Annotated in this window: 107 protein-coding genes, 1 other RNA gene, 6 pseudogenes and 1 riboswitch (2 of these 115 cut by a window edge); of the genes and pseudogenes, 63 read left to right on the top strand and 51 right to left on the bottom strand. The window is 70.6% G+C overall.

Annotated elements, in window-relative coordinates:
* On the bottom strand, positions 1–59 hold the start of the coding sequence (locus ACQEXA_RS38940; protein ID WP_432926993.1) for a hypothetical protein. Its footprint begins 172 nt before the window's first position; only the first 59 of its 231 coding nucleotides appear in the window; its start codon is at positions 57–59; its stop codon lies beyond the left edge, outside the window.
* A 61-nt stretch (positions 60–120) separates the two neighbouring features.
* On the opposite strand from ACQEXA_RS38940, the gene map reads away from it, so the two are divergent.
* Positions 121–978, top strand: coding sequence for a type I methionyl aminopeptidase (gene map, locus ACQEXA_RS38935; RefSeq protein WP_359393371.1), 858 nt, complete (start codon positions 121–123; stop codon positions 976–978).
* A gap of 128 nt (positions 979–1106) precedes the next feature.
* Positions 1107–1775 carry a heme oxygenase (biliverdin-producing) gene (locus ACQEXA_RS38930; RefSeq protein ID WP_432926995.1) on the top strand — a complete coding sequence of 223 codons (669 nt, stop codon included), beginning with the start codon at positions 1107–1109 and terminating at the stop codon, positions 1773–1775.
* Positions 1776–1779: 4 nt separating this feature from the next.
* On the opposite strand, the gene ACQEXA_RS38925 is transcribed toward ACQEXA_RS38930, so the two are convergent.
* On the bottom strand, positions 1780–2424 hold the full coding sequence (locus ACQEXA_RS38925; protein ID WP_432926997.1) for a PhzF family phenazine biosynthesis protein: 645 nt from the start codon (positions 2422–2424) through the stop codon (positions 1780–1782).
* Positions 2425–2551: 127 nt separating this feature from the next.
* Between ACQEXA_RS38925 and efeO the strand changes: the two genes are divergently transcribed.
* From efeO to ACQEXA_RS38905, 4 genes are all read left to right on the top strand, one after another.
* Complete coding sequence (gene efeO, locus ACQEXA_RS38920) at positions 2552–3688, top strand: iron uptake system protein EfeO (RefSeq protein ID WP_432926999.1); 1137 nt, start codon at positions 2552–2554, stop codon at positions 3686–3688.
* A gap of 12 nt (positions 3689–3700) precedes the next feature.
* A complete protein-coding gene (gene efeB / locus ACQEXA_RS38915) occupies positions 3701–4978 on the top strand; it encodes an iron uptake transporter deferrochelatase/peroxidase subunit (protein ID WP_433132369.1) in 1278 nt (425 codons plus the stop codon).
* 3 nt (positions 4979–4981) lie between these two features.
* A complete protein-coding gene (efeU, locus tag ACQEXA_RS38910) occupies positions 4982–5839 on the top strand; it encodes an iron uptake transporter permease EfeU (RefSeq protein WP_433132367.1) in 858 nt (285 codons plus the stop codon).
* A 109-nt stretch (positions 5840–5948) separates the two neighbouring features.
* A complete protein-coding gene (locus tag ACQEXA_RS38905; RefSeq protein WP_432927005.1) occupies positions 5949–6950 on the top strand; it encodes a hypothetical protein in 1002 nt (333 codons plus the stop codon).
* 16 nt (positions 6951–6966) lie between these two features.
* Here the strand turns inward: ACQEXA_RS38905 and ACQEXA_RS38900 are convergent, their stop codons facing one another.
* The 4 genes from ACQEXA_RS38900 to ACQEXA_RS38885 form a co-directional block, all read right to left on the bottom strand.
* Positions 6967–7698 carry a bifunctional DNA primase/polymerase gene (locus ACQEXA_RS38900; RefSeq protein WP_359393355.1) on the bottom strand — a complete coding sequence of 244 codons (732 nt, stop codon included), beginning with the start codon at positions 7696–7698 and terminating at the stop codon, positions 6967–6969.
* A 218-nt stretch (positions 7699–7916) separates the two neighbouring features.
* Positions 7917–8912 carry a small ribosomal subunit Rsm22 family protein gene (locus tag ACQEXA_RS38895; protein WP_432927007.1) on the bottom strand — a complete coding sequence of 332 codons (996 nt, stop codon included), beginning with the start codon at positions 8910–8912 and terminating at the stop codon, positions 7917–7919.
* 12 nt (positions 8913–8924) lie between these two features.
* The gene (locus ACQEXA_RS38890; RefSeq protein WP_432927009.1) at positions 8925–10106 is read right to left on the bottom strand and encodes a serine hydrolase domain-containing protein; all 1182 of its coding nucleotides are present in this window, start codon (positions 10104–10106) and stop codon (positions 8925–8927) included.
* On the bottom strand, positions 10052–11458 hold the full coding sequence (locus tag ACQEXA_RS38885; RefSeq protein ID WP_433132365.1) for a multidrug effflux MFS transporter: 1407 nt from the start codon (positions 11456–11458) through the stop codon (positions 10052–10054). The genes ACQEXA_RS38890 and ACQEXA_RS38885 overlap by 55 nt, the downstream gene beginning before the upstream one ends.
* Before the next feature lie 81 nt (positions 11459–11539).
* Between ACQEXA_RS38885 and ACQEXA_RS38880 the strand changes: the two genes are divergently transcribed.
* Both ACQEXA_RS38880 and ACQEXA_RS38875 read left to right on the top strand, forming a co-directional pair.
* Positions 11540–12571 carry a Gfo/Idh/MocA family protein gene (locus ACQEXA_RS38880; protein WP_432927013.1) on the top strand — a complete coding sequence of 344 codons (1032 nt, stop codon included), beginning with the start codon at positions 11540–11542 and terminating at the stop codon, positions 12569–12571.
* Positions 12572–12666: 95 nt separating this feature from the next.
* Positions 12667–13437 carry an SDR family oxidoreductase gene (locus tag ACQEXA_RS38875; protein ID WP_433132363.1) on the top strand — a complete coding sequence of 257 codons (771 nt, stop codon included), beginning with the start codon at positions 12667–12669 and terminating at the stop codon, positions 13435–13437.
* Positions 13438–13672: 235 nt separating this feature from the next.
* On the opposite strand, the gene ACQEXA_RS38870 is transcribed toward ACQEXA_RS38875, so the two are convergent.
* The gene (locus ACQEXA_RS38870; RefSeq protein ID WP_432927017.1) at positions 13673–14890 is read right to left on the bottom strand and encodes a D-alanyl-D-alanine carboxypeptidase family protein; all 1218 of its coding nucleotides are present in this window, start codon (positions 14888–14890) and stop codon (positions 13673–13675) included.
* 387 nt (positions 14891–15277) lie between these two features.
* On the opposite strand from ACQEXA_RS38870, the gene ACQEXA_RS38865 reads away from it, so the two are divergent.
* Positions 15278–16744 carry an ABC transporter permease gene (locus tag ACQEXA_RS38865; RefSeq protein ID WP_433132361.1) on the top strand — a complete coding sequence of 489 codons (1467 nt, stop codon included), beginning with the start codon at positions 15278–15280 and terminating at the stop codon, positions 16742–16744.
* Between the two features lie 75 nt (positions 16745–16819).
* Positions 16820–17596, top strand: a complete 777-nt coding sequence (locus ACQEXA_RS38860; protein ID WP_432927021.1) for an ABC transporter ATP-binding protein — start codon at positions 16820–16822, stop codon at positions 17594–17596.
* A gap of 31 nt (positions 17597–17627) precedes the next feature.
* Here ACQEXA_RS38860 and ACQEXA_RS38855 read toward each other — a convergent pair whose 3' ends face one another.
* Together ACQEXA_RS38855 and ACQEXA_RS38850 are read right to left on the bottom strand one after the other, a co-directional pair.
* Entirely contained in the window at positions 17628–18623 is a 996-nt protein-coding gene (locus ACQEXA_RS38855; RefSeq protein ID WP_432927023.1) for an aldo/keto reductase, read from the bottom strand.
* A gap of 57 nt (positions 18624–18680) precedes the next feature.
* Positions 18681–19007 carry a nuclear transport factor 2 family protein gene (locus ACQEXA_RS38850; protein WP_432927025.1) on the bottom strand — a complete coding sequence of 109 codons (327 nt, stop codon included), beginning with the start codon at positions 19005–19007 and terminating at the stop codon, positions 18681–18683.
* Between the two features lie 164 nt (positions 19008–19171).
* On the opposite strand from ACQEXA_RS38850, the gene ACQEXA_RS38845 reads away from it, so the two are divergent.
* The 3 genes from ACQEXA_RS38845 (at position 19172) to ACQEXA_RS38835 (ending at position 21006) form a co-directional block, all read left to right on the top strand.
* A complete protein-coding gene (locus ACQEXA_RS38845) occupies positions 19172–19714 on the top strand; it encodes a DoxX family protein (RefSeq protein WP_432927027.1) in 543 nt (180 codons plus the stop codon).
* Between the two features lie 23 nt (positions 19715–19737).
* Positions 19738–20064 (top strand): MazG-like family protein, encoded by a 327-nt coding sequence (locus ACQEXA_RS38840; RefSeq protein ID WP_432927029.1) that lies wholly within the window; start codon positions 19738–19740, stop codon positions 20062–20064.
* Positions 20065–20466: 402 nt separating this feature from the next.
* Positions 20467–21006, top strand: coding sequence for a 2'-5' RNA ligase family protein (locus ACQEXA_RS38835; RefSeq protein WP_432927031.1), 540 nt, complete (start codon positions 20467–20469; stop codon positions 21004–21006).
* Positions 21007–21090: 84 nt separating this feature from the next.
* On the opposite strand, the gene ACQEXA_RS38830 is transcribed toward ACQEXA_RS38835, so the two are convergent.
* Positions 21091–21516 carry a hypothetical protein gene (locus ACQEXA_RS38830; protein ID WP_432927032.1) on the bottom strand — a complete coding sequence of 142 codons (426 nt, stop codon included), beginning with the start codon at positions 21514–21516 and terminating at the stop codon, positions 21091–21093.
* A 293-nt stretch (positions 21517–21809) separates the two neighbouring features.
* On the opposite strand from ACQEXA_RS38830, the gene ACQEXA_RS38825 reads away from it, so the two are divergent.
* Together ACQEXA_RS38825 and ACQEXA_RS38820 are read left to right on the top strand one after the other, a co-directional pair.
* Complete coding sequence (locus ACQEXA_RS38825) at positions 21810–22844, top strand: IS630 family transposase (RefSeq protein WP_432923211.1); 1035 nt, start codon at positions 21810–21812, stop codon at positions 22842–22844.
* 168 nt (positions 22845–23012) lie between these two features.
* Positions 23013–23282: a hypothetical protein gene (locus ACQEXA_RS38820; RefSeq protein ID WP_432927034.1), complete on the top strand. Its 270-nt coding sequence runs from the start codon at positions 23013–23015 to the stop codon at positions 23280–23282.
* 13 nt (positions 23283–23295) lie between these two features.
* On the opposite strand, the gene ACQEXA_RS38815 is transcribed toward ACQEXA_RS38820, so the two are convergent.
* Positions 23296–24192 carry an RNA polymerase sigma-70 factor gene (locus ACQEXA_RS38815; protein ID WP_433132359.1) on the bottom strand — a complete coding sequence of 299 codons (897 nt, stop codon included), beginning with the start codon at positions 24190–24192 and terminating at the stop codon, positions 23296–23298.
* 433 nt (positions 24193–24625) lie between these two features.
* Between ACQEXA_RS38815 and ACQEXA_RS38810 the strand changes: the two genes are divergently transcribed.
* Entirely contained in the window at positions 24626–25027 is a 402-nt protein-coding gene (locus tag ACQEXA_RS38810; RefSeq protein WP_432927038.1) for a hypothetical protein, read from the top strand.
* Positions 25028–25074: 47 nt separating this feature from the next.
* Complete coding sequence (locus tag ACQEXA_RS38805; RefSeq protein WP_433132357.1) at positions 25075–27477, top strand: SpoIIE family protein phosphatase; 2403 nt, start codon at positions 25075–25077, stop codon at positions 27475–27477.
* A gap of 184 nt (positions 27478–27661) precedes the next feature.
* Here ACQEXA_RS38805 and rnpB read toward each other — a convergent pair.
* From rnpB to ACQEXA_RS38785, 4 genes and pseudogenes are all read right to left on the bottom strand, one after another.
* Positions 27662–28081: RNase P RNA component class A (rnpB, locus tag ACQEXA_RS38800), an RNA gene on the bottom strand.
* Positions 28082–28196: 115 nt separating this feature from the next.
* Positions 28197–28913 (bottom strand): annotated as a pseudogene (locus ACQEXA_RS38795) (DMT family transporter); the annotation flags it as partial.
* 84 nt (positions 28914–28997) lie between these two features.
* Positions 28998–29852, bottom strand: coding sequence for an AraC family transcriptional regulator (locus ACQEXA_RS38790; protein ID WP_432927042.1), 855 nt, complete (start codon positions 29850–29852; stop codon positions 28998–29000).
* Positions 29853–29915: 63 nt separating this feature from the next.
* Positions 29916–30484, bottom strand: a pseudogene (locus tag ACQEXA_RS38785) (Uma2 family endonuclease).
* 190 nt (positions 30485–30674) lie between these two features.
* Here ACQEXA_RS38785 and ACQEXA_RS38780 point away from each other — a divergent pair.
* From ACQEXA_RS38780 to eda, 4 genes are all read left to right on the top strand, one after another.
* Positions 30675–31466 carry a MerR family transcriptional regulator gene (locus tag ACQEXA_RS38780; RefSeq protein ID WP_432927044.1) on the top strand — a complete coding sequence of 264 codons (792 nt, stop codon included), beginning with the start codon at positions 30675–30677 and terminating at the stop codon, positions 31464–31466.
* Positions 31463–32062 (top strand): hypothetical protein, encoded by a 600-nt coding sequence (locus ACQEXA_RS38775; protein ID WP_432927046.1) that lies wholly within the window; start codon positions 31463–31465, stop codon positions 32060–32062. The genes ACQEXA_RS38780 and ACQEXA_RS38775 overlap by 4 nt, the downstream gene beginning before the upstream one ends.
* 34 nt (positions 32063–32096) lie before the next feature.
* Positions 32097–32897 carry a peroxide stress protein YaaA gene (gene yaaA / locus ACQEXA_RS38770; protein WP_432927048.1) on the top strand — a complete coding sequence of 267 codons (801 nt, stop codon included), beginning with the start codon at positions 32097–32099 and terminating at the stop codon, positions 32895–32897.
* A 68-nt stretch (positions 32898–32965) separates the two neighbouring features.
* Positions 32966–33640 carry a bifunctional 4-hydroxy-2-oxoglutarate aldolase/2-dehydro-3-deoxy-phosphogluconate aldolase gene (gene eda, locus ACQEXA_RS38765; protein ID WP_432927050.1) on the top strand — a complete coding sequence of 225 codons (675 nt, stop codon included), beginning with the start codon at positions 32966–32968 and terminating at the stop codon, positions 33638–33640.
* Here the strand turns inward: eda and ACQEXA_RS38760 are convergent.
* Genes ACQEXA_RS38760 through ACQEXA_RS38750 form a run of 3 tightly spaced genes read right to left on the bottom strand, consistent with a single transcriptional unit; the run spans position 33615 to position 36562 of the window.
* Positions 33615–34916: a bifunctional RNase H/acid phosphatase gene (locus ACQEXA_RS38760; protein WP_433132355.1), complete on the bottom strand. Its 1302-nt coding sequence runs from the start codon at positions 34914–34916 to the stop codon at positions 33615–33617. The genes eda and ACQEXA_RS38760 overlap by 26 nt on opposite strands.
* Before the next feature lie 12 nt (positions 34917–34928).
* Positions 34929–35672 (bottom strand): zinc ribbon domain-containing protein, encoded by a 744-nt coding sequence (locus tag ACQEXA_RS38755; protein WP_360989441.1) that lies wholly within the window; start codon positions 35670–35672, stop codon positions 34929–34931.
* Positions 35669–36562 carry a Nif3-like dinuclear metal center hexameric protein gene (locus tag ACQEXA_RS38750; RefSeq protein ID WP_432927054.1) on the bottom strand — a complete coding sequence of 298 codons (894 nt, stop codon included), beginning with the start codon at positions 36560–36562 and terminating at the stop codon, positions 35669–35671. Before ACQEXA_RS38750 ends, ACQEXA_RS38755 begins: the two co-directional genes overlap by 4 nt.
* 640 nt (positions 36563–37202) lie before the next feature.
* Here ACQEXA_RS38750 and ACQEXA_RS38745 point away from each other — a divergent pair.
* Positions 37203–38645 (top strand): hypothetical protein, encoded by a 1443-nt coding sequence (locus ACQEXA_RS38745; RefSeq protein WP_433132353.1) that lies wholly within the window; start codon positions 37203–37205, stop codon positions 38643–38645.
* Between the two features lie 170 nt (positions 38646–38815).
* Positions 38816–38971 (top strand): hypothetical protein, encoded by a 156-nt coding sequence (locus ACQEXA_RS38740; protein ID WP_432927058.1) that lies wholly within the window; start codon positions 38816–38818, stop codon positions 38969–38971.
* A 140-nt stretch (positions 38972–39111) separates the two neighbouring features.
* On the opposite strand, the gene ACQEXA_RS38735 is transcribed toward ACQEXA_RS38740, so the two are convergent.
* From ACQEXA_RS38735 to ACQEXA_RS38720, 4 genes are all read right to left on the bottom strand, one after another.
* A complete protein-coding gene (locus ACQEXA_RS38735) occupies positions 39112–40659 on the bottom strand; it encodes a DHA2 family efflux MFS transporter permease subunit (protein ID WP_432927060.1) in 1548 nt (515 codons plus the stop codon).
* A 120-nt stretch (positions 40660–40779) separates the two neighbouring features.
* Positions 40780–41718 (bottom strand): 3-oxoacyl-ACP reductase, encoded by a 939-nt coding sequence (locus ACQEXA_RS38730; protein ID WP_432927062.1) that lies wholly within the window; start codon positions 41716–41718, stop codon positions 40780–40782.
* Positions 41719–41755: 37 nt separating this feature from the next.
* Positions 41756–42832, bottom strand: a complete 1077-nt coding sequence (locus ACQEXA_RS38725; RefSeq protein WP_432927064.1) for a Zn-dependent alcohol dehydrogenase — start codon at positions 42830–42832, stop codon at positions 41756–41758.
* Between the two features lie 29 nt (positions 42833–42861).
* Positions 42862–43737 carry a MaoC/PaaZ C-terminal domain-containing protein gene (locus ACQEXA_RS38720; protein ID WP_432927066.1) on the bottom strand — a complete coding sequence of 292 codons (876 nt, stop codon included), beginning with the start codon at positions 43735–43737 and terminating at the stop codon, positions 42862–42864.
* A 268-nt stretch (positions 43738–44005) separates the two neighbouring features.
* Between ACQEXA_RS38720 and ACQEXA_RS38715 the strand changes: the two genes are divergently transcribed.
* The 9 genes from ACQEXA_RS38715 to ACQEXA_RS38675 all read left to right on the top strand — a co-directional run bounded on the left by ACQEXA_RS38715 (position 44006) and on the right by ACQEXA_RS38675 (position 53579).
* Positions 44006–44917: an ABC transporter ATP-binding protein gene (locus ACQEXA_RS38715; RefSeq protein WP_432927068.1), complete on the top strand. Its 912-nt coding sequence runs from the start codon at positions 44006–44008 to the stop codon at positions 44915–44917.
* Positions 44917–45633: an ABC transporter permease gene (locus tag ACQEXA_RS38710; RefSeq protein ID WP_432927070.1), complete on the top strand. Its 717-nt coding sequence runs from the start codon at positions 44917–44919 to the stop codon at positions 45631–45633. The genes ACQEXA_RS38715 and ACQEXA_RS38710 overlap by 1 nt, the downstream gene beginning before the upstream one ends.
* 15 nt (positions 45634–45648) lie before the next feature.
* Positions 45649–46935: a sensor histidine kinase gene (locus tag ACQEXA_RS38705; RefSeq protein ID WP_432927072.1), complete on the top strand. Its 1287-nt coding sequence runs from the start codon at positions 45649–45651 to the stop codon at positions 46933–46935.
* A gap of 193 nt (positions 46936–47128) precedes the next feature.
* Positions 47129–47761 carry a response regulator transcription factor gene (locus ACQEXA_RS38700; protein ID WP_359393423.1) on the top strand — a complete coding sequence of 211 codons (633 nt, stop codon included), beginning with the start codon at positions 47129–47131 and terminating at the stop codon, positions 47759–47761.
* A gap of 211 nt (positions 47762–47972) precedes the next feature.
* Complete coding sequence (locus tag ACQEXA_RS38695) at positions 47973–49712, top strand: MFS transporter (protein WP_432927074.1); 1740 nt, start codon at positions 47973–47975, stop codon at positions 49710–49712.
* 131 nt (positions 49713–49843) lie between these two features.
* Positions 49844–50506, top strand: coding sequence for a class I SAM-dependent methyltransferase (locus ACQEXA_RS38690; protein ID WP_432927076.1), 663 nt, complete (start codon positions 49844–49846; stop codon positions 50504–50506).
* Between the two features lie 10 nt (positions 50507–50516).
* Positions 50517–51461, top strand: a complete 945-nt coding sequence (locus ACQEXA_RS38685) for an N-acetylmuramoyl-L-alanine amidase (RefSeq protein ID WP_432927078.1) — start codon at positions 50517–50519, stop codon at positions 51459–51461.
* 156 nt (positions 51462–51617) lie between these two features.
* On the top strand, positions 51618–52376 hold the full coding sequence (locus ACQEXA_RS38680) for a hypothetical protein (protein ID WP_432927080.1): 759 nt from the start codon (positions 51618–51620) through the stop codon (positions 52374–52376).
* 120 nt (positions 52377–52496) lie between these two features.
* Positions 52497–53579: an LLM class F420-dependent oxidoreductase gene (locus ACQEXA_RS38675; RefSeq protein ID WP_432927082.1), complete on the top strand. Its 1083-nt coding sequence runs from the start codon at positions 52497–52499 to the stop codon at positions 53577–53579.
* 58 nt (positions 53580–53637) lie between these two features.
* On the opposite strand, the gene ACQEXA_RS38670 is transcribed toward ACQEXA_RS38675, so the two are convergent.
* Positions 53638–54189, bottom strand: a complete 552-nt coding sequence (locus ACQEXA_RS38670; RefSeq protein WP_432927084.1) for a hypothetical protein — start codon at positions 54187–54189, stop codon at positions 53638–53640.
* A gap of 192 nt (positions 54190–54381) precedes the next feature.
* Here ACQEXA_RS38670 and ACQEXA_RS38665 point away from each other — a divergent pair, with 192 nt between their 5' ends.
* Complete coding sequence (locus ACQEXA_RS38665) at positions 54382–54675, top strand: hypothetical protein (protein ID WP_359393280.1); 294 nt, start codon at positions 54382–54384, stop codon at positions 54673–54675.
* A 16-nt stretch (positions 54676–54691) separates the two neighbouring features.
* On the opposite strand, the gene ACQEXA_RS38660 is transcribed toward ACQEXA_RS38665, so the two are convergent.
* From ACQEXA_RS38660 to ACQEXA_RS38650, 3 genes are read right to left on the bottom strand one after another with little or no spacing between them, the layout of a single operon-like run.
* On the bottom strand, positions 54692–55762 hold the full coding sequence (locus ACQEXA_RS38660) for a prenyltransferase/squalene oxidase repeat-containing protein (RefSeq protein WP_359393277.1): 1071 nt from the start codon (positions 55760–55762) through the stop codon (positions 54692–54694).
* Positions 55759–56502: a class I SAM-dependent methyltransferase gene (locus tag ACQEXA_RS38655; RefSeq protein WP_432927086.1), complete on the bottom strand. Its 744-nt coding sequence runs from the start codon at positions 56500–56502 to the stop codon at positions 55759–55761. The genes ACQEXA_RS38660 and ACQEXA_RS38655 overlap by 4 nt, the downstream gene beginning before the upstream one ends.
* On the bottom strand, positions 56496–57926 hold the full coding sequence (locus ACQEXA_RS38650) for a glycosyltransferase family 4 protein (protein WP_432927088.1): 1431 nt from the start codon (positions 57924–57926) through the stop codon (positions 56496–56498). Before ACQEXA_RS38650 ends, ACQEXA_RS38655 begins: the two co-directional genes overlap by 7 nt.
* Positions 57927–58131: 205 nt before the next feature.
* On the opposite strand from ACQEXA_RS38650, the gene ACQEXA_RS38645 reads away from it, so the two are divergent.
* Positions 58132–58776 carry a TetR family transcriptional regulator gene (locus tag ACQEXA_RS38645; protein ID WP_432927090.1) on the top strand — a complete coding sequence of 215 codons (645 nt, stop codon included), beginning with the start codon at positions 58132–58134 and terminating at the stop codon, positions 58774–58776.
* 317 nt (positions 58777–59093) lie between these two features.
* Here ACQEXA_RS38645 and ACQEXA_RS38640 read toward each other — a convergent pair whose 3' ends face one another.
* The gene (locus ACQEXA_RS38640) at positions 59094–59327 is read right to left on the bottom strand and encodes a ferredoxin (RefSeq protein WP_432927092.1); all 234 of its coding nucleotides are present in this window, start codon (positions 59325–59327) and stop codon (positions 59094–59096) included.
* Between the two features lie 3 nt (positions 59328–59330).
* Positions 59331–60791, bottom strand: coding sequence for an aldehyde dehydrogenase (locus ACQEXA_RS38635; RefSeq protein WP_432927093.1), 1461 nt, complete (start codon positions 60789–60791; stop codon positions 59331–59333).
* Between the two features lie 164 nt (positions 60792–60955).
* On the opposite strand from ACQEXA_RS38635, the gene ACQEXA_RS38630 reads away from it, so the two are divergent.
* The 8 genes from ACQEXA_RS38630 to ACQEXA_RS38595 all read left to right on the top strand — a co-directional run bounded on the left by ACQEXA_RS38630 (position 60956) and on the right by ACQEXA_RS38595 (position 69239).
* Positions 60956–61984, top strand: coding sequence for an MBL fold metallo-hydrolase (locus tag ACQEXA_RS38630; RefSeq protein WP_432927095.1), 1029 nt, complete (start codon positions 60956–60958; stop codon positions 61982–61984).
* Between the two features lie 41 nt (positions 61985–62025).
* A complete protein-coding gene (locus ACQEXA_RS38625) occupies positions 62026–62547 on the top strand; it encodes a nuclear transport factor 2 family protein (protein ID WP_432927097.1) in 522 nt (173 codons plus the stop codon).
* A gap of 30 nt (positions 62548–62577) precedes the next feature.
* Positions 62578–62646: riboswitch (cobalamin riboswitch) on the top strand.
* Positions 62647–62768: 122 nt separating this feature from the next.
* Positions 62769–64007, top strand: coding sequence for a prenyltransferase/squalene oxidase repeat-containing protein (locus ACQEXA_RS38620; protein WP_433132351.1), 1239 nt, complete (start codon positions 62769–62771; stop codon positions 64005–64007).
* Positions 64004–64633 carry an SCO2322 family protein gene (locus tag ACQEXA_RS38615; RefSeq protein ID WP_432927101.1) on the top strand — a complete coding sequence of 210 codons (630 nt, stop codon included), beginning with the start codon at positions 64004–64006 and terminating at the stop codon, positions 64631–64633. The genes ACQEXA_RS38620 and ACQEXA_RS38615 overlap by 4 nt, the downstream gene beginning before the upstream one ends.
* 2 nt (positions 64634–64635) lie before the next feature.
* Positions 64636–65724, top strand: a complete 1089-nt coding sequence (locus ACQEXA_RS38610) for an energy-coupling factor transporter transmembrane component T (protein ID WP_432927103.1) — start codon at positions 64636–64638, stop codon at positions 65722–65724.
* Positions 65721–67403, top strand: a complete 1683-nt coding sequence (locus tag ACQEXA_RS38605; RefSeq protein ID WP_432927105.1) for an ABC transporter ATP-binding protein — start codon at positions 65721–65723, stop codon at positions 67401–67403. The genes ACQEXA_RS38610 and ACQEXA_RS38605 overlap by 4 nt, the downstream gene beginning before the upstream one ends.
* Positions 67400–68263, top strand: a complete 864-nt coding sequence (locus ACQEXA_RS38600) for an ECF transporter S component (RefSeq protein ID WP_432927107.1) — start codon at positions 67400–67402, stop codon at positions 68261–68263. The genes ACQEXA_RS38605 and ACQEXA_RS38600 overlap by 4 nt, the downstream gene beginning before the upstream one ends.
* Before the next feature lie 559 nt (positions 68264–68822).
* Positions 68823–69239, top strand: coding sequence for a transglycosylase SLT domain-containing protein (locus tag ACQEXA_RS38595; RefSeq protein WP_432927109.1), 417 nt, complete (start codon positions 68823–68825; stop codon positions 69237–69239).
* 120 nt (positions 69240–69359) lie between these two features.
* Here ACQEXA_RS38595 and ACQEXA_RS38590 read toward each other — a convergent pair whose 3' ends face one another.
* Positions 69360–70529, bottom strand: a complete 1170-nt coding sequence (locus ACQEXA_RS38590) for a steroid 3-ketoacyl-CoA thiolase (RefSeq protein WP_432927111.1) — start codon at positions 70527–70529, stop codon at positions 69360–69362.
* A 259-nt stretch (positions 70530–70788) separates the two neighbouring features.
* Here ACQEXA_RS38590 and ACQEXA_RS38585 point away from each other — a divergent pair, with 259 nt between their 5' ends.
* Both ACQEXA_RS38585 and ACQEXA_RS38580 read left to right on the top strand, forming a co-directional pair.
* Positions 70789–72024: a cytochrome P450 gene (locus tag ACQEXA_RS38585; protein WP_432939097.1), complete on the top strand. Its 1236-nt coding sequence runs from the start codon at positions 70789–70791 to the stop codon at positions 72022–72024.
* Between the two features lie 203 nt (positions 72025–72227).
* Positions 72228–73889 (top strand): hypothetical protein, encoded by a 1662-nt coding sequence (locus ACQEXA_RS38580; RefSeq protein WP_432927112.1) that lies wholly within the window; start codon positions 72228–72230, stop codon positions 73887–73889.
* Here ACQEXA_RS38580 and ACQEXA_RS38575 read toward each other — a convergent pair.
* Positions 73846–75894: a bifunctional glycosyltransferase 87/phosphatase PAP2 family protein gene (locus tag ACQEXA_RS38575; protein ID WP_432927114.1), complete on the bottom strand. Its 2049-nt coding sequence runs from the start codon at positions 75892–75894 to the stop codon at positions 73846–73848. The two genes, ACQEXA_RS38580 and ACQEXA_RS38575, sit on opposite strands and share 44 nt — an antisense overlap.
* A 400-nt stretch (positions 75895–76294) precedes the next feature.
* On the opposite strand from ACQEXA_RS38575, the gene proP reads away from it, so the two are divergent.
* Together proP and ACQEXA_RS38565 are read left to right on the top strand one after the other, a co-directional pair.
* Entirely contained in the window at positions 76295–77671 is a 1377-nt protein-coding gene (gene proP, locus ACQEXA_RS38570) for a glycine betaine/L-proline transporter ProP (protein ID WP_432927116.1), read from the top strand.
* Positions 77672–77829: 158 nt separating this feature from the next.
* Positions 77830–78504, top strand: coding sequence for an O-methyltransferase (locus tag ACQEXA_RS38565; protein WP_359393242.1), 675 nt, complete (start codon positions 77830–77832; stop codon positions 78502–78504).
* Between the two features lie 13 nt (positions 78505–78517).
* Here the strand turns inward: ACQEXA_RS38565 and ACQEXA_RS38560 are convergent, their stop codons facing one another.
* Positions 78518–78913, bottom strand: coding sequence for a hypothetical protein (locus ACQEXA_RS38560; RefSeq protein WP_432927118.1), 396 nt, complete (start codon positions 78911–78913; stop codon positions 78518–78520).
* 133 nt (positions 78914–79046) lie between these two features.
* Here ACQEXA_RS38560 and ACQEXA_RS38555 point away from each other — a divergent pair, with 133 nt between their 5' ends.
* Positions 79047–79466 carry a DUF1992 domain-containing protein gene (locus ACQEXA_RS38555; protein WP_359393238.1) on the top strand — a complete coding sequence of 140 codons (420 nt, stop codon included), beginning with the start codon at positions 79047–79049 and terminating at the stop codon, positions 79464–79466.
* Between the two features lie 71 nt (positions 79467–79537).
* On the opposite strand, the gene ACQEXA_RS38550 is transcribed toward ACQEXA_RS38555, so the two are convergent.
* Positions 79538–80524 carry a hypothetical protein gene (locus ACQEXA_RS38550; protein WP_433132349.1) on the bottom strand — a complete coding sequence of 329 codons (987 nt, stop codon included), beginning with the start codon at positions 80522–80524 and terminating at the stop codon, positions 79538–79540.
* A 5-nt stretch (positions 80525–80529) separates the two neighbouring features.
* Positions 80530–81189 carry a hypothetical protein gene (locus tag ACQEXA_RS38545; protein WP_433132347.1) on the bottom strand — a complete coding sequence of 220 codons (660 nt, stop codon included), beginning with the start codon at positions 81187–81189 and terminating at the stop codon, positions 80530–80532.
* Between the two features lie 199 nt (positions 81190–81388).
* On the opposite strand from ACQEXA_RS38545, the gene ACQEXA_RS38540 reads away from it, so the two are divergent.
* Positions 81389–81889 carry a GNAT family N-acetyltransferase gene (locus ACQEXA_RS38540; protein WP_432927124.1) on the top strand — a complete coding sequence of 167 codons (501 nt, stop codon included), beginning with the start codon at positions 81389–81391 and terminating at the stop codon, positions 81887–81889.
* Here ACQEXA_RS38540 and ACQEXA_RS38535 read toward each other — a convergent pair.
* Positions 81886–83940: a DHA2 family efflux MFS transporter permease subunit gene (locus ACQEXA_RS38535; RefSeq protein ID WP_433134721.1), complete on the bottom strand. Its 2055-nt coding sequence runs from the start codon at positions 83938–83940 to the stop codon at positions 81886–81888. The two genes, ACQEXA_RS38540 and ACQEXA_RS38535, sit on opposite strands and share 4 nt — an antisense overlap.
* A 278-nt stretch (positions 83941–84218) precedes the next feature.
* On the opposite strand from ACQEXA_RS38535, the gene ACQEXA_RS38530 reads away from it, so the two are divergent.
* On the top strand, positions 84219–85469 hold the full coding sequence (locus ACQEXA_RS38530; protein ID WP_432927128.1) for a peptidoglycan-binding protein: 1251 nt from the start codon (positions 84219–84221) through the stop codon (positions 85467–85469).
* 24 nt (positions 85470–85493) lie between these two features.
* On the opposite strand, the gene ACQEXA_RS38525 is transcribed toward ACQEXA_RS38530, so the two are convergent.
* Together ACQEXA_RS38525 and ACQEXA_RS38520 are read right to left on the bottom strand one after the other, a co-directional pair.
* Positions 85494–86159 (bottom strand): HAD family hydrolase, encoded by a 666-nt coding sequence (locus ACQEXA_RS38525; RefSeq protein WP_432927130.1) that lies wholly within the window; start codon positions 86157–86159, stop codon positions 85494–85496.
* A gap of 254 nt (positions 86160–86413) precedes the next feature.
* A complete protein-coding gene (locus ACQEXA_RS38520) occupies positions 86414–86995 on the bottom strand; it encodes a TMEM165/GDT1 family protein (RefSeq protein ID WP_359393226.1) in 582 nt (193 codons plus the stop codon).
* A gap of 395 nt (positions 86996–87390) precedes the next feature.
* Here ACQEXA_RS38520 and ACQEXA_RS38515 point away from each other — a divergent pair, with 395 nt between their 5' ends.
* The 4 genes and pseudogenes from ACQEXA_RS38515 (at position 87391) to ACQEXA_RS38500 (ending at position 89602) form a co-directional block, all read left to right on the top strand.
* A complete protein-coding gene (locus ACQEXA_RS38515) occupies positions 87391–88035 on the top strand; it encodes an HNH endonuclease family protein (RefSeq protein ID WP_432927132.1) in 645 nt (214 codons plus the stop codon).
* Positions 88036–88102: 67 nt separating this feature from the next.
* Positions 88103–88786, top strand: a pseudogene (locus ACQEXA_RS38510) (alkaline phosphatase D family protein); the annotation flags it as partial.
* Positions 88787–88970: 184 nt separating this feature from the next.
* Positions 88971–89231: a hypothetical protein gene (locus ACQEXA_RS38505; RefSeq protein ID WP_433132345.1), complete on the top strand. Its 261-nt coding sequence runs from the start codon at positions 88971–88973 to the stop codon at positions 89229–89231.
* Positions 89228–89602: a hypothetical protein gene (locus tag ACQEXA_RS38500; RefSeq protein ID WP_433132343.1), complete on the top strand. Its 375-nt coding sequence runs from the start codon at positions 89228–89230 to the stop codon at positions 89600–89602. The genes ACQEXA_RS38505 and ACQEXA_RS38500 overlap by 4 nt, the downstream gene beginning before the upstream one ends.
* A gap of 79 nt (positions 89603–89681) precedes the next feature.
* Here ACQEXA_RS38500 and ACQEXA_RS38495 read toward each other — a convergent pair whose 3' ends face one another.
* A complete protein-coding gene (locus tag ACQEXA_RS38495; RefSeq protein ID WP_433132341.1) occupies positions 89682–90173 on the bottom strand; it encodes a hypothetical protein in 492 nt (163 codons plus the stop codon).
* Positions 90174–90687: 514 nt separating this feature from the next.
* Here ACQEXA_RS38495 and ACQEXA_RS38490 point away from each other — a divergent pair.
* On the top strand, positions 90688–90993 hold the full coding sequence (locus ACQEXA_RS38490; RefSeq protein ID WP_433132339.1) for a hypothetical protein: 306 nt from the start codon (positions 90688–90690) through the stop codon (positions 90991–90993).
* A gap of 771 nt (positions 90994–91764) precedes the next feature.
* Positions 91765–93063 carry an ISL3 family transposase gene (locus ACQEXA_RS38485; RefSeq protein WP_433131293.1) on the top strand — a complete coding sequence of 433 codons (1299 nt, stop codon included), beginning with the start codon at positions 91765–91767 and terminating at the stop codon, positions 93061–93063.
* 354 nt (positions 93064–93417) lie between these two features.
* Here ACQEXA_RS38485 and ACQEXA_RS38480 read toward each other — a convergent pair whose 3' ends face one another.
* The 9 genes and pseudogenes from ACQEXA_RS38480 to ACQEXA_RS38440 all read right to left on the bottom strand — a co-directional run.
* Positions 93418–94776 (bottom strand): phage major capsid protein, encoded by a 1359-nt coding sequence (locus tag ACQEXA_RS38480; RefSeq protein ID WP_433132337.1) that lies wholly within the window; start codon positions 94774–94776, stop codon positions 93418–93420.
* Between the two features lie 244 nt (positions 94777–95020).
* A complete protein-coding gene (locus tag ACQEXA_RS38475; protein WP_433132335.1) occupies positions 95021–95251 on the bottom strand; it encodes a hypothetical protein in 231 nt (76 codons plus the stop codon).
* Between the two features lie 279 nt (positions 95252–95530).
* The gene (locus tag ACQEXA_RS38470; protein WP_433132333.1) at positions 95531–95722 is read right to left on the bottom strand and encodes a hypothetical protein; all 192 of its coding nucleotides are present in this window, start codon (positions 95720–95722) and stop codon (positions 95531–95533) included.
* A 204-nt stretch (positions 95723–95926) separates the two neighbouring features.
* Positions 95927–96274, bottom strand: a complete 348-nt coding sequence (locus tag ACQEXA_RS38465; RefSeq protein ID WP_433132331.1) for a hypothetical protein — start codon at positions 96272–96274, stop codon at positions 95927–95929.
* On the bottom strand, positions 96267–96689 hold the full coding sequence (locus ACQEXA_RS38460) for a hypothetical protein (protein ID WP_433132329.1): 423 nt from the start codon (positions 96687–96689) through the stop codon (positions 96267–96269). The genes ACQEXA_RS38465 and ACQEXA_RS38460 overlap by 8 nt, the downstream gene beginning before the upstream one ends.
* A gap of 1003 nt (positions 96690–97692) precedes the next feature.
* Positions 97693–97920: a hypothetical protein gene (locus ACQEXA_RS38455; RefSeq protein ID WP_433132327.1), complete on the bottom strand. Its 228-nt coding sequence runs from the start codon at positions 97918–97920 to the stop codon at positions 97693–97695.
* Positions 97917–99086, bottom strand: a complete 1170-nt coding sequence (locus ACQEXA_RS38450; RefSeq protein WP_433132325.1) for a recombinase family protein — start codon at positions 99084–99086, stop codon at positions 97917–97919. The genes ACQEXA_RS38455 and ACQEXA_RS38450 overlap by 4 nt, the downstream gene beginning before the upstream one ends.
* 41 nt (positions 99087–99127) lie before the next feature.
* Positions 99128–100165, bottom strand: a complete 1038-nt coding sequence (locus ACQEXA_RS38445) for an IS630 family transposase (RefSeq protein WP_433132323.1) — start codon at positions 100163–100165, stop codon at positions 99128–99130.
* A gap of 146 nt (positions 100166–100311) precedes the next feature.
* Positions 100312–100656: pseudogene (locus tag ACQEXA_RS38440) on the bottom strand (recombinase family protein); the annotation flags it as partial.
* A 91-nt stretch (positions 100657–100747) separates the two neighbouring features.
* On the opposite strand from ACQEXA_RS38440, the pseudogene ACQEXA_RS38435 reads away from it, so the two are divergent.
* The 4 genes and pseudogenes from ACQEXA_RS38435 to ACQEXA_RS38420 form a co-directional block, all read left to right on the top strand.
* Positions 100748–101764 (top strand): annotated as a pseudogene (locus ACQEXA_RS38435) (alkaline phosphatase D family protein); the annotation flags it as partial.
* Between the two features lie 142 nt (positions 101765–101906).
* The gene (locus tag ACQEXA_RS38430; RefSeq protein ID WP_432927153.1) at positions 101907–103853 is read left to right on the top strand and encodes an FAD/NAD(P)-binding protein; all 1947 of its coding nucleotides are present in this window, start codon (positions 101907–101909) and stop codon (positions 103851–103853) included.
* A gap of 11 nt (positions 103854–103864) precedes the next feature.
* A pseudogene (locus ACQEXA_RS38425) lies at positions 103865–104179 on the top strand (DoxX family protein); the annotation flags it as partial.
* A gap of 211 nt (positions 104180–104390) precedes the next feature.
* A complete protein-coding gene (locus ACQEXA_RS38420; RefSeq protein ID WP_432927156.1) occupies positions 104391–104990 on the top strand; it encodes a DedA family protein in 600 nt (199 codons plus the stop codon).
* Here ACQEXA_RS38420 and ACQEXA_RS38415 read toward each other — a convergent pair.
* Positions 104962–105210, bottom strand: a complete 249-nt coding sequence (locus ACQEXA_RS38415; protein WP_359393215.1) for a DUF2277 domain-containing protein — start codon at positions 105208–105210, stop codon at positions 104962–104964. The genes ACQEXA_RS38420 and ACQEXA_RS38415 overlap by 29 nt on opposite strands.
* A gap of 90 nt (positions 105211–105300) precedes the next feature.
* Here ACQEXA_RS38415 and ACQEXA_RS38410 point away from each other — a divergent pair, with 90 nt between their 5' ends.
* Entirely contained in the window at positions 105301–106071 is a 771-nt protein-coding gene (locus ACQEXA_RS38410) for an MBL fold metallo-hydrolase (protein ID WP_432927158.1), read from the top strand.
* A 100-nt stretch (positions 106072–106171) separates the two neighbouring features.
* Here ACQEXA_RS38410 and ACQEXA_RS38405 read toward each other — a convergent pair whose 3' ends face one another.
* From ACQEXA_RS38405 to ACQEXA_RS38395, 3 genes are read right to left on the bottom strand one after another with little or no spacing between them, the layout of a single operon-like run.
* The gene (locus ACQEXA_RS38405; RefSeq protein ID WP_432927160.1) at positions 106172–106759 is read right to left on the bottom strand and encodes a hydrolase; all 588 of its coding nucleotides are present in this window, start codon (positions 106757–106759) and stop codon (positions 106172–106174) included.
* Between the two features lie 3 nt (positions 106760–106762).
* Positions 106763–108181, bottom strand: a complete 1419-nt coding sequence (locus ACQEXA_RS38400) for an MFS transporter (RefSeq protein ID WP_432927162.1) — start codon at positions 108179–108181, stop codon at positions 106763–106765.
* Positions 108178–108627 carry a MarR family winged helix-turn-helix transcriptional regulator gene (locus ACQEXA_RS38395; RefSeq protein WP_432927164.1) on the bottom strand — a complete coding sequence of 150 codons (450 nt, stop codon included), beginning with the start codon at positions 108625–108627 and terminating at the stop codon, positions 108178–108180. The genes ACQEXA_RS38400 and ACQEXA_RS38395 overlap by 4 nt, the downstream gene beginning before the upstream one ends.
* 171 nt (positions 108628–108798) lie before the next feature.
* Between ACQEXA_RS38395 and ACQEXA_RS38390 the strand changes: the two genes are divergently transcribed.
* A complete protein-coding gene (locus ACQEXA_RS38390) occupies positions 108799–109155 on the top strand; it encodes a hypothetical protein (protein ID WP_359393205.1) in 357 nt (118 codons plus the stop codon).
* 253 nt (positions 109156–109408) lie between these two features.
* Here the strand turns inward: ACQEXA_RS38390 and ACQEXA_RS38385 are convergent, their stop codons facing one another.
* Positions 109409–109882 carry a hypothetical protein gene (locus tag ACQEXA_RS38385; protein ID WP_359393201.1) on the bottom strand — a complete coding sequence of 158 codons (474 nt, stop codon included), beginning with the start codon at positions 109880–109882 and terminating at the stop codon, positions 109409–109411.
* Positions 109883–110115: 233 nt separating this feature from the next.
* On the opposite strand from ACQEXA_RS38385, the gene ACQEXA_RS38380 reads away from it, so the two are divergent.
* Positions 110116–110742 (top strand): hypothetical protein, encoded by a 627-nt coding sequence (locus ACQEXA_RS38380; RefSeq protein ID WP_433132321.1) that lies wholly within the window; start codon positions 110116–110118, stop codon positions 110740–110742.
* 192 nt (positions 110743–110934) lie between these two features.
* Positions 110935–111306, top strand: the 5' end (the start) of a protein-coding gene (locus tag ACQEXA_RS38375; RefSeq protein WP_432920902.1) for an ISL3 family transposase. Its footprint extends 978 nt past the window's final position; the window shows 372 of its 1350 coding nt (coding positions 1–372); it begins with the start codon at positions 110935–110937; the stop codon falls past the right edge of the window.

Raw genomic sequence — 111306 nt, 5'->3', positions numbered from 1 at the left:
TGCAGGCAGTAGAACCACTCTCCCGGCTTCCCGACCGTCCGCTTCTTGAACAGCGCCATCGCAGGAGCTCCTTTCACCAGGGCCCATGTTCCCCCAGGCGCGCTGGATAGACTCGCTGGCATGTCTGGCCAGTCGCTGCTCGTCCCAGGAGAGCTGTCTCCCACCCGTTCCGTACCCGGAAACATCCGGCGCCCCCAGTACGTCGGCAAACCCGCACCGGCCGCGTACACCGGCCCCGAGGTGCAGACGCCCGAGACCGTCGAGGCGATGCGCGTCGCCGGGCGGATCGCGGCGCGGGCCATGGCGGAGGCCGCGAAGCTCATCGCGCCGGGGGTCACCACGGACGAACTGGACCGGGTCGCGCACGAGTACATGTGCGACCACGGCGCCTACCCGTCGACGCTGGGCTACCGCGGCTTCCCCAAGTCGCTGTGCACCTCGGTCAACGAGGTGATCTGCCACGGCATCCCGGACTCCACGGTCCTGCGGGACGGCGACATCATCAACCTGGACGTGACGGCGTACATCGGCGGCGTGCACGGCGACAACAACGCCACGTACCTCGTCGGGGACGTGGACGAGGAGTCCCGGCTGCTGGTGGAGCGCACCCGCGAGTCCCTCAACCGCGCGATCAAGGCCGTCAGGCCGGGCCGCCAGGTCAATGTCATCGGGCGGGTCATCGAGTCGTACGCCAAGCGCTTCGGGTACGGCGTGGTGCGGGACTTCACCGGGCACGGGATCAATTCCTCGTTCCACTCCGGGCTGATCATCCCGCACTACGACAGCCCCCACGCGACCACCGTGATGCAGCCGGGGATGACCTTCACCATCGAGCCCATGCTCACGCTCGGCACACACGAGTACGACATGTGGGACGACGGCTGGACGGTGGTGACGAAGGACCGCAAGCGCACCGCGCAGTTCGAGCACACCCTGGTCGTCACGGAAACGGGTGCGGAGATCCTGACCCTGCCGTAACGCGCCCGCCACAGCCCATGAGCCCGCTCTGTCCCCAGAGCGGGCTCTTTCATGTGGGCCGCCGCGCGATCCCGGGTAGGCTCTTGCCGACAGAGTGTCGGGAAAGCCGGGAAGACCGTGGAGGCCTCATGAACGCGCCGGACCCGTCCCGTACGGCGTTCTCGACGCTCATCCGCAGTGCGTCGCTCGATGTGCATCAGGAGGCGAACACCTCGACGTTCATCACGGACCTGCTCGGCGGCGGGCTCGGCGTCGACGCGTACGCGCGGTACACCGAGCAGCTGTGGTTCGTGTACGAGGCCCTGGAGGCCGGAGCCGAACGGCTGGCCGGCGACCCGGTGGCCGGCCCCTTCGTCCGGCCGGAGCTGTTCCGGCTGCCCGCGCTGGGGCGGGACCTGGCCCATCTGCGCGGCCCCGACTGGCGGGCGCACCTGGAGCCGCTGCCCGAGACACGGAAGTACGCGGCCCGGGTGCGGGAGTGCGCCGAGCAGTGGCCCGGCGGGTACGTGGCCCACCACTACACCCGTTATCTCGGGGACCTCGCCGGCGGTCAGATCATCCGCGACACAGCGGAGAAGACCTGGGGGTTCACCCGGAAGGGCGATGGGGTGCGGTTCTATGTGTTCGACGGGATCCCCAACCCGGCGGCGTTTAAGAAGGAGTACCGGACGCTTCTGGACGGGATCGGGGCGGACGAGCTGGAGAGGCAGCGGATCGTCGCCGAGTGCAGACGTGCATACCGGCTCAACACGGCGGTCTTCCAGGCCCTGGGTGAGGAGTTCCCGCTGAGCGCCTGACCTGTCAGCGCTCCAGGAACACCCGGCCGCCCACCTCCACCCAGCCCTGCGGCTGCGGAGCCGTCAGGATCTGGGAGCCCGCACCCTGGCGTATGTTGAGCGCGCGGCCGAGACGGTCCGTGAGCAGCAGGGCGGCCGCGCCGGTCGCCTCGTCCTCGTCGATGCCGTCGTCCCGGCCGGGGAAGGCCCGGGCGCGTACGCGGCCCGCCGCCTCGTCCTCCCACGCCCAGGCATAGATCCAGTCGCCCGGCGGTGGCACCGCCAGACCGTCCACCTCGGCGGCCTTCGCGTACTGCCGCAGCGTGCGGGGCGGCGCCCACTCCGGGCGGGCCTCGATCCAGCTGAACTCGCCGTCCAGCCGGGCCCCCACGACTCCGGCCGGAGTGACGAGTTCCGGTACGTCCAGCAGCCAGGCCGTGCCCACGCAGGGATGCCCGGCGAACGGCAGGCGCAGGGTGGGCGTGTAGATGTCGATGACACCGCGCTCGGGGTCGTCGACGAACACCGTCTCGCTGAAGCCGAGCTTGCGGGCGAACTCCTGGCGCCGGTCCCGCTCGGGGACCGCCGCACCCTCACGGACGACGCCGAGCTCGTTGCCGTAGCCGCCGCTCGGGCCGCAGAAGACACGCAGCACGTCGTAGTCGGTCACGCGGGCATTCAAACATCCCGTTCCTGTGATCTTCCTATGGGAGCCGAATCACGGACCCGGTGGTTCCAGGTGAGGTAAGCCTCAGGTAAGTTAGGCCAGCCTCACCACACTGCCTCTTGGAGCAAGCATGCGAGCCGTCCGACTGTCCGTCGCCACTGCCGCCACCGCGGCGGCTCTCAGCGTCGTCACCGGGTGCACCCAGAAGAGCGCGGCCCAGGACTCCGATCACCTGATCCAGGTCACGGCGACCGACTCCAAGTGCGAGGTCTCGAAGAAGGAGTTCCCGGCCGGGCACGTCGAGTTGGCGGTCGAGAACAAGGGCGCCAAGGTGACCGAGGTCTACCTGCTCTTCCCGGACGACCGGATCGTCGCCGAGCGCGAGAACATCGGCCCCGGCACCAAGCAGACCGTCACCGCGGAGGTGAAGGCCGGCGACTACCGGGTCGCGTGCAAGCCGGGCATGAAGGGCAAGGGAATACGCCAGGACCTCACGGCCACCGGCGGCGCCACCGCCAAGCGGAACCCGAAGCTCGACGCGGCGGTCGCCGCCTACCGCGCGTACGCGCAGGACCAGGCCGACGAGACGCTGCCCCGGGTCGAGACCTTCGCCAAGGCGATCAAGGACGGCGACGTGGAGGCCGCGAAGAAGGCCTACGCGCCCTCCCGCATCGGCTGGGAGCGCACCGAGCCGGTCGCCGAGTCCTTCGGTGACATCGACCCGAAGGTCGACACCCGCGCCGACGGCCTGGAGCAGGGCCAGAAGTGGACCGGCTGGCACCGGCTGGAGAAGGCCCTGTGGCAGGACAAGAAGATCGGCGCCGAGGAGAAGACCCTCGCCGACCAGCTCGTCACCGACCTGAAGGACTGGCAGACCCGGGTCGGCAAGGCCGAGATCACCCCGACCTCCATGGCCAACGGCGCCAAGGAGCTGCTCGACGAGGTCGCCACCGGCAAGGTCACCGGCGAGGAGGACCGGTACTCGCACACCGACCTGGTCGACTTCAAGGCCAACGTCGAGGGCGCGCAGAAGGCGTACGAGCTGCTGAAGCCGGCCGCGCAGCAGAACGACGCGGCGCTGACCCAGGAGCTGGACAAGCAGTTCGGGGCACTGGACACGCTGCTCGACAAGTACCGGTCGGACAAGGCGTCGTACGACTTCGTCTCGTACGACAAGGTCGGCAAGGACGACCGCAAGGAGCTCTCGGACGCGGTGAACGCCCTCGCCGAGCCGCTGTCCAAGCTCGCCGCCGCCGTCGTGAAGTAGGGGGCCGGGACCATGACGGATGCGACCACGGACACCACCACTTCGCAAGCGGCCCCCGCGGCGCCCTCGCGGCGCGCGCTGATCGGCTGGGGCGGCGCGGGGCTCGCGCTCGGTGCCGCCGCGGCCGGCGGTGCGGTGGCCATGACCCGTACGGGCGATGACGTACAGCCCGTCGGTGCCTCGACGGGTGCGGCGATCTCGTTCCACGGCGCACACCAGGCGGGCATCTCGACACCGGTGCAGGACCGGCTGCACTTCGCCACCTTCGACGTGAAGACCGACGACCGCGCCGAGTTCGTCCAGCTGCTCAAGGACTGGACGGCGGCCGCGCGGCGGCTGACCGCGGGCCAGACGGTCGGTGAGGGCGCCTACGGCGGCCTCGCCGAGGCCCCGCCGGACGACACCGGTGAGGCTCTGGGCCTCAAGCCGACGCGGCTGACGCTGACGATCGGCTTCGGACCGTCGCTGTTCGACAAGTTCGGGCTCAAGGGCAAGCGGCCCGAGGCGCTGGTCGACCTTCCCCAGTTCCCCGGCGACAACCTCGACACGTCGCGCACCGGCGGCGATCTGTGCATCCAGGCCTGCGCGGACGACCCGCAGGTCGCCGTGCACGCGATCCGCAACCTGGCCCGCATCGGCTTCGGCAAGGTCGCCATCCGCTGGTCCCAGCTCGGCTTCGGCAAGACGTCGTCGACCACTCCGGACGCCCAGACCCCGCGCAATCTCATGGGGTTCAAGGACGGCACCCGCAACATCGCGGGCACGGAGACGGACCGGCTGAAGAAGTTCGTGTGGGTCGGCGAGGGCGACGGTCCGGGCTGGATGGCCGGCGGCTCGTATCTCGTCGCCCGGCGCATCCGCATGAACATCGAGACCTGGGACCGCACTTCGCTGCAGGAGCAGGAAGACGTCTTCGGCCGCGACAAGGGCGAGGGCGCCCCGGTCGGCAAGGCGAAGGAGCACGACGCGCCGTTCCTGAAGGCGATGAAGCCGGACGCGCATGTCCGGCTCGCCCACCCCGACACCAACAACGGGATCACGATCCTGCGGCGGGGCTACTCCTTCACCGACGGCACGGACGGACTCGGCCGTCTGGACGCGGGGTTGTTCTTCCTCGCCTACCAGCGCGACGTGCGCAACGGGTTCATCCCTCTGCAGCGCAAGCTGTCGGCGTCCGACGCGCTCAACGAGTACATCCAGCATGTGGGTTCGGCGGTCTTCGCGATCCCGCCCGGCGTCCGTGACAAGGACGACTGGTGGGGCCGGACGCTGCTGACCGAGGAGGCGTAGTCAGTGTTCTCCAACTATCTGATCGGCCTGCGCGAGGGTCTGGAAGCCAGTCTCGTCGTCTGCATCCTGATCGCCTATCTGGTCAAGACGGGCCGCAGGGACGCCCTGAGGCCGATCTGGATCGGCATCGGCATCGCGATCGCCATCGCGCTGGGCTTCGGCTGCATTCTCGAATTCGGCTCCCAGGAACTGACGTTCCAGGCGCAGGAGGCGCTCGGCGGTTCCCTGTCGATCCTCGCCGTCGGCCTGGTGACCTGGATGGTCTTCTGGATGCGGCGCACGGCCCGGCATCTGAAGTCCGAGCTGCACGGCAAGCTGGACGCGGCCCTGGCGATGGGCACGGGCGCGCTGGTCGCCACCGCGTTCCTGGCCGTCGGCCGAGAGGGCCTGGAGACCGCGCTGTTCGTGTGGGCGTCGGTGCACGCGGCCAGCGACGGCACCCCGCGCCCGCTGATCGGCGTCGCCCTGGGCCTGGCCACGGCGGTCCTCCTGGGCTGGCTGTTCTACCGCGGTGCCCTGAGGATCAACCTCGCCAAGTTCTTCACCTGGACCGGCGGCATGCTGGTCGTCGTCGCCGCGGGCGTGCTCGCCTACGGCTTCCACGACCTGCAGGAGGCCGACTGGGTCCCGGGCCTGTCGAACCTGGCCTTCGACATCAGCGGCACCATCCCGCCGGACAGCTGGTACGGCACGCTCCTGAAGGGCGTCTTCAACTTCCAGCCCGACCCGACGGTCGTCCAGGTCACGGTGTGGCTGCTGTACCTGGTCCCGACCCTCGTGCTCTTCTTCGTCCCGGCCGGCTTCACCTCGAGGAAGGCGAAGCAGCAGGCCGCCTCGACCCCGGTGGGGGAAAAGGCCTGACGATACGTCAGTGGTATAGCGGGGCGAGCGCAAGTGGGCAACCCGGCGCCCGTCCCGCTTCCCGTCCCGGTAGGGTTCGCCTCCGGGAAGGGGAAGGTGAAGGTCACTGATGAGCAGGGATCGCGGGGATCGCAGCCCTCGAACGCGTCGTAGTCTCAACCGGATCGCCCTGGCGACGGTGACGGCGGCGGCCGTCGCCGTGACGGCGAGTGGCTGCGTCGTGGTCCACGGCGAACGCGAGGTCGTCCCGACGGTCAGACGCGCCGAAGCCGCCCGCGCCCTCGGGGACTTCCTCACCGCCTACAACAAGGCGGACAAGGCGTTCGACCGCACCCTGGACGCGGACCGGGTCACCGGCGCGCTGGCCGACATCGACGGCGGCAAGCTGGCGGCCGGCCACAAGAACAACCCCGGCGGCAACCCCGGTCACACGCCGCTGAAGCTGACCGACGCCAGGTTCACCATTCCCGAGAAGGCGGGCTGGCCGCGCTGGTTCGTCGCCGACGCCCACGCCAACAAGGGCAGCGCCGACGCCCATTGGCTCCTCGTCTTCACCCGTTCCGACCCGGACAAGGTGTGGGCGGTGTCCTATCTGACGATCCTCGCCGACGGTGACGTACCGGCGTTCAAGAAGGACAAGGACGGCTGGGCCGAACCCGTCACGGCCGGCGACGCGGCGCTCGCCGTGGAGCCGCGCCGGCTGGGCACGCAGTACGCGACGTACCTGAAGTCCGGCGGGAACACGTTCGCGCCCGGCGCGCACACCTCGGGTTGGCGCGCCACCCGGTTGAAGAACGCGAGCAGGCCCGGTCTCGCCCGGCAGTACATCGACGAGCCGCTCACGAACGGCGACTACGCCCCGGTGGGGCTGCGCACCACGGACGGCGGCGCGCTGGTGTTCTTCGCCACGCACCACTACGAGAAGCAGACCGCCGCGCCGGGCGTGGACATCAACGTCACCGACTCGAACATCAAGGCCCTGCTGACCGGGGAGGTCAAGCAGTCCCTGACGCTGGAGTTCGTCTCCAACCAGGCGGTGCTGGACCCGTCGAAGGGACCGGTGAAGTTCCTGAGCCGGGTGGAGGGACTGACGGGGGCGAAGGGCGAGTAGGCGGAGCCCCGGGGGGTCAGCCCCGGTGAGGCCAGCTCGCGAGCTCGGACTCTTCCCCCACGTACCGCGCGCACGCGTCGGTCAGCGCCTCGAGCAGGCTCAGCGGATCCGGCAGTGCGTGCTCGGGCCCCCGTACCCACTCGACGCTGAGGTCACCGGGCAGCTGGGCCGGCGGCACGAGCACGTACGAGCCCCGGCAGTGCCAGCGCAGTCCCGGGTGCTCGTCCATGGTCTCCGGGTGGCAGTCCAGCTCGCAGGGCCACCACTCGTCCTCGTCCTCGGGCGTACCACGCGTCAGCGTGAAGAAGAGCATGCGCCCATCACCGGTGGTGGCGACCGGTCCCACCTCGACGCCGGAGCCGAGCAGCCGCTGAAGGGCCTGCTCACCGGCCTCGCGGGGGACGTCCAGCACGTCGTGCACCATGCCGGTCGCGGTGATGAAGTTCGCCTGCGGCTGGTGCCGGGCCCAGCGCTCGATCTGTGCCCGGTCGGTGGTGGACTGCGTCTGCCAGGCGAAGGAGACCGGGTGGCGGGCGGGCGTGGGGCAGCCGATGCGGTCGCAGGAGCACCGGTAGCCGGCGGGGTGGGCGGCGGGCGCGAGCGGCAGCCCGGCGGCGGCAGCAGCCAGCAGCATCGCCTCACGGCCGCCGTCGCCGGCGTCCTCCTTGAGACGGGCGGGACGTCGTCCACGCAGCCACTGGGAGATCCTGCCCTGCCCGCTCGTGCGGCGGCCGAACTCTGCGCTCATCTATCCCCTCGCCTCACTGTGGTGCGGACTGCATGCCTCATGGTCCCACCATCCTGCGCCCCGGGTGACCTGAGCCCACATCCGGGGTGGGCGGGGCGATGCCAGCCGCGCACCTCGATCAGAGGTAATTGCAGGATTTCACATGACATGTCCGGTGGAGAACTGCGCACAGGAGCGCCGGACCGTGCGCTTCAGCACGTCCGTGGGTGTCACATGCATCACTCGTCCGTGTGAGGCGGCGGCCAGGCATCGCCCCAGTCCGTGTCCCGGGCCGCCCGGTAGAGCGGACCGTGCCGTTTGGTCACCGTCTCCCGGTGCAGGGACTCGTCCGGGCCGCACAGGTCGAGGAGCACCTGCCCCTTGCGGATCTGCGGCTTGCGCACGACCCGGGAGGCGGCGGGCGTCACCGGGAATCGGGCCGCGGCGACATAGCTGAACTTCTCGTCCTCGTACGCCAGCGAGCCGCCCTTGACCTGCCGGTGCAGTGAGGAACGGCTCACCCGGGCCGAGAAATGGCACCAGTCCTCGCCGGGGACGATGGGGCAGGCCGCGCTGTGCGGGCAGGGCGCGGCGACATGGAAACCGGCGCGGATCAGCCGGTCGCGGGCCTCGATCACCCGGGCGTAGCCGTCCGGGGTACCGGGCTCCACGATCACGACGGCCTGCGCGGCGGCGGCCGCGGCATCGACGACACTGGCGCGGTCGGCCTCGGTCAGCTCCCCGAGGACGTACGACACCGTGACGAGATCGGTGCTCTCTATGCTGAGCGCTGCTCCGATACGAGAGCGGTGCCACTCCACGGCCTCCAGCGCCGGATTGGCGGCGGCGATCTCCCGGCCCAGCGCGAGCGCGGGCTCGGCCCAGTCGAGCACGGTGACCGGCCGCTGTCCGTCCCAGGTGGCGCTCACCGCCCAGGTCGCCGCGCCCGTCCCGCCTCCGACGTCCACATGGCTCGCGGGCGCCCACTCGGGCTCGGCGTCCGCGAACGCCTCCAGCGCCGCCCGCACCGCCTCGAACGTCGCGGGCATCCGGTACGCGGCATAGGCGACGACGTCCGACCGGTCCCGCAGCACGGGCGCGTGGGTCGGGGTCCGCCCCCGGTAGTTGGCGATCAGCCGGTCCACGGCCTGCGCGGCCTGCCTGGGCGGCAGCCCGTCCAGCAGCCCGGCGAGGGCGGCGCGGAGGGTGTCGGCTGGGGAGACGGGGGCGTTCACCCGCCGATTCTCTCAGCCCCCGCGCACCGCCCGTGCCAGCCGGTCGGCCGCCGCCACCCGCACCCGGTTGTCCGGGGCCCGGCGACAGGGATGGACGGTGTTCGCCAGCAGGACGAGGAACGTGTCCGTCGCCCGGTCCAGGACCAGCGACGTACCGGTGAAGCCGGTGTGCCCCGCCGCGCCACGGCCCGCCAGCGCCCCCATGAACCACGGCTGGTCGACCGCGAAGCCGAGTCCCGGCGGGGCGAGCATCAGCTCGACGAAGTCGGGGCCCAGGATGCGCGCGGTGCCGTACGAGCCGCCCGCGAGCAGGGTGCGGCAGAAGACGGCCAGGTCGCGCCCCGTCGAGAAGAGGCCCGCGTGACCGGCCACCCCGCCGAGCGCCCAGGCGTTCTCGTCGTGCACCGCACCCCGCAGCATCCCGCGGTCCGCCTTGGCCCACGGCCGCCGCTGGTCCTCCGTCGCCGCCGCGTCCGGGCACGGGCCGAAGCCCGTCGCCGTCATGCCGAGGGGCCCGGTGATCCCCTCGCGTATGACCACGTCCAACGGGCGCCCGGTGACGCGCTCCAGGGCGTACTGCAGAAGCAGCAGGTTCAGGTCCGAGTAGCAGTAGGTACCGGGCGCGTCCACCGGTGCCTCCGCCCGCAGCAGTTCGAGCCGTGCGGTGTGCGACGGGCAGTCGTACAGCGGGAGTTCCGGCCGCAGCCCGGAGGTGTGGGTCAGCAACTGCCGCACGGTGATGTTGTGTTCGGCGGCCGCGCGGAAGTCCGGCAGGTACGTCGCCACCCGCGCGTCGATACCCAGCCTGCCGCGCTCCAGCTGCTGGACCGCGGCGACCGCGGTGAACAGCTTGGTGAGCGAGGCGAGGTCGAAGGGGGTGGCCGCGGTCATCGGCACCCGGGCCTCGGGCGGCAGTTCGACACCGCGGTCCGCCTCCGCGTCGTAGGAGGCGTACCGGACCGCCCAGCCCGCCGCCTCCTCGACGGCGACCACCGGGCCGCGCCCGGCGACCACGACGGCACCCGCCGCCCAGGGGTTCTCCCGGTCGACGGCATCGCGGACCTCACGGACCAGGAGGCTCAGTTCCTCCGGGTCGAGCCCGGCCCTGACCGGGGTGTCGATGCGCAGTCTCGGCGTGCTCAGTTGTCCTCCCGCAGGCTCTCGGCGCCGGGGCGCCCGCTCCAGGGACGGCACAGTGCCACGAAGCAGGCCACGGCGACCAGAGTCGCGCCCAGTTGGACGACGGCCATCGGGACGGCGGTGTGCTCACCGGCGATCCCGACGAGCGGCGAGGCGACGGCCCCGATGAGGAAGGAGGTGGTCCCGAGGAGCGCGGAGGCGGCACCGGCGTTGTGCCGGGTCCGCATCAGGGCCAGCGCCTGGGTGTTGGGCATCGCGAGGCCCATCGCCGACATGAGGACGAAGAGGGCCGCGGCGACCGGTGCGAGGCCCACCTCGCCGAGGACGCCGGCCGACATCAGCAGCAGCGCGGTCGCGGCGAGTGTGATGACCGCGAGGCCGGTCGCGAGCACCTTGTCCAGGCCGACCCGGCCGACGAGCAGCTTCCCGTTGACCTGACCGGTGACCACCAGGCCGACCGAGTTGAGGCCGAACAGCAGGCTGAACGTCTGCGGGGAGGCACCGTAGATGTCCTGGATCACGTACGGGGAGGCGCTGATGTACGCGAACAGGGCCGCGAAGGCGAAGCCACCCGTGAGCGTGTAGCCGGTGAACACGCGGTCGGCCAGCAGGGCCCGCATGGAACGCAGGGCCGCGGGGACTCCCCCGCCGTGCCTCTCGTCGAGCGGGAGTGTCTCGGGCAGTCTCAGGGCCACGAGCGCGGTGAGCGCGATACCGACGACCGTGAGGACGACGAACACGCCCCGCCAGTCGGTGACGCGCAGGATCTGGCCTCCGATGAGCGGCGCGACGATCGGTGCGACCCCGGAGATCAGCATGAGGGTGGAGAAGAACCGGGCCATGGCCACGCCGTCGTACAGATCGCGGACGACGGCACGGGCGATCACGATCCCGGCCGCGCCCGCGAGCCCCTGCACCAGCCGGAAGACGGCCAGCGACTCCACCGACGGCGCGAGCGCGCACAACACGGTGGCGACGACGTAGACGACGAGGCCCACGAGCAGCGGACGCCGGCGCCCCCACTTGTCGCTCATCGGGCCGACCAGCAGCTGGCCGAGCGCCATGCCCGCGAGGCAGCCGGTCAGGGTGAGCTGCACGGTCGCGGCGGGCGCGTGCAGGGACGAGGTGACCTCCGGCAGGGACGGGAGGTACATGTCCATGGCCAGCGGGGGCGTGGCGGTGAGGCCGCCGAGGATGAAGGTGACGAGGAGACCGGTACGGCGGGCGGCGGTGCGCCCGGCGAGGGGTACGCCGGGGCGAGCCGGGACGGTGTCCTGCGGCTCGGGCGCCGCGGTCCGCGTCCCGGTCGTGCGGGCGTCCTCGATGCGACCTTCCGGATCCGTAGGGCCCGGTATGTGGCCCTCCGGTTCCGTGCGGTCGCGTGCGCTGCCCCCGCGCTCCGGCATGTGCCCCTCCCTCTGCGTTCTGTCCGCCACTTATGCTCTCAGCTCGTACGAGGTGACCGGGCGGTGTACCGAGGGGCGGACATGGTGGGGACGGCGGACGGACGAGTGCGGTGGGGGATCCTGGCGACCGGCGGGATCGCCGCGGCGTTCGCGGCGGATCTGGTCGACCTGCCGGACGCGGAGATCGTGGCCGTGGCCTCGCGCAGCGAGGAGTCGGCGAAGGGCTTCGCGGAACGCTTCGGGATACCCCGGGCCTACGGGGAGTGGAGCGCCCTCGCCGAGGACGAGGACGTCGACGTGGTGTACGTCGCCACCCCGCACTCGGCGCACCGGGCCGCGGCCGGGCTGTGCCTCGAGGCCGGGCGGAACGTGCTGTGCGAGAAGGCGTTCACGCTGAACATGCGCGAGGCGCAGGAGCTGGTCGCGCTGGCGAAGGAGCATGACGCCTTCCTGATGGAGGCCATGTGGATGTACTGCCATCCGCTGGTGAGGCGGCTGAAGGCGCTGGTCGACGACGGGGCCATCGGCGAAGTGCGCAGTATCCAGGCCGACTTCGGGCTGGCCGGCCCCTTTCCGCCCTCGCACCGGCTGCGGGACCCGGCGCTGGGCGGCGGGGCGCTGCTGGACCTGGGCGTGTATCCCGTGTCGTTCGCGCACCTGCTGCTCGGGGAGCCGTCGGACATCGTCGCGAGGGCGGTGCTCTCGGACGAGGGCGTCGATCTCCAGACCGGAGCACTGCTTTCCTGGGAGAGCGGCGCTCTCGCCTCGGTGCACTGCTCCATTCATGGCGGCACCCCCGTCGCCGCCTCGGTGACCGGCTCCCAGGGCCGTATCGACATCCCGCACGGCTTCTTCTTCCCCGACCGCTTCGCGCTCCACCGCGACGGCCGCGATCCGGAGGAGGTCCTCGCCGACCCCGCCGACGGCCCGCGCACCAGCCTCAAGCACGAGGCTGCCGAGGTGATGCGCGCGCTGCGGGCCGGTGAGACCGAGTCGCCGCTCGTCCCGCTGGAGGGCAGCCTCGCGGTCATGCGCACGCTGGACGCGATCCGGGACCGGATCGGCGTCCGCTACCCGGGCGAGGAGGCCGCACAGCAGCTGACTCCGGCGTGATACCCGGCTCCGGCTCCAGCGGCCCGGCAGGGGCGACAACCGTATGACGGACAACGGATTCCGCATGACGGATCCTCCTCGTACGCTGCGGCCCCATGGATGCCATGGAATCTGCCAAGCGGCCGAGGATCGCGGTGGTGACCGGCGCGGGCTCGGGGATCGGCCGCGCGGTCGCGGTGGAACTGCTGCGCGCGGGCTGGTCGGTGGCGCTCGCGGGACGGCGCGCGGGGACCCTGGAGGAGACGGCGGCGCTCGTGCCCGGGGGCGCCTGTCTCGCCGTACGCACCGACGTCTCGCAACCCGCTGATGTGACAGCCCTGTTCGAGGCCGTGCGCGACCGGTTCGGACGGCTGGACCTGCTCTTCAACAATGCGGGCACGTTCGGCCCGGGCGGGGTGCCGGTCGAGGATCTGTCGTACGAGGCCTGGCGGCACGTCGTCGACACCAATCTGAACGGCGCGTTCCTGTGCGCGCAGGCGGCGTACCGGCAGATGAAGGAGCAGGATCCTCAGGGCGGCCGGATCATCAACAACGGCTCGATCTCGGCACACACGCCCCGTCCGCATTCGGCGGCGTACACCGCCACCAAGCACGCGCTGACCGGACTGGCCAAGTCGCTGTCCCTGGACGGACGCCCCTACCGCATCGCGGTCGGACAGATCGACATCGGCAATGCGGCCACCGCCATGACCGAGCGCATGCAGCACGGAGTCCCGCAGGCGAACGGGGAACTCGCCGTCGAACCCGTGATGGATGTGGCCGATGTGGCGCGCACCGTACGGCACATGGCCGAGCTGCCACTGGAAGCGAACATGCAGTTCGCGACGGTGCTGGCGACGGCGATGCCGTACGTGGGCCGCGGCTGAGCGGGCCCGCTGCTGTTCCGTGATTCAACCTATACAAACGGAGTTGGATCCTCCGCAGCGTCTCGGCACGTGGCGGGCTTATGCTCAAGGCTCCTCCACCAGAGCTTCACACTTGGAGCACTCTGGTTCCGTGGACCACACCGAGGGGGGCGGCAGCCGTCCCGGATCCGGCAGGGGGTGGACCTCGCGTGGGACCGCGAGGTACGCGCCGGATCACGGGACGGCTGCCAACGACTCAGCGCCGGTGCCGGCCCGCCTCCGCCGTCTCCCGCCGCCGGCGCCCCCGCAGCGCATAGGCCCCGCCGGCCAGCAGTGCCATCGCTCCCCCGGCTTCGCCGAGCAGTCTCCATGACGAGCCGCCGCGCGCGGCGGCGGCCTCCGCACCCGACGCCCCCTGCGCCGTACCCGTCGGGGAGGGCGTCGCCGGCGCCCCGCCCTCGCTCAGCGGATCGACCAGCGAGCCCACGGCACGGGCGGTACCGGCGTGTGCGAAGCCCCAGTCGAGCAGGGCGGCGGTCTCCTCGTAGACACCGTTGCCGCCGGGCTCCGGATGCATGACGGTCACGAGCAGGGTGCGGCCGGCGCGGGTGGCCGCACCGGTGAAGGTGTTGCCCGCGTCACTGGTGTAGCCGTTCTTGACGCCGATGAGTCCCTTGTAGGTGCCAAGGCCCCACGCGCCGGTCAGCAGGCGGTCGGTGTTCTGGATCTGGAACGACTTCCTGCCGCCCGCCGGGAAGTCGGCGGTCCTGGTCGAGCAGTAGCCGCGGAATGCGGCGTCCTTCAGGCCGTGCCGGGCGAACAGCGTGAGGTCGTACGCGGAGGAGAGCTGGCCCTCGTGGTCGAACCCGTCAGGACTGATCACATGGGTGTCGAGGGCCTGCAGATCGCGCGCCTTGGCCTGCATCTCGGCGACGGTCTTCGCGACCCCGCCGTTCATATGGCTGAGCACGTGGACCGCGTCGTTGCCGGAGCGGAGGAAGACCCCGAGCCACAACTGCTCGACGGTATAGGTGATTCCGGGCTTGACGCCGACCATGCTGGAGCCGGCCGGGACGTCCGCGAGATCGGCGTCGGTCACCTTGTACCTGCGGTCGCGCTCGAACTTCGGCAGCACGGTGTCCGCGAACAGCATCTTCAGCGTGGAGGCCGGCGCGAGCTGCTGGTGCGCGTTGTACGCGGCGAGCACCGCGCCACTGTGGTGATCAGCGACGAGCCAGGAGCGTGCGGTGAGTTTCTTCGGCAGGCCTGCCGCCCCGAGCACCTGAACACCGGAGCGGACCAGGCGTCCACCGCCGATGACCAACGAGGCGCTCGCCTCCTCGATCCGGTCCGGGAGCACGGACGACGCGGACGCGAGTCCGGCAAGGTTCAGCGGCGCCGCGGCGGCGAGCCCGAGAACGGCGCGACGGGACATCCGTGCGGCACGCGGGGCGGGCGAAGAGGAATCACGCATTCGGGGACCGTACAAAGAGAGTCCGACGCGGCACACTGCGGGGTGACAAAAGGGGGCAAAGGCCCGGTCATCAGGGGGTCAGCACGGGAGTGAGGATAACGGCGGGTGGCGCGCGCATTACGCGGACCCGCCCTTGTGCGCCCCTCCACCGTCCCACCGGGAGAAGCACACCGGGCGGGCCCGCCTCTCTTCACCGAGGGGTCACTCAACAGGGGTTTCCTGGCAATACACCCTGTGCAGCCAAGGAATGGGCTGTCTGATGGAAAACTGATCCCGGACCCGCACATTCTCAGCCCTCGCACATCCCTTGCTCAGGGCCACGCAAAGGTTTCTCCCTAGCGTGTGGCCGCGCCCACGGCGGGCGCCGAGAACCTTTCGAGGAATGGGATGTTTGGCATCTATCTCAGGCGCGAACTGGGCCGCCGCAAGAAGGCCGCTCTGGTCATCGCGATGGGTCTGGCGCTCGGTATCGCTCTGGTCATCACCGTCAACTCGGTGTCGGCCGGTATGCAGCAGGCTCAGGACAAGGTCCTCACCTCGCTGTACGGACTGGGCACCGACATGACGGTCACCAAGGCCCAGTCGGCACCCTCCGCGAGCAGTGGGCAGAAACCCAATTTCCGGTTCGACGCCAAGTCGGACAGCGGCACCAAGCAGAGTTCCGACCGGGTGATGACGCAGGGCGGTCAGGCCCTGAGCTCCTCACTCGTGGAGAAGGTCGCCGCACAGCAGGGCGTGGCGAACGCGGTCGGCGCGCTGAGCCTGAACGTCGTCAAGGTCGACGGCTCCTTCACCCAGGGCAAGGCGAAGTCGTCCACGTCCGGCGGTGCGCAGGGCGGTCCCGGCGGCGGCACCGGCGGGCAGCCCCAGGTCCAGGGCGGCGGCGCCTCCTTCGACGTGAACAACTACTCCGTGGCCGGCGTCGACGTGACCGACCAGGGTCTCGGACCGCTCGCCGCGATGAAGATCACCTCGGGCAGGACGTTCACGGCCTCGCAGACCGACGCGAAGGTCGCCGTGGTCGGCACGTCCTACGCCAAGGAGAAGAGCTACAAGGTCGGCTCGACCTTCAAGATCTCCGGCACCACGTACACCGTGATCGGCATCGCGACACCCGACAGCAGCCAGTCCACCACCGACGTCTATCTGCCGCTGAAGCAGGCGCAGACGCTCGGCTACGCCAAGAGCAAGGTCACCACGATCTACGTCAAGGCGACCGACTCCCAGCAGATCGCGGCGGTCAAGAAGACGATCCAGAAGAACATCTCGGGCACGACGGTCACCACCTCCTCCGACCTCGCCTCCACCGTCTCCGGTTCGCTGTCCACCGCCTCCGACCTGGCGACCAGCGTCGGCAAATGGCTGTCGATCGCGGTTCTGGCCGCCGCCTTCCTGGTGGCCGCGCTGCTGACCTCGTCCGCGATCTCCCGCCGGGTCCGCGAGTTCGGCACCCTGAAGGCGCTCGGCTGGCCGAGCCGCAACGTCACCCGCCAGGTCGTCGGCGAGTCCGTCGTGAACGGTCTGCTCGGCGGCGCCCTCGGCATCGCCCTGGGTCTCGCGGCCGTGTACACGGTGACTGCGATCAGTCCGAAGCTGACCGCCCAGCTCGGCTCCTCCGGCGGCGGCACGGGCGGCCCCGGCGGTGGTCCGGGCGGCCCCGGCGGTGGTCCGGGCGGCCCCGGCCGTCAGGCGGCCACGAACACCCTCGAGATCGCGCTGTCCGCGCCGGTCTCGGTGACGACCATCGTGCTCGCGGTCGCCCTGGCCGTCACCGGTGGGCTGATCGCCGGCGCCATGGGCGGCTGGCGCGCTTCCCGGATGCGCCCGGCGGACGCCCTGCGCAGCGTCCAGTAACCCTCCCCGAACCGGGGCGCCGTGTCCGTTCCCCCCGGGTCACGGCGCCCCATCCCCATCTGTCACGGAGAACCCATGTACAAGCTCACCGGCGTCACCAAGCGCTACACACGGGGCAAGGAGACGGTGGAGGCGCTGTGCGGCGTCGACCTCACCATCGAGGACGGTGACCAGCTCGTCATCCAGGGCCCCACCGGCGGCGGCAAGTCGACCCTGCTCCAGATGATCGGCGGCCTGGACCGCCCCACCACAGGCGGTGTCGAGCTGGACGGAGTGGACCTCGCCACGATCAGCGAGGCCAGGCTCACCCGGCTGCGCGCCGAGAAGATCGGCATCATCTTCCAGGCGTTCAACCTCATCCCGACCCTGACCGCTCAGGAGAACGTCGAGACCGCGCTCGTCCCGCTCGGCGTGAAACCCGCCGCCAGACGGGAGCGGGCGGCCGAGGCGCTGCGCTCGGCCGGCCTCGGCGAACGCCTCGGCCATGTCCCCTCGGAGATGTCCGGCGGCCAGCAGCAGCGTGTCGCCATCGCCCGCGCCCTGGTCAAGCGGCCCAAGGTGCTGCTCGCCGACGAGCCCACCGGCAACCTCGACGAGGGCACCCGCGACGACATCATGGCGCTGCTCGAGGGGCTGTGGCACGAGTACGGGCTGACCTTCGTCATGGTCACCCACGACTCCTCGATCGCCCGCCGCGCCCCGCGCCTGGCCACCATCGACGCCGGCCGGCTCACGCTGACCGAGCAGGGTGCCGCGCGGATCGCCCCGCAGTACGCACAGCAGGGCGCGCCGCAGTACGGACAGCAGTACGGGCAGCCGTACGACCACCCGGGCCACGGCCAGGGCTACTGAACCGCATCCCCGGCGGTCTCCCAAGGGCCGCTCACCGCCCAAGTACCCGGTCGACCTCGGCCAGTTGCCCGGCGGAGAGCGGCCCTTTCGCGATCGCGCCCGCGTTCTCCTCGGCCTGGGCGACCGAACGGAAGCCCGGGATGGGGACGGTGCGCGGGCTGCGGGCCCAGATCCAGGCGAGGGCGCCCTGGGCGAGCGTACGGCCGTCGCTGCTGAGGACGTCCCGCAGGGCCTCCACCCGGCGCAGCCACTCGGCGTCCGCGCCCTTGCCCTCGGAGAAGCCCGGCAGCCAGGCGGGCGGTGCGTTGCGGATGTCGCCGGGGGCGAGGGAGCGTCCGGGGGTGTGCTTGCCGGTGAGCAGTCCCATGGCGAGAGGGCTGCGATTGATGCTCGCGAGACCGGACTCCTCGCACAGCGCCAGGAGTTCGGGTGCGTCCTGAAGGATGTTGAGACGATGCTGCACGGCAGCGCAGTGCGGGCCTTCGGCGAAGACCGCGGCCCGCGCGGGGTCGTCGGTGCTCCAGGCGTACGCACGCACAAGCCCCTCGCGGACGAACTCCTCGCAGATGTCACGGAGTTCGGCGGCCCGTGCCGGGTCGGCGTCGGACAGGTGCAGTTGGTAGAGGTCGACGTGGTCTGTGCCGAGCCGGCGCAGGGAGGCGGTCAGCGCGCGCCGGGCGTATGCCGGGGAGTCGTCGCTGCCGATGAGCAGCCGGCGCTCCTCGTCGATGACGTTGCCCCACTTGGTGGCGAGGACCACGTCGTCGCGCCGCTTGCCGAGGGCACGCGCGAGGACGCGCTCACTGTGGCCGGTGCCGTAGGCGTCGGCCGTGTCGAAGAAGGTGACGCCGAGGTCGAGGGCCCGCCGTACCGCCCGTACGGACTCCTCGTCGTCGACCTTGCCCCAGCCGAGGGGCTGCCCGTCCGGAGTGCTCCACTCGCCGCCGATGGCCCAGCACCCGAACCCGAGTGCGCTGACCTGGATACCGCTGCGGCCCAGCGTCCTGGTGTGCTCGATGGTCTCCATGCCCGGTGAGGCTAGGAGTTGGAGCGCACTTCAAGGGCAAGAGCCCTGCGGCCGCGATCAGGCCTGCCCGGTCTCGAAGCGGGAGATCCTGCCGTCGTCGTCCACGTCGAAGGTCCACCGGGTGCGCATCTCGCCCCAGGTGTCGTTGCTGTAGCGGGCGAGGAGGGAGCGACCGCCGTTGGACTCGCTGTCGACGTCCATATGACCGTGGGTGGAGAAGATCTCCCGGTCGATCCAGTCGGCGAGGTCCCGCTCCGAGCCGTCGTCGGCCATGGTGGCGTCCGGTGAGAGCAGTGCCATGAACCCGTCGCGGTCATGGGAGTTGACGGCGGAGACGAAGGCCCGGACCGCGGGGTCGGTGAGTCTGGCTGTCTGAATCGTCATGGCTGCCAGGGTCACACCGGTGCCGGACGCCCGCCACCGGAGCCCCGTCCTCGCCGCCCGGGCCTACCACCCGAACGGCACCTTGGACAGGCCGGGCGGTGGCGGCGGTGGGACGGTGGGGCTGCGGAGGAAACCCTTTCCTGTTGCCTGCCCCGGGAGTGATCGTGGCCTGTTCCGACCGACGCGATGTGGGACTTCTCCTGCTCAGGCTGGGCGTCGGCGGGATGCTCGCGGCACACGGCTCACAGAAGCTGCTCGGCTGGTTCGGCGGCGGCGGGATCGAGGGCACCGGCCAGTTCATGGAGTCCGTGGGATACCGGCCGGGCAAGGTGTGCGCGGTGGCCTCGGGGCTCGCGGAGGCGGGCGGCGGCACGCTGATGGCGCTGGGCCTCGCGACCCCGGCAGCGGGTGCCGCGGCGGCAGGCGGAATGGCGGGGGCGATGGCGGTGCACGCACCGAACGGGTTCTTCAACCAGATCGGCGGCTACGAGTACCCACTGTCCGTCGGACTGACGGCGGCCAGCCTGGCGGTCGCGGGCCCCGGCCGGTTCTCTTTGGACGAACTGCTCGGCAACGCCCTCAATCGAGACTGGATGGTCCCGGCGGCGTTCGCGGTGACGGCGGCGGTCACGGCGATGGTGGTGTGTGCGCGGAGTAAGCGGCTGCGGCAGGCGCAGGGCGAGCAGGAGGCGCTGTTCGAGGAATAGCCGCCGCGTGGCAGGCTGCGTGCATGAGCGAGCACCACACCTCCGCGGACCTGTGGAAGTCGATCGATCGGCTGCACGCATGGCTGGACGCGAACCGGACGCACGACGGCGCGGAGGGACTGCTGCTGCGCATTCTGAAACTGTCGGAGGAGGTCGGCGAGGTCGCCCAGGCGGTCATCGGGGCGACGGGCCAGAACCCGCGCAAGGGCACCACACACGACTGGGACGACGTCCAGGCAGAACTCTGCGACGTGGTGATCACGGCCCTGGTGGCCCTGCGCACCCTGACCCCGGACGCCCGCGAGGTCTTCACGGCCCACCTGGAACGGGTGACGCGCCGCTCGCTGTGAGCCGGACCGAGGCCCCCGGGACGGTGGTCCCGGGGGCCTTCGACGGCACCGAATTCGCTGTCGCGGAAAGGGTGTTGCAAACCGTCACGACGGCGCGCAATAGGAGCCGCCACTGCACCGCGGCAGGCCGAGCTTTCGTTCACCCCCCGTCGTTCCGCGACGAGCCCGGGACATCGGACCTGAGGTGCCGCGCAAGTCGATTGCCCGGAGGGGGCGAGTTCACAAGCCTGCCCGATCCGCGGGCCAGCGTAAGGGGCCATGATCACTCGCGCCAAGGCAGCTCCAGCCCAAAGCCGTTCCGCCGACCTCGCACGCAAATCTGCCCCGTGCCACGGATCGTTCATGATCACGGATGCATATTGAGTGCTGCCGACGACCTCTGAGGTGGCAGCATGCCGTGTTATGGCAGACGACAGCACGAGTAGGTTTCGGGCAGGCCAGACGGGACTCATCGTCAGGGTCCGGGACGCCGAGCCGGCGGTCCGCGCATGGCGTGAACGGTTCGATCCGTCGGCCCGAGCAGGGGTTCCAGCACATGTCACTGTGCTCTTCCCGTTCCTCGACGAGTGCCGGATAGATGCGCGTGTCTGCTCGACTCTCGCTGACTTGCTCGGCAAGCACCATGCCTTTGACATGCGGTGGGAGAGCTGTGGACGGTTCCCTGGGGTGCTGTATCTCGCTCCTGAACCAGACACGCAGTTGCGGCGGCTCACCGAGGAGATTGCTGACCGGTGGCCCGAGGCCCCTCCTTATGGCGGCAAGTTCACCGAGGTCGTGCCCCACTTGACCATCGCTGACGGTCAGGACGATGGTGTCCTGGATGAGATTGAAGCCGACCTTCTCGGCAAACTGCCCATCACGTCCCGGGCGTCGTCAGTTGACCTCATGGTGCATGACGGCGCGAAGTGGCAAGAGCGGGCATCGTTCGCACTCCATGGCTGAATCGGCCGTGAATTTGGCTGGTCCGCCGCAGGCAGCGGACCAACTGAGAATTGGCACACCGACCGCGGGGCATGCCACGGCTGATCAGTAGCCGACATCCCGGGCCTCATAGCCCTGAAGCCCAACGGGCAGCAGGGATGGCACCAGCATGCAGAGGTACCAACCTACGTCGGTGAAGCCCGGCGAGGTGGGAAGGCTGCGTCGGTTTATGGTCGGGATGAAACTGCAGGTCTTGCGGCCCGGGAAGAAGAACAGCTGTCCACCGGTCTCCGTGGCCGCGTGGTAGATGCACACGGCAACCTCGTAGGGCGCGTTCCCCGGTTCATCCAGCAGCGTGAGCACCTCGTCCCTGCAATCACGGGCGACGGACTGCCAGTCGTAGAGGCCGTTGTCGTTCACCACGTACGAGATGCCAAGAGGCTCCTCCAGCGACCATCCCTCGGTCGTCAGGGCGTCGACCGTGGCCCGGACCGTGACCTCGCACGCGAACACGAAGTCAACGTCAGACATCCTGGACGACACAGAGGCTCCTAACTGAGGTCATCGTGGCACGGCATCGTCGTCGACGATGGGAGCACATGTCGATCGCTCTGACGGCAGCCGCATGAGGTTGCATCGCTGGGCCGCCCGAGGGGAAACGGCACTGACAGACGGTGACAGCTAAGCGGATGACCTGAAGTTCTGCGCGGAATCTGGAGCGGCAGCGGCGGCCTGGCGCGATGGCCTCGATGACGAGAAGACCTCGCCGGGTGTTGTATCGAGGTTGACCAAACTACGACAAAACCGGCGAGGTCAAGGCCAGTATGCGTCCGGCATCCGTGTTCGCCAACCGCCCCGGTCCGGCGTACCAGCACCTGTATCACCTGCTGCATCACCGGTGGCGAGAGGCCTCCCGCGCGGTGATCGTGCTGCTGTCCGCGGCCGGCATGACCGCAGGAGAGATCGGCGAGCTGCTCGGCTACCACCCGGCCACGGTGCGCCGCTGGATCCATCGCTACAACACCGCCGGCCTGGCGGGCCTGGCCGATCGCCCCCGCGCGGGGCGGCCCCGGCTCGGCGGGCCGAGGCTGGGCGAGCGCATCCGCCGCCTGCTGACCCGCCCCGGGCCGTGGACCATCCGCCGGATCTGGCGCCGCCTGGGCCGGCCGAAGATGAGCCTGCGCACCGTGTACCGGCACACTCGCGAACAGGCGGCCTGGCGGCGGCCCCGCCTGGTGGCCAGGGGTGACCCCGAGCGCAGGCGCACCCTCGCCGCCCTGCGCCGCCAACTCGCCGCCCTGCCCCACGGGTCGGTGGTCTGGGCCGAGGACGAGACCCACCTGCACCTACTGCCGCACGTGCGGGCGAGCTGGATCCTGCGCGGGACGCGGCAGCAGGTGGCCACCCCAGGCAAGAACCGGCAGGCCACCGTCTTCGGGGCCCTGGAAGTGGCCACCGGCGCCTGGGTCTACACCCTGGGCCGCCGCAATGCCGCCGCCTTCGTCGCCTTCCTCCAGCTACTGCTGGCCGCCTACCCCGCCGCCCCGGTCGTCGCGGTGGTCTGCGACAACGACAGCATTCATCACGCGAAGGCGGTGACCGCCTACCTGGCCGACCAGCCCCGCCTGCGCCTGCTGTTCGGCGCCCGCTACAGCCCGCACGACAACCCGGTCGAGCGCATCTGGGCCGCGCTGAAGGCCCACATTGCCAACACCGCCGTCACCTGGCCGGGCCGCCTGCGCCAGGTCCACGCCTTCTTCCGGCAGCGCTCACCCACCCAGATGCTGACCACCGCCGCACCCTGGGCCTCGCCCTGGCTGCCGAAGAGTTACGCGCAGAACTTCAGGCAAGCCGCTTAGTCCCGGCGTCCACGCAGGTCACAAGGGCAGCTACAGTGAGCCGCCGCAGGTGACAGACTTGGGTCATCACTTCCAGAAGAACTGGTGTCTCCCAGTGAGCTCTTGACTCGGACCCTGAAACTCCACTGCCCTCGGAGCCTACCGACGGCCCGTGCCAGACTGCGCGCCATGACGAATGAACTCCGGCCCGGCACGGCGCTTGTCACGGTGACCGGTCGAGAATTCGCGGCCGTGGATGCAGTGGACGAGAGTCTCACCGACGTCTTCCCGTATGCCGGACCTATGCGTGTCAGCATCACCGGGGAGGGGATCTGTCGCGCCTCGCTGCTGCAGGTCGGCGGACCGGTCGATGAGAAGCCCAGGCAGGCCCTGCCACCAGCGCCTCCGCGTACGGCGTCTTCCAAACTAGTGCTCCAGAACCCGGTCAGCGGCGCTTGACTGAGTCACTGGCTCAACTGTCCAGAGATGCCACGTAGGAAGCCAGCTTGGCAGGGCTCACCACCCACATGATGCGTTCGATGCCGCGTTCCGATGCATCAGCGGTCACAAGACCCACCACGTCACCGTGGCGCATCACGAGGGCAGCTGGCCTGCCGTTGGCCTCTACCCAGCGGATATCTGTCTCGGGCCAGAAGCGCGGGGAGTATGCGACAAGGGTCTTGGAGACATGTGGGCGGCCGACGATCGGAATCTTGGATGCCCCGCGCTTCCCTGCACCGTCGGCGTAGCTGACCACGTCGGCCGCGAGAAGCTTCTCCAGCGCCGCCAGATTGCCGGTTTGCGCCGCTTCGACGAACGCCCTCAGCAGACGGCGGTGAGCGGTAGAGCTGACCGGCTCTTTGCGTTCCGCTGTCAGGTGCTTCCGGGCACGGCTTACCAACTGGCGCGTATTGGCTTCGCTCGTCTCCAAGATATCCGCGATCTGTTTGTACGGATAGATAAAGGCTTCCCTCAGCACGTAAGCAGCACGTTCCACGGGGTTCAACTTCTCCAGAAGGAAAAGAACCGCCATGTCGAGTACCTCTGCCCGTTCCGCCCCCAACTGCGGATCCGCGCTCGTATCGATCGGCTCCGGAAGCCAAGGCCCGATGTAGGACTCCCGCTGCATCCTGGCGGACTTGGCATGGTTGATTGACAGGCGGGTGGTGATCGTGGTCAGGAACGCCGCCGGCTTCTGGATGTCGGCATGGTCGATGGTCTGCCACCGCAGCCATGCCTCCTGGACGATGTCCTCGGCTTCCGCGGCACTGCCAAGCACGCGGTATGCGATGCCGAATAGTCGGGGACGCGCCGCCATGAAATCCCGTGTTGCCTGCTCAAGGGAGTCTGCTTTTTCACGCGTGCGCATGAGTGGCCTCCAACTCGTGATCACCATGCTATTAGCGGGTACAGTGGGGCGCTCGCCGAGACGGGCAGGTGTCCCGCTCCCCTCCAGCGGTTGACTCAGGTCACCTTCACCTGGACCACGTGCACTCGTACTGGTGGATCTTGTTCCAGTCCACGCCGTCGAACGCCGGCACCCACGCGAATCCAGCACCCAGGGGTGCTGTGTCCCAGCCGTGCCTCATGGCGTCTCCACTCACGGCCCGATACCGAGCGCAATCGTTCAGTAACTTTCGATTTGACTTGCGGAGCTGTCACAAAGTGGAGGGCTGGTTTGACATTCGACCGAAAAGGTTGAAATGGGACCTCTCTTCCCTCGGCTGCGCAAGGACAACATCCAAATGTTGACAGAAAACATCACTAAGGCAACTCTCGGTAGTGAGGTCAACGGCCTCGGCATGTCCGACACAGCATTCGCGCTGCTCGACGAACTGGGCACGGTTGTCGGATGGACGCAGGCTGCCCAGCGGCTCGTCGGTCATGGTGCCGGGGACATCATGGGCCGTTCTGCCGCCCTAGTGGTGCCCGCCTTCGAGGCAGCAGCCACCACCTCAGGGTTCGTCGAGCCCTGCCTCGCCGAGAACGGCCGGCCGGGCGCGACGTCTGTACGCCACTGCGGCGGTCACCTGATCGACGTCAGCCTGCGGATCACGGCACTGCGAGGCCAGGACCCGGCCGAGGTCGTCCACGTCCTGCCGGGACCCATGCTGCTCCAGCCGTCCACCCCGCCGTGGTCCTGGTCGCCGCAGCCGACCCGCGTGAGAGCGACAGCCACCTGGGTGAGGAGGACAGCTCGATGACCAGCGCGGACAGGGTGACCTTTGGTGAGCGTTTGAATATGCGCGAGATGCCCGAGTCAGCGGTCGCGATGCTCGACGAGCGTGGAACGGTGGTCGCATGGACGCAGGCCGCCGAGCGGCTTCTCGGGTACTCCGCCGGGGACGTGGTGGGCCGGTCCGCCGCACTCGTGCTGCCGTCTTCCGGGGAAACGCCGACGATATCGGCCTTGATCGAGCAGTGCCGTGCCCAAAATGACTGGTCGGGCATGATGACGGTGCGCCATCGCGATGGCCGCATGCTGGACCTCAATCATCGGATCTCGACGTTGAGGGGGCAGGACGGAACCTTCCGGTGGCTTGTGTCCGCCACCGACATCGGCACGCTCTCCCGGGACGCGGGAAACGGATCGGTGCGGGAGTCGCTTCTCACCCACGCGCCGATCGGCATCGTCGTTCGTGACCCGCAGCTGCGTTGCGTCTGGGTGAACGACACAATAGAGAGCCACGACGGCATCTCCCGCGACCGGCGGCTCGGCCGTCGAATCACCGAGTCCCTGCCCGGCTTCGAGGCCGAAGCCCTGGAAGCGGTGATGCAGCAGGCGCTGCGGAACGGCACCACCGCGGTCCACGAGTACCGTGTGTGGCCGACGGAAGATCCGCGCCGGGAGCATGCGTTCTCGGTCTCGTACTTCTGCCTCCAGGACGCGGACGGCACGACACTGGGGGTGTGCTGCATCAGCGTGGATGTCACCGGCAATCAGCGGACGCGCGAGCGCTTTGCCATCCTCAGCCAGGCCCGCACGCGTATCGGCAGCACCCTGGACATCATGCAGACCGGGCAGGAACTGGCCGATCTTGCCGTGCCCCTGCTGGCCGACTACGCCTACGTCGACCTGGGGGAGTCCGTCCCGTTCGGCGAAGAGCCCCCGACCCGAATCGACACGATGAGCGGTCGCCCTCCCGTTTTCCTCCGTGCCGGTCAGGCCTCGATCCACCCAGGAGTCCCGGAGTCGTCCTTTGCGCCAGGGGAGACGGTTTTCGTCCCCGCAACCTTGCCGCACGCCGGCGTTCTGCGCACAGGGAGGTCCTACCTGGAACCGGTGCTGGACACCTCTCCTGGGGCATGGATCGACCACGACCCGACGCGGGCGCAAAAGATCCGTGAGCACGGGACACATTCCCTGATGATCGTGCCCATCATTGCGCGGCGCGCCGTCCTGGGTATCGCGCTGTTCCTCCGCACCGAGGACCCCGTCCCCTTTCACGAGGATGACCTGCTCCTGGCCGAGGAGCTCGTCACCCGGGCCGCGCTGTCATTGGACAACGCCCGCCAATACACGCGCGAACACACCGCGGCCCTCGCGCTCCAACGCAACCTGCTGCCCCACCGTTTGATGGGCGGCGCGGCGGTCGAGGCGGCCTGGCGCTACCTGCCGGCCGACACGGAAGCCGGCGTCGGAGGCGACTGGTTCGACGTGATCCCGCTGTCCGGCGCCCGGGTGGCCCTCGTCGTCGGCGATGTCGTCGGACACGGCATCAACGCCGCCGCGACCATGGGCAGGCTCCGCACCGCCGTACGCACGCTCGCCGACCTGGAGATGCCCCCCGACGAACTGCTGGCCCGTCTCGATGGCACGTTCCAGCGACTGGCCGAGGCGGACGTCGACGCCGCGGACCAGGCCCCCACGGTTGTAGGCGCCACCTGCCTGTACGCCGTCTACGACCCGATCACCCGAAGGTGCACCATGGCACGGGCCGGGCACCCTCCGCCCGCGATCATCGACCCGCAGGGCCGGGTCACCTTCCCCGACCTGCCCACCGGAAGCCCACTCGGCATCGGGCTGGGGGTTCCCTTCGAGGCCGTGGAGCTGGAACTGCCCGAGGGCACTCTCCTCGCCCTGTACACCGACGGCCTGATCGAAGCCCGCGACCACGACATCGACGTGGGAATGCGCCGCCTGGCCGCCGCCCTGGCCCAACCGGATCGCGCCCTGGAAGACCTGTGCACCCGAGCGACGCAGCCCCGCCCGCGTCAGGCACCGTCCGACGACGTCACCCTGCTTCTGGTGCGGACCCGCTCTCTCAATCCCGCCCAGGTCGCCTCCTGGACGCTGCCGAACGACCGGACCGCTGTCCGCAGCGCCCGGCACATGGCAGCCCGTCAGCTGACCGAATGGGGCCTGGAAGGTCTCCAGGACCCCACGCAACTGATCGTCAGTGAACTGGTCACCAACGCCATCCGCCACAGCACCGGCCCAATCGGACTGCGTCTGATCCAGCATCAAGTCCTGACCTGCGAAGTATTCGACACCGACGCCAACTCCCCACGCTTGCGTCACGCACGCGCCATCGACGAAAACGGCCGCGGCCTCTTCCTGGTCACCCAGCTGTCCCGCAGATGGGGCACCCGCCCGGAATCCGGCGGCAAAGTCATCTGGGCCGACCTGGACTCCGCACCCTCACACGGTTGAGCAGACGCCCGGCCACGTCCACGGCCGGGCCGTCCCTGGGACGTCCGAGGCCGGAGGTACGCGAGTGCACAACGCGTGCACACTCGCGCGGGAACGCCCGGGAACTCGCAGGTCGAAGCGGGCACTGCCCGGACACGGTAAAGGGCCCCGCCCAGACCATAAGCCCAGGCCAAAGCCCAGACGGCAGACGAGTCGGGCTGTACGCCGGGTTCTGTCCCCCGAGGTCCTCGCGGCCCTCAGGGTGACGGCCATCCATCTAGGACCGGCGTTGCCGCCGGCCTCGTGCGGTCTACCCGCGGACTCGGGCGGGCAGCCCTCGAACGTCCGCGCAGGAACGCCCCTTCTTTCGGAGGGGTGCCCCCTTTTGACCTTGCTCCGGGTGGGGTTTACCGAGCTGCCCAGGTCACCCTGGGCACTGGTGGTCTCTTACACCACCGTTTCACCCTTACCGGGGCCGTACGCATACGGTCCCGGCGGTTTGCTTTCTGTGGCACTGTCCCGCGGGTCACCCCGGGTGGCCGTTAGCCACCACCTTGCCCTGTGGAGCCCGGACGTTCCTCGGGGAGCCCCTAGGGGGACTCCACGCGGCCGTCCGCCCGGCTCGTCTGCCGTATCGACCATGGTACCGGGCGTGCCGAGCGCTTGGGTGCCGCGGCCGTCGCCAGCACCGAGCCGGCGAGGATCAGCGCGAAGGCGACGACGATGCCCGCCGTCAGCCGCTCGTTCAGGAAGATCGCGCCCGCCGCGACCGCGACCGCCGGATTGACGTACGTGATGACCGTCGAGCGGGTCGGGCCCACCTCCTTGATCAGCTCCAGGAAGGCCACGAAGGCGACGGCGGTGCAGATGACGCCCAGTCCGGCGAGCGCGGCCAGCACCTGCGCGGACGGCACGGTGCTCGGCCAGGTGGCCGCGGCGGCCGGGGCGTACACCAGTGCCGCGAGGGTCAGGCAGGGCGCCGTGAGGTGGAGCGAGGGCACGTCCTTCATGTACCGGGCGGCTATCAGCGGCGCCGTGGCGTAGCCGAGCACGGTCACCAGCACCTCGGCCAGGGAGCGCGCGTCGCCGCCGGTCAGATGCGGGATCGTGAGGACCGCCACGCCCCCGAGGCCGAGCGCGAGCCCGACGATCCGCCGGACGCCGAGCCGTTCGGTGGCGCCGAAGAAGCGGGCCATGACCACGCCGACGATCGGAACGCCCGCGATGAGCAGGCCGGCGGTGGAGCTGGACAGATGGCGCTCGGCGTCGGTGAGGGTGAACCAGGGGCCGATGATCTCGATGCACGCGAAGGCCAGCATCGGTGCCCAGTGCGCCCGTACGGTCCGGATCAGGCCCCCTTGGCGTAGCGCGAAGGGCAGCAGGAGCAGGGCACCCAGCGCACAGCGCGTGAACACCACCATGGACGGGGACACGGCGTCCACCGCCACCTTGATCATCAGGTAGGGGACGCCCCAGATCACTCCCATCAGGGAGAACAGGAACCAGCCGCGTGCAGTCATACCGGCAGTGTCGGCGTCTGCTCACCCCGCGTCTTGAACGCTGTTGCGGTACACCGTCACGGACACGCTCGTGCGGTACGCCGCCGGGGTCACCCCGAGCACCCGCCGGAACCAGCGCGTCAGATGCGCCTGGTCGGCGAAGCCGACGAGGGCGGCCACCTCAGCAGGGCGCAGGCCGGCCTCCAGCAAGGTCCTGGCCCGGTTCACCCGGTGCTGGGCGAGCCAGGCGTACGGAGGCACCCCCATGGTCGTGCGGAAGGCACGGAGCAACTGGTAGCGGGACAGGCCGAGCCCGGCGGCGAGGTCGGCGAGGGAGGGCGGGGTGACGAGTTCGTCGGCGAGACGGTCCCGTACGGCGTGGGCGATGGAGGCCGCGCCGGGGATCGCGTCGTCGAGCGCGCGGGCCGTGGAGTGGCGGCGGGCGAGCGCCGTGAGCAGCCAGGGCAGGCGCGACTCGGCCTCCAACGGGTCGGGGCAGACGCTCAGTTGGGTGTGTGTGGCACGCAGCGCGGCGACGAGTTCGGGGTCGTCGACGACGGGTTCGCGGAAGTGCGGGAGGCCGCCCAGGATGCCGTCGGCGAGCAGCGACGGCTCCGCGTACAGGGCGCGGTAGGCGTAACCGTCGGTGGCGGTGGCGGGTGCACCGGTGTGCATCTCACCGGGGTCGAGGACGACGATCGTGCCCGGTCCGGTGCGGATGTGGCCGCCGCGGTAGTCGATGACCTCGGAGCCGCCGGTGCAGACGCCGATCGTGTACTCGTCGTGGGCGTGCGGGGCGTAGCGGTGCTGGTCGAAGCGGGCGGTGAGCAGGTCGAGCGACGGCCCGCAGCGGCCGAGATGTGCCCTGGTCCAATGGGCCTGTTCACGTGCGCTCACCCTGCACCCCCCTCATCAGGGGGTGCAACGCCTTCAGCGCCCGTTTCCATACCGCCGAGGAGCTCAGAGGAAGTCGGTCGTGTCCAGTTCGAAGGCGAACGGCTCGGGGAGGGTCAGCGACTTGCCGAAGGGGAACGTGCAGTGCTGGCGGTAGTCGTCCTTCTCGGGTTCGCTGAACAAGGTGATCGAAGAGGCTGCGCGGTCGACCAGCAAGTTGAGGGGGATGTCGCCGCGGGCGTAGCAGCGGCGTTTGACCTCGCGGTCGGTCCTGGGCTTGGTCGACGTCACCTCCAGCACCATGGCGACTCCCTCGCAGGGAATCCAGGGGTCGCGCTCCGGTAGAGGCGCAGATCCCTGGGGGCGAATGTGCCGTCCGGGATGATGTGGTCTTTCGGGGCTCCACCCTCGTTCTTCAGCTTCAGCCCCTTGTTCCCGGAGAACTGCATGTCGGTCCGGGACCGCCTGTACACCTGCATCACGATCAACTCGATGTAGTCCTCGTGATCCCCGTCCGGCGGCGGGGTCACAACGATCTCCCCCTCGATCAGCTCAGCCCTGAAACCCTCCGGGATGTCCAGAGCGAGAAACCCCTCCAGCAGGACCTCTGCCTGCGTGAGCGGCTCATGGGCCATGGCAGTCACGTCACCCCCCTTCGGTCGCTCGCCAGACTGGGACATCGGAAGATCAACTGTCCGTGAGATCGGGAACCGTTCCCTCGATCGTGGCACACGATCACGGCCACCGTCAGGGACATCCGGGCACGTGAGAAGCGGCGGAGTGCTCGCTTGACCCTGCCGCGACGTCAGCGTTTGTACTGGTGCCATGCGGATCGGAGAACTGGCCGCGGCCGTCGGCGTCACCACGCGGACCGTGCGCCACTACCACCATCTCGGGCTCCTGCCCGAACCTGACCGGCGCCCCAACGGCTATCGGGACTACGGACTGCGGCATGCCGTGGTCCTCGCCCGGATACGGCGGCTGACCGAGCTGGGCCTCGGTCTCGCCGAGGTGCGGGACGTGCTCGCGGACGACGAGGGGCGCGACCTCGCCGAGGTGCGGGACGTGCTCGCGGACGACGAGGGGCGCGACCTCGCCGAGGTGCTCGCGGAGCTGGACGAGGACCTGGCGCGGCAGGAGGCGGCGATCCGTGAGCGCCGGGCCCGGCTGCGCCTGCTGCTGGAGCGGGGCCGGCCGGGCGAGGACCCCGTCTCCCCCGAACTGGCCGCCCTGTTCGCCGGGATGGAGCGCTTCCTCGATTCCCCCATGGCCGCCAAGGACCGCGAGGTGCTGGCACTGATCGAGACCGCGGCCGGACCCGAGGAGCGGAAGCGGCTGGCGGCCGCACTGGGCGAGGCGTTCGGGGACCCGGCCGCCGTGGAACAGGCGCAGGACGTCTATGCGCTGCTCGACGCCCTCGTGGACGCCGGCGTGGACGATCCGCGGGTCGAGGAGGCCGCCCGGGCGGTCGAAGCGTGCCTGCCGGACGGTCTGGTGCCCGAGGAGGGCGTCGACGACGACCACGCCTTCCTGCATGCGCTCTACGCGGACATGTCACCGGCCCAGGCGGAAGCCGTCCGCCGCGCGCTGCGGATGCACCTGCGGGGCCGGCGATGAGAACGGCGTGCGTCCTGGTGCGGCACGAGATGCGGCTCCTTGCGAGCCTGGCGCTGTGGGCCGCGCGCCGGACCCACGGGACGGCCGGCGGCCAGGCCTTCGGATACGCACGGGGACAGGGCGCGGTGCTGTCCGGGTTCGCGTTCGTGTGCGTGGTGGAGACCTTCACCATGTCCGTGCTGCTGCGCGGCTGGCCGTTGCTGCACCGGGTGGTGCTGTTCCTGGACGTCTACACCGTCGTCTTCGTCGTCGCCCTGTACGCGGCCCACATGGTGCGCCCGCACGTACTCGACCGCACATGTCTGCGCGCCCGCCGGGCCGCCCACGTCGATCTGCGCATCCCGCTGGAGCGCATCGGGACCGTGCGCCGCGAACTGCGCACCGTGCACGAACGCCGCGAGGGCGAACTGGACCTCCCGGTCGGCTCCCAGACCTCCATCACGCTCGAACTGACCGAGCCGGTCGTCCACCTCACCTTTTTCGGCCACAGCCGCCCGGTCCGGGTCGTCCGCTTCCACGCCGACGACGCCGACCGTGTCGTACGGGCGCTCACGCAGGCGCGATCGGCACGGCCCCAAGGGGACCCCGTAACCTGACGAACGCCCCACCACTCGCTCCTGAGGAGAATCCGTGCTCGTCCTGCTCCCGCCCTCCGAAGGCAAGGCGTCCTCCGGTCGCGGTGCCCCGCTGGACCTCGGGTCGCTGTCGCTGCCGGGGCTGACCGCCGCGCGGGAGGCCGTCCTCGCCGAGCTGGTGGAGCTGTGCGGGGGCGACGAGGACAAGGCATGCGAGGTGCTCGGACTCAGTGAGGGCCTGCGCGGGGAGGTCGCGAAGAACACCGGGCTGCGGACCGCGGGGGCGCGGCCCGCGGGGCAGATCTACACCGGTGTGCTGTACGACGCACTGGATCTGTCCTCGCTGGACACGGCAGCGAAGCGGCGTGCCTCCGCGTCGCTCCTGGTCTTCTCCGGCCTGTGGGGCGCGGTCCGTGTGACCGACCGCATCCCCTCGTACCGCTGCTCGATGGGAGCGAAGCTGCCCGGACTCGGGGCGCTCGCCTCCCACTGGCGCACGCCGATGGCCACCGTCCTGCCCGAAGTGGCGGGCGACGGACTGGTGCTCGACCTGCGCTCCTCCGCGTACACGCCCGCATGGCGGCCGAAAGGCGTCGTCGCCGGGCGGACGGCGACCGTGCGGGTACTGCACTCCCAGGTGGTGGACGGCGTGGAGAAGCGCTCGGTCGTCAGCCACTTCAACAAGGCGACGAAGGGGCGCATCGTCCGCGCCCTGCTCACGGCCGGAGCCGCGCCCAAGCACCCGGCGGCGCTTGTGGAGGCGCTAAGAGACCTCGGCTATGTGGTGGAGGCCGAGGCGCCCGCCGGACCGGGGAAGGCGTGGTCCCTGGACGTGGTGGTGACGGAGATCCACTGACACTCGGAGGCATTGCAGCATGCGCAATGAGCTTTGCGCATGCTGTTTTCGCTGGGCAGGATACGGCCATGACCACGCCACTGCCCTCGTCGCCGTCCGCCGTTCCGGTCCTCGATCTCGCGCCCGTCGTCCCCGTGGTCGTTCTGGACGACGCGGCCGATGCCGTACCCCTGGCGCGGGCGCTCGTGGCGGGCGGGCTGCCCGCGATCGAGGTGACGCTGCGCACCCCTGCCGCGCTCGACGCGATCCGTGCGATCAGGGCCGAGGTCACGGACGCGGTGGTCGGGGCGGGCACGGTGATCAGCCCCGGGCAGGTGGACGACTGCGTGGCGGCGGGCGCACGCTTCCTGGTCAGCCCCGGCTGGACGGACACGCTGCTGGCGGCGATGCGGGCGTCCGGGGTGCCGTTCCTGCCGGGCGTGTCGACGACGTCGGAGGTCGTGGCCCTGCTGGAGCGGGGCGTACGGGAGATGAAGTTCTTCCCGGCGCAGGCGGCCGGCGGTACGGCGTATCTGAAGTCGCTCGCCGGACCGCTCCCGCAGGCCCGCTTCTGCCCTACGGGCGGCATCGGCCCCGAGAACGCCCCCGAGTATCTGGCACTGCCCAACGTCGGTTGTGTGGGCGGGACATGGATGCTGCCCGGGGACGCGGTCGCGGCGAAGGACTGGGCCCGCGTCGAGCGGCTGGCGCGGGAGGCGGCGGGGCTGCGCCGCCCGATCAGCGCAGAGGGGACGTGTCGTTGAGGAGGCGGAGACTGGCGTTGCCGTCGCCGTAGTACGCCACCGCGGTCAGCGACGCCGCCGACAGTTCGATGCGGAACAGTGCCTCGGGAGGTGCGCCGAGAGCGAGGCGGACGAGGGTCTTGATGGGCGTGACGTGCGAGACGAGCAGGACCGTGCGGCCCGCGTGGGAGGCGAGCAGCTTGTCCCGTGCGGCGGCGACCCGGCGGGCGACCGCCTCGAAGCTCTCGCCGCCGCCGCTGGATTCGGCCTCCGGATCGCTCAGCCAGGCGTTCATGTCGTCGGGGTACCGCTCGCGCACCTCGCCGAACGTGAGACCCTCCCAGGCCGCGAAGTCCGTCTCGCGCAGCCCCTCCTCCACGCTGACGTCGAGTCCCAGGCGGGCGGCGGCGATCCCGGCCGTTTCACGGCAGCGCACGAGGGGCGAGGAGACGACGGCCTCGATGGTCCCGCGTGCGGCGAGCGCTCCGGCCACGAGTTCGGCCTGGCGGCGTCCGACCTCGGAGAGCGCCGGGTCGCTGCCGCCGCTGCCGGAGAACCGCTTGAGCGGGGTGAGGGCCGTCTCGCCGTGGCGCAGCAGCACGAAGGTGGTGGGGGTGCCGAGGTCGGGCGGGGCCGAGGCGACGTTACGGGCGGCCCGGACGTCGGCGCCGGCCCGCTCCGCCCGGCCGGACCCGGCGCTCGCGGCCGCGCCCTCCTGCCGCCGGTCCGGTGAACGGACGCCGGAGGACGAAGCGGCCGAGGCCGCCAGGGCCGCCCGCGCCCGCGCAGCGCCGGCGCTCGCATCAGCCGGCGGCCCGACCGGATCAGGCGCCGTCACGCCGTTCACGTCCAGGTCCGCGGTGGACCGGGACGCGTCCCACTGCTCGCCCCGCTTCCCCGCGTCCATCGCGTCGTTGGCCAGACGGTCCGCGTGCTTGTTGCGTTCGCGCGGGATCCACTCGTACGTGACCTGCCCGGCGGGGAAGACGGCGGCCGCCTGCATCGCCAGCGGTCTCATGTCCGGGTGCTTGATCTTCCAGCGGCCGGACATCTGCTCCACGACCAGCTTGGAGTCCATGCGGACCGACACCCGTGCGTCCGGGTCCAGTTCGCGGGCTGCACGCAGCCCGGCCAGCAGTCCCCGGTACTCGGCGACGTTGTTGGTGGCGGTGCCGATGAACTCGGCCCGTTCCGCCAGCGTTCGGCCGGTCGCCGCGTCACGCACCACGCTGCCGTAGCCCGCGGGCCCCGGGTTGCCCCGGGACCCGCCGTCGGCCTCGACGATGAACTCCCGCACGCCGTACGCCTCTTACAGTCCGGACTCGGAGGTGCGCACCAGGATGCGGCGGCAGTTCTCGCAGCGCACCACCGTGTCGGGCGCGGCCGCGCGGATCTCGCTGAGCTCGGTGATCGCCAGCTCCTGGCGGCAGCCCTGGCAGGTGCGCTGGTACAGCTTGGCCGCGCCGATGCCGCCCTGCTGCTCGCGCAGCTTGTCGTACAGCTTCAGCAGATCCGCGGGCACCGAACCCGCGACGACCTCGCGCTCCTTCGTCACCGAGGCGGCCTCGCCGTCGATCTCCTCGAAGGCCGCGCCCCGGCGCGCCGTGGCGTCGTCGATCTTCGACTGCACCGACGCGACACGCTCGGTCAGCTCGGCGACCCGCTCCTGCGCGGACTCGCGGCGCTCCATCACCTCGAGGACGACGTCCTCCAGGTCGCCCTGCCGCTTGGCGAGGGAGGCGATCTCGTGCTGGAGGTTCGCCAGGTCCTTCGGCGAGGTGACCGCGCCGGAGTCGAGGCGCTGCTGGTCGCGGGTGGCACGCTGGCGCACCTGGTCCACGTCCTGCTCCGCCTTGGTCTGCTCGCGGGCGGTGTCGCTCTCCTCGGTCTGCGCGGCCACCAGCAGGTCGCGCAGCTGTGTGAGGTCCTTGGTCAGCGACTCGATCTCGGCATGCTCGGGCAGGGACTTCCGCTTGTGCGCGAGCTGCTGCAGGCGTACGTCCAGGGACTGGACGTCGAGGAGTCGGATCTGGTCGGCGGGCGCGGCGTTCAGTTGGGGGCTCCAGGGGTATCGGACGGTGCGCGCACAGCGCTCCTCGGAAGGGCGGTGGCGGGCGCCGCGTGGGCGGTCCAGGGGTCGGTGACCGTCTTCGAGACATGGACGCGCAGGTCCCATCCATGACGGTCGGAGATCTCGTCGAGCTGGGCGGCGGCCAGCTCGCACCAGGGCCATTCGGTGGCCCAGTGCGCCGCGTCGAGCAGCGCGAGAGGACTGTGGGCGCCGGCGGCCATGAACTCCGACGCCGGGTGATGGCGCAGGTCCGCCGTGAGGAAGGCGTCGACGCCGGCCGCGCGGACCTCGTCGAAGAGACTGTCGCCGGAACCGCCGCTGACGGCGATCGTGCGGACCAGTGCCTCGGGGTCCCCGGCCACCCGGATGCCCTGCGCGGTGGCGGGCAGCCGCTCGGCGGCGCGGGCGGTCAGCTCGAGCAGGGTCACGGGGTGGTCCAGCTCGCAGACCCGGCCGAGGCCCCGGCGGCCCTCCGGATCGGTCGGGTCCGGGACCAGGGGGCGCAGGACCCGCAGGTCGAGCGCGCCGGCGAGGGCGTCGCTGACGCCGGGGTCGGCCCGGTCGGCGTTGGTGTGGGCGACGTGCAGCGCGATGTCGTTCTTGATCAGGGTGTGCACGACCCGGCCCTTGAAGGTGGACGCCGCCACCGTCGTCGTACCGCGCAGATAGAGCGGGTGGTGGGTCACCAGAAGGTCGGCGCCCAGCTCCACCGCCTCGTCGACGATCTCCTGCACGGGGTCGACGGCGAACAGGACCCGGGACACCCCCTGGCCGGGGTCACCGACAACCGTGCCGACCGCGTCCCAGGACTCGGCCCGCTCGGCGGGCCACAGGGTCTCCAGCGCGGCGATGACTTCAGACAGACGGGGCACGGGGAAAAGGCTACCTGCCCCGGGTCCCTGCCCCATCGGTCACGGACGACGGGCCGGACGGACGGGCGCGGCGGCCCCGGATGCCCGCCCGGGAGGGCCGGGTGGGCGGGTGCGAGAAGGGAGTCGCGAGAGGACCTGCGCCGCGCGCCGGGGAGGTGACGAGAGGCCCGGATCCGTGGGAGGAAAAGGTCGGGAGGGGACCGGGCGGGTGCGAGAAGGGGATCGCGAGAGGACCTGTGCCGCGCGCCGGGAGACGACGAGAGGCCCGGGTCCGCAGGAGGAAAAGGTCACGAGAGGACCGGCGGGCGCGAGGAAAAGGTCGTGAGAGGACCGGCGGGCGCGAGGAAAAGGTCACGAGAGGACCGGCGGGCGCGAGGAAAAGGTCGTGAGAGACGCGGGTCCGCGTCAGGGGGAGGTAGCGAGAGAACCGAGCCACCCGCGCGAAGACGAGGCCATGAGAGAACCGGTCCCCGCCAGGCAGAGGTCGCGCGGGGCCGTCGCGCGCCCCCTGGTGCAGCACACCCGCCCCCGTTTCCTCAGCGGAATCGCATGACGAACACCCTTATGTGTGAAGCGGCCGTCTGCCCATGTCACGCCCGTGCGTACGAAAACTAGCTTCGTTGCCGGAGGTGACCGAACGATGACGGCCTGTGCCTTCACGACCGCCGCGCCGAACGGGAACGAACGGGCCGAGCGGCCCGGATGCGTGCTCACCGCGGACGGCTCCTACGCGGCGCGTCTCGCCCTGAACGGCGAGTGCTGGTACCCGGAACGCTGGACCCTGGACGGCCCCGAACCCTACGCCGTGCCCCTGCCCGGCACCCAGCCGGAGGAACCCGGCACCGAGGTGCAGCCCTTGGCCGACGGCCGGGTGCTGATCCACCGCCTCGTCGACGGGCGGCACACGTTCTCCCTGCTCTACCCGACCGGGCCGGGGACCGGCGAACTGCCGCTCGGCGCGCTGGAGTGCCCCCGGGAGGGGACCCGGGTCCGGCTGCTCCCGCCCGCGCCCACGGGGGACCGGGCGTTCGCACTCGCCGTGGACGAGGGGTCGACGGCGCTCTGGCTGGTCGCAGGCGGACCGGGCGGACCCGAGCGGCTGGCGCAGGTGCCCGGCCGGTGCTCGGGCGGGGCGTGGCTGGATCGCACGGGCCGGCTGCTGGCCCTGGACAGCACGCCCGAGTCGGGTCCCACGAAGACGGTCGTGGTGGATCTCGCGCGGGGCGGGGAGGTGTCGCCGCTGTTGCAGATCACGGACGCGAGCAACGACCGGCTGCTGCTCGCGGATCCGGACAGCGGGCTGCTGCTGATCCGCTCGGACGCGCCGTCACCGGGTGAGGACCGGCTTGGCTGGGGCGTGTTGGGGAGCACGCTGCCGGTGCGCTTCCCCGATTGTCTGCGACTGGGCTGTCCGACGACGCCGTTCGCGATCCAGCCGGGCCAGGCCCTGATGCCGGAGAGCTGCGCGGTGGCGCTGCGGATCGACGGTGCGGCGGGCAGCTGGCTCGGGTTGTGGCGCCCGGCCGAGCGCAGGGTCCGGCATCTCGCGCCGCCCGCGGGCTGGTTGGCGGGGGCGGGGCTGTGGACGCGGGAGGGGGTGCTGCGGCTGCCGTTCGCGACGCGGGCCGTCCGGTGCGGGGTGGCGAGCCTGGCGGTGCCCAGGGGTCCGGTCGCACCGGCGGCGCCGAGGGACACGCGCGAACAGCAGGTCGCGGAACGCCCCGAGCGGGAGGGGTCGGCACGTCCGGTGCCCCTGCGAGATGCCCCCTTCGGGACCCCCGCGGCATACGCCCCGCAGAGCGCCCGGGGAACCTCCCTCCCCGCGACCGCCCCCGGCACCCCTCTGGCACCCGAGCCCGAGGCCGCTCAGGGATCACCCGTCCCCGCGACCGCCCCCGGGACACCTGTGACACCCAAACCCGAGGTCCCCCAGAGATCTCCCCTTCCCGCGGCCGCCCCGGCGGGCGGACCCCCGTCGTCCGGATCGAGCGGCATCGTGCTCAACCGCCCCCGCTTTCGTCTTCTGACCCCCCACGGTGCTGCTTCCGGCCGCGAGACCTCCATGAGCGGGGGACGCCCATGACGGACGGCACATATGGACGGGAGCGGGGACGGTCCACGCCCGACGGGTCTTCCTCAACGAAACGGCAACAACCCGTGTCTAACCGGGGTGTCTCCCGTCACCACAGCCGCAGGTGCCCACTAAGATCGCCCGCCTGTACGAAGGTCATATCTACGGGGTGAAGACTTCCGATGAGCGTGAACGACACCAGCACCACCCAGCCGCCCGGCACCGGGGCCGGCGAGCCCGACGGGCACGGCCGGCACCGCGGTCCGGTATCCGCCCGGGAGACCGACGCGACCCCCAACGGGCGTCACCGCAAGCCTTCCGAGCAGACCGCCGCGTGACGTCCGATCAGAAGGCGATCGCTTTCTGAAGGTGCATCGGTTCCACCGAGGGCCTCGTCCGTTCCTCACGGACGGGGCCCTCGTCGTGCAGGATCAGGAACGGCCGGGCGGTCCGGAGCCGGCCGCCCCTCGGCGAGCGTTCATTCCCGGCGTGCCGGACCGCGTACGAGCAGCATCATGGCCGCCCCGATCGCCATCGCCGCCGCCGGCCACAGCAGGGCGTTGGCCATGACGGCCGAGACGACGGCACGGACGGAGTCCTGCACGCCGTGTGCGGACTCCAGCCGCTGGAAGTCGATGTTCTTGAGCGCCTCCCGCCTGCTCGCGGTGAGGCTCGCCGAGTGCGCCGCGATCTGGGTCTTGAACTGGGCCGTCATGACGGTCGCGATGACCGCGGAGCCGAGCGTGGCACCGATCTGCCGTGAAGCGTTGAACACGCCAGACCCCGCGCCGATGTAGGTGGGCGGCAGGCCCTGCATCGCCGCGACGGCCAGCGGGCTCATCATCAGCGAGCTCGCTGCGCCCATCCAGGCGGCGTGCGCGAGCAGCAGGACCAGGGACATGTCGGGCGTCATCAGGAAGTGCCGGACGAAGAGCGCGCAGCTGAACAGGGCGAGCCCGGTGAACGCCGGCCATTTGGGCCCGACCCGGTCGACCAGCCTGCCGATCCAGGGCGCGAGCGGTACCGAGACCAGCGCCGAGGGCAGCATCATCAGCGCTGCCTGAGCGGGCGTCATACCCCGGCCGGCCTGGAAGTAGAGAGTGCCCGGGAAACTCGCGGCGGTGATGGCGAAGCCCCCGGCCGCGACGGCCAGGTTGGCTGCGGCGAACGTCCTGACCCGGAAGATCCCCATCGGCACCAGCGGCTCGCTCCTGTTCACCAGCTCCCAGGCGACGAAGAGAACCGCGAAGACGACTCCGAGGGCGAGGACGTCGAAGACGCGGACGGGAATCCCGGTGCGGTAGCCGAGGACTTCGAGGTTGTCGGTGATCCTCGACCATTCGTAGTCGCTGCCGTTCTCCAGGCCGTAGACGAGGCAGAACAGGGACAAGCCGCTGATCAGTACGCCGATGAAGTCGAAGCGGTGCGGGTCGCCGGGCAGGGCCGGCACGAACCGCCGGGCCACCAGAAGCCCGACGATCCCGATCGGCACGTTGATCAGGAAGATCGAACGCCAGCCCAGTGAGTCGATGAGCAGACCGCCGCAGACCGGCCCGACGAGGATGGCGCCGCCGGAGACCAGGCCCCAGTACGACATGGCCCGGCCGCGGACCTCCTTGGGGAAGATCCTGCTGACGGTCGCCATGGACTGCGGCGACATGGTGGCGGCACCCAGGCCCTGAAGGGCCCGGAAGGCGATCAGCTGTCCGATGCCGGCCGCGAGACCGCACAGAAGGGAGGCTCCGGTGAAGACCGCCAAGCCGATCAGATACATCCGCTTCGGGCCGAACCGGTCGCCGAGGCGGCCCGCCAGCAGCAGCGGCACGGAGTACGCCAGCAAGTAGGAACTGGTCACCCAGACCGTCGTACTGATGTCCGTGTGGAGATCGGCGGCGAGCTTGGGCATCGCCACGACCACGATGGTGGTGTCGAGCATGAGCAGGAAGAAGCCGACCATGAGGGCGGCGAGTGCACCCCACGGTGCCTGGACTGGAGGCGCGGCTCTCTCGGCATGCGACGTGGTCATGGTCCGACGGTGCCACGGAGCGCGGCCTGGGCGCCGGTGGCACGCGGCGGGCCAGGGCCGGTTGGGGGCGAGAAGGACGACCGGGCCGCCGTTTCGGTGGGGCGGCGGCCCGGGACCCGGTCATGCGTGCTTCAGTGCCAGCACCTCCACCGCCGCGAACGTGTCGCCCTTCGGACGCTGCGCGTAGTGCGGGGTGAGCAGGGCGTCGAGCTCGTCGTAGCTGAAGGCGTCCTGCTTGGTGTCGAATCTGGCCTGTACGCGCGGGCGTTCGATGATCGCGACGACGCCGCCGTGCACGACGAGGAGTTGCCCGTTGACCGGGGCGGCGGCGGGTGAGGCCAGATAGCCGACCAGCGGTGCCACGTGCTCCGGGGCGAGCGGGTCGAGGCCCTCGTCGGGCCGCTCGAGGCCGGCGAAGACGTCCTGGGTCATCCGGGTCCGGGCGCGCGGGCAGATCGCGTTCGCCGTCACCCCGTACCTGGCGAGGGCGAAGGCCGTCGAGGTGGTGAGTCCGACGATTCCGCCCTTGGCCGCCGCATAGTTGGGCTGCCCGGCCGAACCGGCGAGGAACGCCTCCGACGACGTGTTCACGATCCGCCCGTACACCGTCCCGTCCCCGGCCTTGGCGCGCGCCCTCCAGTGTGCGGCGGCGAAGCGGGTGGTGTTGAAGTGTCCCTTGAGGTGGACCCGGATCACCGCGTCCCATTCGTCCTCGGCCATCGAGAAGACCATGCGGTCCCGCAGGATGCCCGCGTTGTTGACCAGTACGTCGAGCTTTCCGAACTCGGCGACCGCCAGTTCGACGAGATCACGGGCCTCGGCGAAGTCGGCGACGTCCCCCGTGTGGGCGACGGCCCGGCCGCCCGCCGCACGGATCTCGGCGGCGACCTCCTCGGCGGGGACGGCCGAGGCCTCGCCCGAGCCGTCCCGGCCCGGCTGCCCGTAGTCGTTGACGACGACGGCCGCGCCGAGCCGGGCGAGCTCCAACGCCTCCGCCCGGCCCAGGCCCCGGCCCGCGCCGGTGACGACCGCGGACAGACCTTCCAGTGGCAGCGACATCAGGGTCCCTTCGGAAGACGTGCGGACGGGAAGCGGCTCAGATCTCGATGCAGGTACGCAGCGCCGTGCCCGTCCGCATCTGCTCCAGTGCCTCGTTGATCCCGGCGAGCGGCACCCGGTGGGTGATCAGGCCCGACAGATCGATGCGCCCGGCACGCCAGAGCGCGATGGTCCGCTCGTAGGAGCGCAGCATGTCCCCGCCGCCGTACATGGACGGCAGGATCCGTTTCTCGTCGAAGAACAGCTCGAACATGTTCAGCTGGAGGAAGTCGTCCATGGCGCCCGCGCCGACCACGACGAGCGTGCCGCCGCGCCGGGTGTTCTCGTAGGCGGTGCGGGCGGTGGCCGACCTGCCGACGACCTCGAAGACGTAGTCGAAGCCCTCGCCGCCGGTGACCTGCTGCTTGGCATCGGGCAGTTCCTCCGGCGGCACCGCCCGTGTGGCGCCGAACCTCAGGGCGGCCTCGCGGCGGGAGAGCACCGGGTCGACGGCGACGATCTCGGCCGCGCCCTTGAGCCGCGCGCCCTGGATCGCGGAGATGCCGACGCCACCGCACCCGATGACGGCGACGGACGAACCGGCCGCCACGTCGGCGGTGTTGAGGGCCGCCCCGAGGCCGGTGGTCACACCGCAGCCGATGAGGGCGGCGATGTCGTACGGCACGTCGTCCGGGATGGGCACCGCGCAGCCCGCGTCGACGACGACCTCCTCGGTGAACGTCCCGGTGCCGGCGAAGCCGAAGACGTCACCCCCGGGGCGCTTGAAGTTGGGGGCGCCCGCGTTCATGAACCCGGCCAGGCACAGTTCGGTCTGGCCGCGCCGGCAGGCGGGACAGGCACCGCAGGCCGGCAGCCAGCAGACGACCACCCGGTCGCCGGGCTTCACGGTGCCGACGCCCTCGCCCACTTCGAGGACCTCGCCCGCGCCCTCGTGGCCGGGCACGAACGGGGCCGGCTGCGGCAGTACGCCGCTCATCGCGGACAGGTCCGAGTGGCACAGCCCGGTGGCGCGCACCCGGATCCTGACCTTGCCGGGGCCGAAGCCCGTCGCCTCGACGTCGTCGAGGACCTCCAGCTTGTCCTGGCCGATCTCGTGCAGTACGGCTGCGCGCATGGTGCGGCTCCCCTCGAAGGCTGGATGGCTCAGGAGTGTTCGACGATCGTGTCGGCGAGGACCGGGGCGTCGTCCCGCTCGAGGGCGGACACGGCCACCCGGACGGAGCCCTCCTGCCGCCACATCCGGATGCGCAGGGTCTCGCCGGGGAAGACGACCCCGGCGAATCGGGTGGTGTAGGCGCGTACGCGGGTCACATCACCGCCGAGCAGTGTGTCGGCGACCGCCTTGAGTGTGATGCCGTAGGTGCACAGCCCGTGCAGGATGGGCCGCTCGAAGCCGGCGACCTTGGCGAACTCGGGATCGGCGTGCAGCGGGTTCCAGTCGCCGCTGAGGCGGTAGAGCAGAGCCTGGTCCTCGCGGACCGGCCGCTGGGCGACCTTGTCGGGCTCCCCGGTGGGCGGGTCGAGGCGGGCGGAGGGCCCGCGGTCGCCGCCGAAGCCGCCCTCGCCGCGCAGGAAGATCTGCGAGTCGCTGGTCCACAGCGGGCCGTCGGCGTCGGCGGCCTCGGTGCGCAGGACGAGCACGGCGGCCTTGCCCTTGTCGTACAGGGCGGCGATCCGGGAGGTGGTTCTCGCCCTCCCCTCGACCGGGATCGGCCGGTGCACGGTCAGGGTCTGGCCGCCGTGCAGGACGCGGGCGAGATCGACCTCCACGCCGGGCATGGAGAGGCCGCTGATGACGCCCGGGGCTCCCGCGCCCGCGACGGTGGCGAAGCTCGGCAGCACATGCAGGCGGGACTCGAGGGTGTAGCGCAGTTCGTCGGGGTCGGTCGCCGGGCTCGGCCTGTCAGGGTTCGTGCCGGCGCCGACGCCGAGGTGGTAGAGCTGGACGTCCTTGCGGTCCCAGGTGATCTCGCCGGTCCGGGGTTCGGCGGCGAGGGCCTTGGCTGCATCGATGGGCATGGGGCTCCTGACGCTGGCGGGTAAGACCCCGGCGCGGCCGTCCGCACCGTCGGCCGCACCGGGGTCGTCAAGCGGCCGCGGAACCCGCCCGTTCTAGAACGCGTTCCAGTACGGCGTCCTTCTGTATAGCCCAGCTCCCAGGAGTTGGGAAGACTGCTGACGGTGTGTCAGAAATGCTGCCGTGCCCCGACAGCCGTGACATTTGTCCTGCCGGAGTCCGTACAACAACCACTACTGCCGTCAGCTCCGCCTCCGTAATGTCACAGACATGACGAAGACGACCGGGACACAACCTGCCGTGTCCTTCACGGGGGCGGTCAAGACCTTCGGCGCGGTGCGCGCCGTCGACGGCGTGAACCTGACGATCGCGAGCGGCGAGACGGTGGCACTGCTCGGCCGCAACGGCGCCGGGAAGTCCACCACCATCTCCCTTCTGCTCGGCCTGAACGAGCCCGACGAGGGCAGGGTGGAGCTCTTCGGCGGCACCCCGGAACAGGCCGTGCTGGCCGGCCGGGTGGGCGCCATGCTGCAGGAGGCGCGGGCGGTCCCCCGGGTCACCGTCCACGAGCTGGTCTCCTTCGTGGCAGGCCGCTACCCGGCCCCGATGCCCGTGGCGCAGGCCCTGGAACTGGCCGGGATCGCCGATCTGGCCCGGCGGCGCGTGGACCGGCTCTCGGGCGGACAGACACAGCGGGTGCGGTTCGCGGTGGCGCTCGCCGGCAATCCCGCGCTGCTCGTGCTGGACGAGCCGACCGCGGCGCTGGACGTGGAGGCGCGGCACGCCTTCTGGAATTCGATGCGGGACTACGCCGGCCGCGGTCACACCGTCCTGTTCTCGACGCACTACCTGGAAGAGGCCGACGCGCACGCCGACCGCATCGTCGTCATCGACCGCGGCCGCATCGTGGCGGACGGCACGGGCGAACAGCTGAGGCGGGCGGCGGGCGGCAACCTCGTCTCCATCGACCTGGCCGGGCGCGGCACCGAAGGGCTGACCCTGCTGCCCGGTGTGCGCTCGGTGGAGGTCCGCGGAGACCGGGCGCTGCTGCGCACGGACGACTCCGACGCGACGGTCATCGCCCTGGCGGAGCTGGGCGCGATACGCGGCCTGGAGGTCGCCCCCGCGTCGCTGGACGACGCGTTCCTGGCCCTGACGGCCCGCGAGAAGGAGACGGTGTGATGTGGGACTACCTGCGGCTCGAAGTGCGCCGGACGCTGCGTGACGTGGGCTTCGTGATCGGCGGGATCGCGATGCCGGTGATGATGTATCTGCTCTTCACCAACCTCGGGGGCGCGGACAACGACTGGAAGACGGCCTCCATGGTGGGCATGGCGGCGTACGGCGCGGTCGGTTCGGCCTTGAACACCGGCGGCGGGGTCGCCGAGGACCGGGCGATCGGCTGGCTGCGGCAGCTGAGGGTGACCCCGATGCCCCCGCGCCAGGTCGTCGCCGGACGGGCGCTGACCGGTTCGGTCACGGTGCTGCCCGCGATCGTCGCGGTGCTCCTGGCGGGCGGACTCCTCAACGGGGTCCGGCTGGCGGCATGGCAGTGGGCGGCGATCGCGCTGCTGCTGTGGCTCGGCTCGGTGCCCTTCACCCTGCTCGGCCTCGGCAACGGCTACCGGCTGACCGCGCAGACCACGGGCGTCGCCAACATGATGTGCAATCTGGGCCTCGCGGTGCTCGGCGGCCTGTGGTTCCCCATCGCCCTGTTCCCCGGCTGGCTGCGCGCGGTCTCCGCGTACACCCCGACGCACCGCTTCGCCGAGATCGGCATATCGGTGGCCGAGGGCCACGCCCCCGCACTCGGTGCGGTCGTCGTCCTGACGGCCTGGTTGCTCGCGTTCGGTTCGTACGCTGTCTTGTCGTACCGCCGCAACGCGGGGAACGTCTGAACGGAGGTGAAGGACATGTCCTGGTTGCGCAAGGCCAGCTGCCGCGTGGACGCGTGGCAGCTCGCGCGCGAGACGTGGAAGGAGGACAAGGAGCGCCTCAAGGCCGAGCGGAAGGCCGCCCGCAAGGCGGGCAAGGCGGTGGAGAACCCGGGCCCGCCGCCCACCGGGTTCTCCCTGCTGCCGTGGCTGCTGATGGGGTTGGGGGCCTTCTCCAACATCTTCCAGGGCAAGACCCCGAACCCGTGGATCGGCAGCATCGGTCTGCTCACCTTCAACTCCCTCTACATCTACGTCGTGTTCCGCGCCTTCGACAGGGAACGGCGCGAGGCGTGGTCCACGCGTGCGGCCCTGGTCCTGATGGGGGCGGTGACCTGCGGTCTGGCCATCGGTTACGGCGGCAACTGGCTGCTGTTCTTCCCTCTGCTCGGCCTGGCGACGGGCGCCATCGTACGGGGCCCCTGGCTGGGGAAGTCCGGCCTGGGGATCACCCTGGTGGCCGGTACCGTCGCGTGCCTGCGCGACGGCTGGAGCGGGATCAACATCGCCTACGGCACCTTCCTCTCGACGATGGTGACTGCCGCGATCCTGTCCCTGTCCGAGGCGGTGCGCGAACTGCGCGCCGCCCGTGAGGAACTGGCCCGCCGCGCGGTGGAGAAGGAACGCCTGCGCTTCTCCCGCGATCTGCACGACCTCCTCGGCCACACCCTCTCGGTGATCGTCGTGAAGTCGGAGGCGGCCCGCAGGCTGGCCGACCGCGACCTGGACGCGGCACTGATGCAGGTCACCGACATCGAGTCGGTCGGGCGCCAGGCGCTCACCGAGATCCGCGAGGCGGTGACCGGCTACCGCGAGGGAAGCCTGACGACGGAGCTGGACCGGGCCCGCTCGGCCCTGACCGCCGCGGGCATCGAGCCCCTCGTCCGCCAGTCGGGCCCTCCTCTGGTCCCGCAGACCGAGGCCCTGCTCGGCTGGGTGGTGCGCGAGGCGGTCACCAACGCCGTACGGCACAGCGGCGCGTCCCGCTGCGAGATCGCCGTCGAGGGCAGGGCCGGACGCGTCCGGCTGACGATCTCCGACAACGGCGACGGCGCACCCTCCACCCCTCCCCCGGCGGGCATCGGCGGAACCGGTCTGAAGGGCCTGACCGAACGCCTTGGGGCAGCGGGCGGCTCCCTGCGTGCCGGCCCGTCGCCGCGCGGCGGCTTCACGGTCACCGCCGAACTCCCGGTGGAGGGCGAACTGCCCGTGGAGCCGTCCGCCGCACCGCTCTCGAGGGCGGCCACCGGGTCCAGGGCCGACTGACCACCCGGCCGACGCCGGCGGTCCAGAAGGAGGCGCCCCGAGGAGGACAAGAGGAGGTGCCAGGAAGAGGCGCGGGGCCGAATCATGACGACTCCTCGCCCATCGGACCCGGTCGCCCCTTCGAGCGCTCGGCACGCGTCCCGCCGGCCGTCGCGGCCGTATCCGGCACCGTACGCTTCACTCCGTGGACGAGATGCCCAGAAGTCACCGGCCTGCGAAGTGCATCAGGGTTCTGCTCGCCGAGGACCAGGGCATGATGCGCGGCGCGCTCGCCCTGCTCCTCGGCATGGAGGCGGACATCGAGGTCGTCGCGCAGGTCGCCACGGGTGACGCGATCGTGGACGCCGCGCTGATCCACCGCCCCGACGTGGCCCTGCTAGACATCGAACTGCCGGGTATGAGCGGTCTGGACGCGGCCGCCGAGTTGCGGGAACAGACCCCGGACTGCCGGGTGCTGATCCTCACCACCTTCGGCAGGCCCGGTTATCTGCGCCGGGCCATGGAGGCCGGCGCCGCGGGGTTCCTGGTCAAGGACGGTCCGGTGGAGGAGTTGGCCGCCGCGATCCGCAAGGTGCTCACCGGCGAGACGGTCGTCGACCCGGCGCTGGCCGCGGCGGCCCTCAGCGCCGGGCCCAGCCCGCTGACCGCGCGCGAGTGCGATGTACTGAAGGCCTGCGTGGACGGGGCGACGGTCTCCGACATCGCGGGCAAGCTGCATCTGTCCGAGTCCACGGTCCGCAACTACCTCTCCTCGGCCATCGGCAAGACGGGCACCCGCAACCGCATGGAGGCGATGCGGGAGGCCAGGCAGCAGGGCTGGCTGTAGCGCACCGCGGGGCGGCGCCGGGGGCGGCCGTGACGGCCGTCCGGCCCTGACCCGGGTTCAGATTCCCATGGGCTGGTCAAGGATTCGTTAGTACGCCGAAGCATCGGAATAGTTGCTCGTGCATACGAGGTTTACCGAGCACTTATCCCGCGCGGATCTTGCGAACGACTCGTTCCGCGCCTGATCACTTTCGGCCTGGAGGCCTCACGCAATGACGCACACGACGACCGACCAGCCCGCTCGGAGGCAGTCCGGCGCGATCGTGCCGGTGCTCGCCTTCGCGGGAATCGTTGTCGCGGTGATGCAGACCCTGCTCGTCCCGGTCATCAAGGATCTGCCCCAACTGCTGAGCACCGCGCCCAGCAACGCCACCTGGGTCCTGACCTCCACCCTGCTCTCGGGTGCCGTGGCCACTCCGATCATGGGCCGCCTCGGCGACCTCTACGGCAAGCGCCGGATGCTGCTCGCCAGCCTCGCGGTGATGGTGGTCGGCGCCCTGGTCAGCGGCCTCACCAGCGCGGTACTCCCGATGATCGTCGGGCGCACGCTCCAGGGCTTCGCGATGGGCGCGATCCCGCTCGGCATCGGCCTGATGCGCGACATGCTGCCCCGCGAGCGGCTCGGTTCGGCGATGGCCCTGATGAGCTCGTCGATCGGCGTCGGCGGCGGACTGGCGCTGCCCGCCGCCGCCCTGGTCGCACAGCACGCGAACTGGCACGCCCTGTTCTTCGGCGCCGCCGGACTCGGCGTCCTGTGTATCGTCCTCACCCTTCTCGTGGTGCCCGAGTCCCCCGCCCGCGCCGCGGGCTCCTTCGACCTGGCCGGCGCGCTCGGCCTGGCCGCCGGTCTGGTGCTGCTCCTGCTGCCGGTCACCAAGGGCAGCGACTGGGGCTGGTCGTCGGGCACCACGCTCGGACTGTTCGCCGCGGCGGTCGTGGTCCTCGTCCTGTGGGGCGTGATGGAGCTGCGCATGAAAGCTCCGCTCGTGGACCTGCGCACCACCGCCCGCCGCGCGGTGCTGCTCACCAACCTCGCCTCGATCATGGTCGGCGTCTCGTTCTACGTCGTCTCGCTCGTCCTGCCGCAGCTGCTCCAGCTGCCCGCCGCCACCGGCTACGGCCTCGGTCAGTCCATGGTCGTCGCAGGCCTGTGCGTGGCACCGCTCGGCCTGACCATGATGTTCACCGCGCCGGTCTACGCCCGGCTGTCCGCCAGGTACGGCCCCAAGGTCACCCTGATTCTCGGCCTGATGATCATCGCGATCGGCTACGGCGGCGGCCTCGGCCTGATGGACGCCGCCTGGCAGACGGTGATCACCTCGGTGGTCCTCGGCGCCGGCATCGGCCTCGCCTACTCCTCGCTGCCCGCGCTGATCATCGGCGCGGTCCCGGCCTCGGAGACGGGTGCGGCCAACGGCCTCAACACCTTGATGCGCTCGATCGGCACCTCGGTCTCCAGTGCCGTCATCGGCATGGTGCTCGCTAACACCGCGAACCATGTGAACGGCGTCGTGATCCCCACCATGCACGGCTTCCACGTCTCGTTCCTGATCGCGACGGCCGCGGTCGCGGTCGGTCTGCTGCTCGCCCTCTTCCTGCCGGGCAGCCGCTCCTCGGCCAGGCCGCAGCTGCGCGCCAGCAGCGAGGAGGACGCCAACCTGGAGCGGGCTCAGGAGGCACTGCGCGCCTTCCGCGGCCGGATCCTGGACGCCGACGGCACCCCGGTCGCCCGCGCCAAGGTCACGCTGATCGACCGCCGGGGCCGCCAGGCGGGCGCGACGCTGTCCGCGGAGGACGGCGGCTACACGCTGGCCGTACCGTCCGAGGGCTCCTACGTCCTGGCCGCCACGGCCGCGGGCCACGCCCCGCTGGCCTCCTCGGCCACCCACTCCGGCGACGACCGCCCGGTGGACCTGGACCTCTCCCTGCCGGGCCGGACGGTCTCCGCCTGATCGCCCCCGGCACCCCGCACCCCCCGTCGCCCGCGCGACGGGGGGTGCGGCAGCATGGGGCGCCTACAGGTGCTGCGCCGGCTTGCACAGCCGCACGCCGCCTGCCCGCACGTGCAAACGAAAGGACCCCCATGCCAGCGGCGCCCAAGCCCGAGATCCTGGCCGCGTTCGAGGCCGCCAAGGGGTTCATGCCGCTCGGTGAGGGGCTCGCGCTGTACGAGGCCGCCGTCACGGCCGGGCGGCTTGGCCTGCCGCTGCTTGAGGTCGGCACGTACTGCGGACGCTCCACGATCCTGCTCGCCGACGCGGCCCGCGCCGCGGGGGTCACCGCGCTCACGGTCGACCACCACCGCGGCAGCGAGGAGCAGCAGCCGGGCTGGGACTACCACGACCCGGAGACGGTCGACCCCGAGGTCGGCCTGATGGACACCCTGCCCACCTTCCGGCGCACGCTGCACAAGGCCGGCCTCGAGGACCACGTGATCGCGCTCGTCGGCCGTTCACCCCAGGTGGCCACGGTGTGGAATGCGCCACTCGGCCTCGTGTTCATCGACGGAGGTCACACCGACGAACACGCGAACGCCGACTACGAGGGCTGGGCGCCGCACGTGGCCGAGGGCGGGCTGCTCGTCATTCACGACGTCTTCCCCGAGCCGGAGGACGAGTTCACCGGCCAGGCCCCTTACCGCGTCTACCTCAGGGCGCTCGCATCCGGCGCGTTCAAGGAGGTATCGGCGACGGACTCGCTGCGCGTCCTGGAGCGAACGCGGGCGATGGACGAGCCGCGCCGTTAGGGTCGCAGACATGTCGTACGCAGGTCCGGACTTCGATCCTCCCGAGCCGCGCCGCTCCCGGCGCGGTCCCCTCACGGTGGCGGTGGCCACGCTGGTACCGGCCGCGCTGGTGGGCTGGCTGGTCTACGAGGCGGTGGCCGACACGGGCAGCGGCCCGGCCGGCGCGGCGCCCGCGACGAGTTCCGCGGCGTCCCGCTCCGCCACGGCCTCCCCGCCGGAGGGCGGCAACAAACCGGCCGCGCCACCCGCCTCCACGCGGGCGGCCACCCGCGGCGGGACCGGCCCCCTGGCGGGCAAGATCGTCGTCGTCGACCCCGGGCACAATCCCGACAACTACCAGCATATCGCCGAAATCAACCGGAAAGTTAATATCGGGACAAATCGCAAGGAGTGTGACACCACCGGCACGTCCACCAACGCCGGTTACCCGGAAGCCCGGTTCACACTGGATGTGGCCCGCCGCCTGCGCACGCTTCTCGAACAGCAGGGCGCCACGGTGAAGTTCACCCAGGACGGCAACCGCCCGTGGGGACCCTGTGTGGACGAACGGGCCAGGATCGGCAACGCGGCGCACGCCGACGCGGCGATCTCCATCCACGCGGACGGGGCGCCCGCGGGCGACCGCGGCTTCCATGTGATCCTCCCGGCCTCGGTGCACGACGGCGCGGCCGACACCCGGCCGATCGCCGCCCCTTCCCGCGCTCTCGGCGAGCGCATCGTGGGCAACTTCGTCCGCGTCACCGGCAGCGCTCCCGCCAACTACGTGGGCGGCGGCACCGGTCTCGACGTCCGGAGCGATCTCGGCGGTCTCAATCTGTCAACGGTTCCGAAGGTGTTCATCGAGTGCGGCAACATGCGCGATAGCAAGGACGCGGCATTGCTGACCAGCGGCGCGTGGCGGCAGAAGGCGGCAGAGGGGATCTCTGAGGGAATCGTGAGTTTCCTGCGCCGGTGACGATCACCGGTCCGGACCGGGCGGACACCCAGCGCGGGCGGACGATAGTGTCCTCCTACGATGAGGGGCCACCCCTGCGCTTCACACCGCGGCCCGGGGCGACATGGTGACAGCGACGCCTCCACCGACGACGAGACGACAGACGAAGGACCTGAAGTGAATATCCGCTCCCTCACTAGGGGCGACGGCGTGGTGATCGGAGCAGCGGTATTGCTGTTCATCGCGTCGTTCCTCGACTTCTACTCGGCCGCGGGCTTCAGCGGCTCGAACGCCTGGGACACCCTCGGTGTAGGCCTCGGCCTCTACATGGGTGGAGTCATCGGTGCCGCTCTGATCGTCGCCAACCGCTGCCTGCCGCAGCCTCGCAAGATCGCCGGTCTGGACCTCGGAACGGTCGGTGCGGCGTTCACGATCCTCGCCGCGTGGAGCCTGTTCTGGTTCCTGCTGGACGTCCCGAGCAGCCTGGACGCCGGCACCGGCCTCGTCCTCGGCTTCATCGCCGCCCTCGTCCTGGCCGCCGCAGCCGTCGCCGGCCCCCTGGTCCCCGCCCTGCAGGCCGCCCTGATCCCGGCCCCCAAGCCCGCCGCGCCCCAGCCCTACGGCGTGCAGCCGCAGGGCGGCTACGGCTACCCGGGCGCCCAGCAGCCGTCGTACGGCGGGCAGCCGCAGCAGGTTCAGCAGCCGTTCGGCGGACAGCCGCAGCAGGCTCCCGCCCCGGAGTTCTCGCCGTTCTGGTTCGCCGTGCCGGTGCCGCGTCCGCTGTACGCGGAGGACGGCTCGCCCACGCCGGTCGCCGAACTCGCCCCGGGCACCTGGTACTTGGCCGTCGACCAGCGCGGCCCCGGCCTGGTCGCGCAGACGCAGGACGGCCGTCGCGGTGTGCTCCAGGACACGACCGGCATCCAGCGCGGCTGAACCCCTTTCAGATTTCAGGCACGGCCCCTCGCCCTTCCGGGCGGGGGGCCGTTGTCGTAGAGTCGCAGCCGCACTTGGATAACTGACGCTCTGTCAGATCTGACGGCGCAGGGAGGCGGCATGCAGCTCGGACTCGCGCTCGGCTACTGGGGCCGCGGCCCCGCGGCGGACCAGGTCACGCTGGCGCAGGAGGCCGAGCGGCTCGGCTACGACTCGGTGTGGACCGCCGAGTCGTGGGGTTCGGACGCCTTCACACCGCTGACCTGGATCGCCGCGCGGACGTCACGGATCAAGCTGGGCACGGCGGTGGCGCAGATGGCGGCGCGGTCCCCGACCACGACCGCGATGCACGCGCTCACCCTCGACCACCTGTCCGGCGGACGCATGATGCTGGGCCTCGGCCTTTCCGGGCCGCAGGTCGTCGAGGGCTGGTACGGGCGGCCGTTCCCCGCGTCGCCGCTGACCGCGACCCGCGAGTACGTGGACGTGGTGCGCCAGGTCCTGCGCCGCGAGGCGCCCGTCGCACTGGACGGGCGCTTCCACCCGCTCCCCTACCCCGGCCCGGACGGCACCGGACTCGGCAAGTCGCTGAAGCCGATCACCCATCCCCTCCGCGCCGATCTGCCGGTCCTGCTCGGCGCCGAAGGGCCGAAGAACGTGGCGCAGACGACCCGGATCGCGGACGGCTGGCTGCCGCTGTACTGGTCGCCGACCCGTTCCGAGGTGTACGGGGTGACGTCCGCGGGATTGGACGAGGCCCGCCGGGAAACGGGCGGGCGCCCCTTCCTCGTCGCACCGATGGCCCGGGTGACGGTCTGCGACGACGTGGCCGAGGGGCTGCTGCCGGTCAAGGCGATGCTCGGCTTCTATGTCGGGGGGATGGGGCCGATGAAGGGGCCCGCGGAGGGCCCGGCGGGGAGCGGTGGCCGGGCGGCGGGCGGACGGAACTTCCACGCCGACCTCATGGCACGCATGGGCTACGAGGAGGAGGCGCACCGGATCCAGCGGCTGTTCCGGGAGGGCCGGCGTCAGGAGGCCGTACAGGCCGTGCCCGACGCCTTCGCCGACGAGATCTCGCTCGTCGGTCCGCGCGAACGCATCGCGGAACGGCTGGAGTTGTGGCGCAAGGGTCCGGTGACCGACCTGCTGGCACTGGCACCGGACCCGCACACGCTCCGGGTGCTGGCCGAACTGAACGCGTAGGAGGGGCACCGCCCCGCGACGCTGCGCGGCGGCGCCCCCGGTGCTCGCGGCGTGTGCGTCAGCCCGTCGCGAGCTGTCTGGCCGTCGGGACCTGGCTGCTGACCGGGATACCCGCACTCTTCACCGCGATCCTCACCTGACGGACGACGTCGGCGAAGGTGCGCGCCGCTGCCTCGTCCCCCTTGCGGAGCCGGGGCGGCAGAGCCTTCAGTGCCTCGATGCGCGGGGCGAGCGGGGCGAGGGCCTTGGTCAGCGCCGGGTCGCCCTGGGCGTTGCGCAGAGCCGCCTCGAGCCGGTTGTAGGCGTAGGTGCCCGCCAGTTCCGCCTGGGCGAGTGCCGCCGCCCGCCTTTTGTCGCCCGCCTTGAACGCCCCTGCCTTCGACGGCTCGGCGATCCACCGGGACGTGGCGCCGGCCGCGAGCCCCGCGTTCGTCACCAGCCGGGACCTGGCGAACTTCTGCCGCTCCGCCGGGGTGCTCGGGGACGGTGTGGCAACCGCTATGTATGAGGCGGCCTTCTGCGCGGTACCGCCCCTGCCGCAGGCGGCGGCGCCGAACAGGACGGAAGTAAGGGCGAGCACCACGGCTAGAGGGCGTATCGGTGCGGGCACGGGATCCTCCGGGCCTTGGACAGGGAACGGGAGGTCTGCCGAGGCCGGGAGACCACGGCTCCACCGACAGACTCGCCCGCCTGGCCGCACCGCGCCGTTCGGACGGGTCCGTTCGGGTGACTCCCTTGTCCCACAAGGGAGTCACGGCACCCGCGCTGGTTTCATCGAGGGACGACGGGCAACCCGATGGATATGTCCCCTCGATATCGCAACGGTGCGAACCAGGCCGGCACGGTCATCGCGATCGTCGCCGACGTCATGGCCTTCATCCTGGGCCTGTGGATCCTGATGTACGTACTGGACGCCAACCGCGCCAACGACCTGGTGCAGTTCGTCCACGACGCGGCGAACTGGCTTGCGGGCTGGTCGCACGACCTGTTCACCTTCGACCAGGCCTGGGCGCGTGTGGTCGCCGGCTACGGCCTGGCCGCCGTGGTCTATCTCTTCGTGGGCCACGCCATCGCCCACCGGATGCACCGGCACTGAGCCGCCGAGGGCCTTCCTAGGCGCAGCAGTCCGGGTCCAGGCCGCGCGGCAGCCGTTCACCGCCGAAGACCGCGCACGTCGGCTCGTCGCCACCGAGCGCGGCCACGGCGAGAAGCAGCGAACCCGCCGTCCACGTGGTGAGTTCCCGCGGCCAGACAGTCCGGTCCTCGAAGACGTAACCCGTCCAGTACAGGCCCGTCTGCGGATCGCGCAGGTGCTGGATCGACTGGAGGATCTCCAGCGCTCGGTCGGACTCGCCCATCGCCCACAGGGCCAGGGCGAGTTCGGCCGACTCGCCGCCGGTCACCCACGGGTTGGGGACGACACAGCGCACGCCGAGGCCGGGTACCACGAAGCGGTCCCAGTCGGTCTCGATGCGTTCCTTCGCCTCCGGGCCGGTCAGCGCACCGCCCAGGACGGGGTAGTACCAGTCCATCGAGTAGCGGTCCTTGTCGAGGAACCGCTCCGGGTGCCGGCGTATCGCGTGGCGCAGCGCGCCCACCGCCAACTCCCAGTCAGGCTGGGCCTCTTCGCGCTGCTCGGCGATCGCGAGGGCACAGCGCAGGGCGTGGTGGATGGAGGAGCAGCCCGTCAGCAGGGCGTCCGGGACGTCCGTGCCGTCGTCCTCGCGCTTCCAGCCGATCTGCCCGCCGGGCTGCTGGAGGCGGAGCACGAACTCCATGGCCCCGTACACCGTCGGCCACAGCCGGTCCAGAAACGTGTCGTCGCCGGTGGCCAGGTAGTGGTGCCACACTCCGACCGCCACGTACGCGACGAAGTTCGTCTCACGGCCGCGGTCGGTGACGTCCAGCGGGTCCCCGTCGGCGTACGCCGCGTACCAGGAGCCGTCCTCGTTCTGGTGCCGGGCCATCCAGTCGTACGCCCGCTCGGCCGCCGCGTGCTCTCCCGCCGCGTCCAGCGCCATGGCCGCCTCGACGTGGTCCCACGGATCGAGGTGGTGGCCGCGGAACCAGGGCACGGCGCCGTCCTCCCGCTGCACGGCGAGGAGCCCGCGAACGGTCGCGGCGGCCTCGTCGGCGGTGAGGACCCCGGGCAGGACGAGGTGTTCTGTCCGGGGCGTGGTCACGCGGCGTCCGCCTCGGAGAGGCGGGGCAGGTGGGGCTTGGTCGCGTAGGCCACGAAGCTCTTGCCGATCACCGGGTTCAGCGCCTGTTCGGCGACCCGGGTGGCGAACGGCTTCTTCATGATGTCCCAGACCAGCAGCTTGTGGTACGCGCGCACCGGCAGCGCCTTGTCGTTGTCGACGCCGAACGCGCACTTCAGCCACCAGTACGGCGAATGCAGCGCGTGCGCGTGATGCGTGCCGTACGGCCGCAGGCCCGCCTCCCGGATCTTGCCGAGGAGTTCGTCGGCCTTGTAGATGCGGATGTGGCCGCCCTCGACCTCGTGGTAGGCGTCGGACAGGGCCCAGCAGACCTTCTCGGGGCCGTAGCGCGGAACGGTGATCGCGATGCGGCCGCCCGGCTTGAGCACCCGGACCATCTCGGCGAGCACGCCCTTGTCGTCGGGGATGTGCTCCATCACCTCGGAGATGATCACGACATCGAAGGCCTCGTCGGGGAAGGGGAGCGCGAGGGCGTCGCCCTCCATGGCGGTCGCGGTGGCGCCCTCCGGGGCCTCACCCGCCTCCTTCATCGCCGCGAACCACTTGGCGACCTCGCGGATCTCCTCGCCGTTGCGGTCCAGAGCCACGACCTGGGCGCCGCGCCGGTAGCACTCGAAGGCGTGCCGTCCGGCACCGCAGCCGAGGTCCAGGACACGGTCGCCCGGGGCGAGCGGGAACCGGGAGAAGTCGACGGTCAGCACGTGGCCCTGCTTTCGCGATTGGGTACGACGAGTTCTTCGGCTGGTTCTTCGGCAGCGACCGTCACCGCAGACACGGAGCGGTCGCGGTGCGCTACGGGACGACCGGTACCGGGGGCCGCGGAGCCGGCGATCGCCTCGCGGTACCGGGCCACGGTTCCCTCGGCGGCGCGCGCCCAGGTGAAGCGGCGCAGTACCCGCTCCCGACCGGCCACGCCGAGCCGTACCCTCAGCTCCGGGTCCCCGAGCAGCCGGCTCAGACCGGCGGCCAGCGCCCCCGCGTCGCCCGGCGGTACCGCCAGACATGTCTCGCCGTCCGCTCCCGCGACCTCCGGTATGGCGCCTCCGGTCGTCGCCACCAGCGGCGTGCCCGTGGCCATCGCCTCGGCGGCCGGCAGTGAGAAGCCCTCGTAGAGCGACGGCACGCACGCCACCTCGGCCGACCGGACCAGGTCGACCAGTTCCGCGTCCGAGATGCCCTTCACGAACTCGATGGCGCCCTCGAGCCCGTACCGCTCGATCGCCCGCGCGACCGGCCCGTCCTCGGCGCGCTTGCCGACCACCACCAGATGCGCCCCGGGGTGCTCGGTCCGCACCTTGGCGAGCGCCTCGATGAGGAAGACGAGGCCTTTGAGCGGCACGTCCGCACTGGACGTCGTCACGATCCGGCCGGGCACCTGCGGCACCGAGGGGTCCGGCGAGAACAGGTCGGTGTCGGCGCCGATGTGCACGACGTGGACTCGGTCCCGGGCGACGCCGAGATGGTCCACGATCTCCTGGCGGGAGGTGCCGGAGACGGTGAGGATCGTGGGCAGCCGGCGGGCGACGCGCTTCTGCATGCGGGTGAACGCGTACCAGCGCCGTACGGACGCCTGCCGCACCCAGCCCTTGGCCGCGTCGAGCTCCAGCCGGCGGTCCACGGTGATGGGATGGTGGACGGTGGTCACCAGCGGCGCGCCCAGGTCGCCCAACAGGCCGTACCCGAGCGTCTGGTTGTCGTGCACGACGTCGAAGTCACCGCGCCTGGCGCGCAGATGACGGCCGGCACGCAGGGAGAAGGTCAACGGCTCCGGGAAGCCGCCGGTCCACATCGTCGCCACTTCAAGGGCGTCGATCCAGTCCCGGTACTCGTCCCGCTTTGGGGTGCGAAAGGGGTCGGGCTGGCGATACAGGTCGAGGCTGGGCAGTTCGGTGAGGGACAGGCCCCAAAGGTCCTCCCCCTCGTCGAGCACGGGGTACGGCTGCGCACCGATCACCTCGACCCGGTGGCCGAGCCGGGTGAGCTCGCGCGAGAGGTGCCGTACGTAGACGCCCTGACCGCCGCAGAACGGGTTTCCCTTGTAGGTGAGGAGCGCGATGCGCAACGGGCGGTCCCCGTCTGCGGCCGAGCCCTCCTGGGGACCCGCCTCCCTGGCATCAGCGGTCACTCTCGGCCCCTTCGTTCTGCCATTTCCCGCGAGACTACGCCGGGACGGTAATCTAGAACAAGTTACAGACTTGATCGTAGAGCCTCCGAATCTACCGGCAGGTAGGGCCGCTGTGAGAGGGGGATCAGGTGATTCGCGCCACGGCCCGACACCCTGCCATGCTGTTTGATCACCCGCCCTCACCGACTGTCACGGAACGGGACCCATGCCTGCGGAAGCCAAGGTGCCAGCCAGTACCGCGCGACCGGCGACGCAGCCGGCCTCACCTCCGCTCACCGAGCGGCAGGAGGCGCGCCGTCGCAGGATTCTGCACGCGAGCGCGCAGCTCGCCAGCCGGGGCGGTTTCGACGCGGTGCAGATGCGTGAGGTGGCGGAGTCCTCGCAGGTGGCCCTGGGCACGCTCTACCGCTACTTCCCCTCGAAGGTGCACCTCCTGGTCGCCACCATGCAGGACCAACTGGAGCACATGCACGGCACCCTCAGGAAGAAGCCGCCGGCCGGGGAGAGTGCGGCCGATCGGGTGGCGGAGACCCTGATGCGCGCCTTTCGCGCGCTGCAGCGCGAGCCGCATCTGGCCGACGCCATGGTGCGCGCCCTGACGTTCGCGGACCGCAGCGTCTCCCCCGAGGTGGACCAGGTCTCCCGCCAGACGACGGCGATCATCCTGGACGCGATGGGCCTCGAGGACCCGACACCGGAGCAGCTCTCGGCGGTCCGCGTGATCGAGCACACCTGGCACTCGGCCCTGATCACCTGGCTCTCCGGCCGCGCCTCCATCGCCCAGGTCAGGATCGACATAGAGACGGTGTGCCGGCTGATCGACCTGACGGGCCCCGGCGAAAGGGGCTAGGACCGCCGGCGCGGCGAAGGGGCCGTCCGGGCACAAAAAATGACCTACGAGACGGGCTTGGACGACCTTCAGATCTCTCGACCTTCCGAGTCTTTCAACCTTCCGATCTCTGGATCTTGCGATCTATTGATCTTCAGGTCTCTCGGCCGACCGTTGTCGGCCCCGGCGGAAACCGAGGTCTCACGCCAAAGTCGGCATCTTCCGGTCGAGATTCCTCACTCGCCCCGTAGGCGACTTTCAGAATAGCATCGTCATACCGGGATGGAACCCCCTCTAACCACATTTTTCGGATGATTCGGGCGGTGTCCCGGACCGGCCTAGTCCTCCGGCGGGAACACCGGCTCCCCGCTTCCCACCAGCGTGATCGCGATCGCCTCCACCGGGCAGTTCTCCGCCGCGTCCAGCGCCTGCTCGCCCGCGTCGGCGTCCGGGTGGACGGGGTGGGACTGCCGGGCCGAGTCGAGACTGAAGGCGCCGGGTGCGCGGTGGACGCACTGCGCGGAGCCGATGCAGACGGCGCGGTCGACCTCGATGTGCCAGCGGTCTCCCATGCGCTACGCCTCCCCGTACCCGGCCGGCAGGTGGATCATCTTGTGCTCCAGGAACTCGCCGTACCCCTCGGGCCCGAACTCGCGCCCGAGACCCGAGTTCTTGTAGCCGCCGAAGGGGCCGAGCATGTCGAGGCTGAAGGTGTTCACCGAGTACGTGCCGGTACGCACCCGGCGGGCGACCTCGATGCCGTGCTCGACGTCCGCCGTCCACACGCTGCCGCTCAGCCCGTAGTCGGAGTCGTTGGCGATCTTCACGGCCTCGCTCTCGTCGCCGTACGGGAGCAGGCAGATGACGGGCCCGAAGATCTCCTCCCGGGCGATCCGCATGGAGTTGTCGACGTCGCCGAAGAGGGTCGGCTCCACGTACCAGCCGCGGTCCAGGCCCGCTGGCCGGCCGCCGCCGGTGAGGATCTTGGCGCCCTCCTCCTGGCCGATGCGGATGTAGTCGAGGCTGCGCTGCTGCTGGCGCCCGGCGACCAGCGGACCGACCTGGGTGGCCGCGTCCAGCGGGTCCCCGACCACGAGGGCACTCGCCGCGGCGGCGAAGGCGTCGGCGAACTCGTCGTAGCGCGAGCGCGGTACGAGGATGCGGGTCTGGGCCACACAGGCCTGGCCGTTGTTCATCCAGGCGGCCGGCACGATCCCCTGCACCGCCGTGGAGACGTCCGCGTCCGGCAGCACCACGGCCGCCGACTTGCCGCCCAGCTCCAGGGTCACGCGCGTCAGGTTGCGCGAGGCCACCTCCATGACGCGCCTGCCCGCCGCGACCGAACCGGTGAACGACACCTTGTCCACACCGGGGTGCCCGACCAGGTACTCGCTGACCTCGCGATCGGCAGGCAGGATCGACAGCACGCCCTCCGGCAGCCCCGCCTCGCGCGCGATCTCGCCGAGGACGTACGCGTCCAGCGGCGACTCGGGGGACGGCTTCAGGATCACCGTGCAGCCGGTGAGCAGGGCGGGGGCGAGCTTGGCGGCGGCCACGAACTGCGGCACGTTCCAGGGCACGACGGCCGCCACGACCCCGACCGGCTCGCGCCGCACGAGGATCTTCCCGAGGACGCCGTCGCGCCGCTCCTCGTGGGTGAAGTCCCGTGCGACCGTGATCGCCGCGTCCCACACCATCATCGCGCCCAGCGCCTGAGCGAGGACGCTCCAGGAGTACGGGGAGCCGTTCTGGGAGGAGATCACGCGGGCGATCTCCTCGTACCGTGCCGCGATCGCGTCCTTGATCCGGCCGACCACCTCGATCCGCTCGCCGAGCGTCGCCCGCGGCCAGGGGCCCTCGTCGAAGGCCCGGCGCGCCACGGCCACCGCCCGGTCGACGTCCTCGCGCGAGGCGTGCGGCACCCGGCCGATGACCTCTTCCGTGTGCGGCGAGACCACCTCGATGACGTCCTCGCCCAAGGGGTCGGTCAACTCCCCGCCGATGAACAGCTGTCCGTGTTCCACGAGCTCGGTCATGGCCGACTGCCTCCCCGGGACGCCTCTGACGATCCATCAGATATCGCCACTGATACCAGGTCCGGCCGACGGAGTCCACGGCCGGGACGCACATGGAAGATGACCCGGGCTACCGTCGAAACACGTTCTAGTTATAGTGGCCCGAAGACGGCGATTGGGGAGCCATGGCTGAGACGGCCGATCACGGCGGGGGCGTACGGTCGATCAGGGTCCCGATCCCCGACAATCCCCTCGGCCACACGCTGGTGTACGTCGTCGACACCGACCGCGGCCCGGTGCTGGTCGACACCGGCTGGGACGACCCGGACTCGTGCGACACCCTCGCCGAGGGGCTGACCGCGTGCGGCACATCGGCCACGGAGATCCACGGGGTCGTCGTCACCCACCACCACCCGGACCACCACGGCCTGTCCGGCAAGGTCCGTGAGACGTCCGGGGCCTGGGTCGCGATGCACGCGGCGGACGCCGCGATCGTGCGCCGGACCCGCGAGACCCGCCCCGAGCAGTGGTTCTCGTACATGGCCGCCAAACTGGCGGCGGCCGGCGCGCCCGAGGACCACCTGGCACCGCTGCGCGCCGCACGCGGCCGTGGCCGCCTGCCCGGCTTCTCCCCCGCGCTCCCCGACCGCGAGATCGTCCCCGGTGAGCTCCTCGACCTCGCCGGCCGCCGGCTGCGCGCGATCTGGACCCCCGGGCACACACCCGGCCATGTGTGCCTCCACCTCGAGGAGGAGCACCCCGCCGGGCTCCCGGGCCATGGCCGCCTCTTCTCCGGCGACCACCTGCTCCCGGAGATCACCCCGCACATCGGCCTGTACGAGGACCCGGACGACACCACCGTGACCGACCCTCTCGGCGACTACCTGGACTCCCTGGAGCGCGTCGGTCGCCTCGGCCCCGCCGAGGTGCTCCCGGCCCACCAGTACATGTTCACCGACGCCTCCGCCCGCGTCGGGGAGTTGCTGGCCCACCACCAGGACCGGCTGACCGGCCTGCTGGCCCTGCTCGGCACCCCGCTGACCCCCTGGCAGCTCGCCGAGCGCATGGAGTGGAACCGCCCCTGGGACGAGATCCCGCACGGCTCGCGGAACATAGCGGTCTCGGAGGCCGAGGCCCATGTGCGCCGCCTGGTGAAGACGGGCCGCGCGGAGGCGGTGCCCGGAACCGACCCCGTGACGTACGTGGCCGTGTAAAAGACCTCGCATCCGGCCTTCTCGCGCTGGTACCAAACGGTATGGATCCCTTGGAGCAGCTCCTCGCCGAACGCGCCTGCGAGCGCCTCGTCCTCGACTTCGTCCACCGCCTCGACCTCGGCGAGCCCGCGTCCGTGGCCGAGTTGTTCACGGAGGACGGCAGCTGGCGGTGGCCGGCGGGCGAGCGACTGGTGCGGGGCCGGGAGGCGCTGCGGAAGTACTTCGCCGGGCGCCCCGCCGACCGGCTCTCGCGCCGGCTCATGTCCAACGTCCTGGTCACGGTGACGTCCCCGGACACGGCCGTCGCGAGGTCGTACTTCACGACGTACCGCGTCGACGGCCACCAGGGCGGCATGGTCCCGGCGGGTCCGCCGACACAAGTCGGCCACTACGAGGACGAGTTCAAGAAGGTGCACGACACCTGGCTGCTCTCCGGCCGCACCCTCTTCCTCGCTTTCGGCGGCCCGACACCCCGTCTGCCCGGCCAGCGGCCGTGCCCGTCACCGCCGCCCGGACGGACCGGCTCACAGGGGCCTCTCAGAGGTGCCTGTACCGGCGGGTAGAGTGGCCGGGTCGTTCTCACACTCGTACGGGGGGAAGCCGGTGGAAATCCGGCGCTGACCCGCAGCCGTGAGCCACGCACGTGGCGAGCCGGATTGCCCCGCGCGGTTCGTGACCGGCTCACGCGCACCGGCGGCCCGCCGGTGTACGGCACCGTCGAGGTCTACGGAGCCGAGCCGCCCGGAGTGTTCCGTGCTGCCCGGCTCCTCGCAGGGAGTGGCACATGAACCTCCGCCGCAGCACCGCGGCTCTGGCAGCAGCGGCCGTGATCGGCCTCGCCGCGCCCGCCGTCGCCGCCGGCCCGTCCCCGTCCGCGTCGCCGACCCCGGCGATACCCGACGGCCTGTACGGCAGCGCGGACCCGACCTACGACGGCGTGTGGCGCCAGTCGCTGACGCTTCTCGCCCAGCACACCGTAGGTGCCGAACCGGCGAGTTCGGCGGTGGGCTGGCTGACCGGGCAGCAGTGCGCGAACGGCGCGTTCGCGGCGTTCCGTCCGGACCCCGCCAAGGCCTGCGACGCCAAGCTCATGGTCGACACCAACAGCACGGGCGCCGCCGTCCAGGCCCTCGCCGCGCTCGGCGGACACGACGCCACCACCGGCAAGGCCGTCACCTGGCTGAAGTCCCTGCAGAACGCGGACGGCGGCTGGGGCTACTCCCCGGGCGGCGCGAGCGACGCCAACTCCACGGCCGTCGTCATCGGCGCCCTCGCCGCCACGGGCGAGAAGCCGCAGGAGGTCCGCAAGGGCGGCAAGTCCCCGTACGACGCCCTGCTGAAGCTCGCGCTCCCCTGCGCCGGCGACGGGGCGGGCGCCTTCGCCTACCAGCCGGACAAGAAGGGCACGTTGGCGGCCAACGCGGACGCGACGGCGGCAGCCGTGGCCGGCGCGCTCGGCAAGGGACTGGCCGGGGACGGTATGAAGCCCGACGGCGCGACCCTGACCTGCAAGGACGCCACCGACCCCGGGCAGGCCGCCCGGAACGGCGCCGCGTACCTCCTCAAGGCCCTGGCCAAGGACCAGCACCTCACACAGGCCCTGCCCGGCGCCAAGCCGCAGCCCGACTACGGCAACACGGCGGACGCGGTCGTCGCACTCGCCACCGTGGGCCAGGGCGAGCAGGCCGCTCGTCCGCTGCGCTGGCTGGAGGCCCACTACGCGCAGTGGGCGAAGCAGAGCGGACCGGCCGCGTACGCACAGCTGATCCTGGCCGCGAACGCGGAGGGCTTCGACCCGCGCGACTTCGGCGGCCAGGACCTGGTCCGGCTCATGGACGCGACCGGACCGGCCCCCAAGTCCGTGCCCGACGCGGACGCGTCCTCTTCGGACGACTCCGGAACCTCGGCGACGTCCGACGAGGGCGACGGACCCCTGCGCGTCGCGTGGATCGGCGGCGCCTGCCTCCTCGCTCTGACCGCCGGGGGCATCCTGTACACCTCCCGGGGCGGGAGGCGGCCGTGATCCGCCGTGTGTGCGCCCTGTTCCTGGCTCCTCTGCTCCTGCTGCTGGTCGCCGCCGGCCAGGCCGAGGCCGTCGGCTACCGCTACTGGTCCTTCTGGGAGCGTGGCGACGGCCATTGGACGTATGCCACCCAGGGCCCGTCGACCGCCCGCCCGGCCGACGGTGACGTCCAGGGCTTCCGGTTCGCCGTCAGCGAGGACTCCGGGGACGCCACGAAGCCGCGCGGCACAGCGGACTTCGACGCCATCTGCGGGGGGACGCCCGCGCGGGCCGGCCAGAAGCGGGTGGCGCTGGTCATCGACTTCGGCACGGCGTCGGACGCCCAGTCGGGCGAGACCCCGCCCCCCGCGCGCACCGCCTGCGCCCGCATCCCAGAGGACGCGACGACGGCGGACGCGCTGGCGGCGGTCGCCAAGCCTCTCCGCTACGACACCAATGCCCTGCTGTGCGCCATCGCGGGCTACCCGCACCAGGGTTGCGGCGAGCAGGTCGCGGCGAAGACGGACCCGGCGCCCGCGAAGAGCGAGCCGGACCACGGCCCGTCGGTGGGCGTCCTCGCGGGCGCCGCCGCCGTGGCCGCGCTGGGCGGGGCGGCGCTGTGGCAGGCCCGCCGCCGCAGGGGCTGACGATGGCACCCCCGTCGCGCGGCGGCCGGCGGGCCGTCCACCCGGGCGCCTGGTGGCTGTGGTCCCTGGGGCTCGCCGTCGCGGCCACCCGTACCACCAACCCCCTCGTGCTCGCCCTGCTCGTCGCCGTGTCCTCCTACGTCGTCGCGGCTCGCCGGACCTCGGACCCCTGGTCCCGCTCGTACTCCGCCTTCGCCAGGCTCGCCCTCGCCGTCCTCGCCATCCGGCTCGTCTTCGCCGTGGCCCTCGGCTCGCCCATTCCGGGCAGCCACACCCTTGTGACCCTGCCCGAAGTCCCGCTCCCGCACTGGGCCCAGGGCATCCGCATCGGCGGCCGGGTCACCGCCGAGGGCCTCGTCTTCGCGTTCTACGACGGCCTGAAACTGGCGACGCTGCTCGTCTGCGTCGGTGCGGCGAACGCGCTCGCCAACCCGGCCAGGCTCCTCAAGGCCCTGCCGGGCGCCCTGTACGAGGCCGGCGTGGCGGTGGTCGTCGCGCTCACCTTCGCCCCGCACCTCGTCGCCGACGTGCGGCGCCTGCGCGCGGCGCGCCGCCTGCGCGGCCGGCCCGACCGGGGTCTGCGCGGTCTGCTCCAGGTCGGGCTGCCGGTCCTGGAGGGCGCGCTGGAACGCTCGGTGGCCCTGGCCGCGGCGATGGACGCACGCGGCTTCGGCCGCACCGCCGATGTATCGCCCGCCGTGCGGCGCACCACCGCGGCCCTCTCCCTCGGCGGTCTGCTCGGTGTCTGCGCGGGCACGTACGGACTGCTGACGGCGGAAGGGGGCACCTACGGTCTGCCGCTGCTCCTTGCCGGCCTGGCCGCCGCCCTCGCCGGGCTGCGTCTCGGCGGCCGCCGCTCGCCGCGCACGCGCTACCGGCCCGACGAATGGGGCGTACGGGCCTGGCTGGTCGCCGGTTCCGGGATCGCGGCGGCGGCGCTGCTGGCCGTCGCCGCCGCCCGGGATCCCGCTGCCCTGAACCCCGGCGTCGTACCGCTGACCGCTCCCGCGCTGCCCCTGCTGCCTGCCGCGGCCGTGCTGCTCGGTCTGCTGCCCGCGTTCGTCGCCCCCGCACCCGAGGAGTCAGCGTGATCCGCTTCGAGGATGTCTCCGTGACGTACGACGGTGCGGCCGAACCCGCCGTGCGGGGCGTCGACTTCGAGATCCCCGAGGGCGAACTGGCGCTGCTCGTGGGCCCGTCCGGGGTCGGCAAGTCGACGGTGCTCGGCGCGGTGAGCGGGCTGGTACCGCATTTCACGGGCGGCACCCTGCGCGGCCGGGTCACCGTGGCCGGACGCGACACCCGTACCCACAAACCCCGCGAACTCGCCGACGTGGTGGGCACGGTGGGACAGGATCCGCTGTCCCACTTCGTGACTGACACCGTGGAGGACGAACTCGCCTACGGCATGGAGTCGCTGGGGCTGCCGCCGGACGTCATGCGGCGCCGCGTCGAGGAGACCCTGGACCTGCTCGGTCTCGCCGAGCTGAGGGACCGGCCGATCACCGCCCTCTCCGGCGGGCAGCAGCAGCGTGTGGCGATCGGCTCGGTGCTCACCCCGCACCCCAAGGTCCTGGTGCTCGACGAGCCGACCTCCGCGCTGGACCCGGCGGCGGCCGAGGAGGTCCTCGCCGTCCTGCAACGGCTCGTCCACGACCTGGGCACCACGGTCCTGCTGGCGGAGCACCGGCTGGAACGGGTCGTCCAGTACGCCGACAGTGTGGTCCTGCTCCCGGGTCCCGGTGCCCGCCCGGTCCTCGGCACCCCTGCGGAGATCATGGCCGTCTCCCCGGTGTACCCGCCGGTGGTGGACCTCGGCCGCCTGGCCGGCTGGTCGCCCCTGCCGCTGACGGTCCGCGACGCGCGCCGCCGCGCGGGCGCCCTGCGTGACCACCTCACGGGCAGCGCACCGGTGGAGGGCCCGGGTCCGCGCCCGGTGTCCGGGCCCGGCCCCGGTATCCCCGCACCACGCCGTCTGCTGCGCCGGCGTACCGCCCCGGCCGTGGCGGCGCCGGAACCCCCGGCGGCCGTGACGGCGCTCGCGGTCCGCCGCGGGCGCGTCCAGGCCCTGCGCCATGTCGACCTCACCGTCACCGCCGGGGAGACCGTGGCCCTCATGGGACGCAACGGCGCCGGCAAGTCCACGCTGCTGGCCGCGCTCGTCGGGCTGGTCGAACCGGCCCACGGCTCGGTACGGGCCGGCGGCGCCGTGCCGCACCGCACAGCGCCGCGCGACCTCGTACGGCGCGTGGGCCTCGTACCGCAGGAGCCGCGGGACCTGCTGTACGCGGACACGGTCGCCTCCGAGTGCGCTGCCGCGGACCAGGACGCGGGCGCCGCACCCGGCACCTGCCGGGCCCTGGTGTCCGAACTGCTGCCTGGCGTCGCGGACGACACGCACCCGAGGGACCTCTCGGAGGGGCAGCGCCTGGCCCTCGCGCTGGCCGTCGTGCTCACGGCGAGGCCCCCGCTGCTGCTCCTGGACGAACCGACACGGGGTCTCGACTACGCGGCGAAGGCCCGTCTGATCGCCCTGCTGCGGGAACTGGCCGCCGAGGGGCACGCCATCGTGCTGGCCACCCATGATGTGGAGCTGGCCGCGGAACTCGCCCACCGTGTGGTGATCCTGGCCGAGGGCGAGGTCGTCGCCGACGGCCCCGCCGCCGAGGTGGTCGTGGGGTCCCCGTCGTTCGCGCCCCAGGTGACCAAGATCCTGGCCCCGCAGCGGTGGCTCACCGTGGCCCAGGTCAAGGAGGCGCTGTCGTCATGACCTCCCGGCTGCCGGAGGGGACCGCGCCGTCCCGGCCCCGTCCGTTCGCGAACTCCCGGATCCGCCCCGTCCACCTCGGCCCCCGTTCCGTCGCCGCGCTGTCCCTTGTGAGCGCGGTGGGTGTCGTGGGGTTCACGTGGCCCCTGTTCACCGATCCCGGCTCGGGTCTCGCGGCGCACGCCCAGGACGCACCCTGGCTGTTCGCCGGGCTGCTCGTGCTGCTGGTCGCCGTCGTGGCGGCGACCATCTCCGAGTCGGGGCTCGGTCCGAAGGCCGTGGCCATGCTGGGGGTGCTCGCCGCGACCGGCGCGGCCCTGCGGCCGATCGGCGCCGGAACCGCCGGTATCGAGCCGATGTTCTTCCTGATGGTGCTGAGCGGGCGAGTGCTCGGGCCGGGGTTCGGGTTCGTCCTCGGCAACGTGACCATGTTCGCGTCGGCGCTGCTGACGGGCGGGGTCGGCCCCTGGCTGCCGTTCCAGATGCTGGCCATGGGCTGGTTCACGCTGGGCGCGGGCCTGCTTCCGAGCCCCGGCCGGATGCGGGGGCGCGCCGAAGTGGCGATGCTCGCCGGGTACGGGTTCCTGGCCGCGTTCGCCTACGGCACGGTGATGAACCTGGCCGGCTGGCCTTATATGGGGGCCCTCGCCTCGGGCATCGCCTACGACCCGCACGCCGCTCTCGCCGCCAACCTCGCCCGTTTCCTCGCGTACTGCCTGGCCACCTCCCTGGGCTGGGACCTCGGCCGCGCCGTCGTCACCGTCGTCCTGACGTTCGCCCTCGGCCCGGCCGTGCTCAAGGCGCTGCGCAGGGCGACCCGGCGCGCGGCGTTCGAGAGCCCGGTCGCCTTCGAAGACGCCTAGCCCGTCCCCTCGGTCACGCTCCGCTCTCCGCGGGTACGCCCCGGGTCACGCTCCCGCCCTCCACGGGTGCGACCCCGGTCACATCTCAACTCCCGTGCATGCGGCGCCGGTCACATCCGGGGCCCTTCACGGGCATCCTCACCACCCCTGGGCTGCGACCTGGGTCACAGCGACCACCCCTCCGGCTGCGGCGCGGGTCACACCGTATGTCTGCGCTGTGTATCGCCACCTCGACCTTCGGTGACACAAACCGTGACGAGCCCCACGTGAGCGGCGTCACCTACGACCTCGGGCCGTAGCCGGAACCGGAAGTCATGTACGCGGGAATTCAGGCGCTGACCTGGGAATTGAGAGCCAGATCACACAACCGGCCCGAACCGCGGATGCGACCACCACTAGTAAAAAGGGTCATTGCGGACATTCCTTCGGCCTGCTTCTCTGGATGACGTCGCCGGGCGCCGACGAGCCCACACGGGCCGCGGCGCCGATGCACACCCTCACCACGCCCCGCGTGGTTCGGGCATGCCGCGACCCCCTATACCCGACCGAAAGGTGCCACGTGTCCGTCTCCTTCATCCGCCGCATCGCCACCCCGAAGAAGGCCATCGCCACCGCCGCCGTCGCGGCTGCCGCCGCCGGCATGGCAATGGCTTCGGCGCCCGCTCAGGCCGCCACTCCTTCTACGGCCACCAACGCCCAGGCGATCGCGCGTCAGATGATTCCGGACGCCACGCAGTACGAAGCGTTCAACAAGATCGTCTCCCACGAGAGCGGCTGGAACATCCACGCCACCAACTCCTCCTCCGGCGCCTACGGCCTGGTCCAGGCCCTGCCGGGCTCCAAGATGGCGTCCGCCGGTGCCGACTGGAAGACCAACCCGGCCACTCAGATCAAGTGGGGCCTCGACTACATGAACTCCCGCTACGGCAGCCCGGCCGCCGCGTGGAACTTCTGGTCGACCCACCACTGGTACTGATCGAGCCGAGCTCTCGCTGCTGCGCAGGCGGCGGTCCCCGAACCGGGGCCGCCGCCTTCGGCGTTGCGCGCGAGTCGCTCCGCCGCACCGGTGAACACGGTCACCGACCGACTACGGCGTCTACAACCGCTGGATGATCGTGCCGGTGGCCAGTCCGCCGCCCGCACACATCGCGATCAGTGCGAACTCCTTGTCGCTGCGCTCCAGTTCATGGAGCGCCGTGGTGATCAGCCGGGCGCCGGTCGCACCCACCGGGTGCCCCAGCGCGATGGCGCCGCCGTTCACGTTCACCTTCTCCAGGTCCTGCTCGAAGACCTGCGCCCAGCTCAGCACCACCGACGCGAACGCCTCGTTGATCTCGACCAGGTCGATGTCCTTCAGCGACATCCCGGCCTTCCCGAGTACGGCCTTCGTCGCGTCGATCGGCCCGTCCAGGTGGAAGTGCGGGTCCGCACCCACCAGCGCCTGGGCCACGATCCGCGCCCGAGGGCGCAGTTTCAGCGCCCGGGCCATCCGCTTCGACGCCCACATGATCGCCGCGGCGCCGTCCGAGATCTGCGACGAGTTGCCCGCCGTGTGCACCGCCGTCGGCATGATCGGCTTGAGCCTCGCCAGCGCCTCCATCGACGTGTCGCGCAGCCCCTCGTCCCGGTCGACCAGCCGCCACATGCCCTGGCCGGCCTGCTGCTCCTCCTCGGTGGTGGGCACCTGCACGGCGAACGTCTCGCGCTTGAACCGTTCCTCCGACCAGGCGATCGCGGCCCGCTCCTGAGAGATGAGCCCGAGCGAGTCGACGTTCTCCCGGGTGAGTCCACGATGCCGGGCGATCCGCTCCGCCGCCTCGAACTGGTTCGGCAGATCCACGTTCCACTCGTCGGGGAAGGGCTTGCCGGGGCCGTGCTTGGACCCGGAGCCCAGCGGCACCCGCGACATGGCCTCCACGCCGCAACTGATCCCGACGTCGATGACGCCCGCCGCGACCATGTTGGCCACCATGTGTGATGCCTGCTGCGAGGAGCCGCACTGGCAGTCCACGGTCGTGGCGGCGGTCTCGTAGGGCAGGCCCATGGTCAGCCACGCCGTGCGCGCGGGGTTCATGGACTGCTCGCCGGCGTGTGTCACGGTGCCGCCGACGATCTGCTCGACGCAGTCGGCGTGAATGCCGGTGCGGCCGAGGAGTTCGCGGTAGGTCTCGCCCAGAAGATAGGCGGGGTGCAGATTGGCGAGCGCGCCTCCGCGCCTGCCGATGGGGGTGCGTACGGCTTCGACGATCACGGGCTCCGCGGCCATGGGGGGTTCGTCCTCTCCTCGGTCACCCGCGCGGCGCGGGCGTCCCGGCCCACCCGCCACGCAGAACTAGTACGCGTTCTAGTTCTGCGTGCAGTCTGCTGACACCGGACCCGAGGCCGCAAGGGTCTTGCAGCCTCCGAAGTCGTGATCTGCACGAATCCCGCACGCAATTGGGGTGGCCGCACCCCTTGCGACTTATAGAACCCGTTACTACCTTCACGACAATTCCTGATGGACCGTCAGAATGCTGGGGGTCGCCATGCCCTGTCCCGCGCTGCCCGACGGGTTCGACTTCACCGACCCCGATCTGCTGCATCACCGAGTGCCCCTGCCGGAGTTCGCCGAGCTGCGCCGGGCCGAACCCGTGCGCTGGATACCCCAGGCGGGCAATGCCGCCGGCTTCCAGGACGAGGGGTACTGGGCCGTGACCCGCCACACGGACGTCAAGTACGTCTCCACGCACCCGGAGATCTTCTCCTCGTCCCTCAACACCGCGATCATCCGGTTCAACGAGGACATCGAGCGCGCCGCGATCGACGCCCAGCGGCTGATCATGCTGAACATGGACCCGCCCGAGCACACCCGGGTCCGCCAGATCGTCCAGCGCGGCTTCACCCCGCGGGCCATCCGCGCGCTGGAGGACAGACTGCGCGCCCGTGCGCAGGCCATCGTCCAGGGCGCTCTCGCACAGCGGGGCCCGTTCGACTTCGTCACCCAGGTCGCCTGCGAGCTGCCCCTTCAGGCCATAGCCGAGCTGATCGGCGTCCCCCAGGACGACCGGTCCAAGATCTTCGACTGGTCGAACAGGATGATCGCCTACGACGACCCGGAGTACGCGATCACCAAGGAGGTCGGTGCCGAGGCGGCCACGGAGATCATCGCCTACGCCATGAACATGGCCGCCGACCGCAAACAGTGCCCGGCCAAGGACATCGTCACCACGCTGGTCGCCGCCGAGGGCGAGGGCAATCTGACTTACGACGAGTTCGGGTTCTTCGTGCTGATGCTGTCGGTCGCCGGCAACGAGACGACCCGCAACGCCATCACGCACGGCATGCACGCCTTCCTCACCCATCCACAGCAGTGGGACCTGTACAAGCGGGAGCGCCCGTCCACCGCCGCCGAGGAGATCGTCCGCTGGGCGACCCCGGTGGTCTCCTTCCAGCGCACCGCCACCCAGGACACCGAACTGGGCGGCAAGCAGATCAGGAAGGGCGACCGGGTCGGCCTCTTCTACTCCTCCGCCAACCACGACCCCGAGGTCTTCGACGACCCGGACACCTTCGACATCGGCCGCGACCCCAACCCGCACCTCGGCTTCGGCGGCGGAGGCCCGCACTACTGCCTGGGCAAGTCCCTCGCGGTGCTGGAGATCCACCTCATCTTCAACGCGATCGCCGACGCCATGCCGGGCCTCAGGCCGGCCGGCGATCCGCGCCGTCTGCGCTCGGCCTGGATCAACGGTGTGAAGGAGCTCCAGGTCACGGTGGACTGACGGACCCGGGCCGTCGGCTTCCCGGCGCCGCCGGCCCGTCCCGGGGGAGGCAGGGGCACTCCCCTACGCCCCGCCCCTGCCTCCCCCGCGGCGCATAGGACCCATGTGACCCACCTTCAGGTGAACGTCCGTCTTCCCTCCGGCGTCTTCCAGGGGGCACAGTCGTCCCACCCGCCGAAGACGTCGAACGGAAATGCGCACCCGTGGCCCCTGCCGAGCTCACCGTCGTCCGGCCGGAAGACCCGGCCACCCTGCGGAACCACCCTTTCCGGGCATTTCGGGGCCGCCATCGGGTGCCGCTCCTCGCCACGCTCCCCGTCCTGCCGCTGTACGCGCTGTGGTGGCTGTTCCTGGCCACCGGCGGCGGTGACCTCGCGGCCCAGGAGGCATGGGCCGGGTTCGCCGCCCGGCACGGCGCGTCGGCGTACAACCTCTTCTGGTACGGCGGGATGCACACCGCCAACTACAGCGTGATCTCGCCCTACTTGATGGCCGCGCTCGGCGTGCGCACCGTCACCGTCGTCTCCGGCCTCACCGCCACATGGCTGGCCGCGGTACTGATCGTGCGCACCCGGGTCCGCAGGCCGGCCGGACCCGCGCTGCTCGCGTCGCTGGCGCTGTGGTGCGACGTGGCGTCGGGCCGTACGACGTTCGCGCTGGGCGTCGCGTTCGGGCTGGCGGGCTGTGTGCTGCTGGTGGGGGTCCCCCGGCACGAGCGCGGCCGGGACCGGTGCAGAAGGTGGCGGCCGGTGCTCGCATCGGCGTGCGCGGCCCTGGCGACCATGGCGAGCCCGGTGGCCGGGCTGTTCCTGGCCGTGGTGGGGGCCGGATTCCTGCTCGTGCGGGACTGGCGGCGGGCCCTCGTCCTGCTGCTGCCGCCCCTCGCGGTGGTCGCCACCACCACCCTGCTGTTCCCGTTCGAGGGCGAGCAGTTGATGCCCGCGGGCCGTATCTGGCAGCCGGCCCTGCTGGGCCTGGCCGTCGCGGTGCTGGCTCCGCGCCGCTGGCGGGTCGCGCGGTGGAGCGGGGTCGTCTATGCGGCCGGAACCGTCCTCGTCTATCTGATCCCGTCGCCGATCGGGACGAACATCGAGCGGTTCGCGGAGCTGTTCGCGCCAGCCGTACTGCTCGCGGCGCTGCTCACCGCGCCCCGGCTGCACCTGCTGCGGCGCAATCTGCTGATCGTCGCGCTGGTCCTCTCCGTCGTCTGGGTGGGCCGCAAGACCGCCGACGACCTGCGCGTCTCCACCACGGTGCCGGCCTGGGCCGCGGACACCGGCGGCGTGCTGCGGACCCTCGAGGCACTCGGCGCCGACCGCACCCGGGTGGAGGTCGTGCCCGCCCGCAACCACCGGGAGGCGACCGCGCTCGCCCCGCACATGAACCTGGCCCGTGGCTGGAACCGGCAGCTCGACATCGAGCGGGGCCGCCTCTTCTACGACGGCACGTTCTCGGCGGCGGCCTATCGCGGCTGGCTGGACCACTGGGCGGTCGGTCTCGTCGTCCTGCCGCTGGGCAAGCCGGACGGGTTCGCCGAACAGGAGGCGCGGCTGGTCCGCGACCACCGCCCCGCCTGGCTGGAGCCGGCGTGGCAGGACGCCCACTGGAGGGTGTACCGGGTGCGGGGCGCGGTGCCCCTGGTGCAGGCGCCGGCCGCCGTGCTGCGGACGACGAGCGCCACGATGGACGTGCGGGTGCCGCGGCCCGGTTCGGTGACCGTGCGGATCGCCTACTCGCCCTGGTTGCGCACCGAGGGCGGCTGTCTCACCCGCGCGGGGGAGTTCACCCGGCTGACGGTCACCGCGCCGGGCACGTACCGGATCAGCTCGGAGTACGGGCCTTCACCGGGGCCAGTGCGGTGCTGACCCCGGCGGCCGCCACGGCCACCCGGGCCCGGGGCCCCTGGAGCAGATAGACGAGCCCGAAGCCCGCGCCGACCACGGCCGCACCGCCGACGGCGTCCAGCACCCAGTGATTGCCGGTCGCCACGATCGCCGAGACCGTGAAGAGAGGGTGCAGCAGGCCGAGCGCCTTCATCCACCACCTGGGCGCGAGGATCGCGATGGTGAGGCCGCACCACAAGGACCAGCCGAAGTGCAGCGAGGGCATCGCCGCGTACTGGTTCGTCACGGTGGTCAGCGTGCCGTAGTCGGGCTTGGAGAAGTCCTGGACCCCGTGGACGGTGTCGATGATCCCGAGGTGCGGCATCAGACGCGGCGGGGCGAGCGGATAGAGCCAGAAGCCGACCAGGGCGATCAGGGTGGTGAAGCCGAGGACCGAGCGCGCCCACCGGTAGTCGACCGGGCGGCGCAGGCAGAGCACGGCGAGGACGGTCATCGGGACCACGAAGTGGAAGGACTCGTAGTAGAAGTCGAAGAAGTCGCGCAGCCAGCCCACCTTCACGACGGCATGGTTGGCCCAGTGCTCGACGTCGATGTGCAGGAACCGTTCGGCCGCGAGGACCTGGTCGCCGTGGTGCTCGGCGGTGGCCCGGCCCGCCGTGCTGCTGTCACCGGTCGCCGCAAGCCTGACCTGGGCGTAGGCGGCGTAGGTGACCCGGATCAGCAGCAGTTCGAGCAGCAGGTTGGGGCGGCTGAGGACCCTGCGGAAGTACGGCAGGAGGGGCACGTGCTTCCAGCGGGCGGGGACGGGCCGGGCGTACTCGGTGGGTACGGGCGCCCGGTAATAAGGGGACGTCCGGGACAGGAACGGCACACAAGTGGCGGCGGCGAGCGCGGCCAGCAGGACCAGGTTGTCGCGAAGCGGCTCGATGCCCCCGATGTTCGGCAGCATCATCGTCGCCGGCAGTGTCATCACCAGAACGACGGCGACCGGCCACATATACCGGTCGGAGGCTCTGCGGCCGACCCGTCCGACCACCGCGAGCAGCACCCACAGCAGCTGGTGCTGCCAGCTCGTGGGCGAGACGACGACGGCGACGCACCCGGTGACGGCGACGGCGAGCAGCAGCTGACCGTCGTGTGCGTACCGGATCGCGCGGCGCAGCCCGAGGACCGCGACCGCGGCGCCCAGCAGGAAGAACAGCCCGATCTCCAGCGGTCCTGACAGGCCCAGTCTGAGCAGGGCACCGTGCAGGGACTGGTTGGCGTGGTCGTTGGCCTTGCCGCCGAGGCCGGTGCCGGCCAGATGGTGCACCCAGTAGGTGTACGAGTCGTGCGGCATCGCCGCCCAGGCGAGCACGGTGCACACCGCGAACGTGCCGGCGGCGGACACGGCGGCACGGCGGCGTCCGGTGAACCACAGCAGCGGGGCGAAGAGCAGCACGGTCGGCTGGAGCGCGGCGCCCAGGCCGATCAGCAGACCGCCGGCCCGCTCCCCGCGTACGGCGAAGCAGCCGAGCAGCACCAGCAGGACCGGGATGATGCTGGTCTGGCCGAGGTAGAGGGTGTTACGCACCGGCAGCGACAGCATCAGCAGGCTGATCGCGACGGGCGCGGCGAGCAGTGAGCTGCGCCGGGTCACCGGCTGCGGCAGGGCGCGGGCGGCGACCAGGCCGAGCGCGACGACCAGCAGCAGCGTGCCGAAGGTCCAGCTCCAGCCGAGGGACTGTTGCGCCGCCCGGGTCAGGGGTTTGAGCACCAGGCCGGCGAACGGCGTGCCGGTGAACCGGGTCGAGTCGTACAGCGACCCGCTGACGTGCAGGACCCCGTTGGGCCCCACCCAGGTCTCCAGGTCCGTCAGCCGGTCGCCCCGGGGTGTGCTCAGGGCGACGGTGACCTGGCGCAGGGCCAGGACGGCGGCGATCGTCCAGACGCCGATCCGGGCCACCTTCAGCCGTGCCTGCGCCTGCTCCGCCGCCCCCGCCCCGAAGGCACCGCCCATCTGACCGCTGTGCTCCGCGTTCGCCACGTCCCGTCGGCCCTCCCGCCCCGTTCGTTCCGTGTATCCCGCGCGTTTACGCCTGTCCGCACCCTATGAGGTTTGGCACCCCCGATGTGAGACGCAGGCAACCCCCACTTCACCTGAGGTCCGCCCGGCTTTCGTCCCGACGACGGTGCGCTAGCGGTCCGGTTCCAGCCAGGGGGCGCGAGAAGGATCACAAACAGGACGGCCGACTGCGCCCCGCGACGCGCGCGTCACACCTGCTTAGGCCGCATTTAGGCACTCTGGGCGGTACGCCGGTCACCGGACGTAACGGTGGCAGCTACACCTATGGTCGCTTTTCGGCCCGCCCCGCGGCAGTCCACCGGTCCGCCCGCCGGCGGCGAGCCCTGTCCCTGTCCCCGACGAAAGGCAGGCGAGCGGAACCTTGGCGACCGTCGCTCCACTCTCCGTCCCCCTCGCACCGAAGGCCCCGGCCCGCCCCGAGGCCACCGTCACCGACCCGGCTCTGGTCAGGCGCGCCGTGAAGGCGGCCGCACTGGGCAACGCGATGGAGTGGTTCGACTTCGGCGTCTACAGCTACATCGCGGTGACGCTGGGCAAGGTGTACTTCCCGTCCGGCAACCCCACCGCGCAGCTGCTGTCCACGTTCGGCGCGTTCGCCGCGGCCTTCCTGGTCCGCCCGCTCGGCGGCACGGTGTTCGGGCCGCTCGGCGACCGCATCGGACGGCAGAAGGTGCTCGCCCTGACCATGATCATGATGGCGGCCGGCACGTTCGCGATCGGCCTGATCCCGTCGTACGCGACGATCGGCGTCGGCGCCCCGGTCCTGCTGCTCGCGGCACGCCTGGTCCAGGGCTTCTCGACCGGTGGCGAGTACGCGGGCGCGTCCACGTTCATCGCCGAGTACGCGCCGGACAAGAGGCGCGGCTTCTTCGGCAGCTGGCTGGAGTTCGGCACGCTCGCCGGGTACATAGGGGGCGCCGGCCTGGTCACCGTGATGACCGCGCTGCTGTCCTCCGAGGACCTGGTGGCCTGGGGCTGGCGGATCCCGTTCCTGATCGCGGGCCCTATGGGCGTCATCGGCCTCTATCTGCGGATGCGCCTGGAGGAGACCCCGGCCTTCGCGGCGGAGGTCGAGAAGGCCGAGGCGGACCGGCCCAAGGTGCCCCTGCGGGAGATGGTCACCGGGCAGTGGAAGGCGCTGCTGCTGTGCATGGGCCTGGTGCTCGTCTTCAACGTCACCGACTACATGCTGCTGTCGTACATGCCGAGCTATCTCACCAGTGAGCTCAAGTACGACGAGACCCACGGACTGCTGGTCGTGCTCGGCGTGATGGCGCTGATGATGGTCGTGCAGCCCTTCGCCGGCGCGCTCACCGACCGGATCGGCCGCCGCCCGCTGATCGCGGCGGGCTGCGCGGGCTTCCTGCTGCTGTCGGTTCCGGCGCTGCTGCTGATCTGCCAGGGCAGCCTGCTCGCGGTCGCGCTCGGGATGGGCGCGCTGGGCCTGCTGCTGGTCTGCTTCACGGCGGCGATGCCTGCCGCGCTGCCGGCCCTCTTCCCGACCCGGGTGCGCTACGGCTCGCTCTCGATCGGCTTCAACGTCTCGGTGTCGCTGTTCGGCGGCACGACCCCGCTGGTGGTCACGGCGCTGATCGGCGCGACCGGGAACATGATGATGCCCGCCTACTACATGATGGCGGCGGCCGTGATCGGAGGTGCCGCCGTGTGGTTCATGGCGGAGTCCGCCGGACGGCCGCTGCCCGGTTCGGCACCCTCGGTCGAGCGCGAGGAGCGCTGACTGGGGCCCCGTACGGGGTCGAACACCGACGTCGTCCCGGTGCCGCACGTGGGGCGGCCCGATCGGGGGACATCCACTGACAAGGGAGCTCGCCTCGGGCTATATTCCTTAGGGAGACTAGTTAGCCCACCTAACTAGGCATATGAGAGGCATGGTGCATGAGCACAGCGCAGGAGCTCTGGGACGACGTCGATGCCTACTTCACCGACCTTCTCTCCCCCGCAGACGAGGCACTCACCGCGGCCCTGCGCGACAGTGAGGCGGCCGGGCTGCCGCCCATCAACGTCGCGCCGAACCAGGGCAAGCTGCTCCAGCTCCTCGCCGTGATCCAGGGTGCGCGCCGCATCCTTGAGATCGGCACGCTCGGCGGCTACAGCGCGATCTGGATGGGCCGCGCACTGCCCGAGGACGGCCGTCTGATCACCCTTGAGTACGACGCGAAGCACGCTGAGGTCGCCCGCGGCAACCTCGCACGGGCGGGCCTGGGCGGGATCACCGAGGTGCGCGTCGGCCCGGCGCTGGAGTCGCTGCCGAAGCTGGCCGAGGAGCGCCCGGAGCCCTTCGACCTGGTCTTCATCGACGCGGACAAGGTCAACAACGCGCGCTACGTCGAATGGGCCCTCAAACTGACCCGCCCCGGGAGCCTGATCATCCTCGACAACGTGGTGCGCGCCGGCCGGGTCACCGACGCGGACAGCGAGGACCCGAGCGTGCGGGGCACCCGCGCCGCGCTGGAACTGATGGGCTCGCATCCGAAGTTGAGCGGTACGGCGGTGCAGACGGTGGGCACGAAGGGACACGACGGGTTCGCGCTGGCGCGCGTCGTCGGCTGAGGCCGCGGGCCCCTCAGACCTCGTGGTAGAAGCCCACGTTGACACTGCGCGGGGCGGTGCGGTCCCGGACGACCACTTCCCCCGAGCCACCGTGCGGCAGTCGGGCCGTGCCGCCGTACGGCAGCGGCTGCACCGGGTGCCCGGCCAGCGTGAGCAGCACCTCGGAGGAGGGATCGGCGTGCGAGCCGCGCAGCCAGGTGACCTGCCAGCCGCCGTCCGGGCCGCACAGGAACTCCAGGTGGACACGGGAGATGAACAGCCAGTCGTCGGGGGTGGCCAGCCTGCACACGGTCTTGTCCCGGCCCACCCGCAGCACGGAGCCCGGATCGCTGGGCGAGTCGGCCATCTGCATGCCGGCCGTCGCCCCGGCGTCCTCCCGGGAGACCGAGGCCATGGTGAGTTCGAGCACGTGCGCTCCTCCTGAGTGCGGCGGTTCCGGCGCTGCGGCGGTTCAAGTGTTCCCGCTGAGCCTGGTTGGCGTTCGCTGCGGAATGATAATTCGCCCGATCGCTCCGTCGGGTGACCTCCGGCACAATGAACCCATGACCGAGCGCAAGCCACCCGGCGTCAGCTTCGAGTCCTTCGCCGACAAGCAGATCCGCGACGCTCAGGCCCGCGGGGAGTTCACCGACCTGCCGGGGGCGGGCCGGCCCGCGCCCGCCGTGACCGAGACGGTGTACGACGAACTGTGGTGGATCAAGCGCAAGATGGCCCGCGAGGGGATCGCGGTCCTGCCCCCGACGCTGGCGCTGCGCAAGGAGGCGGAGGACACGCTGGCGGCGGCCGCGGTGGCACCGTCCGAGCGGCTGGTGCGACGGCTGGTCGAGGACCTGAACGTGAAGATCCGCGACATGATGTTCAAGCCGCCGCCGGGACCGCCCCTGGGTCTCAAGCCGTACGACGTGGAGGAGATCGTCCGGGACTGGCGCGCGCGCCGGGCCGGGCGCCCCGGAGCGGACTGAGCGCCGCAGCGCGCGGGGGCCGCGCCCCGGGACATGGTCCGGGGCGCGGCCCCCGCGTCGTGGTCCGGATGTCAGATGCCGAGCAGCCGCTCCGCCGTCGCCCGGTAGTCGCGCAGGGCGAGCCTCAGCTGTTCCGTGTCGGGAGTGGCGTGGGTGCCGTCGCCGGTGTCCTGCCAGGAGGCCTTCAGGGTCCGCCGCCGGGAGACCAGGGCGTCAGCGAGCTCTGCGGCGACCTCCTCGACCACCCGGTCGGCCTCTTCGACTGCCTCCCGGGGGCTGTCCACGAACTCGCCGACAGCGTGCTGCAGGCGCAGACCGTACTTGTCGCAGCTCTCCGGCGGCAGCAGCCGGCCCTCACCCGGCCACGCCTTCGCGGCCCGGCGCTCCTCGCGCCGTGCGGACCGCCCTTCGACCGCCTCCGGACGAACACCCGCGCCGGACCGCACATCCGCGGCCCCTTCCCGGCGATCACCCAGACCGGGCGGCACCTCTGCCGCCCGCTCCCGGCGACCGCCCAAGCCGGACCGCGCATCCGCATCCGTCTCCGGGCGACCGCTCGCGTCGGACCGCGCCTCGGCCCGCTCACCGCCCACGCCCTCGCCGGGACGCACCTCGTCCCCCGCGCCGCGGCCCACTTCGCCGGGCCGTACCGACGTCTCCTCCCGGCCCTCACCCAGGCCGGACCGCACATCGGAAGCCCCCTCCGGGCGACCGCTAGCGACCGACCGCGCCTCAGCCCGCTCACCGCCCACGCCCTCGCCGGGACGCACCTCGTCCCCCGCGCCGCGGCCCACTTCGCCGGGCCGTACCGACGTCTCCTCCCGGCCCTCACCCAGGCCGGACCGCACATCGGAAGCCCCCTCCGGGCGACCGCTAGCGACCGACCGCGCCTCAGCCCGCTCACCGCCCACGCCCTCGCCGGGACGCACCTCGTCCCCCGCGCCGCGGCCCACTTCGCCGGGCCGTACCGACGTCTCCTCCCTGCGGCCGGGTTCGTCCGGCCGTGCCGCGGCCGGTTCCCGGCCGTCGGCGCTCCTGCCCGGTGTCCTGTCCGCCACGGCCCTCAACTCCCCTTCGCGTGCTGCCGGTGGAACGTCCACGCGTGGCGGGACTTCCCCGCGTCACGGGCCGGGGTCCGCGCGGGCGTCTCCTCCGAGGGAGCGGCCTGCTCCTGGCGCGCGGGCGCCGTGAGCTCCTCGAAGAGGCCGCGCGCGTCCAGCAGGGCCGCGCGCAGTTCCTCGGTGTCGCCGTCGGCCTGGGCGAGTGCGGCCCGGTGCAGCCGGCGGTAGCCGTGGACATGGTGGGGGTGGTGCACGGACAGCGCGTCGAGCTGCTCCTCGTAGCGGCCGCCGTCCGGGAAGCCCCGTGCGCCCGCCAGCTCGGCGAGCAGCCGGTCCGCCTCGGCCACCGCGTCCCTCGGGGAGTCGACGAACCGCTCCTGCGCCGCCGTCCAGCGCGCCGTGTACCGCTCGCGCTCGGACGGCTCCAGCGGCTGCTCGTGCAGCGAGCCGTACCGCTTCAGCCGCTCGTCGAGTTCCCGCTCGGCGGCCTTGGTGTCGCCGTCGTGACGGGCCACGGTGCGCTCGTACTCGGGCCCGAAGCGGCTTTTCAGACCTCCCCCGGCGAACGCGCTCCGGGCACGAGGGGACAAGGCGGCCGCGCCCGCGAGGACGGCCGCCACGATCACGATCACGATCAGAACGATGATCACGCCTGTGGACATGGATGCCTTCCGGTCTCTCGGCCCTGCGGGCCGTCTTCCGCCCGGGTTGCCCGGACCGCCGCAGCCAAACGACCGGCGCACGGCCGGAGCCCGCCGCCCCGCGGCCCGTGTGCGCCGGGGAGCGGACCGGAGTGGACCGTCGTCAGCGGGCGGCGGCCCCGCAAATTCGCTTGCGCCCGCTGCCCGGCCGTTCACGACAATGTCCGGCATGACCTGGACCGTCGTCTCAGAGCCCCATGACTCGCCCGTCGCCGCCGCGTTGTGGCGGGCGTACTACACGGAGGTCAGCGATCGCTGGTACCAGCTCCACGAGGGGCGTGCCACCGACCCGGACGAGCTGGAGCGGGAGATCGCCGCCGACACCGGCGGGTATCTGGCCCCGCCGGGCGGGCTGCTGCTGCTGGCCCGGTACGAGGGCGAGGCGGCAGGCACCGCCGGCGTCCAGCTGCTGGACGCCGGCACCGCGGAACTGAAGCGGGTCTTCGTGCGCAAGGACCTGCGCGGCCTAGGCGGCGCCCCGCTCCTCGTGACCGCCGCCGAGAAGGCGGCCCGCACGCTCGGCGCACGGAGGATCGTCCTGGACACCCGCCACGACCTGGTGGAGGCCCGCGCTCTGTACACCCGCCTCGGGTACGAGGAGACCGAGCCGCACAACGACCAGGCGTACGCGGAGCACTGGTTCGCGAAGCGGCTGGCCTAGGCCCGTTCGGGCGGGCCGGTCCGGGACCGCTCGCCGGGACGCTCCGCGTCGCTGCCGCACATCTCCGTGTTCAGCTCCCGGACCAGCTTGACCAGATCGGTCGGACGGTCCGGGGCCCACCAGTCGCCGAGCAGTTCGGCCAGGGACTCCTCACGCGCCTTGGCCAGGCGCACGGCGACCTCACGGCCCTCCTGGGTCAGATACAGGTCCAGTCCCTCGCGCCGGGCCAGACCCCGCTCCTCCAGCTGCCGCGAGGCGGCGAGGATGACCTTCAGCGGGACCGTGCTGCGCTCGGCCAGCACCCCCGGCTCGGCCCAGCCGTACTTCTTGATGCGCAGCAGCAGCCAGCTCGCTCCGGGCAGCAGGTCGTACCCGGCCCGCGAGGTGATCTTGTCGTACACCTGGCGCCGCCCGTCACGGGAGCCGAGAAGGGACAGCGCCCGGCACACCTCGTCGTAGGACGAACGCTGCACGGGGTTGCTCGCCAGCGTCTCCGTCCCGTCCGGCGCCGTCACCGAACCGCGCAGCTTGTCCTCGCGCAGGAACCACGCCAGGACGAAGCCGAGGAGGGCGACCGGGGCGGCGTAGAGGAAGACGTCGGTGATCGACACGGCGAACGCGTGCAGGACGGAGGGCCGTACGGAGGCCGGGAGGGCGGCGATACCGCGCGGGTCGGCCTTCAGGGCGTCCGGCCCGACGCCCGGCGGGAGCGAGCGCCCGGCGAGCGCCACGGTGAGGTTGTGACCGAGCCGGCTCGCGAACACCGTGCCGAAGATGGCCACGCCGAAGGAGGCTCCGATGGAGCGGAAGAAGGTGGCACCGGAGGTGGCGACGCCGAGGTCCTCGTAGCCGACGGCGTTCTGCACGATCAGCACCAGGACCTGCATGACCAGGCCGAGGCCCAGGCCGAAGACGAAGAAGTAGCCGCTCATCTCCGCGGTGCCGCTGTGCTCGTCGAGCTGGTGGAGCAGAAGAAGGCCGACCGTGGTCACGGCGGTGCCCGCGATCGGGAACACCTTCCAGCGTCCGGTGCGGCTGACGATCTGGCCGGAGCCGGTGGACGACAGCAGCATGCCGACCACCATCGGCAGCATGTGCACACCGGAGCTCGTCGGGGTGATGCCGTGGACGATCTGCAGGAACGTCGGCAGGTACGTCATCGCACCGAACATCGCGAAGCCCACGATGAAGCTGATGATCGCGGAGAGCGTGAAGGTGCGGACGCCGAAGAGCCTCAGCGGGAGCACAGGTTCCTTCGCCCGGCGTTCGACGAGCACGAAAGCCACGAGCAGGACGGCCCCGAGGACCGCCAGGCCGACGATCTGCGGCGAGGCCCAGGGCCAGGTCGTGCCGCCGAGCGAGGCGACCAGGACCAGGCAGGTGGCCACAGAGGCGATGAGAAGGGTGCCGAGGTAGTCGATCACGTGCCGCTCGGCCTTCCGCGGGATGCGCAGGACCGTCGCGATCACCGCGAGAGCCACGATGCCGACCGGCAGATTGACGTAGAACACCCAGCGCCAGCTGAGGTGCTGGGTGAACAGCCCGCCGAGGAGCGGCCCGAGCACGCTGGTCGCGCCGAAGACGGCGCCGAAGAGTCCCTGGTAGCGGCCCCGTTCCCGGGGCGGGACTATGTCGCCGACGATCGCCATCGACAGCACGATGAGTCCGCCGCCGCCAAGCCCCTGGACCGCGCGGAAGGCGATGAGCTCGAGCATGTTCTGGGACATGCCGCACAGCGCCGACCCGATCAGGAAGATCACGATCGCGGCCTGGAACAGCTTCTTGCGCCCGTACTGGTCGCCGAGCTTGCCCCACAGCGGGGTCGCCGCGGTCGAGGCGAGCAGATAGGCGGTGACCACCCAGGACAGATGGTCGAGGCCGCCGAGGTCGCTGACGATGGTGGGCAGCGCCGTCGAGACGATGGTCTGGTCGAGCGCCGCGAGCAGCATGCCCAGCAGCAGTGCGCCGATGGAGACGAGGACGCCGCCCTGGACGCTCCTGTCCACGGACGCGCGCCGCCCGGCGAGCAGTCCGCCGCCGACATCGCCCATGCCGTCGCCTGCCGCTGCTGCCTCTCCCGCCCTGCCCTGCGTGTCGTCGGTCATGAAGGCCTCCCGGGGACGGTCGTACGACCTCCGTGGACCCTGGGGCCCGGGGACCCCGCTCGGTCCCGGGGATTCCCGTCCGTCGTCCACTCTCATCGTGGTCGGTGTGACCAGTTATGGCCTGTTGAGTCCCGACGGGAAGCGGAGATTCCGGGGGGTCTCTGGGAGATTCCGTGAGGGAGATCTGCATAATTTCTGGGATTCGTCGGGGAGGGGACCCACGCGTGAGCGGAACGAACGGACAGATCTGCCCGGAGTGCGCGGCACCGCGACGGCCGGACGGCACGCCGTCGTGCGGGTGCACCCGGCGGGCGTCCGAAGCGCTCCGGGACGCCCGGACGGCGGAGGCGGCCGCGGCAGAGGACTTCGATCCGCTGCGGATCCGTCCCTATGTGGAACTCGCGGTCCCCGCGACCGAGGTTCCGGGGGACCCGGGCCGGGCAGTGGAGGAGCCGGCGGCCGGGGCGGCCGCGCCCGACGAGACCATGCGGCTCGCGGCCGTACGGGAGGACACCGGGCGTCCGGCTCCCGGACCGGAGGGTGCCGGGGGACAGAGCTCCCCTGAGGGGGCGCAGGGGCCGGCCACCGAGCCGGCGGGGACGGAGCGGCTCGGTACGGGGCAGGACACCGCCCGGCGAACCGCTGCGGACACGGACGGGACCGCGCGGGGGGCGGCCGCGGACGAGACGGTCGTCCTGCCGGGCGCGGGCGAGAGCGTCCGGCCGGCCGCCGTGGACGAGACGGTCCGGCTCGCTGCCGTGCCGGCTCGGAGTGCCATGCCGGAAAGTGCCGCCGAGCCGGAGGAGACCATGCGGCTCGGCGCCGTGCCCGGCGGAACAGGCGAGGGCAGTGCCCGCCCGGCCCCTGCCTTCGCGGACGAGGAGCCGGCGGGCCGTAGGCGGCGCACCGTGCTGCTGGCCGCCGTCGGGGCGGTCGTGGTGATCGCGGCGGCCGCGGCGCTCGTCGGCGGGCTGCTGTCGTACCAGTCGCCGCAGCGGGACGGGGCACTGCCCGAGGGCATCCGGGCGAGCGTGCCGGAGGCCTCGTCGCCGAGCGAGGTGTCGGCCCCGCCGTCCACGGTCTCGGCGGCGGCACCTTCGGTGAGTGCGCCGCCGTCGCCGACCAGCAGCCCCTCTCCCTCGGTGACGTACAGCGCGTCACCGACCCCCTCCGTCTCCGCCGCCCCGAGCCGCTCGGCCACGACCGCGAGGGCCACCGCATCGCCGTCACCGACCTCCGGAAGCGATGCCGGCCCCGTCCTGCGGCCGGGCGACGAGGGCCCCGAGGTCACCGAACTCCAGCTCCGGCTGCGTCAGCTGAACCTGCACAGCGGCAAGGCGGACGGCGAGTACGACAGCCAGGTGGAGTACGCGGTGCGCACCTACCAGTTCGCGCGCGGCGTCACCGGGGACGAGTACGGGGTGTACGGGCCCGCCACCAGGCTGAAGCTGGAGTCGGAGACGACCGAGCCCTGACGCGCCCGGTGGGACACCGCCCGGTCAGCCGATGTGCACCCGGATCGTCCCGTCCTCCGCCGCCTCGGCACGCACCCGGGTCAGGTCCGGGACCAGGACGTCGGGGCTGTGCACACCGGCCCGGTGGCCGACGCCGACCACCCGCATCCCGGCGGCGCGCCCCGCGGTGATACCGGCGCCGGAGTCCTCGAAGACGACGCAGTCCTCAGGGGCGACACCCAGTTCGGCGGCGCCCTTCAGAAAGCCCTCGGGGTCCGGCTTGCTCGCGCCCACGCACTCGGCGGTGATCCGCAGGTCGGGCAGCTTCAGGCCCGCCGCACCCATACGGGCGGTGGACAGTGCCACGTCCGCCGAGGTCACGAGGGCGTGCGGGAGCCCGGCCAGGGAGGCGAGGAACGCGGAGGCGCCGGGAACCTCGACCACGCCGTCCACGTCCGCGGTCTCCTCGGCGAGCATGCGGTCGTTGTCGGCGAAGTTCTGCTGCATGGGGCGGTCCGGCAGCAGGACGGCCATGGAGGCGTACCCCTGGCGTCCGTGCACGACCTTCATCACCTCGTCCGCGTCCAGCCCGTGCCGGTCCGCCCAGCGCCGCCAGCAGCGCTCCACGATAGCGTCGGAGTTGACGAGGGTGCCGTCCATGTCCAGCAGGAGGGCGCGGGCGGTGAGAACGGTCGTGGCCGGCATCGGCATGGCTCCAGTACGCGAGGAAGGGGCCGGCGGGCGACCCCAGGGACAAGGCGGCCCCGCCCGCCGGTCAGGGGGAGCGGACGGGAGCCACTTTGTTCCTTCACGATACAAAACAGGCTCGCCTCGTGCCACCGCCCCTGACCTGCATCGGAGTCACTCCCTCTGGAACGGCCATCTCGAGGACACTGCTGCGACACCGCGTGGACGCCGTAGCGACAGGCGAACGGACACCTGTGCCGCAGCCCGCGGCACTCGCGTCACGCCGCGACGGCCTCGTACAGGCTCCATACCCCGAGGCCCAGCATCAGCAGCGCCGCCACCTTGGTGATCAGCTTCAGCGGCACCCTCTTCATCAGCGCCCTGCCGCCGACGATACCGAGGCCCGCGACGGCCCACAGGGCGAGGACGGCGCCGAGACCCACCGAGAGGGGGTCGTCGTAGCGGGCGGCGAGGTTGGCCGTCATGATCTGGGTGAGGTCGCCGAACTCGGCGACCAGGATGAGCATGAAGCCCGCCGTCGACACCTTCCAGAAGCTCTGGTTCTCCGGCCGGCGGATCTCCTCGTCGTCGTCGCCCTTCTTCAGCAGCAGCACGGCCGCGCCCCCGAGGAAGAGCACTCCGGTGATCCCGTGCACGATCTGCTGCGGCAGCAGGGTCAGCAGGCTGCCCGCCGCGACGGCGAGCACGACGTGCAGCAGGAAGGCGGCGGCGACACCGGCGAACACGTACGAGGCGCGGTAGCGGGTGCCGAGGACGAGTCCGGCGAGGGCCGTCTTGTCCGGCAGCTCGGCCAGGAAGACGACGCCGAAGACGAGCGCCAGGACGGTGATGCTGATCAAAATTCCTCAATCGGTCGGGGCTGCCCCACCGAGAGCGCTGTGACTGCTGCAACACCTCGGCACGGCAGCGCACGGGTCACCCGTGCCGAGGACACGGATGTGCACTGCATGCCGAAGGTCTCGCTGGCCGATCCTCGACAAGGATCCGCCTCCGGGCGCCGGCTCAGACGAGCTGAGCAGTATGTCGACGGTCCGGCGAAGAGCTACTCCCCTTCTGCGCACCCCATGCTACGCGACCGCCGGGCGGCCCTTCAGGGGCCGTAAGTCATGTCACAGCTCTGTTGTGTCATGTACGCGTCACTAGCGTCTAACCGGACACATACCTGCAGGCAACGCGCCCTCGCGAGCATGTCCTGGCTCGCACCTCAACACCCCCACCCCACAAGGGAGTTCGCATGCCCAAGGTCTACGCGCGTCGACACGTCAGCATACTCGCGGCTCTTACCGGACTCATAGCCTCCGTCGGACTCTTCAACGGTCCGACCGCCTCGGCCGCACTCCCCACTCCGGTCAGTGGCGCCACCGCCCGCAGCTACCTCGCCTCGCTCACCGTGGCGACGGAGAACCGCACCGGCTACAACCGCGACCTGTTCCCGACCTGGATCACCATCAGCGGCACCTGCAACACCCGCGAGTACATCCTCAAGCGCGACGGCTCGAACGTCGTCACCGACTCCTCCTGCGCCGCCACCAGCGGCAGCTGGTACTCCCCGTACGACGGCGCGACCTGGACCGCCGCCTCCGACCTCGACATCGACCACCTGGTCCCGCTCGCCGAAGCCTGGGACTCCGGCGCCAGCAAGTGGACGACGTCCCAGCGCCAGGCGTTCGCCAACGACATCACCCGTCCGCAGCTGCTCGCCGTCACCGACAACGTCAACCAGGCCAAGGGCGACCAGGACCCGGCCACCTGGATGCCGTCCCGCACGGCGTACCGCTGCACGTACGTCCGGGCCTGGGTGCAGGTGAAGCACTACTACAACCTCTCAGTCGACTCGGCCGAGAAGAGCGCGCTGCAGAGCTACCTCGCCAACTGCTGATCCCCGGCCCCTCCCCGCTCACCTCCGTCGTTCCGTACCGTACGGGGCGACGGAGGAGGGGATCACCGTGGCGAGACTGTGCCTGGGGCCAATGCTGAGGTACGTGGACGGCTCGTCCGCGACCGTGTGGGTCGAGGCGAGCCGCCCCTGCACCGCCGAGGTGCGCTGCCCCTCGGGCGCGCGCGGCACCGCCAGGACCTTCCACATCGCCGGGCACCACTACGCGATCGTGCCCGTGACCGGACTCGTGCCGGACACCACGGAGCCGTACGAGGTGCTGCTGGACGGCACTCCCGTATGGCCACCGCCCGAGTCGCCGTTCCCGCCCTCCTCCATACGCACCCCGGACCCCGAGGTGCTCCGCGTCACCTTCGGCTCCTGCCGCTGGGCCGCGCCTCCCGTCGGCCGCAAGGACCCGGTGGGTCCCGACGCTCTGGACACACTGGCGGCGCGCCTCGCCGCCGCCCCGGACGCCGAACGCCCCGACGTCCTGCTGCTGTTGGGCGACCAGGTGTACGCGGACGAGACCTCGCCGGCGATGCGCGAGCGGATCACCGCCCGCCGCGGGTTCGCCGGTCCTTCCCCGCGTTCCCGGTTCCGCCCGGACCGGGCGGACCCCATCGGCAGCCAGGTGGCGGACTACGAGGAGTACAGCTGGCTGTACCACGAGTCGTGGCGGGACCCGGAGATCCGCTGGCTGCTGTCGACCGTGCCCAGCTGCATGATCTTCGACGATCCGAAGGCAGTGGACTTCCAGTTCTAGCGCAAACGCACTGGTCAGCGCAACCTTTCGGCGGCAGCAAGCGCACCCGGACCCCCCGAAAGAGGCCCCCAGCGCAAGCGCCTGCCCGCGTAACCTGAACAGGTCACAAAAGCGCCCCGGCAGGAAGCGCCAACTTCCGTACCGGGGCTAACCGAGAATCGGAGTCTCGGCTATGAGCAACCCTACCGGCGAGGCGCACGCCGTCAGAAACGCCCGCAACGATGCTGCCTACGCGCTGATCATGGCCCAGCGTCCGGAAGTCACGCGCCTTGAACTCTGCGCCCTGGTCGAAAAGTTGGCCGGGCACGTGCGGGAGGTCGCCCGCGTGGCGGAAGCGCGGGGCCAACGGCTAAACGCGCCAGCGGCGAGGGCGTTGGAAGAAGCATTGCGCGCGGCAGTACTGGCGACCCTCGGCCAGGAGCGTGCGGCATGAACCATCTTCGGCGCCTCCCGTTCAACGGGCCGGAAGGCAAGCCCGCGTATATCCCTGACAACAACCCCGAGGGCGCGCTCTCGCGATTCGCCGACGCTATCGAGGCTCAGCAACTCGCCGTAGGCCAAACGATTTTGGCGCTTGTGCGTCCCATGCTCGACGTCGCGCTAACAGGGGATGAGGCGCGCTACATGTTGCGCCGGACGGCGGAATGCCTCGCCGACGCACTCACTGTGGCGGAATCTCGGGGGCAGCGCCTCGGGCTATCGGACGAACCGATTTCCGGCGCTGCCGCCGAGGCGTTGAGTAAGGCGCTGAAACCCCACCTATCTGACGGAGCGTCAGAAATTGAAAGCGGAGTAAACGCCTAACGCCCAAACGCAGAAAGCCCCGTAGCGGCTCTGGGAAGTTCCCAGGGTCACTACGGGGCTTCGTTGTTCTAGTGGGCGCTCACGCGGCCATTGCGAGATACCGGCGACCGGTTCGCTCGGACACGCCGAGACAGCGCGCGATAGCCGCGCCGGTCACCTTCTGGCCATCGGCGACCAGCCGGTCAATAGCCTCGCGGACAGTGTCCGGCGAGGGGTGGTCGCTTTCCGCTGTGTCCGAAGCCGTGTCCGGCGCGCTGTCCTCGAAATCGGCCCACAGATCATCCGGCGGCCAGTTGTCGGCAACGGCCGGAAGGCTTTCAGCGGCGTTCTGCGGGGCGCGGACGGACTTAACGGTCACCGTGTCCGGCGAGGTGTCCGTAAGGCGTTCAGAGGCCGCGCTAGGGACCGCAGCGAGGTGCAAGAGGTGCGCCACAACGACCGGCGGAACGGCGGAAGTTGCGGCCACCAGGAAAGCCGAGGTTCCCATATAGTCCGCTGCGATGAGGTGAGCCGTAACCTGCGCGGCCAGCGCAAGCGACAGCGCCATTCCGGCGCCGACGAGGGCGGACACGCGACCGGACACGCCCTTTGGCCGAGTAGCCGCTATGACCGCAGCAACAGCGGCATACACAGAAAGCGTGACCGGCATTAGGGCGGCCACGTGCGGCGACCAACCGGCCAATCGGGCGAGGTTGTACTCACCAGGGGCGCTCATTGCGAGAGCGGCCAGCAAAACGACCGGGCGGCCAATGGTGGCCGCGAGGCGGGCATACCAGGGGAGGCGGGTTATCGCCCGCTGTAGACGCGGGTCGATGTTCGGGTCTTTCGTCTTCCGCTTCAATTTTTGCCGCCAATTCAATTAGTAGTCGGGCGTACAAAGGGGCGCAGACAACCGTTACCCCTCACGGCTAGAGCGCCTCGCTAGCATTTCCTCGAACGCGTTACGGGCCTTGACCTCGGCGACGCCCATACGGGTTCGGTCGGTCGGCGTGAGTCCTAGCGCGCTGAATAGGCGGGCGATTTCGGTTTCTATGGTCGACAGCATGCCTTCGTTACGCCCGGCGCTAACAGGTAACATGGGGAACATGACCGATGCCACCAATAATACGAATATCTGCGGCCTCTGCGGCAGCTCCCTCACCGAGGAGCATTCTCACGAGGAAGAGAATCTTGGAATCCAAGTCAAATACAAGATAATCAAAATTCGCGGTATTCTAGCCGATTCGGTTGCAGTCGACGATCCGAATGACAAGCATCCACTGCCCGCTCGGGTCCTCGCTGCTAACCTCGGAATAGACGCCACTTCGCTACTCGGCATCCAATACACGTGCCTCGTTTCCCGTGACCCATACGGAACTACTCGATCTAATTACCACCTCGTTGAGGACTAGCTAACGCCGCATCTCCCGCTTGAGGTGCGGCGTTCCCGCACCCCAAGCGGTTCGGAATTTCAGCCCGAAACTGAAGTCCACGTTCGAATATCACCGTTCTTGTCTGGCCATAGGTATATAAATGTCGACTGAGGCGTAGCCCTTATCCGTGAACAGGACGGGGTCACTGCGGGCGAGGTCGGCGACGAATTGCGCGCGACGGTCGTATTTCTCGCACAACAGCGTGAGGGTCGGCGTATCCGAATCGGCAAGCCAATGGGCGCCACCAGTTACGCGCTCCCATAGGCGCCGGCCCTCGGCCTTTAGGTGAAGCGGGGCGCGATTTTCGACCGGTCCGACGTCGGCGACCTGGCCGAGATCGGGCAACGAGCGACCACCAGGGTTACCTAGTTTTCGCTTACGCTCGGTAGGTACCGGCGGGCGACCAGCGGGCATCCGGGCACCTCCCGCCGGTCGAGATTTCTGCATATTTATGCGCGTCCGGCGCGGTTCCGGGGCGTTTTCGGGCCAAGCCCCCGGGGTCGAAATTACGCTGGCGTGTCTGGAACCTATGCGGCCGGGTCCCCGTGGCACTTTGTGCTAGAGATTGCACCACCCCCCGTACTGCACATAACGGGTCTTCGAACTTGATGGGGGTGCGGCGGTGACGGGCGGGCTGGCCGGTCACTCTGTGTGAGGTGGTTGGGGTGCGGGTGGCCCAGATGCAAGGAGCCCGCGGGCCTTCGTGATCATGGTTGTTGTCTAGGCAACCGATCATGAAACCCCACGGGCTTGAACATCGACGATACCGGGATCAACGAGGCGGCAACGCGACTTCTGGGGCTGGAGGGGGTGAGTGTGACGCAGGTCAAGGACGATGGGGCGGGCGGTTCGACGGTGTACGTGGTCACGAACGAGGACTCCGCCCGGGCCTGCCCCGCCTGCGGGGTCTTCGCCACCCGGCTGAAGGACTACCGCACCACCCGGCCCAGACACCTGCCCAGCGGTGGGCGCCCGGTGAGCATCCGATGGCGCAAGGCACGCTGGCACTGCACCGACCCCGCGTGCCCACGCGGCTCGTTCACCGAGGCGATACGCGCGGTGCCCGCGGGGATGCGCACCACCACCGCCCTGCGCCAGGCGGCGGGGGCCGCGGTCTGCGACGGCGGCCGCACCGTCGTGCAGGCCGGCCGCGACCTGCACCTGAGCTGGCCGATCGTGCAGCAATGCTTCGAGGACTACGCCGCCCAGGTCCTGCCCGAGACCCCGCCCGCGACCTCGGCGATAGGGATCGACGAGACCCGGCGGGGCAAGCCGGTGTGGAAGCAGAACCCGGCCACGGAGAAGTGGGAACTCGTCGCGGACGCCTGGCACATCGGTTTCGTCGACGCGATCGGCGGACAAGGGCTGTTCGGCCAGGTCGAGGGCCGTAACGCGGCCTCGGTCGCCGACTGGCTCACCGCCCAGCCCGCCTCCTGGCGCGAGCAGGTCCGCTACGTCGCCATCGACCTGTGCTCCACCTTCCGTGCCGCCGTCCAGCGTGCCCTGCCGCATGCGGCCGTGGTCGTCGACTGCTTCCACATCGTCCAACTCGCCCAGCGCCACCTCGCCGACCTGCGCCGCCGCCTCACCTGGAAGCAGCACGGCCGCCGAGCCCGCAAAGGCGACAGCATCTACACCGTCCGCAAACTCCTGCGCCGAAACAAAGAAGACCTCACCGAGGACCAACACACCCTCTTTAAGGTCGAGTTGGACCACATGGGCACCTACGGCCGACAGATCTACACCGCCTGGCAGGCCAAAGAACTCCTGCGCGACCTCCTGCACCTCGCCGTCAGCCGCGCCCACACCACCCCCGACCACGCCCACCTGCCCGAACTCGTCACCCTCGCCGAGACCATCGAGCAGTGGTGGGACGGCATCGAGACCTACCTGACCACTGGAATCACCAACGCCGCCTCCGAAGGCAACAACCGCCTCATCAAACTCGAAGCGCGTAACGCCTTCGGCTTCCGGAACCGAGCCAACCAACGACTCCGGTCACGCTGTGCAACCACACGCCGGAGCCGCCGGGAGGCGCACCCCCACTAAATTCGAAGACCCCACATAACAGGGCGCCTCTCAACCGGTAGCACACAGAAAAGGCGCGAGGTAGGCGCCGGAAAAGGGGCCGCACCAGGGTTCACAGTCGACAGCCGCTAGGGCTTTCGCCGCGCTGTGCTGTGCGGGAGGAACCTCGGCGCGGCATTCGCTGTGCCAACCACCGGCAGACCGGCGGGCACGGGCCAGCGAATAGCCCCGCTGTGCGGCCAACACGTAGCGCGCTATGCACGCCATATGCCAACCACCACAGCGGGGCGGGAATGCTCCGCAGAACGACCAGGGCGGCGACCACCTACTAGTCACTAGTAGGTGGCTGCCACTCCCGCTGTATGCCCAGGGCGGTTAGAACGACGGCGGAACCAGGCCCGTGCCCGTGATCACACCGATGCTCGCCGGATACCTCGACGCCATTGCGGCGAAGTTGTACACGCGGAAAAGCACACCGAGAGAACCAGCGAAAGGCTGCTCGAATGCTTCGATACGCGGTTCCGTACCGCCGGCGACGCCTTCCCACAGCATTACATCGGAGGCGCGAAGCACGATGATCGCGTCCTGGTTCGTTCCCGCGCCGAGATTGGTCGGCATAGAGGCATCGGTGTATACCGGCACTCCCATGATCTTGCCGACGTAGCCCTCAGAAGCCACAGCGCCATTCGTGCCGTATACGTTGACGCCGGACGCCTCGGGATTAACCAGAGGACGGAACTGGGAATCCACGGCAGCGGCGACCCATGCCCACCGCCTCGGAGCCATGATGATGGCAGTCGGCGGGGCAAAGCGCGCGGCGTGAAGCTGGGAAATCAGGTTGGCCAGGTTCCCCCACAGACCATTCGCGCCGGTAACAGCCGGAGTGGCGGCAGTCCACGTAAGTGAGGTAATGCCAGTCTGGTTGAGCAGACCCTTAAGCGTGTTGCCAGTGCCAGCACCGTTGAGCACCTGGCTGTCTAGTACCTGCCCGTACTGCGCAGCAAGGTCACTCATGATGACCTGGTCAATCGCGCCAGGCGACATTTCCAGTTCCTGAACCGAAACAACCTGCTGTCCGGCCAGGGTCACGACCGGTGCGGTAACACTGGAAGTTGTGATATCCGTCTGGCTAATCGAGGTCAGTTCCGTACCCTGCGACGCGACAGACGAACCGGTCGCAATCTTCGGAATGCTCACGGTATTGGTGCCTATCGGCATAGGCATAGGGGCGAGCAAGTCGGCCGTAGGACGCCCCGGGCGCGCAAGCGCAATCCACTGGTCGACGAGGTACTTCGGCGGGATAAAGGCGCCGCCGGAGCCGGATCCGGTAGTAACGCCACGGGATTCGCTGGAGCGGCGCAGTCGATCAGCGGCGGCATAATCTCCGCTACGGGCGGCGTACATATCGCCGAACCAGGAGTGTTCGCCGTCCGGGCGGTAGGGGCCAGGCTCGTTAACGGTCATTCGAGAATTCATCTTGTCTCCATTGCTGTTTTTAGGTGCGTAAGCCCGCGCCATGGAAGACGCGGCCTCGTCGTGACTTAGCTGAATTTCAAGTTCCTCGATACGGTCGTCAAACGCCCGAATGTCGGCCTCTAGCCGGTCGAACTCGACAGACTCGCCAGCGTTTAGGCTGCGCTTTTCCGCTGTGGCCTTATCGATCAGCGTGCGCATGTGCTCGCGATCGGTCCGGCGCTTAGCGCGCAGGTCGGCGACCATTTCCCGCTTATTCATGTGGTTTCCTTCGGATAGGGAGGCAGCGCCGGAAGCATTGCCTCTCGTTCGCTTAGCTCTCGCGAGCGATCAGCCCTGTATTCCTCGGCGATTGCGGCAAACTCGGCGTCCTCTCGCGCTGTGGCGGCGTGCATATCCAGCGCAAGCGCGCGAAAAAGCGGATCGGTGCACGCGTCGAGGGTTGCGGCAAGTCGCATTCGACGTTCACGCGGAATGGCGCTGATTGCCTGCGCTACGTGGCTACTCATCGGCGCTCGGCGAGGACGGAATTCATAGCCCAGCGCTGTAGCTGTGCGTCCCGCAGACCGGTACCGGCGCTCACCAGGGCGGCGAGGTCGGATAGCGCCGGGTGGGGCGCACCAGCGTCGGAGACTGCGCCGTCTCTCTCAATGGCGTCGAGCGTCTCGGCAATGATGTTGTCTAGGCGACCGCGCAGGTTGTTGACAGCGAACGTGCGCCGCTCGGGCTTGTACATAATGCCTCAATTCAGATACGAAAAAGGCCCGTTCTACGGACACCATGGGCGGCGTGTGTCCGTAAAACGGGCCAAGCAATATGGCGGAGGTGCTAGAGCACACTCAACGCCGCGCGCTGCCGCCAAGCTGCGCAAGTGCGTTCCGGTAGCCGCGTTCGGCGTCGCGTTGCGTATGGAGTTCGAAATACGCGGCTACCGGAAGAATGGGGCGCAGGCGTAAGACGCACAGCACTTTTTCCTACCCCTCTATAGAGCGCAAGGGTTAACGCGCAGAGGCGTTTACGCTGCATTTTCAATTGTGATATCGGTCACCTCGGCCGCCTCGCGGTCTTTGTAGCCGAGGACGAGCGCCGTAAGGACGTCGAGCGAATGAAACAGCGCATTCCGCTGTTCTAGATTGCGCGGCACGGTCACGTGGTTTTCGAGAATCAACAGCGCCGATGTGCCCGCATCAAATGGGGTGGTTGCCACGGTGGGCACCTCCTAGTAGGTGGTCATCGACGCTTGCGCGGGCGGCTGAATGCGGCTGTCGCAGCGCAGCCCTTACAGCGCGAGGCGAGGCCGTCGGGATTACCGGGCGCAGGGTAGAAATCGCGCGGGTGGCGCAGCCGGGTGCAGTCGACACAGAATTTCATGTGTTCTCGCTTTCGTAGGTGGCGGGGCACCTACTAGTCACTAGTAGGTGGCCGAGTCGAAGCGCCATGCGTTCAGCGCGCCTAGCCGCTCTTCGCACACGGGTATCGCATGCGGCGTGCACAGTGGCTCGTATGCGTTCACGTCATCGCTGTAAGGCAGCACCGCCGGGCCCTCGACCTCGGTGATATCCGTTAGCACCCATTCGACGGCCTGTTCCTCGCACATGGTGCATGTGTATTCGTCGGGGTCGCCCCGGAAGAAACGCACCTTGCGCAGCGCGGCAACAACGTCCTTAGCCGCGCGAGGATATTTGCGAGTCCACTGCGTTAGTAGTCGGTCGCGTTCCTCGATAGCGTCGCGCAGTGCCTTGCCGGATAGCTCAGACATTCGCCGCACCCCGCCTACGGGCGCGATATTCAGCGGTCTTGCAACGGTCCGAACAGAACTTGCGCGGTCGGCCCTTACCGGTCCAACCGGCGGATTCGCCGCAGTGCTCGCACAGTGCCTCTCGGCGTTCTTCCGCTGCGTACTCGGCCACTTCCTCCAAATCGTCCTGCATGCTTTGGCAGTCGCGCTCGGCTTCCTCGGCGTAGTCGCACCAGCGCTGCCGGGCGTTCTTGGGCTGGAAAGCCTCGCCGCACAATTCGCAGGGCTTCAGCTTGGGCAGCGCGGAAGGGTCCTTACGCGCCCGGTAGACGGCCTGTCGGCACGCAGGGGAGCAGTAGCGCTCCTGTTTGCCTGAGAGGCGTTCTCCGCAGCGCTCACAGTCTTCGCTGTGCTCGGTCCAGGCGTAATAGGGCATGGGGAAACTCCGTGTGGCTGTCTGAGAATGCAAGGCGCCCCCACACGGGCGACCACAGCGCGGACAGCCACGAACGCGCGAAATGGCACCCATGCGGGGGCGAGTCAGGAAAGGGCGCGCATCGGCTCGGAGTGGCTGTCAGCCGAGGGGGCGCTACCCTCGGGCACCACTAGAGCGCAAGGGTTTACGCGGGAGTGTTCCCAATCTCGTGATGCTGTTACGGGCTCCCGTTTTCCTTTAGATGTTCTACGTACTTTCTAAAGTGTGTAACACGTCATTGAGATAAGGAACATCCCAGGTCGCAGCCGTCCTCCCCGCTGTAGCGCTGCCGAATCGAAAAAGGGGTTTTCTGGAAAATCTCGCATGGTGAGACGAAAGCCCCTTGCCTCGGCGTGTTTTGTGACCTCGGTCACTCCGCGTTGCGGGCACAAGAAAGCCCCGGACAGTCGCATGGACTATCCGGGGCTGACCGATCAGACCAGCGCTAGGCCGTTCTTTCGCTTCGCCTGTTCCTCGGCGTAGATACCGAGCATTGCGAGTCGCTTCGATTGCAGTCGGGCATCGTTCCCGAGGTTGTCTCGGAATGCGCGGGCGAGCGCTCCACGGTGGGACTTCTCCGAGGCCCACGAAAGGATCGCTGATATGAGTTGGTCGGCTGCCATTGGGGAAACACCTTCTCTCCGTCTGGTCTCCCTGCCACGACACCTAGAGCGCAACTGTTTACGTGGTCCTGTACGCCTCTCTAAGCGCCTCGCACGGCGACCCCGGGCCCTCGGTCCAATGGAGCGCCGAACGCGCCTCACAGCGCCGTACAGTGCCTCTCGGGCCACGGGGCGGTCATTGTCGGCGGCTACAGGCGCGAATCGTAAGTTACCGAACGGTAACCTTTCGAGCATCGCAGCGTCTCGACGCGCTGTACGCCCGTCTGCGGGCATGCGAAAGCCCCGCCGGGCAGATCCACTAGGGACCGACCCAGCGGGGCTTAGAGGGGCGCCTAGGGGCGCTACTGCGCCAGTGCCATACGCAGGGCCTCGCGGAGCGATCCGATTAGCGCGGCCATAGCTCGCACCGACTCAAAGCCGAACGAGTCAGCGTCAGCGAGCACTTCCGCGCCGGGCGCCACCATGCGCAGCCATTCCCGCAGCGCGCCTATGGTGGCCGCCATGGCGCGCGGGTCGGCGAAATCGAGCGCGTCGGCCTCGGCGAGGACCTTGCGTGCGTAGTCGCTCATTCGGAAACCTCCGATACTGCGAACGCGGTCAATTCGGCGCCAGCGTCGGCAAAGAACGGGTCCCGAATGTCGAACCTAACGCGCGATTCGTCGAGCCTGCGCCACCCGCCCGGCGTTCCTCGTTTCACGGTCACGATTGCGCCCGCCTCAACGAGCATTTCTCGCCTGCCGGTTACGTCGGCATGCCTCCATTCGTCCGCGTACTTCCGGCCAGTACGGATCTCCTCTACGCGCGACTCAACCTTGGGCCGTGCCTCAAGTTCTGCGAGGCGCGCGTCAATAGCGTCTGCGTGCCTCTGCCACGCTGCCTTAGCCGCGCTACTGCGCTGCCTCCCCTGCTGTGCCATGTGGTCCTCGTACTCAGCGAGGGTGGCGTCAATCTCGGGCTGCGGGTCATACCCAGGAATGGTGCGCGTGTGAGTGACCTCAAGTCCCCCCAGAATGCGCATGAACTCACGCGACACGTATTCGTCCACCCAATCGGCGCGAATGTTCATGGGGTGCTCGCAGACCTCGCCACGCGGGGACGCGCCACACCGGTACGTCGGGCGCTGCCCCGGTTTCGATTCCTGCGCGTTCAGGTACATGCGACCCCCGCAGGATTCGCAGTACACGATTCCGAACAACAGCGCATTGGTATCGCGCCGAACCGGGTTGCTCACGCTGCGCTCGTCGAGCAGGGCGCGCACGGCGTCGAACTCAGCGCGCGTAATCACCGGTTCACGTGCTGCCATTACCGGGCGCCCCTCGCTGTCGCGCACGGGCTTACCGTTACTCAGCTTCCACCCAATCAGGATTTCGCTGCGCAGGATGCGCGTAAGCGTGACCGCGTTCCACTTTGTGAGTTTCTCGACTTCCCGCCCCTTGTATTTCGACCAGTGGTCAGCCGGGGACAGGATGCCGTCGTCATTCAGCGCGTAAACGATGCTGTTGACGGTTGCGCCAGCCAGAAGCGCCTTAATGATGCGCTCAATGACCTTGACGGCTTCCGGGTCCTGCTCCAGAGTCCAGCCGCCACCCTCCAGCGGGGCAGGCATGTAGCCGTACGGTGCGCGGGAACCCCGCCAGCGAAGCGGCATGACGCGCATTGCGGCCTGCGCGCCGGTGACGCGTTCCCGGATTGCTTGCGCCTCCATCTGAGCTGAGAAGGCGAACAGCGTGACCATGAGTTGAGTCATGGGGTTGAGCGGGTTGCGGAAGTCGAGGTCTAAGCGGATGACCTGAAGTTCTGCGCGTAATCCCTCGGCAGCCAGGGTGAGGCCCAGGGTGCGGCGGTGGTCAGCATCTGGGTGGGTGAGCGTTGTCGGAAGAAGGCGTGGACCTGGCGCAGGCGGCTCGGCCAGGTGACGGCGGTGTTGGCGAGGAACGCCTTCAGCGCGGCCCAGATGCGCTCGACCGGGTTGTCGTGCGGGCTGTAGCGGGCGCCGAACAGCAGGCGCAGGCGGGGCTGGTCGGCCAGGTAGGCGGTCACCGCCTTCGCGTGGTGGATGCTGTCGTTGTCGCAGAGCACCGCGACGGCCGGGGTGTCGGGGTAGGCGGCCAGCAGCAGTTGGAGGAAGGCGACGAAGGTGGCGGCACTGCGGCGGCGGTCGAGGGTGTAGACCCAGGCGCCGGTGGCCACCTCCAGGGCACCGAAGACGGTGGTCTGCCGGTTCTTTCCCGGGGTGGCCACTTGCTGCCGCGTCCCGCGCAGGATCCAGCTCGCCCGGATGTGCGGCAGCAGGTGCAGGTGGGTCTCGTCCTCGGCCCAGACCACCGACCCACGGGGCAGGGCCCGCAGTTGCCGGCGCAGGGCGGCCAGGACGCGCCGCCGGTTCGGGTCGCCCTTGGCCGTCAGGCGGGGCCGCCGCCAGGCCGCCTGCTCGCGCGTGCGCCGGTAAACGGTGCGCGGGCTGATCTTCGGCCGGCCCAGGCGGTGGTGGATCCGGCGGACGGTCCACGGCCCGGGGCGGGTCAGCAGGCGGCGGATGCGCTCGCTCAACCTCGGCCCGCCGAGCCGGGGGCGTCCTGGGCGGGGGCGGTCGGCCAGGCCCGGGGCGCCGTCGGCGTGGTAGCGGTGGATCCAGCGGCGCACCGTGGCCGGGTGGTAGCCGAGCAGCTCGCCGATCTCTCCTGCGGTCAGGCCGGCGGCGGACAGCAGCACCATCACGACGCGGGCGGCCTCCCGCCAGCGGTGGTGCAGCAGGTGGTACAGGTGCTGGTCCGCCACGCCGGGAGGGTTGGCGAACACGGATGCCGGACGCATACTGGCCTTGACCTCGCCGGTTTTGTCATAGTTTGTTCAACCTCGATACAACACCCGGCGAGGTCCCCGTGTCATCGAGGCCATCGCGCCCGGCCGACGCCGCCGCCCCGGATTCCGCGCAGAACTTCAGGTCATCCGCTTAGCCGCCCGCCCGGACCCTCGGCGAAAACAATCATTTTCCGGTGGTCGCGTGCCCATTTGGCGAGTTCGTGCATGTCGTCCATGGACCGAACGGCGCGATCGAACCGCCAAAAGACCAGCGCGTCGAAATCGTCGGGGCGGCGCAGCCATGCACCCAGTTCGGGGCGCTCAAAAGGCGTGGTTTTCGACGCGCTTACGCCGAGGTCGACGGCTTCCCGGTCGCCGAGGTCAATGCTCAGCGCTGCGGCAGCGCCCCGGTTGGCCTCCCTCTGCCGCTCCGGCGAGGTGGTCTCGTCTGTGAGGACGGACAGACGGAGGGCAGAGACGCCCCGGAGCTGTGGTGTGTGCATGGTGTTGCCGGAGCGCAAGGGCTTACGAGCCGCGCTGACCTGCGGGTTTGTCGCCATGGTGGCTTGCTCCCAGAACCGCTAGTTGGGAGCCTTCGGAGACCACGACATCATCGACGACTGGAACACCAGCGCATCCTGGCTCGCCGGTGTGCGCGCGACCGCGTGGTGGCGCGAGCGGCTGCTGAGCGGCCTGATGTCGTACTGGGTCCACCAGCACCTCGGCAATCTCTCCCCGGCGGAGCTGGCCGCCGACCCGCTCTACGCGGCCGTGCGCGAGACCCCGGACGGCACGGACGCCCTGCGCGCGTACGCCGCCCAGGCCGACACCCACCCCGGCACCGTCCGCTGGAGCTACCACCGGGACTTCGGCCGCGTGAGGGTGGTGATGGTGGACACCCGGGCGGCCCGCGTCCTCGACGAGGACGGCCGGGCGATGCTGGCTCCCGCCGAGGCGCAGTGGCTGCGCGAGCAGACGCTCGGCGCCCGGAACGGCTGCGACCATCTGCTGATCGGCACCTCCCTGCCCTGGCTGCTCCCCCATCTCATACACGACGCCGAGGCCTGGAGTGCCGCCCTGTGCCGGGGCCGTCGCGGGGCCCGCTGGGCGCGCTTCGGCGAACGCCTGCGCCAAGGCGCGGACCTGGAGCACTGGGCGGCGTTCCCGGAGTCGTTCCAGGCACTGGCCGACCTCATCGCCGAGACGGGCGCGGGGCCGGGGGCGCCGGCCAGTGTGTCCGTGCTGTCCGGCGATGTGCACCACGCGTACATCGCCGAGCCCATGTGGCCGGACGCCGGGCCCGACGCCCGTGTGCTCCAGCTGACCTGCTCCCCGGTCCACAACTCCGTCCTGTGGTCCATAAGACTCGGCTTCCGCTTCGGCTGGAGCGGCCTCGGGCGGTTCCTCGGCCGCCGCCTGGGCCGCCACGGACGGGGCCCGCGACCCCGTCTCGACTGGCGCCGCAGAGGCGGCCCGTGGTTCGGCAACCACCTCATGACGCTGACGCTGCACGGCCGTTCGGCGTCACTGCGGGTCGACCGGGCACGCCCGGACGGGACCGGAAAGGCACGGCTCACGACCGTGGAGGAGTCGTCCTTGACCACCTCATGAGGGACATCCGGGGCGTGTGGGACGCGCGTTGGCTTCCGCGGCCCGCGACGGCATGATGATGCGGACTGCCGGGTTCCACCGGCACGTCTGTCACCCTGCGCCCCCACACGCCCGGGAGTCACCCGTTTTGTCTGACGCGACCATGGAATCCGTGTCCGTCTCCGTCGCCGTCGTCGGCGCGGGACCACGCGGCACCAGCGTCCTGGAACGCCTCTGCGCCTCCGCCCCGGAACTCCTCCCACCCGGCGCGCGACTGAACGTGCACGTCGTGGACCCGGCACCGCCGGGGCCGGGCCGCGTCTGGCGCACCGCGCAGTCCCCCGAGTTGCTGATGAACACGGTGGCCTCACAGGTGACGCTGTTCACGGACGAGAGCGTCGAGTGCGCGGGGCCTATCCGGCCCGGACCGAGCCTGTACGAGTGGGCTCACGGCGACAAACCGGCCCCCGCCGGTGAGTTGGAGTCACAAGGCCCCGAACACGGAAGTACCACAAGCCCGTTGGGGCCTGACGACTACCCCACCCGCGCCCAGTACGGCCGGTACCTGGAGTGGGTGTTCGCCCGTGCGGTGGACGGCGCCCCGGCCGCGGTCCGGGTCCAGGTGCACAACGCCCGCGCGATACGCCTGGAGGACGCGTCCGACGGCCGCCAGACCCTCACCCTCGCCACCGGACGCACCCTGACCGGACTGTCCGCCGTGGTCCTGGCCCAGGGCCATCTGCCCGCCGCCGCGGACCCCGACCGGCTCCGGCTCGCCGCGCATGCGGCCCGTCACGGGCTGCGCCACATCCCGCCCGCCAACCCGGCGGACGTCGACCTCTCCCCGCTCGCACCCAGGGAAACGGTCCTGCTCCGTGGGCTGGGCCTCAACTTCTTCGACCACATGGCCCTGCTCACGACGGGTCGCGGCGGCCGGTTCGTCCGCGCCACCGAAGGGCTGCGCTACCGGCCCTCGGGGTATGAGCCGCGGCTGTACGCCGGGTCCCGCCGCGGTGTGCCGTACCAGGCGCGCGGCGACAACGCAAAGGGCCCCTACGGCCGCCATGTCCCCCTGCTGCTGACGGACGAGGTGATAGCCCGCTTCCGTAAGCGCGCCGACTCGGGCGAGGCGCCGGACTTCAGGGAAGAGCTGTGGCCGCTCGTGGCCAAGGAGGTGGAAACGGTCTACTACGAGGCGCTGTTGGCCCGCCGGGGTGCCGAACGGCCCGGCTTCCGGGGCCGTTTCCTCGCCGCCCGCCACCGCGCCCCCGAGGAGAGCGCGCTCCTGGACGAGTTCGGCATACCGGATACGGACCGCTGGTGCTGGAAACGCGTCTCCCGCCCGTATACGGGACGGACCTTCACCTCGCCCTCCGCATGGCGCGATTGGCTTCTTGAACATCTGCGCGAGGACGCCGCACAGGCCGCGCTCGGCAATGTGGAGGGTCCGCTCAAGGCAGCCCTGGACGTGCTGCGCGATCTGCGCAACGAGCTGCGGCTGATCGTCGACCACGGCGGTCTGTCCGGCGCCTCCCGCCGGGATCACCTGGACCGCTGGTACACCCCGCTCAACGCCTTCCTGTCCATCGGCCCGCCCAGGCGGCGCATCGAGGAGATGACCGCGCTGATCGCGGCGGGCGTACTGGAGGTGGTGGGCCCGTGTCTGGAGGTGCGGGCCGAGTCCGGCGCCTGGGTCGCCCACTCGCCGGACGTCCCGGGCTCGACCGTACGCGTCCGCACACTCATCGAGGCGCGGCTGCCGGAGCCGGATCTGCGGCGCACCGCCGACGCACTCCTCGGCGGCCTGTTCCGAACGGGTGGATGCCGTCCGCACACGGTGGACGGTTACGAAACCGGAGGCGTGGACGTCACACCGCGGCCCTACCGCCTGATCGACCGTCAGGGCATCGCCCACCCAAAGCGGTTCGCGTTCGGTGTGCCCACCGAGGGCGTGCACTGGGTGACCGCGGCGGGCGCCCGCCCCGGGGTGGATTCGGTCACCTTGTCCGACTCCGACGCGGTGGCACGGGCCGTTCTGCGCACCGCGGCGGCGGAAACGGAACCGCCGGCACGGTCGGCCACCTGGCCGGATGTTGAACTGCCCGCATAGATCAGGCGTGCACCGTACCGGCCGACACCTGGCCGTTCCGGCACGCCGCCGTGATTCAGCTCGTCGCCGGCGCCCTGGTGCTGCGCGGCCTCGGCACGCGAGGTGCCGCGTCCATGGCGTCCGGCTCGATGGCGTTCGCGTACTTCGACGTGCACCAGTCGGGCGCCCTGTGGCCGATCCAGAACGGCAGCGAGATGTCGGCCATCTTCTGCTGGTCCTTCCTGCTGCTGGTCTTCACCGGCTCCGGCGCGTTCGGCCTGGACCGCCTCCTCGCCTTCCGGTCCGTCACCGCGGCAGGCCCTGCCTCGGACCCCGTCACGGCCTGATCCACCACGGCGCACGGACGGCGCGCCCGGCGGCGGAGTCAGGCCCTTCCGTGCGTCCTGTGACCGGCCGCCACACAGGCTCCTCACCAGCCCCCGGTGCATCTGCCGCCCCAACCGCGGCGTACTCTGTTCGGCTGGCGAAGGCCGCTCCTGCCGCTCCCCCGAAAGATCGCGGCTCGCAGTTGCCTCTGGGGAGTCGGACGGGGAGTTCGTGTTGGAGAGTGTGGGGTCGCTGGCCGACAGCCCCTGGATATACCCCGCGGTGGCCCTGTCGGTGCTCCTGGACGTCTTCCTGCCGGTGCTGCCGAGCGGCGTACTGGTGATCGCGGCGGCGACCGCGGCGGCGGCCGGAACGGCCGTGGGGCACGCTCCGGACATCCTCGGGCTCATCCTGTGCGCGGCGACCGCCTCGGTCCTGGGGGACCTGGTGGCCTACCGGCTTGCCTGGCGCGGGGGTGCCCGGCTGGACCGCGCGATCGCACGCTCGCGCCGGCTGACCAGCGCGCAGGAACATCTCGGTACGGCCCTCGCCCGCGGCGGCGGCGCCCTGGTGATCCTCGCCCGGTTCGCGCCGGCGGGCCGCTCGGTCGTCTCCCTGGGTGCGGGCGCCGCCCACCGCCGGGCTCGCGACTTCCTGCCCTGGTCGGCGCTGGCGGGCGTCACCTGGGCCGCCTACAGCGTGGCCCTCGGCTACTTCGGCGGGCAGTGGCTGGGCGCGAGCTGGCTGGCGACGGGCGTCTCGGTGGTGGCCCTGTTCGCGGCGGGCGCCGGCGCGGCCTACCTCATACGCCGTCCGGAACCGCAGAAGTAGCGTCACGGGACCGTCCCCGTACCTCGAGCCCGGCGAGCAGTTCCGCGGTGGCCGCGGCGACGGCGTCGACCGCGTGGTCGAAGACCTCACGGTTGTGGGCGGCCGGGGCGCGGAAACCGGAGACCTTGCGCACGAACTGAAGCGCGGCGGCCCGGATCTCGTCCTCTGTGGCCTCCTCGGGGATGACGGGCGGTCGGAGCGTCTTGATACTGCGGCACATGGGTCCAGTGTCGCGCCTTCGCGCCGCCCGCACCCTGCCTCACGCGAAACCGGTGGGAATACCCCTGTTCGCCACTGGATTGTGCAGGGCATGACCACTGCCGACATCCTCTACGTGGGCGGCCCCACCGCCGTCATCGAGCTGGGCGGCGTACGTCTGCTCACCGACCCCACCTTCGACCCGCCCGGCGAGTACCCCATCGGCTCACGCAGCCTGGTGAAGACGGCAGGCCCGGCGCTCCCGGAGACGGAGATCGCCCCGGTCGACGCCGTCCTCCTCTCCCACGACCAGCACCCGGACAACCTCGACACGGCCGGACGCCGCTACCTCGCCGAGGCCCCGCTGACTCTCTCCACGGCGTCGGCGTACGACCGCATCGGCGCCCCGGTGCGGGCCCTGCCCGCCTGGCAGCACGTGGACCTTCCACGCCCGGACGGCGGGGTGCTGCGGGTCACGGCCGTACCCGCGCTGCACGGCCCCGAGGGCAGTGAGCCGGTCGTCGGCGAGGTCACCGGATTCGTGCTGTCCGGCGAGGGCCTGCCCACCGTGTACGTCAGCGGGGACAACGCCTCACTCGGCGTGGTGCGTGCGATCGCCGACCGGCTCGGCCCGTTCGACGTGGCCGTCGTGTTCGCCGGTGCCGCCCGCACCCCGCTGGTCCCGGACGCCCCGTTGACGCTGACCAGTGAGGACGCCGCCGAGGCGGCCCGGATCCTCGGCGCCCGCCATGTGGTCCCTCTGCACTTCGAGCACTGGGCCCACTTCACACAGGGCGGCGCCGAGCTCACCGAGGCGTTCTCGGAGGCGGGCCTGGCCGACCGGCTGCACCTTCCGGAGCCGGGGTCCCTGATACGCCTGTAGCGGCCCCGGTCGTTCCGGGGCCGCCAGGTGTGCGCCGGGCGGAAGCCGCCCGGCGCTCGGGAGGCCGGCTCGGACCGACGGGTCCTGACCGGCCCCGGGATCAGACCAGGTGGGTCTTGGCCAGCAGCTCCAGGACCTCGGCGGTCGTGCCCGTCTCGCCGAGGCGCGGGAAGATCCGCTCGACGCTCCCCTGGTGCGACTCAGCGTCGCGGTCGGCCATCGCGTCGGTGGCGAGGGTGACGTGGTAGCCGTGCTCGTACGCGGCCCGGGCGGTCGACTCGACGCCGATGCTGGTGGCGATACCGGTCAGCACGATCTGGGTGACCCCGCGGCGGCGCAGCTGGACGTCGAGGCCGGTGCCGTGGAAGGCACCCCAGTTGCGCTTGGTGACGTGGATGTCGCCCGGGTGGCCGGACAGTTCGTCGACGATGACGTCCCAGCCCTCCGGGAAGGCGCCGGCGCCGGGTACGCGCTCGGTGCGGCCGGGTACGACGTCCGCACCGTCGGCGGCGAAGGAGACCCGGACCAGCACGACGGGGAGGTTCCGGGCCCGGAAGGCGTCGGCGAGCTCGACACTGCGGGCCACCACGTCGGGCCCGCTGTGCGGCTGGACGGGCGTCCCGACGATGCCGTTCTGCAGGTCGATCACGACCAGCGCGGTGCGCGGGTCGAGGGTGGTGAGAGCCATGGATCAGGCCTTTCCTGACGTGGGTGTGCGCGAAGGGGAGGTGGAGGTGGACAAGGAACGGTCCGGCAGCGTGACCAGCACCAGCAGGACGGATCCCGCTGCCATGAACAGGGCCAGGTGGTGCAGCCCCGTCGAGTCGGCGCCGTGGGCGAAGAAGGCCGCGTTGGCGGCTGAGGCGCCCAGTGCGCCGAGGTACATGAAGGTGCGCAGCAGTCCGGCGGCGGAGGCGATGCGCTCGGGAGCGGACTGCCGGTAGAGGGCGTTCTGGGTGGCGAGTCCGATCAGGCCTTGCGGGACACCCATGACGACGCCGACGGCGAGCAGCAGCCACACCGGACTGCCGGAGTTCAGCATGAGCAGCCCGGCGCAGCCCACGACCTGGACCACGCCGCCGACGAGCAGCTTGCCGCGCACCGCCTCACGGCGCCCGGTGATACCGGAGACGGCCAGGGCGCTCGCCGACAGCGGCAGCAGCACCAGACCGGCGGCGGACGGGCCCAGCCCGCGCCCCTCCTCCAGCCACTGGGTGAACCCGTACAGGAACGCGTACGCGGTGGTGTAGCCGAGGAACTGGCGCAGATACGTGGCGAGCAGCGGGACATTGCCGCCGAGCACCCGCAGGTCGATAAACGGCCCGGGCGTCCGCAACTCCCGCAGGGCGAAGCCCGTTGCGGCCACGACGGCGAGCAGTGGCATCCACCAGTGCGTCAGGTGCGGGCTCATCAGGAAGAACATGAGGGACAGGAGCATGGCGGTGAAGAGCACCATGCCCGGCAGATCGACGGCGCGCCGGTCCTGGACGACCTTCGACCGGGGCAGCCACAGCGTCCCGAGGACCAGACAGGCCGCGGACAGCGGCACGTTGACCGTGAAGATCGCACGCCAGCCGCCCACGCCGATCAGGAATCCGCCGAGCGCCGGCCCGACGACGGCAACGGTCTGGTTGGCGACGGAGAGCGCGGTCAGCACCAGGGCCGGGCTGTCCCGCCCGGTGCGCTCGGCCTCGTTCCGGGTCAGCTGCATGGACGCCGGATACGCGGCCGAGGTGCCGAGGCCGAGCAGCACGCGCGCGGCGATCAGCAGACCGAGGGACGGCGCGAGCGCACCCATCAGGCCGGCGGCGCCCACCAGGGCCGTACCGGTCAGATAGAGGCGGCGCGGCCCGTGCATGTCGACCAGCCGCCCGATGACGGGCTGCCCCACGGCGGTGGCGAGGTAGAGCGCCGACACGAGCCAGGCGGTCTCGGCGGGCGGTGCCCCGAAGGCGATGCCGATCGGGACGAGCGCCACGGCGATCATCGCGGAGTTGATCGGGTTGAGGACCGACCCCAGGATCATCGGGGCGATGAGCCGGCGGTCGAAGCGGCCGGCCGGGGCGGGGCGCCGGGTCGCGGCCGGCGCGCCGGCCGGTTTCGGTATCACTGGCGGGTCAGCCGTTCCATCAGCGCGAGCGCTGCCAGCACGGTCTGGCGCTCCTCCTCCGTGTAGCGGTCCTGCAGGGCACGGGTGAGCCATTCCTCGCGGGCCTGCTGGTCGCCTTCGACACGCTCGCGTCCGGCCTCGGTGAGAGTGACCAACTGGCGGCGGCCGTCGTCAGGATCGGGACTGCGCCGGATCAGTCCGAACTGTTCGAGGACGGCGAGCGTGGCGGCCATCGACTGCGGACGCACACCCTCGGCGGACGCCAGGGTGCTGGCGGTGGCGGCGCCGCCCTTGCTGATCAGGGTGAGCGCGGACACCTGGGAGGGCGTGAGCTCCTCGTCCCCGGCGACCTCTCTGATACGGCGCCGCAGCCGGCTGAACACGACGCGCAGGTCACGAGCCGCCCGGGCGGCGGATTCGGAGACGCCTTCGGGCTTCTGGTCCATGCCCGACACGCTAATTCCTTCAGGTAAAACTGTCCAGTTTCACCTGTCCAATTCGACCCGGGCAGGCGGACCTGGGCAACTCGCCCTGAAGATCTCCGCGCCGGTCAACCGTTCGAGTGAACCGGAAGAAGCGGCTCGCATCGCAAAATCGAACAGGCGTAGCATTGCGGCGTGGCTGCGACCTATGACTTTCCGAGTGACCTCCTCGCTGGTCAGGAGGAGCTGCATCAGGTCCGGGCCGAGCTTCTGGCCCTGCTGAAGCGGCTTCCCTGGTCGGTGGAGCCGCTCGACGCATTCAGCGACGACACCGGCTGGCGCAAGGTGGAGCGCCCCGCCTCCCCGGGCTGGACCGAGGACGAACAGGCCGAGGTGGAGAAGCTCCGGCAGCGCGAGCGCGAACTGGCGGTCTTCGTCTCCTGTCACCGCTTCTGGGCGGAGGTGGCGGTGGAGAGCACGGTGGACACACGGATGCGCCTGAAGCACGCGCACGAGGCGCCGCCCGGTGAGTCGTCACGAGGCAAGTACTGACAAGGAGTTGACGGAACGAAGGAAGACCGAAGCCCCCGGCCGCCTACGGCCGGGGGCTTCGGTCCGGTCGGACACGGAGGTGCGGTCGGGCGGTGTCCTGGACGGACACGGACGAACGCTCGACAGGTCCGGCCACCGGCTGCGCGGGGTGGTCCAGGAGTTCGACAAGCTGCACAGGGCGGCGCGATCGGACCTGACGATCAGCCGCGCCCGGCCATGAGCCGCCGGTCGGCGAATCCGTGGCGGGACCGGTTCAACCGGGCTCCACTGCGCCGCGCCGCTGCGATGCGAAGGCCGCGGTGCCGGCGCACACGACGCCGGCCAGCGCGAAGCCCACCACGCCCGGGTTGACGTAGCCCGGAACGGCTTCGGCGGCGTAGCTTCCGCCGTCCTTCGTCACGCAGACGAACCGGAGGGGCACGTAGTCCACGGTGTAGTCGACGACATGCAGCGCTCGCTCCCACTGGCCCGGCGTCCGGCAGGGCCGCAACGGCGCCGAATCGGTACCGCCGTCCTCCGCGTCCAAGACCGCGCCGCCGACACCGAGCAGGCCCCACGCGTACAAGGCGGCCGCGCCGGCGCCCAGGAACGCGGCGAGACTCCGCAACCACACCTGGCGGTCGGCGTGCCGGAGGCCGACCCTGCCCAGGGTGCCGAAGCCGTACCCGGCGAAGGCGAAGGGGACGACCAGCCCGGCCGGGATGAGCAACAGGAGCAGATACGCCATCGGGTGAGCCAACCAACCCGAGAACACGTCGACCGTGACGGAGCCCACAGTTCCGGCAACAGGAGCGTCACAGCTCGTGGAGGCCTCCCCCTCGACTCGTCCGAGCCGAGCCGGAACTCCCCTTCAGAACCAACCGGCAAGAGCACACGGTCCTGGCCCTACCGGACCGGAGACCGTCCAGCGTGTCAGTACCACCTGTGATGATCCCTGAGTCACCCCGGGTGGGAGGGATCATGGGCATCGGCTACAAGACATCATGGCTCGCTGTGCAGGACGCCACACCGGAGGAGGTCGCCGACGCTCTCGGCCTGCGACACCGGCGGACCGTGGACTGGACAGAGGGCACCGGCGCTGCCTACCGGCAGGGAGTCTTCGTGGCCAGGCCCGTCCCCGACTGGACGATCGCCCACGGTCGGATCCACTTGCCTGCCGGGATCGACGCCACCGATCCACGCTTTCCCACCTGGCTCCGGACGCTGGGTACGCAACTTGGGGACGTCCAGTACTTCGCCACCGACCGCATCGGCGAATACCACGCCTGGGCCAAGGTGGAATCCGGCGAGCTGACCCGCGCCTACTGCTACATCGGCATGCAGGGCGACGTTCCGCTGCACATCGGCGAACCCACCGATGCCGAGAGGGAACTCGGTGTCGGACAGCGCTGGCTCGAGGACGGATGGCAGGACTGGCAGGAACCGCAATGGGACGCATGGAACGCTGCCATGCCGCGAGAAGCCGATGTCATGCGCATAGCCCAGAACTGGAGCATCTGCCCCCTCGACATCCCGGACGACGCCGTCGACGCCCCAGGGATCCACGGCCTCCCGTCCAGTGTCGAACCACGCCCTGAACGCGAATAGGCGGGCCCCGCACATGCCGCACATCCCGGGTTACGGGGTCTTCGAACTTGATGGGGGTGCGGCGGTGACGGGCGGGCTGGCCGGTCACTCTGTGTGAGGTGGTTGGGGTGCGGGTGGCCCAGATGCAAGGAGCCCGCGGGCCTTCGTGATCATGGTTGTTGTCTAGGCAACCGATCATGAAACCCCACGGGCTTGAACATCGACGATACCGGGATCAACGAGGCGGCAACGCGACTTCTGGGGCTGGAGGGGGTGAGTGTGACGCAGGTCAAGGACGATGGGGCGGGCGGTTCGACGGTGTACGTGGTCACGAACGAGGACTCCGCCCGGGCCTGCCCCGCCTGCGGGGTCTTCGCCACCCGGCTGAAGGACTACCGCACCACCCGGCCCAGACACCTGCCCAGCGGTGGGCGCCCGGTGAGCATCCGATGGCGCAAGGCACGCTGGCACTGCACCGACCCCGCGTGCCCACGCGGCTCGTTCACCGAGGCGATACGCGCGGTGCCCGCGGGGATGCGCACCACCACCGCCCTGCGCCAGGCGGCGGGGGCCGCGGTCTGCGAC

It is taken from the genome of Streptomyces sp. CA-106110, from assembly GCF_050936285.1.
Classification (GTDB): domain Bacteria; phylum Actinomycetota; class Actinomycetes; order Streptomycetales; family Streptomycetaceae; genus Streptomyces.
This window is presented reverse-complemented; position numbering and strand designations above follow the sequence as displayed.

Excerpts from the sequence above, each read along its gene's own strand:
- ACQEXA_RS38825 (WP_432923211.1), top strand. The coding sequence starts at position 21,810 with ATGCGTCCGGCATCCGTGTTCGCCAACCGCCCCGGTCCGGCGTACCAG.
- ACQEXA_RS38740 (WP_432927058.1), top strand. The coding sequence starts at position 38,816 with ATGAGCGTGAACGACACCAGCACCACCCAGCCGCCCGGCACCGGGGCC.
- ACQEXA_RS38805 (WP_433132357.1), top strand. The coding sequence starts at position 25,075 with ATGCCCGAGTCAGCGGTCGCGATGCTCGACGAGCGTGGAACGGTGGTC.
- ACQEXA_RS38815 (WP_433132359.1), bottom strand. The coding sequence starts at position 24,192 with ATGCGCACGCGTGAAAAAGCAGACTCCCTTGAGCAGGCAACACGGGAT.
- ACQEXA_RS38395 (WP_432927164.1), bottom strand. The coding sequence starts at position 108,627 with ATGGACCAGAAGCCCGAAGGCGTCTCCGAATCCGCCGCCCGGGCGGCT.
- ACQEXA_RS38385 (WP_359393201.1), bottom strand. The coding sequence starts at position 109,882 with ATGGCGTATCTGCTCCTGTTGCTCATCCCGGCCGGGCTGGTCGTCCCC.
- ACQEXA_RS38840 (WP_432927029.1), top strand. The coding sequence starts at position 19,738 with ATGAGCGAGCACCACACCTCCGCGGACCTGTGGAAGTCGATCGATCGG.
- ACQEXA_RS38865 (WP_433132361.1), top strand. The coding sequence starts at position 15,278 with ATGTTTGGCATCTATCTCAGGCGCGAACTGGGCCGCCGCAAGAAGGCC.
- ACQEXA_RS38685 (WP_432927078.1), top strand. The coding sequence starts at position 50,517 with ATGTCGTACGCAGGTCCGGACTTCGATCCTCCCGAGCCGCGCCGCTCC.
- ACQEXA_RS38820 (WP_432927034.1), top strand. The coding sequence starts at position 23,013 with ATGACGAATGAACTCCGGCCCGGCACGGCGCTTGTCACGGTGACCGGT.
- ACQEXA_RS38855 (WP_432927023.1), bottom strand. The coding sequence starts at position 18,623 with ATGGAGACCATCGAGCACACCAGGACGCTGGGCCGCAGCGGTATCCAG.
- ACQEXA_RS38450 (WP_433132325.1), bottom strand. The coding sequence starts at position 99,086 with ATGGTCACGCTGTTCGCCTTCTCAGCTCAGATGGAGGCGCAAGCAATC.
- ACQEXA_RS38705 (WP_432927072.1), top strand. The coding sequence starts at position 45,649 with ATGTCCTGGTTGCGCAAGGCCAGCTGCCGCGTGGACGCGTGGCAGCTC.
- ACQEXA_RS38875 (WP_433132363.1), top strand. The coding sequence starts at position 12,667 with ATGGATGCCATGGAATCTGCCAAGCGGCCGAGGATCGCGGTGGTGACC.
- ACQEXA_RS38900 (WP_359393355.1), bottom strand. The coding sequence starts at position 7,698 with ATGAGCGCAGAGTTCGGCCGCCGCACGAGCGGGCAGGGCAGGATCTCC.
- ACQEXA_RS38745 (WP_433132353.1), top strand. The coding sequence starts at position 37,203 with ATGACGGCCTGTGCCTTCACGACCGCCGCGCCGAACGGGAACGAACGG.
- ACQEXA_RS38930 (WP_432926995.1), top strand. The coding sequence starts at position 1,107 with ATGAACGCGCCGGACCCGTCCCGTACGGCGTTCTCGACGCTCATCCGC.
- ACQEXA_RS38715 (WP_432927068.1), top strand. The coding sequence starts at position 44,006 with ATGACGAAGACGACCGGGACACAACCTGCCGTGTCCTTCACGGGGGCG.
- ACQEXA_RS38430 (WP_432927153.1), top strand. The coding sequence starts at position 101,907 with ATGGAATCCGTGTCCGTCTCCGTCGCCGTCGTCGGCGCGGGACCACGC.
- ACQEXA_RS38860 (WP_432927021.1), top strand. The coding sequence starts at position 16,820 with ATGTACAAGCTCACCGGCGTCACCAAGCGCTACACACGGGGCAAGGAG.
- ACQEXA_RS38645 (WP_432927090.1), top strand. The coding sequence starts at position 58,132 with ATGCCTGCGGAAGCCAAGGTGCCAGCCAGTACCGCGCGACCGGCGACG.
- ACQEXA_RS38720 (WP_432927066.1), bottom strand. The coding sequence starts at position 43,737 with ATGCCCATCGATGCAGCCAAGGCCCTCGCCGCCGAACCCCGGACCGGC.
- ACQEXA_RS38620 (WP_433132351.1), top strand. The coding sequence starts at position 62,769 with ATGAACCTCCGCCGCAGCACCGCGGCTCTGGCAGCAGCGGCCGTGATC.
- ACQEXA_RS38870 (WP_432927017.1), bottom strand. The coding sequence starts at position 14,890 with ATGCGTGATTCCTCTTCGCCCGCCCCGCGTGCCGCACGGATGTCCCGT.
- ACQEXA_RS38475 (WP_433132335.1), bottom strand. The coding sequence starts at position 95,251 with ATGTACAAGCCCGAGCGGCGCACGTTCGCTGTCAACAACCTGCGCGGT.
- ACQEXA_RS38635 (WP_432927093.1), bottom strand. The coding sequence starts at position 60,791 with ATGACCGAGCTCGTGGAACACGGACAGCTGTTCATCGGCGGGGAGTTG.
- ACQEXA_RS38460 (WP_433132329.1), bottom strand. The coding sequence starts at position 96,689 with ATGCCCTATTACGCCTGGACCGAGCACAGCGAAGACTGTGAGCGCTGC.
- ACQEXA_RS38515 (WP_432927132.1), top strand. The coding sequence starts at position 87,391 with ATGCCCAAGGTCTACGCGCGTCGACACGTCAGCATACTCGCGGCTCTT.
- ACQEXA_RS38610 (WP_432927103.1), top strand. The coding sequence starts at position 64,636 with ATGGCACCCCCGTCGCGCGGCGGCCGGCGGGCCGTCCACCCGGGCGCC.
- ACQEXA_RS38880 (WP_432927013.1), top strand. The coding sequence starts at position 11,540 with ATGGTGGGGACGGCGGACGGACGAGTGCGGTGGGGGATCCTGGCGACC.
- ACQEXA_RS38535 (WP_433134721.1), bottom strand. The coding sequence starts at position 83,940 with ATGGGCGATGTCGGCGGCGGACTGCTCGCCGGGCGGCGCGCGTCCGTG.
- ACQEXA_RS38735 (WP_432927060.1), bottom strand. The coding sequence starts at position 40,659 with ATGACCACGTCGCATGCCGAGAGAGCCGCGCCTCCAGTCCAGGCACCG.
- ACQEXA_RS38690 (WP_432927076.1), top strand. The coding sequence starts at position 49,844 with ATGCCAGCGGCGCCCAAGCCCGAGATCCTGGCCGCGTTCGAGGCCGCC.
- ACQEXA_RS38500 (WP_433132343.1), top strand. The coding sequence starts at position 89,228 with ATGAACCATCTTCGGCGCCTCCCGTTCAACGGGCCGGAAGGCAAGCCC.
- ACQEXA_RS38885 (WP_433132365.1), bottom strand. The coding sequence starts at position 11,458 with ATGCCGGAGCGCGGGGGCAGCGCACGCGACCGCACGGAACCGGAGGGC.
- ACQEXA_RS38625 (WP_432927097.1), top strand. The coding sequence starts at position 62,026 with ATGGATCCCTTGGAGCAGCTCCTCGCCGAACGCGCCTGCGAGCGCCTC.
- ACQEXA_RS38675 (WP_432927082.1), top strand. The coding sequence starts at position 52,497 with ATGCAGCTCGGACTCGCGCTCGGCTACTGGGGCCGCGGCCCCGCGGCG.
- ACQEXA_RS38810 (WP_432927038.1), top strand. The coding sequence starts at position 24,626 with ATGTCCGACACAGCATTCGCGCTGCTCGACGAACTGGGCACGGTTGTC.
- ACQEXA_RS38730 (WP_432927062.1), bottom strand. The coding sequence starts at position 41,718 with ATGTCGCTGCCACTGGAAGGTCTGTCCGCGGTCGTCACCGGCGCGGGC.
- ACQEXA_RS38445 (WP_433132323.1), bottom strand. The coding sequence starts at position 100,165 with ATGCGTCCGGCATCCGTGTTCGCCAACCCTCCCGGCGTGGCGGACCAG.
- ACQEXA_RS38545 (WP_433132347.1), bottom strand. The coding sequence starts at position 81,189 with ATGTCCACAGGCGTGATCATCGTTCTGATCGTGATCGTGATCGTGGCG.
- map (WP_359393371.1), top strand. The coding sequence starts at position 121 with ATGTCTGGCCAGTCGCTGCTCGTCCCAGGAGAGCTGTCTCCCACCCGT.
- ACQEXA_RS38555 (WP_359393238.1), top strand. The coding sequence starts at position 79,047 with ATGACCGAGCGCAAGCCACCCGGCGTCAGCTTCGAGTCCTTCGCCGAC.
- ACQEXA_RS38480 (WP_433132337.1), bottom strand. The coding sequence starts at position 94,776 with ATGAATAAGCGGGAAATGGTCGCCGACCTGCGCGCTAAGCGCCGGACC.
- ACQEXA_RS38405 (WP_432927160.1), bottom strand. The coding sequence starts at position 106,759 with ATGGCTCTCACCACCCTCGACCCGCGCACCGCGCTGGTCGTGATCGAC.
- efeO (WP_432926999.1), top strand. The coding sequence starts at position 2,552 with ATGCGAGCCGTCCGACTGTCCGTCGCCACTGCCGCCACCGCGGCGGCT.
- ACQEXA_RS38525 (WP_432927130.1), bottom strand. The coding sequence starts at position 86,159 with ATGCCGATGCCGGCCACGACCGTTCTCACCGCCCGCGCCCTCCTGCTG.
- ACQEXA_RS38415 (WP_359393215.1), bottom strand. The coding sequence starts at position 105,210 with ATGTGCCGCAGTATCAAGACGCTCCGACCGCCCGTCATCCCCGAGGAG.
- ACQEXA_RS38665 (WP_359393280.1), top strand. The coding sequence starts at position 54,382 with ATGTCCCCTCGATATCGCAACGGTGCGAACCAGGCCGGCACGGTCATC.
- ACQEXA_RS38455 (WP_433132327.1), bottom strand. The coding sequence starts at position 97,920 with ATGAGCGACTACGCACGCAAGGTCCTCGCCGAGGCCGACGCGCTCGAT.
- ACQEXA_RS38565 (WP_359393242.1), top strand. The coding sequence starts at position 77,830 with ATGAGCACAGCGCAGGAGCTCTGGGACGACGTCGATGCCTACTTCACC.
- ACQEXA_RS38590 (WP_432927111.1), bottom strand. The coding sequence starts at position 70,529 with ATGGCCGCGGAGCCCGTGATCGTCGAAGCCGTACGCACCCCCATCGGC.
- ACQEXA_RS38630 (WP_432927095.1), top strand. The coding sequence starts at position 60,956 with ATGGCTGAGACGGCCGATCACGGCGGGGGCGTACGGTCGATCAGGGTC.
- ACQEXA_RS38410 (WP_432927158.1), top strand. The coding sequence starts at position 105,301 with ATGACCACTGCCGACATCCTCTACGTGGGCGGCCCCACCGCCGTCATC.
- ACQEXA_RS38850 (WP_432927025.1), bottom strand. The coding sequence starts at position 19,007 with ATGACGATTCAGACAGCCAGACTCACCGACCCCGCGGTCCGGGCCTTC.
- ACQEXA_RS38600 (WP_432927107.1), top strand. The coding sequence starts at position 67,400 with ATGACCTCCCGGCTGCCGGAGGGGACCGCGCCGTCCCGGCCCCGTCCG.
- ACQEXA_RS38700 (WP_359393423.1), top strand. The coding sequence starts at position 47,129 with ATGCCCAGAAGTCACCGGCCTGCGAAGTGCATCAGGGTTCTGCTCGCC.
- ACQEXA_RS38695 (WP_432927074.1), top strand. The coding sequence starts at position 47,973 with ATGACGCACACGACGACCGACCAGCCCGCTCGGAGGCAGTCCGGCGCG.
- ACQEXA_RS38725 (WP_432927064.1), bottom strand. The coding sequence starts at position 42,832 with ATGCGCGCAGCCGTACTGCACGAGATCGGCCAGGACAAGCTGGAGGTC.
- ACQEXA_RS38905 (WP_432927005.1), top strand. The coding sequence starts at position 5,949 with ATGAGCAGGGATCGCGGGGATCGCAGCCCTCGAACGCGTCGTAGTCTC.
- ACQEXA_RS38710 (WP_432927070.1), top strand. The coding sequence starts at position 44,917 with ATGTGGGACTACCTGCGGCTCGAAGTGCGCCGGACGCTGCGTGACGTG.
- ACQEXA_RS38585 (WP_432939097.1), top strand. The coding sequence starts at position 70,789 with ATGCCCTGTCCCGCGCTGCCCGACGGGTTCGACTTCACCGACCCCGAT.
- ACQEXA_RS38540 (WP_432927124.1), top strand. The coding sequence starts at position 81,389 with ATGTCCGGCATGACCTGGACCGTCGTCTCAGAGCCCCATGACTCGCCC.
- efeB (WP_433132369.1), top strand. The coding sequence starts at position 3,701 with ATGACGGATGCGACCACGGACACCACCACTTCGCAAGCGGCCCCCGCG.
- ACQEXA_RS38505 (WP_433132345.1), top strand. The coding sequence starts at position 88,971 with ATGAGCAACCCTACCGGCGAGGCGCACGCCGTCAGAAACGCCCGCAAC.
- ACQEXA_RS38780 (WP_432927044.1), top strand. The coding sequence starts at position 30,675 with ATGCGGATCGGAGAACTGGCCGCGGCCGTCGGCGTCACCACGCGGACC.
- ACQEXA_RS38835 (WP_432927031.1), top strand. The coding sequence starts at position 20,467 with ATGGCAGACGACAGCACGAGTAGGTTTCGGGCAGGCCAGACGGGACTC.
- eda (WP_432927050.1), top strand. The coding sequence starts at position 32,966 with ATGACCACGCCACTGCCCTCGTCGCCGTCCGCCGTTCCGGTCCTCGAT.
- ACQEXA_RS38830 (WP_432927032.1), bottom strand. The coding sequence starts at position 21,516 with ATGTCTGACGTTGACTTCGTGTTCGCGTGCGAGGTCACGGTCCGGGCC.
- ACQEXA_RS38490 (WP_433132339.1), top strand. The coding sequence starts at position 90,688 with ATGACCGATGCCACCAATAATACGAATATCTGCGGCCTCTGCGGCAGC.
- ACQEXA_RS38380 (WP_433132321.1), top strand. The coding sequence starts at position 110,116 with ATGGGCATCGGCTACAAGACATCATGGCTCGCTGTGCAGGACGCCACA.
- ACQEXA_RS38775 (WP_432927046.1), top strand. The coding sequence starts at position 31,463 with ATGAGAACGGCGTGCGTCCTGGTGCGGCACGAGATGCGGCTCCTTGCG.
- ACQEXA_RS38640 (WP_432927092.1), bottom strand. The coding sequence starts at position 59,327 with ATGGGAGACCGCTGGCACATCGAGGTCGACCGCGCCGTCTGCATCGGC.
- ACQEXA_RS38465 (WP_433132331.1), bottom strand. The coding sequence starts at position 96,274 with ATGTCTGAGCTATCCGGCAAGGCACTGCGCGACGCTATCGAGGAACGC.